At 71.1% G+C, this 110,556-nt stretch carries 108 protein-coding genes, 2 pseudogenes and 1 riboswitch; of the genes and pseudogenes, 53 read left to right on the plus strand and 57 right to left on the minus strand.

Annotation, left to right across the window (positions count from 1 at the left end; all coding sequences use genetic code 11):
• Positions 1 to 316: 316 nt before the first annotated feature.
• The gene (locus ACIBCU_RS00005; RefSeq protein ID WP_362932723.1) at positions 317 to 958 is read right to left on the minus strand and encodes a DNA-3-methyladenine glycosylase; all 642 of its coding nucleotides are present in this window, start codon (positions 956 to 958) and stop codon (positions 317 to 319) included.
• 87 nt (positions 959 to 1,045) lie between these two features.
• Here ACIBCU_RS00005 and ACIBCU_RS00010 point away from each other — a divergent pair, with 87 nt between their 5' ends.
• From ACIBCU_RS00010 to ACIBCU_RS00020, 3 genes are all read left to right on the plus strand, one after another.
• Positions 1,046 to 1,828 (plus strand): sporulation protein, encoded by a 783-nt coding sequence (locus ACIBCU_RS00010; protein ID WP_104790101.1) that lies wholly within the window; start codon positions 1,046 to 1,048, stop codon positions 1,826 to 1,828.
• Between the two features lie 55 nt (positions 1,829 to 1,883).
• Positions 1,884 to 2,417 carry a YbhB/YbcL family Raf kinase inhibitor-like protein gene (locus ACIBCU_RS00015; RefSeq protein WP_362932725.1) on the plus strand — a complete coding sequence of 178 codons (534 nt, stop codon included), beginning with the start codon at positions 1,884 to 1,886 and terminating at the stop codon, positions 2,415 to 2,417.
• A 141-nt stretch (positions 2,418 to 2,558) separates the two neighbouring features.
• On the plus strand, positions 2,559 to 3,065 hold the full coding sequence (locus ACIBCU_RS00020; RefSeq protein ID WP_104790099.1) for an HNH endonuclease: 507 nt from the start codon (positions 2,559 to 2,561) through the stop codon (positions 3,063 to 3,065).
• A gap of 68 nt (positions 3,066 to 3,133) precedes the next feature.
• Here ACIBCU_RS00020 and ACIBCU_RS00025 read toward each other — a convergent pair whose 3' ends face one another.
• From ACIBCU_RS00025 to ACIBCU_RS00040, 4 genes are all read right to left on the minus strand, one after another.
• Positions 3,134 to 3,901, minus strand: coding sequence for a sulfite exporter TauE/SafE family protein (locus ACIBCU_RS00025; protein WP_362932727.1), 768 nt, complete (start codon positions 3,899 to 3,901; stop codon positions 3,134 to 3,136).
• A gap of 84 nt (positions 3,902 to 3,985) precedes the next feature.
• The gene (locus ACIBCU_RS00030) at positions 3,986 to 4,915 is read right to left on the minus strand and encodes an SPFH domain-containing protein (protein WP_104790097.1); all 930 of its coding nucleotides are present in this window, start codon (positions 4,913 to 4,915) and stop codon (positions 3,986 to 3,988) included.
• Positions 4,916 to 5,043: 128 nt separating this feature from the next.
• The gene (locus ACIBCU_RS00035; protein WP_362932729.1) at positions 5,044 to 5,472 is read right to left on the minus strand and encodes an NfeD family protein; all 429 of its coding nucleotides are present in this window, start codon (positions 5,470 to 5,472) and stop codon (positions 5,044 to 5,046) included.
• Between the two features lie 65 nt (positions 5,473 to 5,537).
• Positions 5,538 to 6,338, minus strand: coding sequence for an ABC transporter ATP-binding protein (locus tag ACIBCU_RS00040; protein ID WP_362932731.1), 801 nt, complete (start codon positions 6,336 to 6,338; stop codon positions 5,538 to 5,540).
• 120 nt (positions 6,339 to 6,458) lie between these two features.
• On the opposite strand from ACIBCU_RS00040, the gene ACIBCU_RS00045 reads away from it, so the two are divergent.
• Positions 6,459 to 7,238: a hypothetical protein gene (locus tag ACIBCU_RS00045; RefSeq protein ID WP_399228140.1), complete on the plus strand. Its 780-nt coding sequence runs from the start codon at positions 6,459 to 6,461 to the stop codon at positions 7,236 to 7,238.
• Between the two features lie 78 nt (positions 7,239 to 7,316).
• Here the strand turns inward: ACIBCU_RS00045 and ACIBCU_RS00050 are convergent, their stop codons facing one another.
• From ACIBCU_RS00050 to ACIBCU_RS00060, 3 genes are all read right to left on the minus strand, one after another.
• The gene (locus ACIBCU_RS00050) at positions 7,317 to 7,568 is read right to left on the minus strand and encodes a chaplin family protein (RefSeq protein ID WP_362932735.1); all 252 of its coding nucleotides are present in this window, start codon (positions 7,566 to 7,568) and stop codon (positions 7,317 to 7,319) included.
• Positions 7,569 to 7,780: 212 nt separating this feature from the next.
• Complete coding sequence (locus ACIBCU_RS00055) at positions 7,781 to 8,425, minus strand: response regulator transcription factor (protein WP_362932737.1); 645 nt, start codon at positions 8,423 to 8,425, stop codon at positions 7,781 to 7,783.
• Positions 8,418 to 9,563: a GAF domain-containing sensor histidine kinase gene (locus tag ACIBCU_RS00060; protein WP_362932739.1), complete on the minus strand. Its 1,146-nt coding sequence runs from the start codon at positions 9,561 to 9,563 to the stop codon at positions 8,418 to 8,420. The genes ACIBCU_RS00055 and ACIBCU_RS00060 overlap by 8 nt, the downstream gene beginning before the upstream one ends.
• Positions 9,564 to 9,665: 102 nt before the next feature.
• On the opposite strand from ACIBCU_RS00060, the pseudogene ACIBCU_RS00065 reads away from it, so the two are divergent.
• Together ACIBCU_RS00065 and ACIBCU_RS00070 are read left to right on the plus strand one after the other, a co-directional pair.
• Positions 9,666 to 10,342: pseudogene (locus tag ACIBCU_RS00065) on the plus strand (S-adenosylmethionine:tRNA ribosyltransferase-isomerase); the annotation flags it as partial.
• Positions 10,343 to 10,650: 308 nt separating this feature from the next.
• Positions 10,651 to 11,397: a transglycosylase SLT domain-containing protein gene (locus ACIBCU_RS00070; RefSeq protein ID WP_362932741.1), complete on the plus strand. Its 747-nt coding sequence runs from the start codon at positions 10,651 to 10,653 to the stop codon at positions 11,395 to 11,397.
• 138 nt (positions 11,398 to 11,535) lie between these two features.
• Here ACIBCU_RS00070 and ACIBCU_RS00075 read toward each other — a convergent pair whose 3' ends face one another.
• Positions 11,536 to 14,115, minus strand: coding sequence for an FHA domain-containing protein (locus ACIBCU_RS00075; RefSeq protein WP_362932743.1), 2,580 nt, complete (start codon positions 14,113 to 14,115; stop codon positions 11,536 to 11,538).
• A gap of 279 nt (positions 14,116 to 14,394) precedes the next feature.
• Here ACIBCU_RS00075 and serB point away from each other — a divergent pair, with 279 nt between their 5' ends.
• The gene (gene serB, locus ACIBCU_RS00080; RefSeq protein ID WP_399228144.1) at positions 14,395 to 15,651 is read left to right on the plus strand and encodes a phosphoserine phosphatase SerB; all 1,257 of its coding nucleotides are present in this window, start codon (positions 14,395 to 14,397) and stop codon (positions 15,649 to 15,651) included.
• Positions 15,652 to 15,707: 56 nt separating this feature from the next.
• Here serB and ACIBCU_RS00085 read toward each other — a convergent pair whose 3' ends face one another.
• The 4 genes from ACIBCU_RS00085 to ACIBCU_RS00100 all read right to left on the minus strand — a co-directional run bounded on the left by ACIBCU_RS00085 (position 15,708) and on the right by ACIBCU_RS00100 (position 18,084).
• Positions 15,708 to 16,226, minus strand: coding sequence for a histidine phosphatase family protein (locus tag ACIBCU_RS00085; protein ID WP_362932747.1), 519 nt, complete (start codon positions 16,224 to 16,226; stop codon positions 15,708 to 15,710).
• Between the two features lie 99 nt (positions 16,227 to 16,325).
• On the minus strand, positions 16,326 to 16,535 hold the full coding sequence (locus ACIBCU_RS00090) for a hypothetical protein (RefSeq protein WP_399228146.1): 210 nt from the start codon (positions 16,533 to 16,535) through the stop codon (positions 16,326 to 16,328).
• Between the two features lie 137 nt (positions 16,536 to 16,672).
• The gene (locus ACIBCU_RS00095; protein ID WP_086010434.1) at positions 16,673 to 16,789 is read right to left on the minus strand and encodes an SGM_5486 family transporter-associated protein; all 117 of its coding nucleotides are present in this window, start codon (positions 16,787 to 16,789) and stop codon (positions 16,673 to 16,675) included.
• A 17-nt stretch (positions 16,790 to 16,806) separates the two neighbouring features.
• Positions 16,807 to 18,084, minus strand: coding sequence for a CynX/NimT family MFS transporter (locus ACIBCU_RS00100; protein WP_399228148.1), 1,278 nt, complete (start codon positions 18,082 to 18,084; stop codon positions 16,807 to 16,809).
• A 133-nt stretch (positions 18,085 to 18,217) separates the two neighbouring features.
• On the opposite strand from ACIBCU_RS00100, the gene ACIBCU_RS00105 reads away from it, so the two are divergent.
• Positions 18,218 to 18,892: a FadR/GntR family transcriptional regulator gene (locus ACIBCU_RS00105; RefSeq protein WP_399228150.1), complete on the plus strand. Its 675-nt coding sequence runs from the start codon at positions 18,218 to 18,220 to the stop codon at positions 18,890 to 18,892.
• A 13-nt stretch (positions 18,893 to 18,905) separates the two neighbouring features.
• On the opposite strand, the gene ACIBCU_RS00110 is transcribed toward ACIBCU_RS00105, so the two are convergent.
• The 3 genes from ACIBCU_RS00110 to fabG form a co-directional block, all read right to left on the minus strand.
• Positions 18,906 to 19,295 (minus strand): hypothetical protein, encoded by a 390-nt coding sequence (locus ACIBCU_RS00110; RefSeq protein ID WP_399228152.1) that lies wholly within the window; start codon positions 19,293 to 19,295, stop codon positions 18,906 to 18,908.
• A gap of 164 nt (positions 19,296 to 19,459) precedes the next feature.
• A complete protein-coding gene (fabI, locus tag ACIBCU_RS00115) occupies positions 19,460 to 20,227 on the minus strand; it encodes an enoyl-ACP reductase FabI (protein ID WP_362932757.1) in 768 nt (255 codons plus the stop codon).
• A 5-nt stretch (positions 20,228 to 20,232) separates the two neighbouring features.
• Complete coding sequence (gene fabG / locus ACIBCU_RS00120) at positions 20,233 to 20,952, minus strand: 3-oxoacyl-[acyl-carrier-protein] reductase (RefSeq protein ID WP_099175996.1); 720 nt, start codon at positions 20,950 to 20,952, stop codon at positions 20,233 to 20,235.
• A 221-nt stretch (positions 20,953 to 21,173) separates the two neighbouring features.
• Here fabG and ACIBCU_RS00125 point away from each other — a divergent pair, with 221 nt between their 5' ends.
• The 3 genes from ACIBCU_RS00125 to tyrS are packed head-to-tail and all read left to right on the plus strand — an operon-like array spanning position 21,174 to position 25,409.
• Positions 21,174 to 22,697, plus strand: coding sequence for a TldD/PmbA family protein (locus tag ACIBCU_RS00125; RefSeq protein ID WP_399228155.1), 1,524 nt, complete (start codon positions 21,174 to 21,176; stop codon positions 22,695 to 22,697).
• Positions 22,694 to 24,088: a metallopeptidase TldD-related protein gene (locus ACIBCU_RS00130; RefSeq protein ID WP_399228157.1), complete on the plus strand. Its 1,395-nt coding sequence runs from the start codon at positions 22,694 to 22,696 to the stop codon at positions 24,086 to 24,088. The genes ACIBCU_RS00125 and ACIBCU_RS00130 overlap by 4 nt, the downstream gene beginning before the upstream one ends.
• 52 nt (positions 24,089 to 24,140) lie before the next feature.
• Positions 24,141 to 25,409, plus strand: a complete 1,269-nt coding sequence (tyrS, locus tag ACIBCU_RS00135) for a tyrosine--tRNA ligase (RefSeq protein ID WP_399228160.1) — start codon at positions 24,141 to 24,143, stop codon at positions 25,407 to 25,409.
• Between the two features lie 73 nt (positions 25,410 to 25,482).
• Here tyrS and ACIBCU_RS00140 read toward each other — a convergent pair whose 3' ends face one another.
• On the minus strand, positions 25,483 to 25,767 hold the full coding sequence (locus tag ACIBCU_RS00140) for a GlsB/YeaQ/YmgE family stress response membrane protein (RefSeq protein ID WP_362932765.1): 285 nt from the start codon (positions 25,765 to 25,767) through the stop codon (positions 25,483 to 25,485).
• 212 nt (positions 25,768 to 25,979) lie between these two features.
• Between ACIBCU_RS00140 and ACIBCU_RS00145 the strand changes: the two genes are divergently transcribed.
• Entirely contained in the window at positions 25,980 to 26,366 is a 387-nt protein-coding gene (locus tag ACIBCU_RS00145; protein ID WP_362932767.1) for a DUF3099 domain-containing protein, read from the plus strand.
• Positions 26,367 to 26,585: 219 nt separating this feature from the next.
• On the plus strand, positions 26,586 to 26,834 hold the full coding sequence (locus ACIBCU_RS00150) for a hypothetical protein (protein WP_362932769.1): 249 nt from the start codon (positions 26,586 to 26,588) through the stop codon (positions 26,832 to 26,834).
• Positions 26,835 to 26,866: 32 nt separating this feature from the next.
• Here the strand turns inward: ACIBCU_RS00150 and moaA are convergent, their stop codons facing one another.
• The 3 genes from moaA to ACIBCU_RS00165 form a co-directional block, all read right to left on the minus strand.
• Positions 26,867 to 27,856: a GTP 3',8-cyclase MoaA gene (gene moaA / locus ACIBCU_RS00155; RefSeq protein ID WP_362932771.1), complete on the minus strand. Its 990-nt coding sequence runs from the start codon at positions 27,854 to 27,856 to the stop codon at positions 26,867 to 26,869.
• 167 nt (positions 27,857 to 28,023) lie between these two features.
• The gene (locus ACIBCU_RS00160) at positions 28,024 to 29,667 is read right to left on the minus strand and encodes a cation acetate symporter (protein ID WP_399228163.1); all 1,644 of its coding nucleotides are present in this window, start codon (positions 29,665 to 29,667) and stop codon (positions 28,024 to 28,026) included.
• Positions 29,664 to 30,029 (minus strand): DUF485 domain-containing protein, encoded by a 366-nt coding sequence (locus ACIBCU_RS00165; RefSeq protein ID WP_362932776.1) that lies wholly within the window; start codon positions 30,027 to 30,029, stop codon positions 29,664 to 29,666. The genes ACIBCU_RS00160 and ACIBCU_RS00165 overlap by 4 nt, the downstream gene beginning before the upstream one ends.
• Before the next feature lie 309 nt (positions 30,030 to 30,338).
• Between ACIBCU_RS00165 and ACIBCU_RS00170 the strand changes: the two genes are divergently transcribed.
• Positions 30,339 to 31,871 carry a S8 family peptidase gene (locus ACIBCU_RS00170; protein WP_399228166.1) on the plus strand — a complete coding sequence of 511 codons (1,533 nt, stop codon included), beginning with the start codon at positions 30,339 to 30,341 and terminating at the stop codon, positions 31,869 to 31,871.
• A gap of 51 nt (positions 31,872 to 31,922) precedes the next feature.
• On the opposite strand, the gene ACIBCU_RS00175 is transcribed toward ACIBCU_RS00170, so the two are convergent.
• The 4 genes from ACIBCU_RS00175 to ACIBCU_RS00190 form a co-directional block, all read right to left on the minus strand.
• Positions 31,923 to 32,966, minus strand: coding sequence for a zinc-dependent alcohol dehydrogenase family protein (locus tag ACIBCU_RS00175; RefSeq protein ID WP_362932782.1), 1,044 nt, complete (start codon positions 32,964 to 32,966; stop codon positions 31,923 to 31,925).
• Positions 32,951 to 33,667, minus strand: a complete 717-nt coding sequence (locus ACIBCU_RS00180; protein ID WP_399228168.1) for a lysoplasmalogenase — start codon at positions 33,665 to 33,667, stop codon at positions 32,951 to 32,953. The genes ACIBCU_RS00175 and ACIBCU_RS00180 overlap by 16 nt, the downstream gene beginning before the upstream one ends.
• A complete protein-coding gene (locus ACIBCU_RS00185; protein WP_399228170.1) occupies positions 33,664 to 34,560 on the minus strand; it encodes a sterol desaturase family protein in 897 nt (298 codons plus the stop codon). The genes ACIBCU_RS00180 and ACIBCU_RS00185 overlap by 4 nt, the downstream gene beginning before the upstream one ends.
• Positions 34,561 to 34,899: 339 nt before the next feature.
• Positions 34,900 to 35,619 (minus strand): VIT family protein, encoded by a 720-nt coding sequence (locus tag ACIBCU_RS00190; protein WP_399228172.1) that lies wholly within the window; start codon positions 35,617 to 35,619, stop codon positions 34,900 to 34,902.
• A gap of 142 nt (positions 35,620 to 35,761) precedes the next feature.
• Here ACIBCU_RS00190 and ACIBCU_RS00195 point away from each other — a divergent pair, with 142 nt between their 5' ends.
• The 5 genes from ACIBCU_RS00195 to ACIBCU_RS00215 all read left to right on the plus strand — a co-directional run bounded on the left by ACIBCU_RS00195 (position 35,762) and on the right by ACIBCU_RS00215 (position 40,563).
• The gene (locus ACIBCU_RS00195; RefSeq protein WP_356711886.1) at positions 35,762 to 36,769 is read left to right on the plus strand and encodes a DEDDh family exonuclease; all 1,008 of its coding nucleotides are present in this window, start codon (positions 35,762 to 35,764) and stop codon (positions 36,767 to 36,769) included.
• A gap of 63 nt (positions 36,770 to 36,832) precedes the next feature.
• Positions 36,833 to 37,066, plus strand: coding sequence for a hypothetical protein (locus ACIBCU_RS00200; protein WP_073747930.1), 234 nt, complete (start codon positions 36,833 to 36,835; stop codon positions 37,064 to 37,066).
• Between the two features lie 68 nt (positions 37,067 to 37,134).
• A complete protein-coding gene (locus tag ACIBCU_RS00205) occupies positions 37,135 to 37,935 on the plus strand; it encodes an SURF1 family protein (protein WP_399228175.1) in 801 nt (266 codons plus the stop codon).
• 74 nt (positions 37,936 to 38,009) lie between these two features.
• A complete protein-coding gene (locus ACIBCU_RS00210) occupies positions 38,010 to 39,803 on the plus strand; it encodes a glycoside hydrolase family 15 protein (protein ID WP_362932798.1) in 1,794 nt (597 codons plus the stop codon).
• Between the two features lie 4 nt (positions 39,804 to 39,807).
• Positions 39,808 to 40,563 (plus strand): SDR family oxidoreductase, encoded by a 756-nt coding sequence (locus tag ACIBCU_RS00215; RefSeq protein ID WP_356711892.1) that lies wholly within the window; start codon positions 39,808 to 39,810, stop codon positions 40,561 to 40,563.
• A 47-nt stretch (positions 40,564 to 40,610) separates the two neighbouring features.
• Here ACIBCU_RS00215 and amaP read toward each other — a convergent pair whose 3' ends face one another.
• From amaP to ACIBCU_RS00240, 5 genes are read right to left on the minus strand one after another with little or no spacing between them, the layout of a single operon-like run.
• Entirely contained in the window at positions 40,611 to 41,189 is a 579-nt protein-coding gene (gene amaP / locus ACIBCU_RS00220; protein WP_362932801.1) for an alkaline shock response membrane anchor protein AmaP, read from the minus strand.
• Positions 41,190 to 41,193: 4 nt separating this feature from the next.
• On the minus strand, positions 41,194 to 41,880 hold the full coding sequence (locus ACIBCU_RS00225) for a DUF6286 domain-containing protein (RefSeq protein ID WP_399228178.1): 687 nt from the start codon (positions 41,878 to 41,880) through the stop codon (positions 41,194 to 41,196).
• Entirely contained in the window at positions 41,877 to 42,230 is a 354-nt protein-coding gene (locus tag ACIBCU_RS00230) for a hypothetical protein (protein ID WP_362932807.1), read from the minus strand. Before ACIBCU_RS00230 ends, ACIBCU_RS00225 begins: the two co-directional genes overlap by 4 nt.
• The gene (locus tag ACIBCU_RS00235; RefSeq protein ID WP_030920082.1) at positions 42,227 to 42,418 is read right to left on the minus strand and encodes a hypothetical protein; all 192 of its coding nucleotides are present in this window, start codon (positions 42,416 to 42,418) and stop codon (positions 42,227 to 42,229) included. The genes ACIBCU_RS00230 and ACIBCU_RS00235 overlap by 4 nt, the downstream gene beginning before the upstream one ends.
• A gap of 32 nt (positions 42,419 to 42,450) precedes the next feature.
• Positions 42,451 to 42,945, minus strand: a complete 495-nt coding sequence (locus ACIBCU_RS00240; protein ID WP_362932810.1) for an Asp23/Gls24 family envelope stress response protein — start codon at positions 42,943 to 42,945, stop codon at positions 42,451 to 42,453.
• A gap of 93 nt (positions 42,946 to 43,038) precedes the next feature.
• On the opposite strand from ACIBCU_RS00240, the gene ACIBCU_RS00245 reads away from it, so the two are divergent.
• Positions 43,039 to 43,734: a hypothetical protein gene (locus ACIBCU_RS00245; protein WP_362932813.1), complete on the plus strand. Its 696-nt coding sequence runs from the start codon at positions 43,039 to 43,041 to the stop codon at positions 43,732 to 43,734.
• Positions 43,735 to 43,775: 41 nt separating this feature from the next.
• On the opposite strand, the gene ACIBCU_RS00250 is transcribed toward ACIBCU_RS00245, so the two are convergent.
• The 3 genes from ACIBCU_RS00250 to ACIBCU_RS00260 form a co-directional block, all read right to left on the minus strand.
• Positions 43,776 to 44,567, minus strand: a complete 792-nt coding sequence (locus tag ACIBCU_RS00250; protein WP_362932816.1) for an enoyl-CoA hydratase/isomerase family protein — start codon at positions 44,565 to 44,567, stop codon at positions 43,776 to 43,778.
• A 151-nt stretch (positions 44,568 to 44,718) separates the two neighbouring features.
• Positions 44,719 to 44,940, minus strand: coding sequence for a helix-turn-helix domain-containing protein (locus ACIBCU_RS00255; protein WP_018518904.1), 222 nt, complete (start codon positions 44,938 to 44,940; stop codon positions 44,719 to 44,721).
• 357 nt (positions 44,941 to 45,297) lie between these two features.
• Positions 45,298 to 46,896 carry an ABC-F family ATP-binding cassette domain-containing protein gene (locus tag ACIBCU_RS00260; protein ID WP_104790058.1) on the minus strand — a complete coding sequence of 533 codons (1,599 nt, stop codon included), beginning with the start codon at positions 46,894 to 46,896 and terminating at the stop codon, positions 45,298 to 45,300.
• Between the two features lie 254 nt (positions 46,897 to 47,150).
• Here ACIBCU_RS00260 and ACIBCU_RS00265 point away from each other — a divergent pair.
• Together ACIBCU_RS00265 and ACIBCU_RS00270 are read left to right on the plus strand one after the other, a co-directional pair.
• Positions 47,151 to 47,498, plus strand: a pseudogene (locus tag ACIBCU_RS00265) (neutral zinc metallopeptidase); the annotation flags it as partial.
• A gap of 67 nt (positions 47,499 to 47,565) precedes the next feature.
• Positions 47,566 to 47,976 carry a VOC family protein gene (locus ACIBCU_RS00270; RefSeq protein ID WP_362932821.1) on the plus strand — a complete coding sequence of 137 codons (411 nt, stop codon included), beginning with the start codon at positions 47,566 to 47,568 and terminating at the stop codon, positions 47,974 to 47,976.
• 43 nt (positions 47,977 to 48,019) lie between these two features.
• On the opposite strand, the gene ACIBCU_RS00275 is transcribed toward ACIBCU_RS00270, so the two are convergent.
• The 3 genes from ACIBCU_RS00275 to ACIBCU_RS00285 form a co-directional block, all read right to left on the minus strand.
• Positions 48,020 to 49,318: a hypothetical protein gene (locus ACIBCU_RS00275; protein ID WP_362932952.1), complete on the minus strand. Its 1,299-nt coding sequence runs from the start codon at positions 49,316 to 49,318 to the stop codon at positions 48,020 to 48,022.
• Between the two features lie 185 nt (positions 49,319 to 49,503).
• Positions 49,504 to 50,643: an alpha/beta hydrolase gene (locus tag ACIBCU_RS00280; RefSeq protein WP_399228183.1), complete on the minus strand. Its 1,140-nt coding sequence runs from the start codon at positions 50,641 to 50,643 to the stop codon at positions 49,504 to 49,506.
• A 67-nt stretch (positions 50,644 to 50,710) separates the two neighbouring features.
• Positions 50,711 to 51,370: a class II aldolase/adducin family protein gene (locus ACIBCU_RS00285; protein WP_399228185.1), complete on the minus strand. Its 660-nt coding sequence runs from the start codon at positions 51,368 to 51,370 to the stop codon at positions 50,711 to 50,713.
• A 247-nt stretch (positions 51,371 to 51,617) separates the two neighbouring features.
• Between ACIBCU_RS00285 and ACIBCU_RS00290 the strand changes: the two genes are divergently transcribed.
• From ACIBCU_RS00290 to ACIBCU_RS00320, 7 genes are all read left to right on the plus strand, one after another.
• The gene (locus ACIBCU_RS00290; RefSeq protein ID WP_362932830.1) at positions 51,618 to 52,868 is read left to right on the plus strand and encodes an inorganic phosphate transporter; all 1,251 of its coding nucleotides are present in this window, start codon (positions 51,618 to 51,620) and stop codon (positions 52,866 to 52,868) included.
• 12 nt (positions 52,869 to 52,880) lie between these two features.
• The gene (locus ACIBCU_RS00295) at positions 52,881 to 53,105 is read left to right on the plus strand and encodes a hypothetical protein (RefSeq protein WP_362932833.1); all 225 of its coding nucleotides are present in this window, start codon (positions 52,881 to 52,883) and stop codon (positions 53,103 to 53,105) included.
• A 151-nt stretch (positions 53,106 to 53,256) separates the two neighbouring features.
• A riboswitch (cobalamin riboswitch) is annotated at positions 53,257 to 53,386 on the plus strand.
• A gap of 128 nt (positions 53,387 to 53,514) precedes the next feature.
• Positions 53,515 to 54,459 (plus strand): cobalamin biosynthesis protein, encoded by a 945-nt coding sequence (locus ACIBCU_RS00300; RefSeq protein ID WP_399228188.1) that lies wholly within the window; start codon positions 53,515 to 53,517, stop codon positions 54,457 to 54,459.
• Positions 54,456 to 56,006 (plus strand): cobyric acid synthase, encoded by a 1,551-nt coding sequence (locus ACIBCU_RS00305; protein ID WP_399228191.1) that lies wholly within the window; start codon positions 54,456 to 54,458, stop codon positions 56,004 to 56,006. The genes ACIBCU_RS00300 and ACIBCU_RS00305 overlap by 4 nt, the downstream gene beginning before the upstream one ends.
• Positions 56,003 to 58,033 carry a putative cobaltochelatase gene (locus tag ACIBCU_RS00310; protein WP_362932842.1) on the plus strand — a complete coding sequence of 677 codons (2,031 nt, stop codon included), beginning with the start codon at positions 56,003 to 56,005 and terminating at the stop codon, positions 58,031 to 58,033. The genes ACIBCU_RS00305 and ACIBCU_RS00310 overlap by 4 nt, the downstream gene beginning before the upstream one ends.
• Complete coding sequence (cobO, locus tag ACIBCU_RS00315) at positions 58,033 to 58,632, plus strand: cob(I)yrinic acid a,c-diamide adenosyltransferase (RefSeq protein WP_267076435.1); 600 nt, start codon at positions 58,033 to 58,035, stop codon at positions 58,630 to 58,632. Before ACIBCU_RS00310 ends, cobO begins: the two co-directional genes overlap by 1 nt.
• Positions 58,626 to 59,972 (plus strand): cobyrinate a,c-diamide synthase, encoded by a 1,347-nt coding sequence (locus tag ACIBCU_RS00320; RefSeq protein WP_362932847.1) that lies wholly within the window; start codon positions 58,626 to 58,628, stop codon positions 59,970 to 59,972. The genes cobO and ACIBCU_RS00320 overlap by 7 nt, the downstream gene beginning before the upstream one ends.
• 38 nt (positions 59,973 to 60,010) lie before the next feature.
• Here the strand turns inward: ACIBCU_RS00320 and ACIBCU_RS00325 are convergent, their stop codons facing one another.
• Positions 60,011 to 60,733, minus strand: coding sequence for a ZIP family metal transporter (locus ACIBCU_RS00325; protein WP_399228195.1), 723 nt, complete (start codon positions 60,731 to 60,733; stop codon positions 60,011 to 60,013).
• 91 nt (positions 60,734 to 60,824) lie between these two features.
• Here ACIBCU_RS00325 and cobC point away from each other — a divergent pair, with 91 nt between their 5' ends.
• Positions 60,825 to 62,336: an Rv2231c family pyridoxal phosphate-dependent protein CobC gene (gene cobC, locus ACIBCU_RS00330; protein ID WP_362932849.1), complete on the plus strand. Its 1,512-nt coding sequence runs from the start codon at positions 60,825 to 60,827 to the stop codon at positions 62,334 to 62,336.
• Positions 62,337 to 62,400: 64 nt separating this feature from the next.
• On the opposite strand, the gene ACIBCU_RS00335 is transcribed toward cobC, so the two are convergent.
• Positions 62,401 to 63,390: an SCO1860 family LAETG-anchored protein gene (locus ACIBCU_RS00335; protein WP_399228198.1), complete on the minus strand. Its 990-nt coding sequence runs from the start codon at positions 63,388 to 63,390 to the stop codon at positions 62,401 to 62,403.
• A gap of 321 nt (positions 63,391 to 63,711) precedes the next feature.
• Positions 63,712 to 64,812 carry an amidohydrolase family protein gene (locus ACIBCU_RS00340; protein WP_399228201.1) on the minus strand — a complete coding sequence of 367 codons (1,101 nt, stop codon included), beginning with the start codon at positions 64,810 to 64,812 and terminating at the stop codon, positions 63,712 to 63,714.
• A gap of 111 nt (positions 64,813 to 64,923) precedes the next feature.
• Between ACIBCU_RS00340 and ACIBCU_RS00345 the strand changes: the two genes are divergently transcribed.
• From ACIBCU_RS00345 to ACIBCU_RS00375, 7 genes are all read left to right on the plus strand, one after another.
• A complete protein-coding gene (locus ACIBCU_RS00345) occupies positions 64,924 to 66,030 on the plus strand; it encodes a pyridoxal-phosphate-dependent aminotransferase family protein (protein WP_399228202.1) in 1,107 nt (368 codons plus the stop codon).
• A 337-nt stretch (positions 66,031 to 66,367) separates the two neighbouring features.
• A complete protein-coding gene (gene ectA, locus ACIBCU_RS00350; protein WP_104790042.1) occupies positions 66,368 to 66,892 on the plus strand; it encodes a diaminobutyrate acetyltransferase in 525 nt (174 codons plus the stop codon).
• 97 nt (positions 66,893 to 66,989) lie between these two features.
• Positions 66,990 to 68,252: a diaminobutyrate--2-oxoglutarate transaminase gene (ectB, locus tag ACIBCU_RS00355; RefSeq protein WP_362932859.1), complete on the plus strand. Its 1,263-nt coding sequence runs from the start codon at positions 66,990 to 66,992 to the stop codon at positions 68,250 to 68,252.
• A gap of 63 nt (positions 68,253 to 68,315) precedes the next feature.
• Positions 68,316 to 68,714 carry an ectoine synthase gene (locus tag ACIBCU_RS00360; RefSeq protein WP_147964413.1) on the plus strand — a complete coding sequence of 133 codons (399 nt, stop codon included), beginning with the start codon at positions 68,316 to 68,318 and terminating at the stop codon, positions 68,712 to 68,714.
• Between the two features lie 3 nt (positions 68,715 to 68,717).
• Positions 68,718 to 69,611 (plus strand): ectoine hydroxylase, encoded by an 894-nt coding sequence (thpD, locus tag ACIBCU_RS00365; RefSeq protein WP_362932862.1) that lies wholly within the window; start codon positions 68,718 to 68,720, stop codon positions 69,609 to 69,611.
• 249 nt (positions 69,612 to 69,860) lie between these two features.
• On the plus strand, positions 69,861 to 70,523 hold the full coding sequence (locus ACIBCU_RS00370) for a hypothetical protein (protein WP_399228206.1): 663 nt from the start codon (positions 69,861 to 69,863) through the stop codon (positions 70,521 to 70,523).
• Between the two features lie 136 nt (positions 70,524 to 70,659).
• On the plus strand, positions 70,660 to 71,667 hold the full coding sequence (locus tag ACIBCU_RS00375) for a VOC family protein (protein WP_399228207.1): 1,008 nt from the start codon (positions 70,660 to 70,662) through the stop codon (positions 71,665 to 71,667).
• A gap of 3 nt (positions 71,668 to 71,670) precedes the next feature.
• Here ACIBCU_RS00375 and ACIBCU_RS00380 read toward each other — a convergent pair whose 3' ends face one another.
• Positions 71,671 to 73,230, minus strand: a complete 1,560-nt coding sequence (locus ACIBCU_RS00380) for an arabinogalactan endo-1,4-beta-galactosidase (protein ID WP_362932871.1) — start codon at positions 73,228 to 73,230, stop codon at positions 71,671 to 71,673.
• Between the two features lie 48 nt (positions 73,231 to 73,278).
• The gene (locus ACIBCU_RS00385; protein ID WP_362932874.1) at positions 73,279 to 75,324 is read right to left on the minus strand and encodes a beta-galactosidase; all 2,046 of its coding nucleotides are present in this window, start codon (positions 75,322 to 75,324) and stop codon (positions 73,279 to 73,281) included.
• 187 nt (positions 75,325 to 75,511) lie between these two features.
• On the opposite strand from ACIBCU_RS00385, the gene ACIBCU_RS00390 reads away from it, so the two are divergent.
• The 4 genes from ACIBCU_RS00390 to ACIBCU_RS00405 are packed head-to-tail and all read left to right on the plus strand — an operon-like array spanning position 75,512 to position 79,682.
• Positions 75,512 to 76,825 carry an extracellular solute-binding protein gene (locus ACIBCU_RS00390; protein ID WP_399228210.1) on the plus strand — a complete coding sequence of 438 codons (1,314 nt, stop codon included), beginning with the start codon at positions 75,512 to 75,514 and terminating at the stop codon, positions 76,823 to 76,825.
• Positions 76,822 to 77,745 (plus strand): carbohydrate ABC transporter permease, encoded by a 924-nt coding sequence (locus ACIBCU_RS00395; RefSeq protein ID WP_399228212.1) that lies wholly within the window; start codon positions 76,822 to 76,824, stop codon positions 77,743 to 77,745. The genes ACIBCU_RS00390 and ACIBCU_RS00395 overlap by 4 nt, the downstream gene beginning before the upstream one ends.
• Positions 77,745 to 78,605, plus strand: a complete 861-nt coding sequence (locus ACIBCU_RS00400) for a carbohydrate ABC transporter permease (RefSeq protein ID WP_362932883.1) — start codon at positions 77,745 to 77,747, stop codon at positions 78,603 to 78,605. Before ACIBCU_RS00395 ends, ACIBCU_RS00400 begins: the two co-directional genes overlap by 1 nt.
• A 42-nt stretch (positions 78,606 to 78,647) precedes the next feature.
• Positions 78,648 to 79,682 (plus strand): LacI family DNA-binding transcriptional regulator, encoded by a 1,035-nt coding sequence (locus tag ACIBCU_RS00405; protein WP_362932886.1) that lies wholly within the window; start codon positions 78,648 to 78,650, stop codon positions 79,680 to 79,682.
• A gap of 43 nt (positions 79,683 to 79,725) precedes the next feature.
• Here ACIBCU_RS00405 and ACIBCU_RS00410 read toward each other — a convergent pair whose 3' ends face one another.
• Positions 79,726 to 80,295: a GNAT family N-acetyltransferase gene (locus tag ACIBCU_RS00410; RefSeq protein WP_399228215.1), complete on the minus strand. Its 570-nt coding sequence runs from the start codon at positions 80,293 to 80,295 to the stop codon at positions 79,726 to 79,728.
• 20 nt (positions 80,296 to 80,315) lie between these two features.
• A complete protein-coding gene (locus ACIBCU_RS00415; RefSeq protein WP_362932892.1) occupies positions 80,316 to 81,386 on the minus strand; it encodes an alkene reductase in 1,071 nt (356 codons plus the stop codon).
• Between the two features lie 147 nt (positions 81,387 to 81,533).
• On the opposite strand from ACIBCU_RS00415, the gene ACIBCU_RS00420 reads away from it, so the two are divergent.
• Complete coding sequence (locus ACIBCU_RS00420; protein ID WP_362932895.1) at positions 81,534 to 82,064, plus strand: MarR family winged helix-turn-helix transcriptional regulator; 531 nt, start codon at positions 81,534 to 81,536, stop codon at positions 82,062 to 82,064.
• Here the strand turns inward: ACIBCU_RS00420 and ACIBCU_RS00425 are convergent.
• From ACIBCU_RS00425 to manD, 4 genes are all read right to left on the minus strand, one after another.
• Positions 82,039 to 83,157: an L-idonate 5-dehydrogenase gene (locus ACIBCU_RS00425; RefSeq protein WP_399228218.1), complete on the minus strand. Its 1,119-nt coding sequence runs from the start codon at positions 83,155 to 83,157 to the stop codon at positions 82,039 to 82,041. The two genes, ACIBCU_RS00420 and ACIBCU_RS00425, sit on opposite strands and share 26 nt — an antisense overlap.
• Positions 83,154 to 84,548, minus strand: coding sequence for an MFS transporter (locus tag ACIBCU_RS00430; protein ID WP_399228220.1), 1,395 nt, complete (start codon positions 84,546 to 84,548; stop codon positions 83,154 to 83,156). The genes ACIBCU_RS00425 and ACIBCU_RS00430 overlap by 4 nt, the downstream gene beginning before the upstream one ends.
• Before the next feature lie 64 nt (positions 84,549 to 84,612).
• Positions 84,613 to 86,058, minus strand: a complete 1,446-nt coding sequence (locus ACIBCU_RS00435) for a mannitol dehydrogenase family protein (RefSeq protein ID WP_399228222.1) — start codon at positions 86,056 to 86,058, stop codon at positions 84,613 to 84,615.
• Positions 86,059 to 86,063: 5 nt separating this feature from the next.
• Entirely contained in the window at positions 86,064 to 87,272 is a 1,209-nt protein-coding gene (gene manD, locus ACIBCU_RS00440) for a D-mannonate dehydratase ManD (RefSeq protein ID WP_362932907.1), read from the minus strand.
• A gap of 222 nt (positions 87,273 to 87,494) precedes the next feature.
• On the opposite strand from manD, the gene ACIBCU_RS00445 reads away from it, so the two are divergent.
• Positions 87,495 to 88,208: a GntR family transcriptional regulator gene (locus ACIBCU_RS00445; RefSeq protein ID WP_362932910.1), complete on the plus strand. Its 714-nt coding sequence runs from the start codon at positions 87,495 to 87,497 to the stop codon at positions 88,206 to 88,208.
• A 111-nt stretch (positions 88,209 to 88,319) separates the two neighbouring features.
• Here the strand turns inward: ACIBCU_RS00445 and ACIBCU_RS00450 are convergent, their stop codons facing one another.
• The 3 genes from ACIBCU_RS00450 to ACIBCU_RS00460 all read right to left on the minus strand — a co-directional run bounded on the left by ACIBCU_RS00450 (position 88,320) and on the right by ACIBCU_RS00460 (position 90,733).
• Positions 88,320 to 89,381: an aminotransferase class V-fold PLP-dependent enzyme gene (locus ACIBCU_RS00450; RefSeq protein ID WP_362932913.1), complete on the minus strand. Its 1,062-nt coding sequence runs from the start codon at positions 89,379 to 89,381 to the stop codon at positions 88,320 to 88,322.
• A 70-nt stretch (positions 89,382 to 89,451) separates the two neighbouring features.
• On the minus strand, positions 89,452 to 90,189 hold the full coding sequence (locus tag ACIBCU_RS00455; protein ID WP_399228226.1) for a DsbA family oxidoreductase: 738 nt from the start codon (positions 90,187 to 90,189) through the stop codon (positions 89,452 to 89,454).
• Positions 90,190 to 90,397: 208 nt separating this feature from the next.
• Positions 90,398 to 90,733 carry an EthD domain-containing protein gene (locus tag ACIBCU_RS00460; protein WP_399228228.1) on the minus strand — a complete coding sequence of 112 codons (336 nt, stop codon included), beginning with the start codon at positions 90,731 to 90,733 and terminating at the stop codon, positions 90,398 to 90,400.
• A gap of 139 nt (positions 90,734 to 90,872) precedes the next feature.
• Between ACIBCU_RS00460 and ACIBCU_RS00465 the strand changes: the two genes are divergently transcribed.
• From ACIBCU_RS00465 to ACIBCU_RS00475, 3 genes are all read left to right on the plus strand, one after another.
• The gene (locus ACIBCU_RS00465) at positions 90,873 to 91,241 is read left to right on the plus strand and encodes a MerR family transcriptional regulator (RefSeq protein WP_399229705.1); all 369 of its coding nucleotides are present in this window, start codon (positions 90,873 to 90,875) and stop codon (positions 91,239 to 91,241) included.
• Between the two features lie 78 nt (positions 91,242 to 91,319).
• Complete coding sequence (locus ACIBCU_RS00470) at positions 91,320 to 91,814, plus strand: DUF664 domain-containing protein (RefSeq protein ID WP_399228230.1); 495 nt, start codon at positions 91,320 to 91,322, stop codon at positions 91,812 to 91,814.
• 19 nt (positions 91,815 to 91,833) lie between these two features.
• A complete protein-coding gene (locus ACIBCU_RS00475) occupies positions 91,834 to 92,307 on the plus strand; it encodes an NUDIX hydrolase (protein WP_399228232.1) in 474 nt (157 codons plus the stop codon).
• A 123-nt stretch (positions 92,308 to 92,430) separates the two neighbouring features.
• Here ACIBCU_RS00475 and ACIBCU_RS00480 read toward each other — a convergent pair whose 3' ends face one another.
• The 7 genes from ACIBCU_RS00480 to ACIBCU_RS00510 form a co-directional block, all read right to left on the minus strand.
• The gene (locus ACIBCU_RS00480) at positions 92,431 to 93,957 is read right to left on the minus strand and encodes a sensor histidine kinase (RefSeq protein ID WP_399228234.1); all 1,527 of its coding nucleotides are present in this window, start codon (positions 93,955 to 93,957) and stop codon (positions 92,431 to 92,433) included.
• On the minus strand, positions 93,954 to 94,670 hold the full coding sequence (locus ACIBCU_RS00485) for a response regulator transcription factor (RefSeq protein WP_399228236.1): 717 nt from the start codon (positions 94,668 to 94,670) through the stop codon (positions 93,954 to 93,956). Before ACIBCU_RS00485 ends, ACIBCU_RS00480 begins: the two co-directional genes overlap by 4 nt.
• A gap of 157 nt (positions 94,671 to 94,827) precedes the next feature.
• Positions 94,828 to 96,558 (minus strand): CotH kinase family protein, encoded by a 1,731-nt coding sequence (locus tag ACIBCU_RS00490; RefSeq protein ID WP_399228238.1) that lies wholly within the window; start codon positions 96,556 to 96,558, stop codon positions 94,828 to 94,830.
• The gene (locus ACIBCU_RS00495; protein WP_099176060.1) at positions 96,558 to 97,235 is read right to left on the minus strand and encodes a DUF4956 domain-containing protein; all 678 of its coding nucleotides are present in this window, start codon (positions 97,233 to 97,235) and stop codon (positions 96,558 to 96,560) included. Before ACIBCU_RS00495 ends, ACIBCU_RS00490 begins: the two co-directional genes overlap by 1 nt.
• Positions 97,232 to 98,152, minus strand: coding sequence for a polyphosphate polymerase domain-containing protein (locus tag ACIBCU_RS00500; protein ID WP_399229707.1), 921 nt, complete (start codon positions 98,150 to 98,152; stop codon positions 97,232 to 97,234). The genes ACIBCU_RS00495 and ACIBCU_RS00500 overlap by 4 nt, the downstream gene beginning before the upstream one ends.
• A gap of 215 nt (positions 98,153 to 98,367) precedes the next feature.
• Positions 98,368 to 98,982, minus strand: a complete 615-nt coding sequence (locus ACIBCU_RS00505; RefSeq protein ID WP_362932937.1) for a DUF1349 domain-containing protein — start codon at positions 98,980 to 98,982, stop codon at positions 98,368 to 98,370.
• The gene (locus ACIBCU_RS00510; RefSeq protein ID WP_399228242.1) at positions 98,979 to 100,499 is read right to left on the minus strand and encodes an aldehyde dehydrogenase (NADP(+)); all 1,521 of its coding nucleotides are present in this window, start codon (positions 100,497 to 100,499) and stop codon (positions 98,979 to 98,981) included. Before ACIBCU_RS00510 ends, ACIBCU_RS00505 begins: the two co-directional genes overlap by 4 nt.
• Positions 100,500 to 100,653: 154 nt before the next feature.
• Between ACIBCU_RS00510 and ACIBCU_RS00515 the strand changes: the two genes are divergently transcribed.
• From ACIBCU_RS00515 to ACIBCU_RS00525, 3 genes are all read left to right on the plus strand, one after another.
• Complete coding sequence (locus ACIBCU_RS00515) at positions 100,654 to 101,424, plus strand: IclR family transcriptional regulator (RefSeq protein WP_033305764.1); 771 nt, start codon at positions 100,654 to 100,656, stop codon at positions 101,422 to 101,424.
• A gap of 102 nt (positions 101,425 to 101,526) precedes the next feature.
• Positions 101,527 to 102,978, plus strand: a complete 1,452-nt coding sequence (locus ACIBCU_RS00520) for a peptidoglycan D,D-transpeptidase FtsI family protein (RefSeq protein WP_399228246.1) — start codon at positions 101,527 to 101,529, stop codon at positions 102,976 to 102,978.
• A 142-nt stretch (positions 102,979 to 103,120) separates the two neighbouring features.
• Positions 103,121 to 105,136 carry an Ig-like domain repeat protein gene (locus ACIBCU_RS00525; RefSeq protein WP_399228248.1) on the plus strand — a complete coding sequence of 672 codons (2,016 nt, stop codon included), beginning with the start codon at positions 103,121 to 103,123 and terminating at the stop codon, positions 105,134 to 105,136.
• A gap of 77 nt (positions 105,137 to 105,213) precedes the next feature.
• On the opposite strand, the gene ACIBCU_RS00530 is transcribed toward ACIBCU_RS00525, so the two are convergent.
• Positions 105,214 to 106,713 (minus strand): NCS2 family permease, encoded by a 1,500-nt coding sequence (locus ACIBCU_RS00530; protein ID WP_399228250.1) that lies wholly within the window; start codon positions 106,711 to 106,713, stop codon positions 105,214 to 105,216.
• Between the two features lie 322 nt (positions 106,714 to 107,035).
• Here ACIBCU_RS00530 and ACIBCU_RS00535 point away from each other — a divergent pair, with 322 nt between their 5' ends.
• The 4 genes from ACIBCU_RS00535 (at position 107,036) to ACIBCU_RS00550 (ending at position 110,282) form a co-directional block, all read left to right on the plus strand.
• Positions 107,036 to 107,608: a SigE family RNA polymerase sigma factor gene (locus ACIBCU_RS00535; RefSeq protein ID WP_362934549.1), complete on the plus strand. Its 573-nt coding sequence runs from the start codon at positions 107,036 to 107,038 to the stop codon at positions 107,606 to 107,608.
• A complete protein-coding gene (locus ACIBCU_RS00540; protein ID WP_399228252.1) occupies positions 107,608 to 108,318 on the plus strand; it encodes a hypothetical protein in 711 nt (236 codons plus the stop codon). The genes ACIBCU_RS00535 and ACIBCU_RS00540 overlap by 1 nt, the downstream gene beginning before the upstream one ends.
• Before the next feature lie 125 nt (positions 108,319 to 108,443).
• Positions 108,444 to 109,277: a pectate lyase gene (locus ACIBCU_RS00545; RefSeq protein WP_362934555.1), complete on the plus strand. Its 834-nt coding sequence runs from the start codon at positions 108,444 to 108,446 to the stop codon at positions 109,275 to 109,277.
• Positions 109,278 to 109,451: 174 nt separating this feature from the next.
• Complete coding sequence (locus ACIBCU_RS00550) at positions 109,452 to 110,282, plus strand: hypothetical protein (protein WP_399228255.1); 831 nt, start codon at positions 109,452 to 109,454, stop codon at positions 110,280 to 110,282.
• Positions 110,283 to 110,556 lie beyond the last annotated feature (274 nt).

Consider the following 110,556-nt stretch of genomic DNA (forward strand, 5'->3'; position numbering starts at 1 on the left):
GTTCTTGCGTTTCCGACTCTATCAGACTCTTTCGTGTCCGATTCCCGGCCGAAGCGGGTTCCTGCTCAATCGCTTTCCAGTTCTTCGCTTTCGCGTTTCCCTTTCGGCGTGGTCACTACATTAGCCGATTTCCTCGGCGACTCATAATCGAGTCGATGGGAGAATTTCGGCATGCCGAAATTGCACCCGCCAGGGGTGAATCGTAGGTAGTGGTTGGCCCTCTCACGATGCTTCGGCCCGGTCCGATGGACCGCGCCAAGAACAACTGCATCCGTTCAAGCGGCTCGGACTACATTAGGGAAACAGCGGGGGCGAGTCAAGTTGCCCTGCGGCGCGGCACATGAGCGCGGTACGGACTGACCGTGGGATCGCCGTCGATCCAGAAGCGCCAGGGGTGGTGGGAGCCGTCTCCGCCCACACCCGTGCGAGGACCGCTCCGCACCTGGTCGGAGGGCGGCGGTGAGCCTTGCAGGACGGACAGAGGGCGCCGCCGGCCCGCCACCACGTCGACACCGTTCAACGCGCGGTCGACGTCGAGGGCGGTGGCCAGGCGCGCCGGGCCTTTGGCCAATTCTCTGTCGTGCCGGGCCGAGAATCGACGTTTGCGGGCCATCTCCGCCCCCGTGCCGATCTCGCCGGCCCGGAGCAGCACACCACTCGCCCTGCCCTCGGGTCCGCACACCAGATTGAGGCAGTGCCACATGCCGTACGTGAAGTAGACGTACGAGTGACCTGGCGGCCCGAACATCACACTGTTGCGAGCCGTCCGGCCCCGGAAGGCGTGGGAGCCCGGATCGACCTCGCCCGCGTACGCCTCCACCTCCGTCAGCCGCAGCTCGATGGGGCCGTCGTCCGTGCTCCGGACGACGATGCGGCCCAGGAGATCCGGTGCCACCTCCAGGACGGGCCTGTCGAAGAATTCCCGCGTCAGCGGCGTACGGTCCATGCCCTCGTTCATGGCGTCCGAGGGTACTGGGGTCGCGACGACGGGAACCGGCTACGGTCATGGCGCGTATGTAGGGGACAGGACCTAGGAGGGAAAAACATGGGCTTCAAGCGGCTGCTCGCGAGCATGGGTGCCGGCGGTGCTTCGGTCGAGACCGAACTCACCGAACTCAATGTCGTCCCTGGCGGGGTGGTCCAGGGCGAGGTGCGGATCCAGGGCGGATCCGTGGACCAGCAGATCGAGGGACTCTCGGTCGGTCTGCAGGCGCGGGTCGAGGTCGAGGGCGGGGACCAGGAGACCAAGCAGGACATCGAGTTCGCCAAGCTGCGCCTCGGTGGCGCCTTCGAGGTGCAGGCGGGCGCCGTGCACGTCGTGCCGTTCGGGCTGGAGATCCCCTGGGAGACGCCCATCACCATGTTCGCCGGGCAGCAGCTGCGCGGCATGAACATCGGGGTGACCACGGAGCTGGAGATCGCGCGCGCCCTGGACTCCGGAGACCTGGACCCGGTCAACGTGCACCCGCTGCCCGCGCAGCAGGCGATTCTGGACGCCTTCGGGCAGCTGGGCTTCGGCTTCCGCAGCGCCGACATGGAGCGCGGCCACATCCGCGGCACGCGCCAGCGCCTGCCGTTCTACCAGGAGATCGAGTTCGTCCCCCCGCAGCAGTACCGGGGGCTGAACCAGGTGGAGCTGACCTTCGTCGCGGACGACCGCGAGATGGACGTCATCCTGGAGATGGACAAGAAGCCGGGACTCTTCAGCGAGGGCAGCGACTCCTACCGTGCCTTCAAGGTGGGCCTCAACGACTTCCAGGGCACCGACTGGGCGGCGTATCTCAACCAGTGGCTCGCGCAGGTCGGCGGCCAGCGCAACTGGCTCTGACACACCCTCTAGGGTCGGTGGGAAGAACGCACAGCCGATCAGGAAAGGTGCTGACGTGACCGAGCAGAAGAGGGCGCCGCTGCCGCACGACTTCCATCCCGAGGTCCCCTCGTTCACCGTGGTGAGCGAGGACCTCGCGCCGGGAGCCGTACTCGCGGACGCCCAGGTGTTCGCGGCGGGGAACACCTCGCCGCAGCTGCGGTGGGAGGGCTTCCCCGCGGAGACGAAGAGCTTCGCCGTGACGTGCTTCGACCCTGACGCCCCCACGGGCAGCGGGTTCTGGCACTGGGTGGTGTTCGACATCCCCGCCTCGGTCGCCGAGCTTCCCGCCGGCGCGGGCAGCGGGGCGTTCGAGGGTCTGCCCGAGGGTGCCGTCCAGGCCCGCAACGACTACGGGGCGAAGGAGTTCGGCGGTGCGGCGCCCCCTGCCGGTGAGAACCACCGCTACGTCTTCACCGTATACGCGGTGGACACGGAGAAGCTCGGTCCCGACAGCGACGCCTCGCCCGCCGTGGTCGGATTCAACCTGCGGTTCCACACACTGGGCCGTGCCCAGCTGATCGGGGAGTACGCCGCTCCCGAAAGCTGAAGGTTCGCCTGCTGTTTGCCCTGCCCTGGTCTTGGAGAGATCAAGGCAGGGCACTTTTTATTGCGTTGTCCATCACGGCTCGCCCGGACAGAGTTGATCCGGGCCCGCCGACAGACGGGCGGCACACGGGAGGTGGGCAGGATGCGGGACACACTTGTACTCAACGCGAGCTTCGAGCCACTGTCGACGGTGACGCTCAACCGTGCGGTCGTTCTGATCCTGCAGGACAAGGCTGTCGTCGAGCAGTCGCATCCCGGGCTCCGTATGCGTGGTGCCGCCGTGGACATTCCGGTACCCCGGGTGATCAGGCTCTGCCGGTACGTACGGGTGCCGTTCCGAAGACACGCGCCGTGGTCCAGAAGGGGCGTCCTCATACGGGACCAGCACCGGTGCGCGTACTGCGGGCGGCGGGCGAGCACCGTGGACCACGTGGTCCCGCGGGCCCAGGGCGGCCAGGACACCTGGCTGAACACGGTGGCCTCGTGCGCGGAGGACAACCACCGCAAGGCGGCGCGGACGCCTGAGCAGGCGGGCATGCCGCTGCTGCGGGAGCCGTTCGTGCCTTCGCCGGCGGACGCGATGCTGCTCGCGCTGGGTGCCGGTGGCCGGTCGGCGCTGCCGGAGTGGCTGGCACACTCCGCGGCGTAGGCGCCTCGTCTCCCCCACATGACATCTGAGGAGCCCGTCCCTCGTACCGGAGGGGCGGGCTCCGTCCGTCAGCGCAGCAGCAGTTGGACGATGGCCGCGGTACCGACGACGACGATCAGGGCGCGCAGGAAGCCCGGGCTGAGCCGGCGGCCGACCCTGGCACCTATCTGGCCGCCGATCGCGGAGCCGGCCGCGATGAGCACGACGGCCGTCCAGTCGAAGTGCGCGACGAAGAGGAAGAAGAGCGCGGCGACGCTGTTGACGACGGCGGCGAGGACGTTCTTGACGGCGTTGAGGCGCTGCATCGTGTCGTCGAGCAGCATGCCCATCAGGGAGAGGTAGATGATGCCCTGGGCCGCCGTGAAGTAGCCGCCGTAGACGCTGGCGAGCATGATTCCGGTGAACAGCAGGGGCCCGCCGTCGAGGCGGGCGTGGGTGCCGTTGCGGTCGCGGCGGCGCTGGACCGCTCTGCTGATGCGGGGCTGCAGGATGACCAGCACCAGCGCGAGGGTGACGAGGACGGGGACGATCGTCTCGAACGCGCTGGAGGGCAGGGCGAGCAGGAGGGTGGCCCCGGTGAGTCCGCCGATCATCGCCCCGGCGCTCAGCTTCAGTATGCGGCGGCGCTGGCCCGCGAGTTCCTCGCGGTAGCCGATGGCGCCGCTGATGGAGCCGGGGATCAGGCCGAGCGCGTTGGACACGGTCGCGGTGACCGGCGGCAGTCCTGTGGCGAGCAGGACGGGGAACGTGATCAGCGTTCCCGAGCCGACGATGGTGTTGATCGTGCCCGCGCCGGTCCCGGCCGCGAAGACCGCGAGCATTTCCCAGATGGACAAGGCCATCTCCTTCGATGGTCAGTGACGCCTCCCCGCCTTCAAGGTCGAGGGGCCTCACCGATCATGCACGAAGGTGTTCTCCGGTCATTCGACCGGGGGCTGCTCCCGGCGTTCCGTGCCGGTGTTGAAGCCTGGGGCGCCGCCGCCGAGGTTGCCGAAGGCACCGCTGAGGCCCTTGAGGGCGTCGCCGATCTCGCTGGGCACGATCCAGAGCTTGTTCGCGTCGCCCTCGGCGATCTTGGGAAGCATCTGGAGGTACTGGTACGAGAGGAGCTTCTGGTCCGGGTCTCCGGCGTGGATGGACTCGAAGACCGTGCGGATGGCCTGGGCCTCGCCCTCGGCGCGCAGCGCGGACGCCTTGGCCTCACCTTCGGCGCGCAGGATCGCGGACTGCTTCTCGCCCTCCGCGGTGAGGATCGCGGACTGCCTGATGCCTTCGGCAGTGAGGATGGCGGCGCGCTTGTCACGGTCGGCGCGCATCTGCTTCTCCATCGAGTCCTGGATGGAGGTGGGCGGTTCGATGGCCTTGAGCTCGACGCGGTTGACGCGGATGCCCCACTTGCCGGTGGCCTCGTCGAGGACTCCGCGCAGCGCGGCGTTGATCTCCTCGCGGGAGGTCAGGGTCCGCTCGAGGTCCATGCCGCCGATGATGTTGCGGAGCGTGGTGACGGTGAGCTGCTCGATCGCCTGGATGTAGCTGGCGACTTCGTACGTCGCGGCGCGGGCGTCGGTCACCTGGTAGTAGATGACGGTGTCGATGTTGACGACGAGGTTGTCCTGGGTGATCACCGGCTGGGGCGGGAAAGGGACGACCTGTTCGCGGAGGTCGATCCTGTTGCGGATCGAGTCGATGAACGGGACGACGATGTTCAGCCCCGCGTTGAGCGTGCGGGTGTAGCGGCCGAAGCGCTCCACGATGGCGGCACTGGCCTGCGGGATGACCTGGATCGTCTTGATCAGGGCGATGAAGACGAGCACCACCAGAATGATCAGGACGATGATGATCGGTTGCATCGTGTGCCTCGTGCCCTTCGGTTGCCGACGGATCGCGGTGATCGAGGTCGAGCGGTCAAGACGGTTTCGTTCTCATGATGATCGACTTCGAGTTTGGCAGACTGCGGCCTGCCGTGTGACCTGTTCCCTCACATGACGACGGCCGTTGCACCGTCGATGTCCACGACGTCCACCTGACGGCCGGGTTCGAAGGTCTGGTCGCCGTCGAGGGAGCGTGCGGACCAGACCTCGCCGGCGAGCTTGATGCGCCCGCCGCTGCCGTCCACCCGTTCCAGGACGACGGCCTGACGGCCTTTCAGGGCGTCGATGCCGGTGGCCTCGCCGGGCCTGGACGCCCGGTGCCTGGCCGCGATCGGGCGGACGACCGCGATCAACGCGACCGACACCACGACGAACACCAGGACTTGGGCGACGATGCCGCCGCCGAGGGCCGCCACGACGGCCGCGGCCACCGCTCCGACGGCGAACATCCCGAATTCGGGCATCGCGGTCAGGACGAGGGGGATGCCCAGTCCCACCGCGCCGATCAGCCACCACACCCACGCGTCGATGTCCACATGGTCATCGTAGGACCGCGAGTGCCTTCCCCGACAGGGCGCAGAGGAGGTTGACTGTGGGGCGACTACTGACCGAGGGGCAGCCCGTGTGCGGTGTAGCGGCCGCTGCGGTGCTCGACGACGAGCGGCAGGCCGAAGCAGAGGGAGAGGTTCCGGGAGCTGAGCTCGGTCTCCATCGGGCCTGCGGCGAGCACCTTTCCCTGACGGATCATCAGGACGTGGGTGAAGCCGGGCGCGATCTCCTCGACATGGTGGGTGACCATGACCATGGAGGGGGCGTACGGGTCACGGGCCAGCCTGCCGAGCCGGCGGACCAGGTCCTCGCGCCCGCCGAGGTCGAGCCCGGCAGCGGGCTCGTCGAGGAGGAGGAGCTCGGGGTCGGTCATCATGGCGCGGGCGATGAGGGTGCGCTTGCGCTCGCCCTCGGAGAGCGTGCCGAACTTACGGTCGAGGAACCCGGTCATGCCGAGGCGGTCGAGGAAGGCTCGGGCGCGCTCCTCGTCGACGGCCTCGTAGTCCTCGTGCCAGGTCGCGGTCATGCCGTACGCGGCGGTGAGCACCGTCTGCAGCACGGTCTGCCGCTTGGGGAGCTTATCGGCCATGGCCACGCCGGCGATGCCGATGCGGGGGCGGAGCTCGAAGACGTCGGTGCCGACCCCGCCGAGCCGCTCACCGAGGATCTTGGCCGTGCCGGTGCTGGGGAAGAGGTAGCTGGAGGCGATGTTGAGCAGGGTGGTCTTGCCGGCGCCGTTCGGTCCGAGGATGACCCAGCGCTCCCCCTCCTTGACCGACCAGGAGACGTCGTCCACCAGAGCGCGTCCGTCGCGGACCACGGATACGTCCACCAGCTCCAGTACATCGCTCATGGCGCGTTGTCTCCCCATACAGTGTCGAGATCGTCGCGTGCCTGTGGGCACAGCTCCCAGGGAAAACCTACGCCACCCGAGGAGTGCTCAGGTCCTGGGGCCGTTCCCTAGGCTGTTCCCATGCTTTCGGAACCACGCTCAGGGCGGCTTGCCGCATGGGGAAACGCGCTTTTGGCCGGACTTGTGTCACCGGACGACGCGGCGCTCGCGATCGTCGGCGAGGACGCGGTGCACCGCGTCGAGGGGCTGCCGGGTGAGGCGGGGCCCGTCGGGCTCACGCTGGCGCTCGGCCGGCTGAGGGGGCTCGGTGCGACCGGTTTCCGGGTCGCGCTGCCGGTGCCCGGTCATCCGCTGGGGCTCAGCGGGCCGCCGGACTTCAACGCCCGTGCGCTGGAGGCGGAGGAGGCGGTGGTCACGTCCGGGGCGCCGTACGGCCTGGTGCCGGAGGTGAGTGAGGCGGGGCCCGCCGGGGATCTGCATGTCGAGGTGGTGTGGCGCTGCCTGCCGGTCCGGGAGGCGCCGCCCGCCGATGTGCCGTCGCTGAGCGAGGCGGAGCGGGAGCTCGCCGAGGCGCTGCGGGATGCGACGGCGGTGCTGTCGCGACTGGATGTCGCCGGGTCCGGCCCGGTCGCGGAGGCCGCCGTGGACGCCTACCGGGCGCGGGCGGAGCGGGGACGGGAGGTGCTGGCTCCGGGCTATCCGCCCCGTGCGGTGCGGGTGCTGGAGCTGGCCCAGCGCGTGGGACTGCTGGTGGCCGTGGCCCATGAGAACGGGCACGGCGGAGCGGTGAGCGCTTCCGAGATCGCGGCCCGGGGCGAGGCCCTGCGGCCGGTGGAGCGGGTGGCCCGACGGGCGCAGGTCGCGGCGTACAACGCGTATGTGGAGGAGCGGGGGCGGTAGCGGGGGAGGCAGGCGCCGGGGCCCGGCCGCCGGGCGGGCTCGGGTGAGCGCGCCCGGCGGCGGGGTGCGAGGCGTCGGTCAGCCGTTCAGGCCGAAGTTGCCGAAGGCCGGGTTGAGCAGGCCCACCACGTTGACCGTGTTGCCGACCACGTTCACCGGGATGTTCACCGGGACCTGGACGAGGTTGCCCGAGACGACGCCCGGGGAGCCGACGGCCGTGCCGTGGGCACCGGCGCCGCCGTGGCCCGTGGCGGAGGCGGCACCGGCACCGGCGGCGATGAGTCCGCCCGCGATCATGGTGACGGCTGCGGCCTTCTTCAGGTTCTTCACTTCAGGATCCTCCTCGCGTCGCTGCGGCCGACCGCCGCAGCACGCATGGAGAACGCCGTCACGCCTCGAAGGGTGCGCCGTACGGGTGACATACACCCGACAGTATGAATCTCGGACCGGAGTGAAACCGTCCGCTCGTCCTACGAAACGGGCCCCGCGAACCGGTCCTGGGAACGGGTCCTGGGAACGGGTCCGGCGTACGGGCGCCCGCGTCAGCCGGCTGCTCCGTGCCGGACCGCCCACAGCGCGGCCTGGGTCCTGTCCGACAGGTCGAGCTTCATCAGGATGTTCGAGACATGCGTCTTCACGGTCTTCTCCGACAGGACCAGCGCGCGGGCGATCTCCCGGTTGGAGCGGCCGTCGGCGATCAGTCCGAGCACTTCCCGCTCCCGCTCGGTCAGGGTGCTCCCCCGCCCCGTGCCGTTCCCGGTGTCGTCCTGGGCCAGCAGCGCGCCGGCGACCTCCGGCTGGAGCAGGACATGGCCGGCGTGGACCGAGCGGATGGCCCCGGCCAGGGCGTCCGGGTCGACGTCCTTGTACACGTAACCCGATGCGCCTGCCCGCAGGGCGGGCACCACCGTGCGCTGCTCGGTGAAGCTGGTGACGATCAGCACCTTGGCGGGGTTCTCCAGCTGCCTGAGCCTGCGGAGCGCCTCGATGCCGTCCGTACCCGGCATCTTGATGTCCATCAGGACCACGTCGGGCCGCAGCTCCTCGGTCCTGGCGACGCCCTCGGCCCCGTCCGACGCCTCCCCTACGACCTCTATGTCGTCCTGGATCTCGAGGAACGTACGCAGACCCCGGCGGACCACCTGGTGGTCGTCGACCAGGAGCACTTTGATGATCTTGTCAGCCACAGGGGACCTCCATCTGGACCGTGGTGCCCTTGCCGGGCTCCGAAGCGACGGTGAGGCGGCCGCCGACGCCGCCGGCCCGGTGCCGCATCGAGACGAGCCCCAGATGACGCCCCGCGCGCCGGACGGCGTGGGGGTCGAAGCCGCGGCCGTCGTCGGTGATCCGCAGCACCGTGGACGAGGTGTGCCGGCTGAGGGTGACGGCGACCTGCCCGGCGCCCGAGTGGCGCAGGGCGTTGTGCAGGGCCTCCTGGGCGACCCGGAGGATCGCCTCCTCCTGGGCGGCGGGCAGGGCGCGCACCCCGGCGCTCTCGAAGGTGACCCGGGCGGTGTGGGCGCGGTCCATGACCTGGATCTGGGTTCGGAGCGTGGCGACCAGGCCGTCCTCGTCCAGGGCGGCGGGGCGCAGCTCGACGACGGCCGCGCGCAGCTCGTCCACGGCCTCCCCGGCCAGGGTGGCGACCTGCTGGAGCTCGCCCTTGGCGCGCACCGGGTCGCGGTCGACGAGGGCCGCGGCGGCCTGGGCGGTGAGCCGGAGCGAGAAGAGCTTCTGGCTGACCGCGTCGTGCAGCTCGTGCGCGAGCCGTGAGCGCTCCTCGGCGATGGTGAGCTCACGGCTGCGTTCGTAGAGCCGGGCGTTGGTGAGGGCGATCGCGGCGTGCTGGGCGAGGATCCCGAGGAGCTCCTCGTCCTCCTCGGTGAAGTTGCAGCCGCCCGTGGGGCCGGTGCAGCGCTTGTTGGCGAGGAAGAGCGCGCCGATCGTCTCGTCGCCGTCCTGGATGGGCAGGCCGAGGAAGTCGGACATGTCGGGGTGCGCGTCGGGCCACCCTTCGAAGCGGGGGTCCTCGCGGACATCGGCGAGCCGCTGGGGCTTCGCCTCGTGGAGCATCGCCGCGAGGATGCCGTGCTGGCGGGGCAGCGGCCCGATGGCCTTCCACTGTTCGTCGCTCACGCCGTCGACGACGAACTGGGCGAAGCCGCCGTGGTCGTCCGGCACGCCGAGGGCGGCGTACTCGGCGTCCAGCAGTTCGCGGGCGGAGGCGACGATCGTCTTGAGGACGTCCCTCATCTCCAGGTGCCGGCTCATGGCGAGCAGCGCGGCGCTGACAGCGGCGAGGCCCGACGGTGGGCGATGACTCATGCGCTCACCGTACCGGCGGGCCCACCACCCACGTATCGGGCTGCGGGCCACGGTCGTACGGGGCTCCGGACCTAGTCCCAAGTGCCGTACGCGGCTGCGGCGGATGGACGAGGCGGCCGGCCTCGCCCCGTTCCCGGCGGCCCGGCGGGAGCGGCGGTACGGCTCCCGGGCGGGGAGGCGCTGGTCCTGGACGAGCCCCTCGGGCCGCGCGAGGGGGCCAGGCTCTGGTGGGCGCGGGCGCCGCGGGACGTGCCCGGCCTACTGAGCAGGTACGGGCGGCCGATCCGGTAATGCCGAGTGCGGCGCGGCCCTTCGCGCGGGTCCGGTGGCGGCGCTGGTGAGCCGCGGGGTGCAGTTCGCGCCGCTGACGTTGCATACGGGGGTGCACCTCGGCCGAGGTGCACGAACCGCCCTACCCGGAGCGTTTCGAGGTGCCGCGCACCACGGCATGGCTGGTGAACGCGGCCCGGGCGGGCGGGGGCAGGGTGATCGCCGTGGGGACGACGGCGGTGCGGGCCCTGGAGTCCGCGGCGGGCGAGGACGCGGTGGTGCGGGCCTCGTCGGGGTGGACGGATCTGGTGGTGATGCCGCAGCGGGGGTGCGGGTGGTGGACGGGCTGCTGACCGGACTGCACGAGCCGGAGACCTCCCACCTGCTGATGCTGGAGGCGGTCGCGGGGCGGGAGACGCTGCGGCGGGGGTACGCCCAGGCCCTGGACCACCGGTATCTCTGGCACGAGTTCGGGGACGCCCCACCTCTTGCTGCCCCCCGCCCGATAAGTCGCTTACGCTCCGCATTACTGGAGCAACTATTCGTGAGTGCGAAGGGGTCCCCATGTGAGCCCAGGCATAGGACCCACGTCACTTACGAAGTCGGATAGTTGGCGTAAAACGGGCAAGTTGCCAGGGTTCAAACCGGACAAGGAGGTATGAACAAGACCCCGTTCCACTACCCGGCTTCGTACGTCACACCTTTGCCACGTCATTTTGCTGGCGCTAAGAATTGCATCTGTCCCCGACGGAGATGCTTCGGCTCTTCCGTCTCGTCCTCGCCGAGGACCCCCTGCAATTCGAAGAGGTACGACTGTATGTCCGTGTCCCGCATCTCCAGCCGTAGCCGTCGCCTGAACAAGGCGCAGAAGCTCTCCGTCGCGGGGGTCTCGACCCTGGCCGCCGCCGCTCTCGCCTTCTCGCTCGTCCCCGACGACGCGTCGGCCACGACCGAGCCGCAGGCCGCCGCGGCCGCCGCGCCCGTCGCCTACACCGGCTCGCAGACGCAGAGTCTCAAGGGCACCGGCCTGGAGCAGAGCACGACGGCCGAGCGTCTGGCCAAGACCGCTGAGGCGGCCAAGGCCACGGACGCCGCCGAGAAGAAGAAGGCCGCCGCCAAGGCGGAGGCGAAGGCCAAGGCCGTCGCCGAGGCCAAGAGCAAGGCCGCCGCGAAGGCCAAGGCCGACGCGAAGAAGCGTTCCGCCAAGAAGGCCAGCCGCGCGGCCGACCGCAAGCCGGTCTACGCCAACAACCTGGACGGCTGGATCCGTGAGGCTCTCGCCATCATGGACAAGAAGAACATCCCCGGTACGTACGAGGGCCTGCACCGCAACATCATCCGCGAGTCCAGCGGTAACCCGCGCGCCATCAACAACTGGGACATCAACGCGATCAACGGCGTCCCGTCGAAGGGCCTGCTGCAGGTCATCAAGCCGACGTTCGACTTCTACCACGTCAAGGGCACCAAGAAGGACCAGTACGACCCGGTCGCCAACATCACCGCTGCCGCCAACTACGCCGCGGACAAGTACGGCTCGATCGACAACGTCGACAGCGCGTACTGAGCCACGCACCGAGCAGAACCTGGCAGAGCTGACCTGCCGGTCCGCAGCGTCGCGTGACCGGCCGGCACATGCCGAAGGGCGGCACCCCACGGGGTGCCGCCCTCGGGCGTTTCCGGGTCCCGTGCGGGCCCGGCGGCGTTACTTGCGCATCACCTCGGGCTCATGGCGGCGCAGCATCCGCGAGACCGCGACGAAGAGGACGGCGCTCATCACGAGCATCACCGTGATGTTGGTCCCCCACTGCCCGGCCGAGTGCTCCCAGAGCGGATCCAGGTCGGTCGGGTGTTCCGGGTCCCACGGCGGCATGAGGTGCGCGAGGTCCAGCGTGGTGCCCGCCGCGGCCACCGCCCAGCGCGACGGCATCAGCCAGGCGAACTGCTCCAGGCCCGGGGATCCGTAGACCTGGAAGAGCACGCCCGTGAAGACGACCTGGACGATGGCGAACATGACGAGCAGCGGCATGGTCTTCTCGGCGGTCTTCACCAGCGCGGAGATCAGCAGGCCGACCATCATCGAGGTGAAGCCGAGCACGGTGATCGACAGGCACATCTCCACGGCGGGGGGCATCAACAGGCCCTCCTCCGGCAGCTGGCGGGTGGAGAAGCCGATCCCGCAGAGGATCACGCCCTGGAAGGCCGTGATCACACCGAGGACGATCACCTTGGACAGCAGGTAGGCGGAACGGGAGAGACCGGTGGCCCGTTCCCGCTCGTAGATCACCCGCTCCTTGATCAGCTCTCGTACGGAGTTGGCCGCGGCGGCGAAGCACATGCCGACCGCGAGGATCAGCATGATGGTCCCGGCCTTGGCGTTGAACTGCTTGTTGGGCACGTCGGGCTCCACCAGGCCGAACTCCGCGGGAATGACCACGCTGACGATGCCGAGCACCGCCGGAAGGATCACCATCAGAGCGAGGAAGCCCCTGTCGGACGCGATCACCGAGATGTAGCGGCGCATCAGCGTCCACAGCTGGGCCACCCAGCCCGACGGCTTCGGGGGACGGATCTGCTGCGGCGGAGGCATGTGCACCGGCTGCGCGGCGACGGCGTCGATGTCCGCGGCGTACATCTGGTAGTGCTGCGAGCCGCGCCAGCGTCCCGCCCAGTCGTAGTCGCGATAGTTCTCGAACGCGGAGAAGACGTCGGCCCAGCTGGTGTAGCCGAAGAAGTTCAGCGCCTCCTCGGGAGGACCGAAGTAGGCGACGGACCCGCCGGGCGCCATCACGAGGAGCTTGTCGCAGATGGCCAGCTCGGCCACGGAGTGCGTGACCACGAGGACCGTACGGCCGTCGTCGGCGAGACCCCGCAGCAGCTGCATGACATCGCGGTCCATGCCCGGGTCTAGGCCGGAGGTGGGCTCGTCCAGGAAGATCAGCGACGGCTTGGTCAGCAGCTCCAGGGCGACCGACACACGCTTGCGCTGGCCGCCGGAGAGCGAGGTGATCTTCTTGTCCTTGTGGATGTCGAGCTTGAGCTCGGCGAGGACCTCCTGGATCCGGGCGGTGCGCTCGGCCTCGGTGGTGTCCGCGGGGAAGCGGAGCTTGGCCGCGTACCGCAGAGCCCTGGTGACCGTGAGTTCCTTGTGCAGGATGTCGTCCTGCGGGACCAGGCCGATGCGCTGCCTCAGCTCGGCGAACTGCTTGTACAGGTTCCGGTTGTCGTAGAGGACGTCGCCCTGGTTGGCGGGCCGGTAGCCGGTGAGCGCCTTCAGCAGGGTGGACTTGCCGGAGCCCGAGGGGCCGATGACGGCGATCAGCGACTTCTCCGGGACGCCGAACGAGACGTCCTTGAGGATGTCCTTGCCGCCGTCCACCGTGACCGTGAGGTGGCGGGCCGAGAAGGAGACCTCACCGGTGTCGACGAACTCTTCCAGCCGGTCCCCGACCAGCCGGAAGGTCGAGTGACCGACACCGACGATGTCGTTCGGGCCGATGAGGGCGGAGCCGGACTTGCTGAGCGGCTGACCGTTGACGTACGTGCCGTTGTGGGACCCGAGGTCCCGGATCTCGAAGCGGCCGTCGGGCGTCGCCCGGAATTCGGCGTGCAGGCGCGAGACCTGCAGGTCGGAGACGACCAGCTCGTTCTCCAGCGCACGGCCGATGCGCATGACCCGGCCGAGGTCCAGCTGGTGGAACGTGGTGGGGCTGCGGTCGCCGTAGACCGGCGGCGCCCCGGCGGCGGCGCCGTGCCCGCCCGCTCCGGGCGGGTTGGCGTGGCCCTGCTGGTGCGGGACCGGGGGCTGCTGCATCTGCGGTGCCTGCTGCCAGCCCGCCTGCTGCTGCGCCGGGCCGCCGGGCCAGCCGGCCGCGCCCTGCTGCTGCGGCTGCTGCACCGGGGCCTGCTGTGCCTGCGCGGGAGGTACGGGGGCCTGCTGCTGCGCTCCCGCCGCCTGCCCGCCCTGGACCCCGGCACCCGCCGGGGCGATGAGGCTCACGCGCGGGCCGTCGGTGGCGTTGCCCAGGTGGACCGACGTCCCCGGTGCGATCTCCATCTGCTGGATGCGCCGGCCCTGCACGTAGGTGCCGTTCGTGCTGCCGTGGTCCTCGATGGACCAGCCGCGGCCGTTCCAGCTGATCGTGGCATGCCGCCACGACACTCTGGCATCGTCGATCATCAGGTCGCCCTGCGGATCACGTCCGAGGGTGTACGACCTGGACGGATCGAGCGCCCAGGTCCTTCCATTCAATTCCAGTACGAGTTCCGGCACTCCGCGCCCCACTAGTTGTCCCCCGTGTCGCCCCCGTCGCAGGGAGCCTAGGGATGCTGAACATCGTGGGGAACTATTCCAGGAGCGGTCCCGTAACGGAAAGCCGGGCGGCGTGAAGAGCGCGCGGAGGCTCTCCGTCCCCTCCGGTGACTCGGGAGAAATGGGTCCGGAGCATCCCATGCGCGGCGCCCGTCTCCCGGCCCGGCTTCCGCGCCAGGGGCCCGCCTCCGGCTGTCCGCCACTCGGGACGGCTTCGGAGCCCGACCCGCCGCCCTATACGGTGGGACCACCATGAGCGCATCTCAGCCACCTCGGTCACCCCGGTCTCCTGAGCCCCCCGAGTCCCCTCGGGACACGGACGCCCCCACTCTTCTCGTCAAGATCTTCGGGAAGGACCGGCCGGGCATCACCGCCGGACTTTTCGACACTCTCGCCGCCTATGCCGTCGACGTCGTGGACATCGAGCAGGTCGTCACCCGTGGCCGCATCGTCCTGTGCGCCCTGGTGACCTCGCCGACGCCCGACGGCACGACGGACGGCGACCTCCGGGCGACCGTGCACAGCTGGGCGGAGTCGCTGAAGCTGCAGGCCGAGATCATCTCGGGCACGGGCGACAACCGTCCCCGCGGCTCCGGCCGCTCCCATGTGACCGTGCTGGGGCACCCGCTGACCGCGGAGTCCACCGCGTCGATAGCGGCCAGGATCACCTCCACCGGCGGCAACATCGACCGGATCTTCCGCCTGGCGAAGTACCCCGTCACCGCCGTCGAGTTCGCGGTGTCCGGCACCGGAACCGAGGAGCTGCGGACCGCACTGGCGACGGAGGCCGCCGACATCGGTGTCGACATCGCCGTCATGTCGGCCGGGCTGAGCCGTCGGGCGCAGCGGCTGGTCGTCATGGACGTGGACTCGACGCTCATCCAGGACGAGGTCATCGAGCTCTTCGCGGCCCACGCCGGCTGCGAGGCCGAGGTCGCCGCGGTGACCGAGCAGGCGATGCGCGGCGAGCTCGACTTCGAGCAGTCGCTGCACGCGCGCGTGGCGCTGCTGGCCGGGCTCGACGTGTCGGTGGTGGAGAAGGTGCGTGCGGAGGTCCGGCTGACCCCCGGTGCCCGGACCCTGATCCGGACGCTGAAGCGGCTCGGCTACCAAGTGGGCGTGGTCTCGGGAGGGTTCACCCAGGTCACGGACGACCTCAAGGAGCGCCTCGGGCTCGACTTCGCCTCCGCCAACACGCTGGAGATCGTCGACGGCAAGCTCACCGGCCGGGTCGTGGGCGACATCGTGGACCGGGCGGGCAAGGCCCGGCTGCTGCGCAGCTTCGCGGAGCAGGCGGGGGTGCCGCTGGCGCAGACGGTCGCGATCGGTGACGGTGCCAACGATCTGGACATGCTGAACACCGCGGGCCTGGGTGTCGCCTTCAACGCCAAGCCGGTCGTCCGTCAGGCCGCCCACACGGCGGTGAACGTCCCCTTCCTGGACACCGTGCTGTATCTGCTCGGGATCACCCGCGAAGAGGTCGAGACGGCCGACGGCCTGGTGGACTGACCGCACGCGAAGGGCCCCGGCACAGCTGCTGTGCCGGGGCCCTTCGCGCGTCGTGCTCAGTCGTTCGGCGTCCAGTATTCGACGAGCTTGCCCACGCCGTGTTCCAGGCTCTTCCACACGCCGGGGAACTCGACGACGGCATAGGCGGCCGTCGGGAACCCGTCCCTGGTCATGCGGGCGAGCGCATCGCCCTGGGCCCCGCCGGAGAGCGCGTCCGCGGCACCGTGCATGCCGGGATTGTGGCCGATGACCAGCAGATTCCGCACGTCGTCGGGCGTCTCGTTGAACAAGGCGATCAGTTCGCCGAGGGAGGCCTCGTACAACCTCTCCTCGTACACGGTCCTGGGGCGCTGCGCGAATTCGTGGACCGCGAGCTTCCAGGTCTCGCGGGTCCTGGTGGCGGTCGAGCACAGAGCCAGGTCGAAGACGGTTCCTGAATCGGCCAGCTTGCGGCCGGCGACGGGGGCGTCCTTCCTGCCCCGTTCCGCCAGCGGCCGCTCATGGTCGGACTCCTGCGACCATTCCGCCTTTGCATGCCTGAGAAAGACGATCCTGCGAGGTGTATCGACGCTCATACACCTCAGCTTCGCACGAATTGTGCCTCCGGGCGCAGGGTGTTGACGTGCTCACCCTCAGGGGGTGAAGGAAGGGCGGCGGGGTGTGTACGGAGCCGGTCAGGCGGGCAGGAGCCCCGCGATGTGCCCGAGCAGCCGCCCGACGGCGGGGTCGCCGGCCGAGGCGTGCGCCTGGCCGGGTTCCACGATCAGCAGGAGGAGCGCCGCGAAGGCGAGTGCGGGCAGCGCGACGGCCCACCACGGCAGCCTGACCTCGACGGAGTCCGTGGCGGCCGGGCGGTGGGTCCGGGTGTGCGTACGGGCCGACATGTCCGCCTCCGTGGGTCCTCGGCTGGGTTACCCAGAACCTACGGGCCGGCCGGCGGCGGTCCCATCCGGTGACCCACCCACTCGACCCTGAACCTGGCCCCCTAGGGGACAGGGGGGCTGGCCCCACCCCCGCAGGGTCAGGGAGAGGCGATCGTGGCGATCACGCCGATGACTACGGAGATGAGGAGCATCGTCCCGAAGACGAGGAGCAGCTTCTTCTGACCGTTCTGGGGATTCGGATCGAGCACTGGCATAGGCACAGTCTCGCATCTCAGCATTCGTCCTCGATCGCCCGGTCCCGGCCCGCGAGCATGCCCGCGATCGTCTGGGGCACGAGGAGGGCCGCCATGAGGGCGAGCGGCAGGCCCCAGCCGCCGCTGTGCTGGTAGAGCACGCCGACCAGCAGGGGGCCGGGGATCGAGAGCAGGTAGCCGGTGGACTGCGCGAACGCGGAGAGCCTGACCACACCCGCGCCGGTCCGCGAACGCATCCCGATCATGGTGAGCGCGAGCGGGAAGGCGCAGTTGGCGACGCCCAGCAGCAGCGCCCAGAGCCAGGCGCCGCCGGCCGGGGCCAGGTAGAGGCCCGCGTAGCCGAGAAGGCCGCACCCGCTGAGGACGAGGACGATCGGGCCCTGGGTCCGCAGCCGGGTGGCGACCCGGGGGATGACGAAGGCGAGGGGTACGCCCATGGCCATGACGACGGCGAGCAGGACGCCCGCGGTGCCCGCCGAGATCCCCGCGTCACGGAAGATCTGCGGAATCCAGCCCATCGTGATGTACGCGGCCGTGGCCTGGAGCCCGAAGAAGCAGGCGAGCGCCCAGGAGGTACGGCTACGGGTGATCCTGAGGGCGGGGGCCTGCTCCCCGGCACGTCCCGCGGGCTGCCCGGCGCCCGTGCCGCGGTCCCGTACGAGCGGGATCCAGGGCAGGATCGCGACGGCCGACAGCCCCGCCCAGACGGCCAGTCCCGTCTTCCAACTGCCGCCCAGCGCGTCCGTGAGGGGCACGGTGAGGGCGGCCGCGAGGGCGGTGCCGAGTGCCAGGGCCATCGAGTAGAGGCCTGTCACGGTGCCGACCCGGTCGGGGAACCAGCGCTTGACGATGACGGGCATCAGGACGTTGCTGACAGCGATGCCCATCAGGGCGAGGGCGCTGGCGGCGAGGAACCCGGCCGTACCGCCGGCGAACGGGCGGATCAGCAGGCCGGCGGTGATGGCCACCATGCCCGCGCAGACGACGGCGCCGGCGCCGAACCGGCGGGCCAGCCGGGGCGCCATGAAGCCGAACAGCGCGAAACAGAGCGGCGGCACGGAGGTGAGGACACCGGCGACGCTGCCGCTCATGTGCAGGGTGTCCCGGACCTCTTCGAGGAGGGGGCCGAGGCTGGTGATGGCGGGCCGGAGGTTGAGCGCGGCGAGGACCAGACCGACGGTGACGATCCGCAGCACCCAGGGGGAAGGCCCGGGCGAGGCGCTCCCCGGCACGGGTGTACGGGGGCCGGCGGCAGGGCTCAGGGTCGGGGTCTCGTCGTGACGCATGAGACCCATCATAGAATCATGGGATGATTGACTGTCCACTCCGATTCACTCCCTGGGACAATCGGAACGACTACCCGACGGGCCCGCACCTCCCGGACCACCTTTCCGGACCACCTCTTCCGGACCACGAGCAAGGAGCACCATGGCGCTGACGTCCACGCGGCGTTCGGCTCTCGCCGACCAGGTGATTGCCCAGCTGAGGAACCAGATCACCACGGGCGAGTGGCCCGTGGGCTCACGGATCCCCACCGAGCCCGAGCTGGTCGAGCAGCTCGGGGTCGCCCGCAACACGGTGCGCGAGGCGGTGCGCGCCCTGGCGCACAACGGGCTGCTGGACATCCGCCAGGGCTCCGGCACGTACGTGGTGGCGACCAGTGAGCTGGCCGGGGTGATGCACCGCCGGTTCGCGGACGCCGACCCCCGGCACGTCGCGGAGCTGCGCTCCACGCTGGAGTCCTCGGCGGCCCGGCTCGCCGCCCTGCGCCGCACGGACCGGGATCTGCGGCAGCTGGACGCGCTGATGGTCCGGCGCGAGGAGACCTGGGCGTCCGGGGACACGGAGGCCTTCGTGGCCGCCGACGCGACACTGCACCTCGCCGTGGTCGCGGCCTCACACAACGACGTACTGACCGAGCTCTACGCCGACCTGAACGACCTGCTCCGTGACTACCTGCGCGACGACGTGGGCTCGAAGCTCGGGCCGCAGGAGCTCATGGACCACGCGCGGCTCGTCGAGGCGATTCGGGCGGGGGACGCGGAGACGGCCGCCGCCGAGGCGGCGGCCCACGCGCTGGACTGCCTGCGGGAGCGCGTCTGAGCTCCCCCGCCCTCTAGGACACCGAGTGGCTGACCCAGGCCGAGCCGACCTCTTTCCAGCAGCGGTCCTCGAGCTTGACCGTCCGGCCCGGCTGCACCGCGACCGCCCCGCCGTCCGCGTCGACGTCCCACCAGCGCGCGCACTCGGTGTGGAGCTGGACCAGATCGGTCGTGGGGTACGGGTTGTGGCAGAAGGCGACGACCCGGGACCCCTCGACCGACGTACGGCATTCGGCGCCCGAGGGCTCCGGTTCCGGTGCGCGGGGTGCGGCCGCGCCCGCGCGGGGTGCGGCCGCGCCGCTCCCCGCCCGGTTGGCCGCGCTGACGGCCACCGGGGCCAGGAGCCCCGCGACCACGGCCGCCGCTGCGAGCAGGGCCCAGGTTCGGCGACGTGTGGAGCGCACAACGATCTCCTCCCCACAGCCTGACCAAAAGTCCGGTTCCACCACATTCTGCGGTGGAACGGCCATCTTTTCGACTTGAGCGCCGGGAGGGCCTCTTTCAGGACACGCGCGACGGCCGCGTGCCCCGGCGAGGGGTACGCGGCCGTCGGTGAGGCGTGGGCGGGTCAGGCGCCCATCATGTGCACGCCGCCGTCGACGTGGATGATCTCGCCCGTCGTCTTCGGGAAGAAGTCCGAGAGCAGCGCCACGATGCCGCGGCCGGCCGGCTCGGGGTCGGCCATGTCCCACTCCAGCGGGGAGCGGTGGTTCCAGACGTCCGCGAGCTCGCCGAAGCCCGGGATGGACTTGGCGGCCATGGAGCCGAGCGGTCCGGCCGAGACCAGGTTGCAGCGGATGCTGTCCTTGCCCAGGTCACGGGCGAGGTAGCGGGAGGTGGCCTCCAGCGCCGCCTTGGCCGGGCCCATCCAGTCGTACTGCGGCCAGGCGAACTGCGCGTCGAAGGTGAGACCGACGATCGAGCCGCCGTCGTTCATCAGGGGCTTGCAGGCCATGGCGAGCGACTTCAGCGAGAACGCCGAGACGTGCATCGCGGTGGCGACCGACTCGAACGGGGTGTTCAGGAAGTTACCGCCGAGCGCGTCCTGCGGCGCGAAGCCGATGGAGTGCACGACGCCGTCCAGCGAGCCGAGCTCGTCCTTGACCAGACCGGCGAGCCGCTCCAGGTGCTCGTCGTTGGTGACGTCCAGCTCGAGGACCTTGACGGGCTTCGGGAGCTTCTTGGCGATGCGCTCGGTCAGCGTCGGCCGGGGGAACGCCGTCAGGATGACCTCGGCGCCCTGCTCCTGGGCCACCTTCGCGGCGTGGAAAGCGATGGACGACTCCATCAGCACACCCGTGATGAGGATGCGCTTGCCGTCGAGAATTCCGCTCATGGTGATCAGTGACCCATGCCCAATCCGCCGTCAACGGGAATGACGGCTCCAGTGATGTACGAGGCGTCGTCGGACGCGAGGAAGCGCACCGCTGCGGCGATCTCGGCGGGCTGCGCGTAGCGCCCGAGCGGCACCTGCGACACGATGCCCTTGCGCTGCTCGTCCGTGAGCACCTGGGTCATGTCGGTGTCGACGAACCCGGGTGCGACGACGTTGAACGTGATGTTCCGCGAGCCGAGCTCACGGGCCAGCGACCGGGCGAAGCCGACCAGGCCCGCCTTGGACGCCGCGTAGTTGGCCTGTCCGGCCGAGCCGAGGAGGCCGACGACGGAGGAGATGAGGACGACACGGCCCTTCTTGGCGCGCAGCATCGCACGGTTGGCCCGTTTGACGACGCGGAAGGTGCCGGTGAGGTTGGTGTCGACCACGGACGTGAAGTCGTCCTCGGTCATCCGCATCAGCAACTGGTCCTTGGTGATACCGGCGTTGGCGACCAGCACCTCCACGGGACCGTGCTTCTCCTCGATCTCCTTGTAGGCCTGCTCCACCTGCTCGGTGTCGGTGATGTCGCACCTGACCGCGAGGACGCCCGCCTCGGTGAGCGCCTGCGGCGGCTCTCCGGAGCGGTAGGTGACGGCCACCTTGTCGCCGTTGTCGGCGAAGGCGCGGGCGATGGCGAGGCCGATGCCCCGGTTTCCTCCGGTGACGAGAACCGAGCGGCTCAACGGATCACCCTTTCCTTGGCGGTCTGGTACATCGAAAACCTATCGGTACCACCTCTCATCCAGGGAATCGGCCTCTGACAGCGCCGCCGGGCGGGGACTGTTGGATCCCTACAGAACGGTCCGGCCGGGACACGGCAACGTAAAACCGGAGCACGGGGACGCCGCGACCCCCCATGATTCACTGCGGAGACATTTTCAGAGGTGGAGAAGGGGAGGCCCGCGTGGCCCACGAGGTAGATCAGTCGTTCCTGGCCCTGCCGCTCCGTGCCCTCGCCGACGCGGCGCTCGCCCGCGCCCGTGCGCTCGGCGCCGTACACGCGGATTTCCGGTTCGAGCGGGTGCGCGGCGCCTCCTGGCGGCTGCGGGACGCCCGGCCGTCCGGGACGTCGGACACCACCGACACCGGGTACGCGGTCCGGGTGGTGCACGGCGGGGCCTGGGGGTTCGCGTCCGGGGTGGACCTGACGATGGACGCGGCGGCGAAGGTGGCCTCGCAGGCGGTCGCCATGGCCAAGCTGTCCGCGAAGGTGATCGCGGCGGCCGGTTCCGACGAGCGCGTCGAGCTGGCGGACGAGCCGGTGCACGGCGAGCGGACCTGGGTGTCGGCGTACGAGCGTGACCCCTTCGACGTGCCGGACGCGGAGAAGGCGGGCCTGCTCGCCGAGTGGAGCGCGCGCCTGCTGCGGGCCGACGGGGTCGCGCATGTGGACGCCTCGCTGATGACGGTCCACGAGAACAAGTTCTACGCGGACACCGCCGGCACCGTCACCACCCAGCAGCGGGTGCGGGTGCATCCGCAGCTGACCGCGGTGGCCGTGGACGGTACGACCGGCGAGTTCGACTCGATGCGGACGATCGCCCCGCCGGTGGGCCGGGGCTGGGAGTACCTCACGGGCACCGGCTGGGACTGGGACGCGGAGCTGGAGCGCATCCCGGGGCTGCTGGCCGAGAAGATGCGGGCGCCGAGCGTCGAGGCGGGGACGTACGACCTGGTGGTCGACCCGTCCAATCTCTGGCTGACCATCCACGAGTCGATCGGCCACGCGACCGAGCTGGACCGCGCGCTGGGCTACGAGGCGGCGTACGCGGGGACCTCGTTCGCGACCTTCGACCAGCTGGGGAAGCTGACGTACGGCTCCCCCGTGATGAACGTGACCGGTGACCGCACCGCCGAGCACGGGCTCGCGACGGTGGGCTACGACGACGAGGGCGTCGAGGCCCAGTCCTGGGACCTGGTCAAGGACGGGACGCTGGTCGGCTACCAGACGGACCGGCGGATCGCGAAGCTGACGGGCCTGGGCCGGTCCAACGGGTGCGCGTACGCCGACTCCCCGGAGCACGTCCCCGTGCAGCGCATGGCGAACGTCTCGTTGCAGCCGGATCCGGGCGGGCTCTCCACGGAGGACCTGATCGGCGGGGTGGAGCGCGGGATCTATGTGGTCGGCGACCGGTCCTGGTCCATCGACATGCAGCGCTACAACTTCCAGTTCACCGGGCAGCGGTTCTTCAGGATCGAGAACGGCAGGCTGGCGGGCCAGCTGCGGGACGTGGCCTACCAGGCGACGACGACGGACTTCTGGGGCTCGATGGAGAAGGTCGGCGGCCCGCAGACCTACGTCCTGGGCGGCGCGTTCAACTGCGGCAAGGCCCAGCCGGGTCAGGTCGCGGCCGTGTCGCACGGCTGCCCCTCCGCCCTCTTCCGAGGCGTGAACATCCTCAACACGACGCAGGAGGCCGGGCGATGAGCCGCGTCAGCAAGCCGTACGAGATCGTCGAGCGCGCACTGGAACTGTCCACCGCCGACGGCTGCGTGGTCGTCGCGGACGAGAGCTCCTCCGCCAATCTGCGCTGGGCCGGGAACGCGCTCACCACGAACGGGGTGACGCGGGGGCGGACCCTCACCGTGATCGCGACCGTGGACGGCGCGGAGGGAACGGCATCGGGTGTGGTGTCCCGCTCGGCCGTCACGGCCGACGACCTGGAACCGCTGGTGCGGGCCGCCGAGGCCGCCGCGCGTGGTGCCGGCCCGGCCGAGGACGCGCAGCCGCTGGTGTCCGGGGTGCCGGTGTCCGCCGACTTCACGGAGCCGCCGGCCGAGACCGGCTCCGACGTCTTCGCCGACTTCGCCCCGGCGCTCGGCGACGCCTTCGCGCGGGCCCGCTCGGGCGGCCGCGAGCTGTACGGCTTCGCCCACCACCAGCTGAGCTCGACGTATCTGGGTACGTCGACGGGGCTGCGGCTGCGCCACGACCAGCCGAACGGGACGCTGGAGCTGAACGCCAAGTCCCCGGACCGGACCCGTTCCGCCTGGGCGGGCAGGGCCACCCGGGACTTCAAGGACGTCGACCCGGCGGCCCTGGACGCGGAGCTGGCGCAGCGCCTCGGCTGGGCGGAGCGCAGGATCGAGCTGCCGGCCGGGCGCTACGAGACGCTGCTGCCGCCGACCGCGGTGGCCGACCTGCTGATCTACCAGTACTGGTCGGGGGGCGCACGGGACGCCGCGGAGGGCCGGACGGTGTTCTCCCGGCCGGGCGGCGGTACGAGGATCGGCGAGACGCTCTCCGAGCTGCCGCTGACCCTGCGCAGCGATCCGCACGCCCCGGGACTGGAGTCGGCCCCCTTCGTGATCGCGCACGCGTCGGGGGACGGTTCCTCGGTCTTCGACAACGGACTGCCGCTGGCCCCGACCGACTGGATCAAGGACGGAAGGCTGGAGCGGCTGACCACGACCCGTCACTCCGCGGGACTGACGGGTCTGCCGGTTGCCCCCTCGATGGACAACCTCGTCCTGGACGGCGGCGGTGAGCGGTCCCTGGAGGAGATGGTGGCCGCGACGACCGGCCGGGCCCTGCTGCTGACCTGCCTCTGGTACATCCGGGAGGTGGACCCTGCCACCCTGCTGCTGACCGGCCTGACCCGGGACGGGGTCTATCTCGTGGAGGACGGCGAGGTCCTCGGCGAGGTCAACAACTTCCGGTTCAATGAGTCGCCGGTCGGGCTGCTGTCCCGGGCGTCGGAGGCGGGCCGTACGGAGAAGACGCTGCCGCGCGAGTGGGGCGACTACTTCACGCGGGCCGCGATGCCCGCGCTGCGCATCCCCGACTTCCACATGAGCTCGGTCAGCCGGGGCGTATGACCCCCATACACTGACCGGACAACCAATCGAACCCCGCAAGGAGAAAACGACCGTGACGGACATCGTCGACGAGCTGAAGTGGCGCGGGCTGTTCGCCCAGTCCACCGACGAGGACGCACTGCGCAAGGCTCTCGCGGACGGCCCGGTCACCTTCTATTGCGGCTTCGACCCGACCGCGGCGAGTCTGCACGTGGGCCACCTGGTGCAGGTGCTCACCATGCGCCGGCTCCAGCTCGCCGGCCTGAAGCCGCTCGCCCTGGTCGGCGGGGCGACCGGTCAGATCGGTGATCCGCGGCCGACCGCGGAGCGCACACTGAACGACCCGGAGACCATCGCCGCGTGGGTCCAGCGGCTGCGCGGGCAGATCGAGCCCTTCCTCACCTTCGAGGGCCCGAACGCCGCCACGATGGTGAACAACCTGGACTGGACCGCGGGCCTCTCCGCGATCGAGTTCCTCCGGGACATCGGCAAGCACTTCCGGGTCAACAAGATGCTCACCAAGGACTCGGTGGCCCGTCGGCTGGAGTCGCAGGAGGGCATCAGCTACACGGAGTTCAGCTACCAGCTCCTCCAGGGGATGGACTACCTGGAGCTGTACCGGCGCTACGGCTGCACCCTCCAGCAGGGCGGCAGCGACCAGTGGGGCAACCTCACGGCGGGGATCGACCTGATCCACCGCCTGGAGCCGGGTGCCGCCGTGCACGCGCTGGCGACGCCGCTGATGGTGAAGGCGGACGGCACCAAGTTCGGGAAGTCCGAGAGCGGGGCCGTCTGGCTCGACCCGGAGATGACGACGCCGTACGCGTTCTACCAGTTCTGGCTGAATGTGGACGACCGGGACATCTCGACGTACATGCGCATCCTCAGCTTCAAGAGCCGCGAGGAGCTGGAGGAGCTGGAGAAGCTCACCGAGGAGCGTCCGCAGGCACGTTCGGCGCAGCGGTCGCTGGCCGAGGAGCTGACGACGCTGGTGCACGGCGGCGAGCAGTGCGCGGCGGTCATCGCGGCGTCGAAGGCCCTGTTCGGCCAGGGTGAGCTCGGTGAGCTGGACGAGGCGACGCTGAGCGCCGCCCTGTCCGAGGTGCCGCACGCCCGGGTCACCGAACTGGGCCCGGTGGTGGACCTCCTGGTCGAGGTCGGGCTCTCCGCCAGCAAGTCGGCCGCCCGCCGCACGGTCAAGGAGGGCGGGGCCTACGTGAACAACGCGAAGGTCACCGACGGCGAGAGCGCTCCGGCACACGAGGAGCTGCTGCACGGGCGCTGGCTGGTCCTGCGCCGGGGCAAGAAGAACCTGGCCGCCGTCGAGGTCACCGCCGGCTGACGCCGACGGGCACAGCGCCGCGGCCGGTCACGCGTGAAGCGTGGCCGGCCGCGGCGCTGTGTCGTACCGGGCGTCAGGTTCGCTGCCTGTTGCCCCGTCTACCTCGGATCGACTGCCAGACCATGTCGCCGACGCCTACGACGACCACGGCACCGATCAGCTGCAGCACATGGCGGATCCAGTCGATCCCCTTGGTGTCGTTGACCCCGATCCACGTCGCCACCGCGTTGCCGAGGATGCTGCCGAGGATGCCGAACACCACCGTCAGCCAGAGCGGGATGTCCTGCTTCCCCGGCAGGATCGCCCGGGCGATCACACCAAGCACCAGACCTACGATGATTGCCCACAACCAGCCCATATCGCCTCCTCGTGCGGCGCGGTAGTGCGCACGTCCGCCCAGTCTCGACCCGCCGCACGTACGCCGCATGCCGGACAGGGCCGTACGTGGGAGCGCGGTCCGGACCGGCCGTACGGGACTCGCCCCGGTCTCGAAGCAGGCGGACGCCGGGCGTACCGTAGGAGCGCACCGTCCGGGGAAGTCCGGCACAGAGATCTGGTGGTGGAATCACGATGCGGAAGCAGAGCGGTACGGAGGTCTTCCGGATCACCGGCGCCCGCCAGGGACTTGCCGACGACGTGCGGGGCAGGCAGCGGCGCTACATCATCTCGATGTCCGTGCGCACCGTCTCCGTGGTGCTGGCCACGACCCTGTGGAATGTCGAGAGGCACGTGGCCGTGGTGGCGCTCGCTCTGGGCGTTCTGCTCCCTTATGTCGCGGTGGTCATCGCCAACGCCGGTCGCGAGAACACCCCTTCACTTCCTACGACGTTCGTGCCCGCACCGATGCGGCCGGCTCTCGGCACGGCTCCCTCGGCCGGCCCCGCGGAGCCCGCTCCGGAGCCGGTCACGGATCCCGGGCCGGCCGGCGGCGGGGGCGGTACGCGGCCCGCGGGCTGAGCGGGAGCGCTCCGCAAAGCTCAAGAAAAGCTCAGATCAATCGTGCCGTTCCGGTGCACCGGACCCTGGCCTCCGTGGCATACTTCGGGTGCGCTCCGCATCCCCCGTCGGAGCGACGGACCGACGCCGGGCAGCTCCCCCCGTGGCTGCTCGGCGTCGCCATTCTCCGGCGGGGATGCGTCGCGGAGGTCCCGGGCGGGAGCACTTAGGGTTGAGGCCGTGAACTTCCCCGAGACTTCCGCCGAGAGCGCCACCGGCGCACCGGTCTGTTCCGCCAAGGGCTGCCGTGCCGACGCCGTATGGGTGCTCGCCTGGAACAACCCCAAGCTGCACACCCCGGAGCGCCGCAAGACCTGGCTGGCCTGCGACGAGCACCGGGAGCACCTCTCCTCGTTCCTCGGTGTGCGCGGCTTCCTCAAGGATGTCGTGACGCTCGCGGAGTGGGAATCCTCAGAGGCTGCGGAGTGACCTCGCCCGGTCCGAGACCGCCCGGCAGCCTGTCAGCCACCGATCGCTGACATGGGCCGGTCGGGCTGCAGGAAGGCCGGGTCGTCGAGGCCGGAGCCCGCCTTCTTGCCCCACATCGCGAGCTTCCAGATCCTGGCGATCTCCTCGTCCGGCGCGTCGGAACGCAGAGCGCCGCGCAGGTCCGTCTCCTCGCGGGCGAAGAGACAGGTGCGGACCTGTCCGTCGGCGGTGAGCCGGGTGCGGTCGCAGGCTCCGCAGAAGGGCCTGGTCACAGAAGCGATGACGCCGACGCGGTGCGGGCCGCCGTCCACGGTCCAGCGCTCGGCGGGAGCCGATCCGCGGTCCTCGTCCCCTTCGGCGGTGAGGGTGAAGCGCGTGCGCAGCGAGGTGAGGATGTCACCTGCTGTGATCATGCCGTCACGCTTCCAGCCGTGCTGGGCGTCGAGCGGCATCTGTTCGATGAAGCGGAGCTCGTAGGCGTTGTCCACGGCCCAGGCGAGCAGGTCGGGGGCCTCGTCCTCGTTGAGCCCGGGCATGAGGACGGAGTTGACCTTGACGGGGGTGAGTCCCGCCTCGCGGGCGGCCTCCAGCCCGTCCAGTACGTCCTTGTGCCGGTCGCGGCGGGTGAGCGTCTTGAAGACGTCCGGGCGCAGGGTGTCCAGGGACACGTTGACCCGGTCGAGGCCTGCCGCCTTCAGGGCCGCGGCTGTGCGCTTGAGTCCGATGCCGTTGGTGGTGAGCGACATCCTGGGGCGGGGTCCCAGGGCGGCGCACCGCTCGACGATGGAGACGAGCCCGGGGCGCAGCAGGGGCTCGCCGCCGGTGAAGCGGACCTCCGTGATACCGAGCTCCGTGACGGCGATCCTGATGAGCCGGACGATCTCGTCGTCGCTGAGCAGCTCGGTCTTGGAGAGCCACTGCAGGCCTTCTTCGGGCATGCAGTAGGTACAGCGGAGATTGCACTTGTCGGTCAGTGAGACACGCAGGTCGGTGGCGACCCGGCCGTAGGTGTCGATGAGCACTGTGGGCCCCCTCCCCCGGTGATGTCCGCGGTTGCGGTCTGACACCTCCGAGACTACGCGAGGACTGTGACATCCAGGGGGCTCGGTTGACACGAGGTGCGACGGGGCCCCGTCGTAGATCTCTACGACGGGGCCCCGTGGAGGCGTGGCCGGTGCGGTGGGACCGGTCAGTGGGCGCCGGTGCCGGTGAGGGACTTGACCTCGAGTTCGGCGTACTTGCCCTTGTCCGGCTCCTCCTTGGAGAGGACCGAGCCGACCCAGCCGAGCAGGAAGCCCAGCGGGATGGAGATGAGGCCGGGGTTCTCCAGGGGGAACCAGGCGAAGTCCACGTCCGGGAACATCGAGCTGGCCTTCCCCGAGACGACCGGGGAGAAGAGCACCAGGATGACGGACGAGGCGAGACCGCCGTAGATGGACCAGAGGGCGCCCTGGGTGGTGAAGCGCTTCCAGAAGAGGCTGTAGAGGATGGTCGGCAGGTTGGCCGACGCGGCGACGGCGAAGGCCAGGGCCACGAGTCCCGCGACGTTCAGGTCGCGTGCCATCGCACCGAGGCCGATGGAGACGACGCCGATCGCGACGGTGGCCCAGCGGGCCGCGCTCATCTCCTCCTTCTCGGTGGCCTTCCCCTTGCGGATGACGTTGGCGTAGATGTCGTGGGCGAAGGAGGACGAGGAGGCGAGGGTGAGCCCCGCGACGACGGCGAGGATCGTCGCGAAGGCGACGGCGGAGATCACGGCGAGCATGACGGCGCCCCCGGTGGTGCCGAGTCCGCCGAGGTACTCGGCGAGCTGAGGTGCCGCCGCGTTGCCCGCCGGGTTCTTCGCCTTGATCTCCTCGGGTCCGATGAGTGCCGCGGCGCCGAAGCCGAGGGCGATCGTCATCAGGTAGAAGGCGCCGATGATGCCGATGGCCCAGTTCACGGACTTTCGGGCGGCCTTGGCGGTCGGGACGGTGTAGAAGCGGATCAGGATGTGCGGGAGACCGGCGGTGCCGAGGACGAGCGCGATACCGAGCGAGATGAAGTCCAGCTTCGACACGTCGGTGACGCCGTACTTCAGGCCGGGCTCCAGGAACGCCGAGCCGTGGCCGCTCTTCTCCGCGGCGGTGCCGAGCAGGTCGGAGACGTTGAAGTCGAACTTCCACAGCACCATCAGGGTCATCAGCAGGGCGCCCGCGATGAGCAGCACGGCCTTGACCATCTGCACCCAGGTGGTGCCCTTCATGCCGCCGATGGTGACGTAGAGGATCATGAGCACGCCGACCAGCGCCACGATGAGGATCTTGCCCGCGTCGCTGGTGATGCCGAGGAGCAGCGAGACGAGGACGCCGGCCCCCGCCATCTGGGCCAGCAGGTAGAAGATCGACACGACGATGGTGGACACGCCCGCGGCGGTGCGCACCGGCCGCTGCCGCATCCGGTAGGCGAGGACGTCGCCCATGGTGTAGCGGCCCGAGTTGCGCAGCGGTTCGGCGACGAGCAGCAGGGCGACGAGCCAGGCGACGAGGAAGCCGATGGAGTAGAGGAAGCCGTCGTAGCCGAAGAGCGCGATGGCGCCGGCGATACCGAGGAAGGACGCCGCGGACATGTAGTCGCCGGAGACGGCGAGGCCGTTCTGGAAGGCGGTGAACTGCCGCCCGCCCGCGTAGAAGTCCGACGCGCTCTTGGTCTGCCGGCCGGCCCAGACGGTGATGCCCAGGGTCGCCGCGACGAAGACCGCGAAGAGGGTGATGATCAGCGGCCGGTGCTCGCTCGTCGACGACGCCTCGGCGGCGAGCTGGATCACGGCGTGCGGGGTGTGCGCGGCGCTCATGCGTCGGCCTCCAGACGGGACTTGATGGCCGCCGCCTGCGGGTCGAGCTTGTTCGTGGCGTGGCGCGAGTAGAACCAGGCGATGAGGAACGTGGTGGCGAACTGGGCGAGGCCGAACACGAAGGCGACGTTGAAGTTCGCGAATACGATCTTGCTCATGAAGTCGTCGGCGTAGCTGGACAGCAGCACGTACAGCAGATACCAGGCGATGAAGCCGACGGTCAGCGGAAAGGCGAAGGAGCGGTGGGAGCGGCGCAGTTCGGTGAACTCCGGGCTGTTCTGCTCCTTGAGGAACGCCTCGGTCGTGGGCTGGACGGGACTGCCGTCCTCAGGGATCTGGGGCGGCGGTGCTTCGGTGGCCACGGATTCTCCTCGCGACGCGGGTGCGGTGGTGGGGACGGTGGATTTCACGGGGAGTCCTCTGCGCTTTCGGGTAGCGGGGGCTGATCACACGACTCCCTGTGCAACGGCACGGAGAGCGCGGCGAAGCGGTTCACCGCAGGTTCGGTCTTCTCGGGCCGGCTTCCCCGGACGCGACTCCAGGAGGTCACACCTCGAACTCACTTGCCCGTATTCATTGATGCGCCGGGAAGATCAGCGATAACTTCACTGGTCATGTACCGGACGGACACACCGGTGTCCGGCCCACGGCACGGATGATGTGGAGAACCCATGGCTCATCTGGCATCCAGGCGGACTCGCGTACTCACGCTGCCCGTCGGACTCGCGCTCACGGCCTCGCTCGGCTTCCTCCCGACGGGGACCGCGGCCGCGGCACCCGCGGACGAGCCTGCGGCGGCGGTTCGGACGGACGGCCCCAAGTTGTCGTACGTCGTGAACACGCGGGCGGGTCACGGCACCGTCAAGCAGGTGCGCAAGGCGATATCCGCGGCCGGCGGAACCGTCGTGACGTCGTACGACAAGATAGGCGTCATCGTCGTCCACTCGCAGAACCCGGACTTCGGCGCGACGATCCGCAAGGCCAAGGGCGTCCAGTCGGCGGGCGCCACACGCACCAACCCGATCGTCCCGCAGGCGACGAAGGACATCGGGGTCGAGCAGCCCCTGACCGCCGCGCAGGCGCGGGCGGCGTCGGCGGACGCGGTGGCGGGCCAGGACCCGCTGGAGCCCCTGCAGTGGGACCTTCCGGCCATCAAGGCCGACAAGGCGCACCAGAAGTCGCTCGGCAGCAGCGAGGTCACGGTCGCCGTCATCGACACGGGTGTGGACGACACGCACCCGGACCTGGCGCCGAACTTCGACCGCAAGGCCTCGGTGAACTGTGTGTCCGGCGCCCCGGACACCACGGACGGCGCCTGGCGGCCGGCCGCCGGTGAGAGCGACCACGGCACGCACGTCGCGGGCACCATAGCCGCGGCGAAGAACGGCACCGGCGTCACCGGTGTCGCGCCGGGCGTGAAGGTCTCCGGTATCAAGGTGTCCACGCCCGCCGGCTTCTTCTACACCGAGGCCGTCGTCTGCGGGTTCGTCTGGGCGGCCGAGCACGGCGTCGACGTGACGAACAACAGCTATTACACCGACCCGTGGCTGTTCAACTGCAAGAACGACCCGGACCAGGGCGCCCTGGTCGAGGCGGTCACCCGCGCCACCCGCTACGCGGAGGGCAAGGGCGTCGTGAACGTCGCGGCGGCCGGCAACTCGGACCACGACCTGGCCCTCGACGCCATCGAGGACACGACGAGCCCCAACGACACGACGACGGTCACCCGCACGGTCGACCCGAGCGCCTGCCCCGACATCCCGACCATGCTGCCGGGTGTCGTGACGGTCTCCGCGACCGGCGCGAAGAACCTCAAGTCGTCCTACTCGAACTACGGTCTCGGGGTCATCGACGTGGCTGCCCCCGGCGGTGACTCGACGCGCTACCAGGCGCCGGAGGCACCGGCGAACAACGGTCTGATCCTGTCCACGCTGCCCGGCGGCGGATTCGGCTACAAGGCCGGTACGTCGATGGCGTCCCCGCACGTCGCGGGTGTCGCGGCCCTGATCAAGTCGACCCACCCGCGAGCCTCGGCGGACGTGGTGAAGGCTCTGCTGACGCACCAGGCCGACGCCACCGCGTGCGGAGCCCCGTACGACATCGACGGTGACGGCACCGTCGACGCGGTCTGCGAGGGCGGTAAGCAGTACAACGGCTTCTACGGAGCCGGTGTCGTGGACGCGCTGGACGCGGTCCGCAGGTAAGGCATGACGGAGGGGCCGGGGACAGCTGTCCCCGGCCCCTCCCGCGTGTTGCTACGGCGTGATGAGGACCTTCAGCGCCGTGCGCTCGTCCATCGCCTTGTAGCCGCCCGGCACCCCGTCCAGCCCGACCGACAGGTCGAAGACCGGCGACGGATCGATCGTGCCGTCCAGCACGTCGGGGAGCAGCTCCGGGATGTACGTGCGCACGGGGGCGACGCCGCCCCGCAGCGCGATGTTGCGGTCGAACATGTCGCCGAGGTCGATCCCGGTGCCGCTGCCGTGCGGGACCCCGACGTAGCCGATGGAGCCGCCGTCGCGGACGATGCCGATGGCCGTACGCATCGACTGCTCGGTGCCCACCGCCTCGATCACCCCGTGGGTGCCCTCTCCCCGCGTCAGTTCCCGTACGGCCGCGAGCGCCGCCTCGCCGCGCTCGGCGACGACGTCCGTGGCACCGAAGGCGCGGGCGATGTCCGTACGGGCCTGGTGGCGGCCCAGCGCGATGATCCGTTCGGCGCCGAGCCGCTTGGCCGCCATGACGCCGCACAGGCCGACCGCGCCGTCGCCGACGACCGCTACGGTGCTGCCCGGCTTCACGCCCGCGCCGAGCGCGGCGTGGTGGCCGGTGCCCAGGACGTCGGAGAGTGCCAGGAGCGCGGTGAGCAGCCGGTCGTCCGAGGCTGCCGCGGCCGGGAGCCTGACCAGCGTGCCGTCGGCGAACGGGACCCGGACGGCCTCGCCCTGACCGCCGTCGGACCCGACCGATCCCCAGAACCCGCCCTGGGGGCAGGAGGTGGTGAGTCCCTCGGCGCAGTACGTACAGGTGCCGTCGGACCAGACGAAGGGGGCCACCACGAGGTCGCCGACGGCGAAGCCCTTGACCCCGGAGCCCGCCTCCTCGACGACGCCGAGGAATTCGTGGCCGATGCGCTGGCCCGGCTGCCGGGCCGACTCGCCGCGGTAGGCCCACAGGTCACTGCCGCAGATGCAGGCCCGCAGGACCCTCAGGACCACGTCGGTGGGCTGCTGGACCGTGGCGTCGGGCACCTCCTCCACACGGATGTCGTGGGGGGCATGGATCACGGTGGCGCGCATGCGTGAGAGTCCTCGCTCGTCTCAGATTCTGATACTCCCCTCACGGTACGCCCCGGGGGCGGCGCCGGTGGAATCTGCCGTTCCGCCGAGCGCCCCCTGGTGAGCAGGTACTGCGCGGCCAGATAGGTCAGCATGATCCAGAAATCGTGGGCGGGGAGCTGCGGCCGGTCGGCGATGCCGGTGGCGATGAGCGCGTCGGAGAGCAGGAAGAGAGCGCCGCCGAGCGCGGCGTACCGTCCGAGCGCGCCGGCCCGCCAGGCCATGGCCGCGAGCAGCAGGCTGTATCCGGTCAGCGGGATCCGGAGCTCGCCCGGCAGCCCGGGCCAGAGGTAGGCGAGGAAGGCCACGAGGACGGCGGCGTACGCGAGTCCTGCGGCCGGCCGGAGCCGGGCGCGGCCGAAGAGCAGGAGATAGCAGACGTGGCCCGCGGCGAAGCACGCCATCCCGGCGAGGAAGGCGGCCTCCGAGTCGGGCATCAGCAGCACGTCCCCGGCCCAGCCGCACAGCAGGGCGGCGACGAGCAGCCGGGGGCCGCCGCGCGCCGCCGCGCAGGCGGCGAGCAGGGGCATCAGCAGCGGCTTGGCGACGAAGTGGGCGGTCTGCATCCCGGCCAGGAGTCCGGCCAGGTCGACGGCGGCCACGAAGAGGAAGGCGACGAGCAGCGGGCGCACGAGCCGGGGCGCACCCGCGCGGGGCGTCATCCGGTGCGCTCGGTGGCGGGGCGCGGCTTCACGGAGACGGTCGCGGCGGCGTCCGCGGGGCGCGACGGCTGCCAGCCCGGTCCGCGGAAGATCCGTCCGGCCCGCTCGCCCCAGGTGGCGGCCGCCCGTACGTCGCGGGCGATGGCGGCGTACTCATGGGTGGCGACGCGGAGCGGGTTGTGGGTGGCGATGTTCTTGGTGAGCCCGAAGACGGGCCGCTCGGTCTCGGCGGTGAAGGAGCCGAAGAGGCGGTCCCAGACGATCAGGATCCCGCCGAAGTTCCGGTCGAGGTATCCGCCCTGGGAGGCGTGGTGGACCCGGTGGTGCGAGGGGGTGTTGAGGACGAACTCGAAGGGCCCCGGCAGCTTGTCGATCCGTTCCGTGTGCACCCAGAACTGGTAGACGAGGTTCGCCGAGGAGCAGAAGGCGAGCGCGGCCGGGTGGACCCCGCAGGCGATGAGCGGGACGTAGAACGGCCAGACGGTCAGCGAGGTCCAGGGCTGGCGCAGCGCCGTCGTGAGGTTGAACTTCCGGCTGGAGTGGTGGACCACGTGGCAGGCCCAGAGGATCCGGATGACGTGGTGGCCCCGGTGGGACCAGTAGTAGAGGAAGTCCTGGGCGACCAGCATCAGAAGGACCGTCCACCACAGGACGGGGACGCGCAGCGGGGTCAGCTCGTAGACGGCCGCGTAGATCGCGACGATGGGTATCTTCCACAGCAGGTCGAAGACCAGGCTGCCGAGTCCCATGGTGACGCTGGTGGCGGCGTCCTTGGCGTCGTACCCGGCGGCCTCCTCGTCCGGGTGGAGCCGGTGGAGCACCATTTCGAGGACGGTGAGCAGGACGAAGGCCGGGATCGACCACAGCACGACATCGGGCAGGTTCGGCTCCATGCGAGCACCGTAGAGCCCCACGAGGTGCCGGGCATAGACGTTGTTACCGACAAGTATGTGAGACGTGGCGTCATCAGGATGTGGCGGGTTCCGCCAACTCCCCCGTCGTGGGATTCCCGGCATTCGCGCCGTCGAGGGGGAGGAACGCACGTGAGCGGTACGGAGGTTGCGCTGATCCGCCTGGCCACCACGGTCATCGGAACGGTCGCCAGGTCACTGCTGGGCCGGGCGCCGTTCGTCCAGCGCCTCACCCGGCTGGACCTCGGCCGACTGGCGCTCCCGGACCTGTCCCTGCTCACGGACCTCACCGCGCTGCGCATCCTGCTCCCGAGCCCGCCCTCAGACCCCCGCCGCTCCCAGCAGCGCCCCCGCCGCGTACGTCACCCCCATGGCCACCGCTCCCCCGGCCATGTTCCGCAGCACCGCGCGCCCTACCGGTGCCTCGCCCAGGCGGGCGCTCCACCAGCCGGTGAGGGCCAGCGCCGCGAGCACCGACACCACGGTGACCGGCAGCCGCACGGAGGCGGGAGGCAGCATGATCGCCAGGAGCGGCAGCAGCGCCCCCGCGGTGAACGCCAGGAAGCTCGCCCCCGCCGCGTGCCACGGGTTGGTCAGCTCGTCCGGGTCGATGCCCAGCTCGACCTCGGCGTGGGCGCGCAGCGCGTCGCGCTGCGTGAGCTGGACGGCGGCCTCCCTGGCGAGGCGGTTGCTCAGCCCCTTCTCCTCCAGCAGTCCGGTCAGCTCGGCGAGCTCGGCCTCCGGGGTCTCCTCCAGCTCCCGCTTCTCGGTGGCCAGCGCGGCCCTTTCGGAATCGCGCTGGGTGGACACCGAGACGTATTCGCCCGCCGCCATCGACATGGACCCCGCGAGCAGCCCGGCCAGGCCGGCCGTCAGCAGGGTGGAACGGGCCCCGGTGGCCCCGGCCACACCGACGACGAGGCCGGCGGTGGAGACCACCCCGTCGTTGGCCCCGAGCACCGCGGCCCGCAGCCAGTTGAGCCGGGTGCCGAGTCCGCCTCCGTGGGGTTCGTCATGTGTCTGCGCATCCGAGTCCGTCACCCCGGGAGCGTCTCACCGCGCCCTCCCCGGGCGCATCCCCGACCCGCGTTTCCGGCGCCGCGGTCAACTGCTCGGCACCGTCCCCACGTTCAGGGCGCGGACCGCCCGGATAGGCCGCTGTCGGTCCCGGCCCGTATTCTCTGTGACCATGCTCGACGACCGTCAGACCGCAGCGCCGTGGCCGGCCGCGTATCCCCAGGGGTACGCGGTCGTCGACGTGGAGACCACCGGACTCGCCCGCGACGACCGGATAGTGTCCGCTGCCGTGTACCGGCTGGACGCGAGAGGCGAGGTCGAGGACCACTGGTACACCCTGGTGAATCCCGAGCGGGACCCCGGCCCCGTCTGGATCCACGGACTGACCAGCGATGTCCTGGAAGGCGCCCCGCTCTTCCCCGAGGTCGCCGCACAGCTGTCCGAGCGGCTCGCCGGCCGGGTGCTCGTCGCCCACAACGCCGCGTTCGACTGGTCGATGATCGCCCGGGAGTACGCACGCGCGGCGGTCACCGCGCCCGTCGAGCAGCGGCTGTGCACCATCGCGCTCGCCAAGGAGCTCCGGCTCCCCCTGCCCAACCACAAGCTGGAGTCGCTGGCCGCGCACTTCGGCGTGGTGCAGGAGCGCGCGCACCACGCGCTGGACGACGCGCGGGTGCTGGCCGAGGCCTTCCGGCCGAGCCTGCTCGCCGCGGCGAGGGACGGGGTGCGGCTGCCGCTGCTGGAGTGCCGCCCGCTGACGGAGTGGTACGACTCCCCGGTCACCCCACGCGCCGGCTACCGGCCCTCGGGGGGCCAGGGCAGCTGGCGCCCCTCGCGCAAGCGGCCCGCGTGCCCGTATCCCAATCCCGGGCGCTACGAGTCGGACAAACCCCTCATGCAGGGCATGCGGGTGGCGTTCTCCGGGGACACCTCGGTCGACCGGGAGCTTCTGGAGGACCGCGCGGTGGAGGCGGGTCTGCACGTGGCGACCAGCGTGTCGCGGCTGACGAGCCTCCTCGTCACCAACGACCCGGACTCGGCGACGTCGAAGACGGTGAAGGCGAAGTCGTTCGGCACCCCGGTCCTGGAGGAGAGTGCCTTCACCCATCTGCTGAGGGACGTGGCACCGGCCAGGACGGTCGCCGTGCCGAAGCCGTCACCGTCATCGGAGTGAACCGGGGGCGACTCGCCCCGCGTCGGCTCGCCCGCCGCCGTCCGGCGTCCCACCCTGTGGCGCATGGCACGTTGTGAGGTCTGCGGAAACGACTACGGGATGTCCTTCGAGGTGCACGCGCAGGGCGCGGTGCATGTCTTCGACTGCTTCTCCTGCGCCATTCACCGCATGGCGCCCATCTGTGAGCACTGCCGGGTCCAGGTCATCGGCCAGGGCGTCGAGGTCGACGGCCACTGGTACTGCGGCGGCCACTGCGCCCGCGCCGAGGGAAGGGCGGGCATCGTGGACAAAGTATGACGGGCCGACCCGTCCGCACGGGGGACCCTCCGTGCCGCGCCCCATGACCCGAGTTGTACGGTCATGGGGTGTACCGCTTCCTGTTGACCCGGCAGTGGGTGATTCTCACCCTCCTCGTCCTCGCCATGATCCCCACGATGGTGGAGCTGGGTTTCTGGCAGCTGCACCGGCATGAACACCGGGTCGAGCAGAACGCGCTGATCACGCGGAACCTCCAGGCGGACCCGGTCCCCGTCACCCGCCTCACCTCTCCCGGGCACACGGTCCCCCGCTCCGACTACTGGCGCGCCGTGAAGGCCACCGGGACGTTCGACACCGAGCACGAGGTGGTCGTACGCCGCCGCACCTCGCAGGACGAGCGCATCGGCGTACTGGTCCTGACCCCGCTGGACCTCAAGGGCGGCGGCACCGTCCTGGTCAACCGCGGCTGGATCCCGGCCGCGGCCGACCAGCAGGCCTTCCCCGAGGTTCCCGCCCCGCCTCGCGGCGAGGTCACCGTCACGGGCCGGCTCAAGGCGGACGAGACGACGAGCGCCAGCGGCATCAAGGACCTCCAGGGTCTGCCGGACCGCCAGGTCATGCTGATCAACAGCTCCCAGCAGTCGCACCTGCTCGGGCACCCAGTGCTGGGCGGCTACGTCGAGCTGACCGCCCCCGAGCCCGCCGACGGCAGCCCCGAGACGATCGCCGCCCCCGACGACAGCTCCATCGGCCCTCATATGGCCTACGCCGTCCAGTGGTGGCTCTTCGCCGCCGGGGTCCCGGTCGGCTGGGTCATCCTCGTACGCCGTGAGAAGCGCGACCGCGAGGAGGCCGCCGAGAACAAGGACGGCGACACCGCGGCGCAGCCGGAGCCGGCGACCGCGTAGGGCCTGGACCGCACCCGTCTGTTCGCACCGCTTTCGCTGCTTAGCGGGGCGCAGGTTCGGGAAGACGCCAGAGCGTGACCCCACGCATCGAGGACTACGCCATCATCGGCGATCTCCAGACCGCCGCCCTGGTCGGCAGGAACGGTTCTGTCGACTGGCTCTGTCTGCCCCGCTTCGACTCGGGCGCCTGCTTCGCCGCCCTTCTCGGCGACGAGGACAACGGGCACTGGCGCATCGCCCCCCAGGGCACGGACAGCACGGACACCTGCACCCGGCGCGCCTACGTGGCGGACTCCCTGGTCCTGGAGACCTTCTGGGAGACCAGGACCGGGACCGTCAAGGTCATCGACTTCATGCCGCAGCGCGACAAGGCGCCCGACGTCATGCGCATCGTCGAGGGCGTCAGCGGCAGCGTCGACATGAGCTCCGTCCTGCGGCTGCGGTTCGACTTCGGCTCCGTGGTCCCGTGGATGCGCCGTTCGCACGGCCACCGGGTGGCCGTCGCGGGCCCCGACTCCGTCTGGCTGCGCAGCGAGCCGCCGGTGAAGACGTGGGGCCAGCAGTTCAGCACCTGCTCCTCCTTCACGGTCGCCGAGGGCGAGAGCGTGGCGTTCGTCCTGACCTGGCACCCCTCGCACTCCCCCCGTCCGAAACTGATCGACCCTCACAAGGCGCTGAAGCACACGCTCACCGACTGGGCGAAGTGGTCGGCGCGGTGCACCTACCACGGCAGGCACCGAGAGGCGGTGCTCCGCTCCCTGATCACCCTCAAGGCGCTCACCTACGCCCCCACCGGGGGGATCGTGGCGGCCCTGACGACCTCGCTCCCGGAGGAGATCGGGGGCGTACGGAACTGGGACTACCGCTACTGCTGGCTGCGGGACTCCACCCTCACCCTGGCCGCCATGGTCGCGGCCGGCTACCTGGAGGAGGCGGCCGCGTGGCGGGACTGGCTGCTGCGGGCCGTGGCAGGAGACCCCGCGGACCTCCAGATCATGTACGGACTCGCCGGCGAGCGCAGACTCCCCGAGACGGAGCTGCCGTGGCTGCGGGGGTACGAGAACTCGCTGCCGGTGCGCATCGGCAACGCCGCCGTGCGGCAACAGCAGCTCGACGTGTACGGCGAGGTCATCGACTCGCTCAGACTGGCCCGCGAGGCCGGGCTCGACGACAAGCCGCACGCCTGGAATCTGCAGCTCAGTCTGCTCGGCTTCCTGGAATCCACCTGGCGCGAACCGGACGAGGGCCTGTGGGAGATCCGCGGGCAGCGACGTCACTTCGTGCACTCCAAGGTGATGGCCTGGGTGGCGGCCGACCGTGCGGTGCGCACACTGGAGGAGAATCCGGGCCTGCCGGGCGACGCCGACCGGTGGCGGGCGATGCGGGACGCCGTGCACGCGGAGGTCTGCGAGAAGGGCTACGACCCCGTGCGCAACACCTTCACCCAGTACTACGGCTCCCAGGAGCTGGACGCCGCGACGCTGCTCATCGTGCGCACCGGCTTCCTGCCACCCGACGACCCCCGGGTGACCGGGACCGTCGACGCGGTGAGCCGTGAGCTCGCCCATGACGGTCTGATCCGCCGCTACAGCACCGAGGGCGTGTCGGTGGACGGTCTGCCCGGCGACGAGGGGGCGTTCCTCGCCTGCTCGTTCTGGCTGGTCGACGCCCTGACCCGGACGGGCCGCAGGGACGAGGCCGAGGTGCTCTTCGAACGGCTCCTGGAGCTGCGCAACGACGTGGGACTGCTGGCCGAGGAGTACGACCCGGTGGCCCGGCGCCAGCTCGGCAACTACCCGCAGGCGTTCAGCCACATCGGCCTGGTGAACAGTGCGGTCGACCTCGCCGGTGAGGACTTGGCAGGATAGGGCCATGGATCTTGGACTGAAGGACCGTGTGTACATCGTCACGGGGGCGACCCGCGGGCTGGGCAACGCCACCGCGCGCGCCCTCGCCGCCGACGGCGCGAAGGTGATCATCTCCGGCCGTGACGAGAAGACCGCCGCCGAGGCCGCCGCGGAGCTGGGCCCCGACGCCGTCGGGCTCGCCGCGGACAACGCCGACCCGCTGGCCGCCCGGCGGCTGGTGGACGCCGCGAAGGAACGCTTCGGCCGGCTGGACGGCATCCTCATCAGCGTCGGCGGCCCGGCGCCGGGCTTCGTCGCCGACAACACGGACGATCAGTGGCAGTCGGCCTTCGAGTCGGTCTTCCTCGGCGCCGTACGTCTGGCCCGTACGGCGGCCGAGGCGCTCGGCGAAGGCGGCGTCATCGGCTTCGTCCTGTCCGGATCCGTGCACGAGCCGATCCCCGGGCTGACCATCTCCAACGGGCTGCGCCCCGGCCTCGCCGGCTTCGCCAAGTCCCTCGCCGACGAGCTGGGCCCGCGCGGCATCCGGGTCGTCGGGGTGCTGCCGGCCCGGATCGACACGGACCGGGTACGCGAGCTGGACGCCTTGTCCGGCGACGCCGACGCGTCCCGTACGGCGAACGAGGCGCGCATCCCGCTGCGCCGCTACGGCACCCCGGAGGAGTTCGGGAAGACCTCGGCCTTCCTGCTCTCCCCGGCCGCCTCCTATCTGACCGGCATCATGGTGCCGGTCGACGGCGGCGCCCGGCACGGTTTCTGACGGCGCCACCGGCGGTGCCGGGGCGGCCCCGCCGGGAGCAGCCCCCCTCAGGTCACCCGCTCCGCGCGGTGCTTGACCGCCTTCAGCCGGACCTCGGCGGGCAGCTCGTCCAGCCCGGCCGAGGTCCGCGCGTGGGTCAGCGCCCCTTCGGAGAGCCCGCGCAGCACCAGTCCCGGGGCCGCGTGCGGCTCCATCAGCAGCCGGACACGGGCGCGCGGGGCGGTGCGCCGGCCGGTCAGCGTGGCCTTGGCCTCGGACACCCCGTCCAGGGCCCCGGCCTCGTCGCCGAGCACACCCTCCAGGGCCTTGCCGCGCAGCAGCGCTCCCTCGCCGTCGCCGCTGTCGACCAGCACCTCGGCGAGGCGCCCGCGGCGCAGTTGGGCCAGGAGCCACCACAGGGCGAGGACGACCAGGACGGCGAGGACCGCGATGACGGTGGGCCACCACCAGCTCTCGTCCCGCCACCTGGTCCGGTCGGCCTTGCTGAGCAGCACGTCGTCCGTGCCGCCGAAGGGCCACCAGGAGGGCGCGGACAGACCGAGTCCCGTGGCGAGGACCGCGCCGCCGACGACGACGAGGATCAGCCCTGCCAGGCCGAGCAGGACCCGGTTGACGGTTTTGATCACGGGGTCACCCCTTCTTCGCCGGCCGGCGCACGTGCACCGAGAGGCCGGGCGGCCGCGCCAGGCCCAGTTCGCTGATGGCGTTGGACAGGACGGCGTCCAGGTCGGCCCTGACGTCGTCGAGTTCACGGAAGTGCGAGAGGGCGCGCACGGTCGCCTTACGACGGCTCATCTTCACCCGGACGGACTGCACACCGGCCACCTCCACGGCCCGGTCGCGCAGGACGAGGGCGGCAGCGTTCCGGTCGAGCCCGGCCCGTACACCCGTGTGCCGGCGGCTCATGGGGAGCAGGGAGCGCAGTCCTGGGGTGAGGGCCAGGAGGAGCAGCCAGAGGCCCAGTGCGGCCGCCAGCGCCGATCCCGCGAGGACCCATACGTCGTCGAGGTGACGGCTCGCCAGGTCGTCGGCGACGGAGCGCCGCCACTGCATGGCCGGGTGGTCGGCCCGCACCGCCGCGACGTCGTAGAGCAGAAGTCCGGCGCCGCCGAGCACGATCAGGGCGACCAGGGCAGCGGGGATCCTGCGCCCCGACCAGAAACGGCCCGCCCTGCCGGCGGTCCGCTCCGGCGCGGGGACGGGTTCGTATCTGGAGCCCGACGCGGACTGGTCCATCTCCAGCACCCCGCCGGGTGGCGACGACTCCACGGTGGGCAGGCGCCGCGTGCTGTTCTCAGGGTCCTGGGGCTCGGTCATCGGATTCTCCCCTCCGGTGCGGTGCCCGCTCCTGACCGATGCAGCCGTTCGACCTGCACCGCCACCTCGGGCACCTCCATCCCCGCGAGGGCTTTTACCCGCTCGGCCACACGACGACGCACCGCGCCGCACTGCCGGCCGATGTCGCAGGGGTAGGCCAGGTCGAGGCTGACCCGTACCCGGGCGGTGTCACGGTGCACGGTGACGGTGGCGCGCGGTACGTCAGCGTCCTCGGGCCGTTCCTCGACGGCCTCCTTGGCCGCCTGCGCGGCGATCTTCGCGACGACCCGGTCGGCGATCCGGGTCTGCCCTCGCGCGGCGGCGTCGACCCGGCCTGTCACCCCCGTCACCGTCGCCGGTCGCCGCGCTCGCGACTCCGGAAGAAGTCGCCGGGTTCGAGGTCGCCGTCCAGGAAGCGGCCGGCGATGAAGCCGACCGCACCCAGCGCGGCCACCAGCAGAAAGGCCCCGAATCCACCGAAGTACCCGGCGAAACCGAGCGCCATGCCGGCCACCAGGCCGACCACAGCCATGCTCATCATGTGCTCCTCAACTGCCGCGCGGGGAAGGCCTACTGGACGCGTGACTCGGACTCGTCCTCTTCGTCCTCCTCGTCGGGCAGCTTGACGTCGCTCACGGCGATGTTGACCTCGACGACTTCCAGGCCGGTCATCCGCTCCACCGCCGCGATGACGTTCTCGCGCACATCGCGTGCCACCTCGGCGATCGGCACGCCGTAGTCGACGACGATCTCCAGGTCCAGGGCGGCCTGCGATTCGCCGACCTCCGCCTTGACGCCGCGGGACACGGACTTGTTGCCGCCGGGCACCCGGTCGCGTACCGCGCCGAAGGTCCGGGAGATGCCGCTGCCCATCGCGTGGACCCCGACGACGTCCCGTGCCGCCATTCCGGCGATCTTCTCGACCACGCCGTCGGCGATGGTGGTGCGGCCGCGTGTCGCGGGGGCGCCCCCGCCGCGCTTGCTGAACTGGCTCTGCCTGCCGTCGTCCCCGCCGGTCACACTGCCGGGGCTGTCGGGCCGGTTTCGCTGTGGGCTCTCGGTCATCGCCGCTCTTCCCTTCGGGGCGGGTTGAACTTCCGTGGCCCACAGTAAGTGCGCTTGCCCGGTCCCGCGCCGTGGATGGGGCAGGGTGGAGCAATGACAACGGCTGACAGCCCGCACCGGGCGGATGGATGGACGTCTGCGGTACGCCAACGGCTCGGCCTCGGCAGACTGCTCCCTCTGGGCGGCCCCTCGGACGGATCCTGGATCGCGGAACGAGCGGCGACAGAGGTGCTGAGGGACGCCGCGACCGGATCGGGGGCCGCGCTGGGGAAGCTCAGGATCGCCCCGGCCGACGAGGACGACGCCCCGGATCCGGTGGTGCCGCGGCCTCCCAGCGGGCTGCGGCCCGGACCGCTGCGGATCGAGGCCGGCTTCTCCGCGACGGCGCGGCGGCCGCTGCCCGCCACCGCTGACGCCTTGCGTGCGGCCCTGCTGGCGGCGGCCGCCCAGCGACTCGGCCTGGTGGTCGACGAGGTGGACCTCAGAGTGACGGAGCTGCTGGAGGAGGAGCCCCGCCCCGCCACGGAGCCGTCCGCCGTCGTTCACGCGGCGGAACCCGACGGATCCGCGGGGATGGCGGCGGCGGGGGTCCCGGGAGTCGTCTCGCTGACGCGGGTGCTGGGCAGCGCCGTGCAGCACTCGGAAGGCCATGTCCAGGTGGAACTCGCGACGGCAGGGGACCACCGGGCGCTCGATGTGGCGCAGGCGGTGCGCGGCGCGGTGGCCGAGGCCGTGGAGGGCAGGCCGACGGTCGCCGTGCTGGTCACAGCCGTCGTGAACCGGGACTGACACGGCCCCCGCCTGGCGGCGGGGGCCGGGGTTACGGCTGTTCAGTCGGAGAGGCCCGCGAGGTCGCGCAGGCGGCGCCCCTGGGCGGCCCGCTCGGCGGTGCGCTGCTCCTCGTACGTACGCGAGACGGCGCCGCTCAGCAGCGCCTTGGTCTCGACGACGGCGTCGCGCGGGGCGGCGAGCAGGGCCCCGGCCAGGTCGCGCGCCGCCGCGTCGAGCTGGTCGGCGGGGACGACGAGGTTGGCGAGACCGGTGCGCTCGGCCTCCTCGGCGTGCACGAAGCGGCCGGTGGCGCAGATCTCGAGCGCGCGTGCGTACCCCACGAGGTTCACCAGGGGGTGAGTGCCCGTGAGGTCGGGAACGAGACCGAGGCTGGTCTCACGCATGGCGAACTGCACGTCCTCGGCCACGATCCGCAGATCGCAGGCGAGGGCCAGCTGGAAGCCGGCACCGATCGCGTGCCCCTGGACGGCCGCGATCGACACGATGTCGTTGCGGCGCCACCAGGTGAACGCCTCCTGGTACTCGGCGATGGTCGCGTCGAGCTCGGCCTCCGGGCCGCGCGCCATGTCGAGGAAGGACGGCTCGCCGTCGAAGCCCTCGGGTGCGAATGCCTGCCGGTCGAGGCCCGCGGAGAAGGACTTGCCCTCGCCGCGGAGCACGACGACCCGCACGCTGCCGGGGAGTGCCCGTCCGGCCTCTGCCAACGCCCGCCACAGAGCGGGAGACTGAGCGTTGCGCTTGGCCGGGTTGGTGAGCGTCACCGTGGCAACCGCGTCATCGACGGTGAGCCGTACGCCGTCCTTGTCGAGCACAGAGTCGAGCGAGGTCATGGAGCCCCTCCGGATCGGGTGCAGTCAGCACTTACTGGCAAGTAACTGAACAGTAACCACCCGGACGACCTCGCGGTCGGCCGGGTGGCCACCCGGTGTTCCGGTGAGCCCCAGGAGCGGACGTACGCCCGCTCCGAACCCGCTGCCGCCGTCAGGCCGTAGCGGCCTTCTTGCCGCGAGTCGCTCCGCCGCGTCCCCGCAGCGTGACTCCGGACTCGCTGAGCATCCGGTGGACGAATCCGTAGGAGCGGCCCGTTTCCTCGGCCAGCGCCCGGATGCTCGCACCGGAGTCGTACTTCTTCTTCAGGTCTGCCGCGAGCTTGTCGCGCGCGGCGCCGGTCACCCGGCTGCCCTTCTTCAGAGTCTCGGCCACCCGTGCCTCCTCAAGGAAGTGCGCTCTGGACTCTCATGATCACCCCTCCTGCGCTTCCTGGCCACCCATTCGGCAAGGTCCGTACGACCGGATTCCGCGTCCAGAAGCGGCAGAACACAAGCGGAATCCGGAATTCCAAGGGCCTTCGAGCCCCTGAGGGACGGCATGCGCACAGAACGGCCAGGTCAGGGCCGTACGGGGTGGAGTGGCCGGAAACGAGTGCGCCCGGCAGCTATCTGCCGGGCGCCGCGCCGGGGTACGAGACCCACTCACCCAGATGATGGATCACCGATGGGCCGAATGATCCAGACGCATTGGATCACCGGCCCCGCACCGGATCCAGGAGCCTCCGGCGGGTCAGGCGAGGGCCACCAGGTCCCGGTAGTCCGCACCCCAGAGGTCCTCGACCCCGTCGGGCAGCAGGATGATCCGCTCCGGCTGGAGCGCCTCGACGGCGCCCTCGTCGTGGGTGACGAGGACGACGGCGCCCTTGTAGGTGCGCAGCGCCCCGAGGATCTCCTCACGGCTGGCCGGGTCGAGGTTGTTCGTCGGCTCGTCGAGCAGCAGCACGTTCGCGGAGGAGACGACGAGCGTCGCCAGGGCGAGCCGGGTCTTCTCACCGCCGGAGAGCACTCCGGCGGGCTTGTCCACGTCGTCGCCGGAGAAGAGGAAGGAGCCGAGCGTCTTGCGGACCTCGACGAGGTCGAGGTCGGGTGCCGCGGAGCGCATGTTCTCCAGGACGGTGCGCTCCGGGTCCAGGGTCTCGTGCTCCTGGGCGTAGTAGCCGAGCTTGAGGCCGTGGCCCTCGATGATCTGCCCTGTGTCGGGCTTCTCCGCTCCGCCGAGGAGACGCAGCAGCGTGGTCTTGCCCGCGCCGTTGAGACCGAGGATGACGACGCGTGAGCCCTTGTCGATGGCGAGGTCCACGTCGGTGAAGATCTCCAGTGACCCGTAGGACTTGGAGAGGCCCTCGGCCATCAGCGGGGTCTTGCCGCAGGGGGACGGCTCGGGGAAGCGCAGCTTGGCCACCTTGTCGGAGACCCGCACGGCCTCAAGCCCCGAGAGCAGGCGCTCGGCCCGCTTGGCCATGTTCTGGGCGGCGACGGTCTTGGTCGCCTTGGCGCGCATCTTGTCGGCCTGCGAGTTCAGGGACGCGGCCTTCTTCTCGGCGTTCTGGCGCTCACGCTTGCGGCGCTTCTCGTCGGCCTCGCGCTGCTGCTGGTAGAGCTTCCAGCCCATGTTGTAGATGTCGATCTGCGCGCGGTTGGCGTCGAGGTAGAACACCTTGTTGACCACGGTCTCGACCAGCTCGACGTCGTGGGAGATCACGATGAAGCCGCCGCGGTAGGTCTTGAGGTAGTCGCGCAGCCAGACGATCGAGTCCGCGTCGAGGTGGTTGGTGGGCTCGTCGAGCAGCAGGGTGTCGGCGTCCGAGAAGAGGATGCGGGCGAGCTCGACACGGCGGCGCTGACCACCGGAGAGGGTGTGCAGGGGCTGTCCGAGCACCCGGTCGGGCAGGCTCAGCGCGGCGGCGATGGTGGCGGCCTCGGCCTCGGCGGCGTACCCGCCCTTGGTGAGGAACTCCGTCTCCAGGCGCTCGTACCGCTTCATGGCCTTCTCGCGGGTGGCGCCCTTGCCGTTCGCCATCCGCTCCTCGTTCTCCCGCATCTTGCGCAGGATCTCGTCGAGCCCGCGGGCCGAGAGGATGCGGTCGCGGGCCAGGACGTCGAGGTCGCCGGTGCGCGGGTCCTGCGGGAGGTAGCCGACCTCGCCGCTGTTGGTGATGGTGCCGCCGGCCGGTGTCCCCTCCCCCGCGAGGCACTTGGTGAGGGTGGTCTTGCCGGCGCCGTTGCGGCCGACCAGGCCGATGCGGTCGCCCTTGGCGATACGGAAGGAGGCGGACTCGATGAGGATGCGGGCGCCGGCGCGCAGCTCGATGCCGGAAGCGGTGATCACGGAAAAACTCCAGGGCGGTATGGACGGCGGAGGGACAGCGGGCTCACGACTCGACGCCGTCTAATGCACAAGGAGAATTGCCATGGGACTCAGTCTACTGGCGGTGTCCACCTGCTTTACCGCATGCTCCCGGCCCGTCAGCGCTTCACCGCGGTGCGTCACAGAGCCGGGCACACCCGGGCAAACTGACTGACACGCGGCGCAGGACGGCACACGCGCCGTGGAGCGGCCGGAGCAGCGGGTGGTGGCCCGTGCAGGTCGAGCAGAGCTGCCGGACGGGCGAGGACGACACCAAGGACGACTGCCGGACGGTGGCGGTCGTCAACAGCATGCAGGACTACTGGAGACGGGAGTCCGAGCGGAGTGGCGAGACCTGGACGGGAGCCCGGACCGTCCTGTTCAGCGACCGGATCGGCACCGCCTGCGGTTCGGCCACCTCGGCGGTGGGCCCCTTCCACTGCCCCGGCGACCGGCAGGTCCATCTGGACCTGGGATCCGTCGACGAGCTGCGGACGACGCACGGCTCGTCCGCGCAGCGCCGCCAGTGGTTCACCACGGGATTCCTCACCGGTGACCCGAGCCGCCGCGACACCTTCGGCTGACGTTGTCGGTGGCCGGTGGAAGACTGAGACGGAGATCACATCCAGTTGGCTGGAGAGGGTGAGCGTGATGGCAGGCACGGACGGTGTTCCCACCATCTTTCCGACACTTCTGTACGACGACGCGAAGGCCGCGATCGGAGTGCTGACCCAGGCCCTGGGGTTCACCGAGGAAGGGGTGTACGAGGGCGAGGACGGCAGCGTGATCCATGCCGAGCTGTCCTGCGGCAACGGCCGGGTGATGCTCGGTTCCAAGGGAGGCGGGGGTGTCTTCGCCAAGGCGATGGCCGGCGCCGGGCCCGCCGGGGTGTACGTGGTGGTGGACGACGTGGACGCCCACCACGCGCGGGCCGTGGAGCACGGCGTGGAGATCCTGATGCCGCCCACCGACCAGGACTACGGCTCACGCGACTACATGGCGCGGGACGCGGAGGGCAACGTGTGGAGCTTCGGGACGTACTCCCCGGGGGCCTCGGGCTGACTCCCCCGGGGGCTGCGCCCCTGCGCCGCGCCGGCGCGCTTGGTCAGGCCCCGCCGGTGTGCACCTGGAAGGCGGCGCGGCGTACGGCTTTGGCGAGGGCCGGGTCCGGATGGGCGGCGGCCAGGGCGACCAGCACCTGGACGGTCCGCGGGTGCCCCACCGCGCGCACCTCGTCCAGGAGCGCGGGGACCGTGCCCTGGACCGCGGAGTCGAGATGGCGGACCAGCAGCCCGGTCTCGCCGTGGTCGGCCACGGCCGCGGCCGTGTCGACCCAGAGCCAGGTGGCCTCCTCACGGCTGAGGACGTCCTGGGCGTCGTCCGGGTCGGTGCCCTCGTACTCGGCGAGCCAGAGCAGTGCGTAGGGGCGCAGCGGCGCCTCAGTGACGACGGAGCGGACGACGGGCTCCGCAGGGGCGCCGACGACGCGGAGCGCCTCGAAGGCGAGGCCGCGCAGCAGGGCGTCTTCGCCGCGGGCGACCGCCAGCAGCTCGGCGACCGCGCTGCCGACGGGCCGGGCGGCGAGCCAGGCCCGGTATTCGGCGCGGGCCGGGCCGGGGGTGAGCCGGGCGCAGCCGAGCAGCATGTCCGCTGCGGACTGCTCGATGTTGCCGGCCGGGCTCTGGGCGGCGACGCAGATCTGTTCGAGCTTGACCCAGACCGCCCAGTTGCCCAGCGGAGTGAGGGTGGCGTGGCCGGCGCCGAGCGTGAGGGCGCCGACTGAGGCGAGGCCCTCGAGGGCCCAGTCGAGCAGCAGGGCGTTGAGGTCGGCGGACCGCCCGCCCGCGGATACGGGCTGTTCCTGCGGTCCGTACGGCACCTCGCACCGCTCCTCGTGGAGCTCCGCGACGCGCTGGCCCAGCAGGTCGAGGAGCGCGGGCACGGTGACGGCGCCCGCCGAGAGCTGGAGCAGGGAGAGCACCTGGGGCACGGCCTCGACGGCTTCCGCCACCGCGGTGGCCTCGATGCCGTCGGGTGAGGCGTGGACCAGCGACCAGGCGTCGAAGAGCGCCACCCAGCCCCGGAGCACGGCGGAGTCGTCGCGGTCCCAGGCGCGCAGCCGCCAGCCGGGACGGGCGGTGTCGCCGTGCAGCTCGATGAGTCCGGCCAGCCTGGCCCGGTCCCAGCCGGCCCGGACCTGGGCCGGGGACAGCTCCAGGGCTGCGGCGGCCCGCTCCAGGGCCTGGGCGGCGAGCGGGGCGGAGCCCGTACTCGTGCCGTCCGCGGCCCAGTGGGCGATCCGTACGGCATCGGCCAGTACGGCCCTGGCCTGGCGTGCCAGTTCCGCCGGGGGCGGTGTGCCCTCGGGTGGGCGGGGGGCCGGCCTGGTGCGCCGGGTCGTCACGGCCTTGCGGGCGGTTGCCTGGGGTCGCGGGCGGACAAGTCGCAGCCTGGAGTCGCGCGGGGTACGGGACGTCACGAGGAGCAGTCTTGCCTCTGACGGCCCGAAAGCCCAAACGGAAGCCGTGTCACCGGGGTTCGGGGGGCTTCCGGGCAGGGGTGCCAACCGGGCGGTTCCGGCGCATCAGCTCACATCAGGGGCGTGAGGAAGCGCCGGAGCGCCTCTTCGTAACCGGCCGGGTCGGCATTCCACATCGCCGCATGCGGAGCCTGCGGTACGGAGTGCAGGGACACCAGGTCCGGGCGGCGTTCGGCGAGTTCCCGGGACTGCTGCCAGGGAGCCAGGGTGTCGTCGGGGCCGTGGACGATCATCGTGGGAGCGTGCAGGGCCGCCGGCACCGAGGTGTCCAGGAGCGGGGCTCCGTGCAGTCCGGTCTGGCCCTGGGCGGCCCGGACGGCGAGGGGCAGCAGCGCGGAGGGGACGCCCCGGGCCGAGGCGAGGGCGCGCAGGGTGGCCTTCCAGTCCAGGACCGGGGAGTCGAGGACGAGGCCGCTGACGCGATCGCGGAGGGCGGAGTTGACGGCCGCGTGCAGGGCCATCGAGGCGCCGGAGGACCAGCCGTACAGGATGACGTTCTCGGCCCCGTAGCGCACCGCGTAGCGGATGGCCGCGTCGAGGTCGCGCCATTCGGACTCGCCGAGATGGGCGAGCCCGTCCGGGGAGCGCGGGGCGCCCACGTCGCCGCGGTAGGCCAGGTCGAGCACCGGAAGCTGCTGGGCGTTGAGGAACCCCATCACGTTCATGGGGTGGTCCCTGGTGGTGCCGAGGCCGTGCACCGTGATCACCCAGGTGTCGCGGGCGGCGGGCACGAACCAGGCGGGCAGGGGACCGAGTTCGCCGGGGACCTCGACCTCCTTGTACGCGAGGCCGAGGGCGGCGAGCGGGTCGCCGCGGTGGAGCTCCGGGGTGAGGCGGACCCGGGCGCCCGGCTTCAGGCTGCCGAGGGTCACGCGCTCCAGCCGGCGGACCACGGTGTCGGGAGAGATGACGGAATGGCCCGGCACCTGTTCGATCACCGGGCCGACCACCGCGTGGACACCGCGGCCGGCCAGTCCGTACGTACCGGGGCGCAGCGCGGGAAAGGAGCGGGTCAGAGTGATCTGCCCGGCCGCGGTGGCGTGCACGGTGAGACGGCGGTCGGCCGGGAAGGGCCGCCCCGAGGGCGCCCCGAGGGCGGCGTCGCTGGCGTAGCGGCCGGCGGCGACCGCTGCCGCGCCGGCGCCGAGGATCGAGGTTGCGGCCACTGCCGCCGCTGTTGCCGGGCGCACGGCTCCAGTGTCCTGGGCCGGGGCGCCGTTGGCCAGTGGGCAGGGGCTGTACGGTGCGGCGCCGGGCTCAGCCGCGCTGGCCGTAGCCCTTCAGGGCGTCCTGGACGTCGCGCAGCTGGGCCGGGGTGAGGAGGCTCGGGCTGTGGCCGGGAACGGAGCTCGCGGTCAGCCAGAGCCTGCACATCCATTCGAGCTGGGCGGTGCGGTCGTAGGCCTCGTCGAGGGTGCGCCCGTAGGTGACGGTGCCGTGGTTCCGCAGCAGGCAGCCGGTGCGGTCGCGCAGGGCGGCCAGCATGTTGTCGGCGAGCTCCGGCGTCCCGTAGCGCGCGTAGGCGGCGGTGCGGACGGGGCCGCCGAGCAGGGCGGCGGCGTAGTGGATGAGCGGCACCTCGGGGACGAGGGTGGAGACGGCCGTGGCGTGCACGGCGTGGGTGTGGACGACCGCCGCGGCGTCACTGCCGCGGTAGACGGCCAGATGGAGCGGGAGTTCGCTGGTCGGCACCAGGTCGCCGAGGACCTGGCGTCCTTCGAGGTCGACGCCGACGGCGTCCCCGGGGCCGAGCCGGTCGTAGGGCACCCCGCTGGGAGTGACCAGGACGATGTCGCCCACCCGGGCCGACACATTGCCCGAGGTTCCGACGACCAGGCCGTCCGCCGCCGTCCTGCGGGCCGTCGCGACGACACCGTCCCACGCCTGTTCGACAGCACGCTCATCCATGTCACCCATACGGGGAATCCTAGAGTCACGTGACCGATGTCTCCCCGACGGAGCGAATCGGTCCCGGTCAAGATCCCCCGCATCGGGCGGCGCCGGGCCCCGCACCGGCGGCGGCGGTCGGGCCCACCCCTCGCGCACACAAGCGGAACCGGTGCACACGGTTGGGGTCACCGTGCCGCCCTGCCCAGTTCATCTTCCGTTCACCCTGGTTGCTTACGTTCCACGTGCCACTGACGTCGAACGATTGCCTGGGTAAATGGAACACATCACGCTGCTGCTCGCGATTGTGATCGTGACAGCTCTCGTGTTCGATTTCACGAACGGTTTCCACGACACCGCCAACGCGATGGCCACCACCATCTCGACCGGCGCTCTCAAGCCCAAGACAGCGGTGGCCATGTCCGCCGTTCTCAACCTCGTCGGCGCGTTCCTGTCGGTGGAGGTCGCCAAGACCATCTCCGGCGGGATCATCAACGAGAACGGCCTCAGAACCGAGGTCATCTTCGCGGCGCTCGTCGGCGCGATCCTGTGGAATCTGCTGACCTGGCTGGTCGGCCTGCCCTCCAGTTCCTCCCACGCACTCTTCGGCGGCCTCATCGGCGCCGCGGTCATGTCGGCCGGCTGGTCCTCGATCAATGGCGGCACCGTCGTCACGAAGGTCCTGCTGCCCGCGATCGCCGCCCCGGTCGTGGCCGGTCTCGCCGCGCTGCTGGCCACGAAGCTGACGTACCGCCTCAACCGGAAGATCACCGACGAGGCGCAGCTGAAGTCGACCGCCAAGGGGTACCGCGCCGGCCAGATCGCCTCGGCCGGTCTCGTCTCGCTCGCCCACGGCACCAACGACGCGCAGAAGACCATGGGCATCATCACCCTGGCCCTGGTCACCGGTGGCGTCCTCTCTCCCGGCTCCAACCCGCCGGTCTGGGTCATCGCCTCCGCGGGTATCGCCATCGCGATGGGCACCTACCTCGGCGGCTGGCGCATCATCCGCACCATGGGCAGCGGCCTCACCGACCTGCGTCCGCCGCAGGGCTTCGCGGCCCAGACGAGCGCGGCCACGGTCATCCTGGCCTCCTCGCACCTCGGCTTCTCCCTCTCCACCACGCAGTCCTGCTCCGGTGCCGTCATGGGCGCGGGTCTCGGACGCAAGGGAGGCGTGGTCCGCTGGTCCACCGCCACCCGGATGTTCGTCGCCTGGGGCCTGACCCTGCCGGCCGCCGGTCTGATGGGCGCGGGCGCCGAGTTCCTGACCAAGCAGGGGCCCTGGGGCGTCGGGGTGGTCGCCGTCCTCCTCGTCGCGGGCTCCGGAGCCATCTGGCTGCTGTCGCGCCGCAAGCCGGTCGACCACACCAACGTGAACGCGGAGGCCGAGCCCGCGGGCGTCGTCACCACCGCCGTCTCCGCGGTCAGCCCGCCGCCCGCCGGTGCCGTCGTACCGGAGCTCAAGACCACCATCTCGGCCCCGGCCACGACGGCCGGAACCCCGGCCGACCCGGCCACGGTGTAAGGACGAATCCGCATGAACATCGACTGGGCAGCTCTCGCGTCCGTCTTCGGCGTCAGCCTCGTGGTCACCGTCGCACTGGTCGGCCTCTTCACCCTCGGCATCACGGGCATGGCCAGGCAGACGTCGGCCGCGCAGGGCGGCGGCGGTGCCAACGGCCTGGTGCGCACCGGCGCGTACGCCTGCTTCGGGCTGTGCGCGGCGGCGGTCGCGTACGGGATCTATCTGATCGTCGCCTGACCGCTCCCACGCGGACTCCCGCCCGGGCCGGACACACCACGTGTGTCCGGCCCGGTGTGCGTCTGAGCACATTGAAGCCTCGCAGGTCAACGGCAGGTTGACGGGCGTTCACGGGGCATGGTGGACTGCCGGAGCCATTTACGGCGACAGGAGAGGAAGCCGGTGCGAATCCGGCGCGGTCCCGCCACTGTCACCGGGGAGCAGCCTCCACACGGAAGTCACGGCCCGCCACCGCGGGCTGGAAGGCCGGAGGAACTGCGGATCCGGAAGCCAGGAGACTCTCGTCGCCGGTCACGTCGAACCAGGGCGCGGACCCTGAGTGAGGACATACGCCATGTCTGGCTGCCCTGCGTCGGTCGCTTCACCCCCCGTCACGAAGGTCCTCCGAGGCGCGACGGCCGGCTGAGCGGTGCGAGCCGACCGCATCTTCGCGTACGGAGCCGCCGCCGGCCTGATCGGCGACCTGCTGTTCGGTGATCCCCGGCGTGGCCACCCCGTCGCCGCCTTCGGGCGTGCAGCGGCGGGCGCCGAGCGCCGCCTGTGGCGCGACCACCGCGGCTGGGGCGTCCTGCACACGCTCGTCTGTGCCGGGGGCGCCACGGGCGCCGCCGTCCTGGCCGCGCGTGCCGCCCGGAACCGTCCCGCCGCCGCCGTGGCGCTGACCGCGGCCGCCACCTGGTCCGTCGTCGGGGGCACCTCGCTGGGGCGCGAGGCCCGCGCCATCGGCGGGGCGCTGGCCGCCGGGGACATCGAGCTGGCCCGGGAGCGGCTGCCGCATCTGTGCGGCCGCGACCCGCAGTCGCTGGACGGGCAGCAGATCGCCCGCGCCGTGGTGGAGTCCGTCGCCGAGAACACCTCCGACGCCGTCGTGGGAGCCCTCGTGTGGGGCGCGCTCGGAGGAGTGCCCGGGCTGGTGGCCTTCCGGGCCGTCAACACGCTCGACGCCATGGTCGGGCACAAGTCGCCCCGCTACCGGCGCTACGGCTGGGCGTCGGCCCGGCTCGACGACGCCGCCGGCTGGCCCGGGGCCCGGCTCACCGCCGTGCTCGCCGTGGCCGCCGGGGGGCGCCCGCGCGAGGCGGTCCGGGCCTGGCGGGCGGACGCGGGCAGGCATCCCAGCCCCAACGCGGGCCCGGTGGAGGCCTCGTTCGCGGGGGCGCTGGGCGTACGGCTCGGCGGCACCCTCGCGTACGGCGGGCGGGTCGAGCACCGGCCGGTGCTCAACGGCGAGGCCGGCCGGGATGTGCGGGTCACGGACATCGAACGCGCGGTGCGGCTGTCGCGCCGGGTGAGTGTGCTGGCCCTCGCCGTGTGCGCGGCGGGGCGGCTGGCCATGGGACGGAGAGTCGGATGAGCGGCGGGCTGCTGGTCGCGGGGACCACCTCGGACGCGGGCAAGAGCGTCGTCACGGCAGGGATCTGCCGGTGGCTGGTGCGCCGGGGGGTGAAGGTCGCGCCGTTCAAGGCGCAGAACATGTCGCTGAACTCGTTCGTCACCCGGGAGGGGGCGGAGATCGGCCGCGCCCAGGCGATGCAGGCGCAGGCCGCCCGGGTGGAGCCGTCCGCGCTGATGAACCCGGTGCTGCTCAAGCCCGGCGGCGACCGGTCGAGCCAGGTCGTCCTGATGGGGAAGCCGGTCGGCGAGATGAGTGCGCGCGGCTACCACGGCGGTCGCCAGGAGGCGCTGCTGGGGACGGTCGTGGACTGTCTGGAGCAGCTGCGGGGCACGTATGACGCCGTGATCTGCGAGGGGGCGGGCAGTCCTGCCGAGATCAATCTGCGGCGGACGGACATCGTGAACATGGGCATCGCCCGGGCCGCGCGCTTTCCGGTGCTGGTGGTCGGCGACATCGACCGGGGCGGTGTGTTCGCCTCGTTCTTCGGCACGACGGCGCTGCTGAGCCCCGAGGACCAGTCGCTGGTCGCGGGATACCTCGTCAACAAGTTCCGCGGTGACGTGTCGCTGCTGGAGCCCGGTCTCGACATGCTGCTCGGGCTCACGGGGCGGCGGACGTACGGGGTGCTGCCGTACGCCCACGGGCTGGGCATCGACGAGGAGGACGGGCTGCGCGTCTCGATGCGCGGCACCGTGCGGGAGTCGGTCGTGGCGCCGCCGCACGGCGAGGACGTGCTGCGGGTCGCGGTGTGCGCGGTGCCGCTGATGTCGAACTTCACCGATGTGGACGCGCTGGCGGCCGAGCCGGGTGTGGTGGTGCGGTTCGTGGACCGGGCGGAGGAGCTCGTCGACGCGGACCTCGTGATCGTGCCCGGGACGCGGGGCACCGTGAAGGCGCTGGCGTGGCTGCGCGAGCGGGGGCTGGCCGACGCCCTGCTGCGGCGGGCTGCGGAGGGCCGCCCGGTGCTGGGCATCTGCGGCGGGTTCCAGGTGCTGGGTGAGCGGATCGAGGACGACGTGGAGTCGCGGGCCGGACTGGTCGAGGGGCTCGGGCTGCTGCCCGTACGCGTCCGTTTCGGCCGGGAGAAGGTCCTGGGGCGGCCCGTCGGGTCGGCGCTCGGGGAGCCGGTGGAGGGTTACGAGATCCATCACGGGGTCGCCGAGGTGAGCGGCGGCGAGCCGTTCCTCGACGGGTGCCGGGTCGGCTCGGTCTGGGGGACGCACTGGCACGGGTCGCTGGAGAGCGACGCGTTCCGGCGGGCGTTCCTGGGCGAGGTCGCGCGGGCCGCGGGGCGGCGGTTCACCGCGGCGCCGGACACGAGCTTCGGGGCGTTGCGGGAGGAACAGCTGGACCGGCTGGGGGATCTGATCGAGGAACACGCGGACACGGACGCGTTGTGGCGGCTGATCGAGACCGGCGCGCCGAAGGGGCTGCCGTTCATCCCGCCGGGTGCGCCGCCCGCGCCCGGTCATGCAGTTGTGGTTGCGACAGAGGAGGCCCTGTGAGTACGCCGTATCCCTTCACCGCCATCGTCGGACAGGACGACCTGCGGCTAGGACTCCTGCTCAACGCGGTCAGTCCCGCCGTCGGCGGGGTCCTGGTCCGCGGCGAGAAGGGCACCGCCAAGTCCACCGCCGTACGCGCGCTCGCCGCGCTCATGCCCGAGGTCGGGGTCGTGTCGGGGTGCCGCTTCTCGTGCGACCCGGGAGCACCCGATCCGGCGTGTCCCGACGGTCCCCACGAGACGGGTACGGGCGTGTCGCGGCCGGCGCGGACCGTGGAGCTTCCGGTCGGCGCTTCGGAGGACCGGCTGGTCGGCGCCCTCGACATCGAACGGGCTCTCTCGGAGGGCGTGAAGGCCTTCGAACCGGGGCTCCTCGCCGACGCCCATCGCGGGATCCTCTACGTCGACGAGGTCAATCTCCTCCATGACCACCTGGTGGACCTGCTGCTCGACGCGGCGGCCATGGGTGCCTCGTACGTGGAGCGGGAGGGTGTCTCGGTCCGTCACGCGGCGCGCTTCCTGCTGGTCGGGACCATGAATCCCGAGGAAGGCGAATTGCGCCCCCAGCTGTTGGACCGCTTCGGGCTGACCGTCGAGGTGGCGGCCTCGCGTGAGACGGACCTGCGCGTCGAGGTCGTGCGGCGCAGGCTCGCCTACGACGACGATCCGGCCGGGTTCGCCGCGCGGTGGGCCGACGAGGAGGCCGCGTTGCGCGAGCGGATCGTCGCCGCGCGCGCCCTGCTTCCCCATGTGGTGCTCGGCGACGGCGTGTTGCGGCAGATCGCGGCGACGTGCGCGGCGTTCGAGGTCGACGGGATGCGCGCCGACATCGTCATGGCCCGCACCGCGACGGCGCTGGCCGCGTGGGCGGGGCGCGAGGAGGTCGTCGCGGACGACGTGCGGCAGGCCGCGCTCCTGGCGCTCCCCCACCGGCGCCGGCGCAATCCGTTCGACGCGCCCGGACTGGACGAGGACAAGCTGGACGAGGCCCTGCGGGACGCGGCGGACGGCGACGGCGGGAGCGACGACGATCCTGACCCCGACGGGCCCGGCGGCGGGGTGCCCCCGCAGGGCGGCGGCCCCGAGGACGGCGGTACGGACACGGGTGGTCCCGACGACGGCGGTACCGACGCGCCCGGTCGGGAGCAGACCGGGAGCGGCGACGCGCCCGCGCCGGGCGGCGGCGCCGGGGAGCAGCAGCCCGTGCGGGCCGGCGAGCCGTTCCGTACGAAGATGCTCAGCGTGCCCGGACTCGGCGAGGGCGCGGCCGGGCGACGGTCCCGGGCGCGTACCGAGCACGGCCGGACCACCGGGTCGCGGCGGCCCGAGGGTGCGCTGACGAAGCTGCACCTGGCGGCGACCGTGCAGGCGGCGGCTCCGCACCAGCGGGCGCGCGGGCGTTCGGGGCGGGGTCTCGTCGTGCGGCGGGACGATCTGCGGCAGGCGACGCGGGAGGGGCGCGAGGGCAATCTCGTGCTGTTCGTCGTGGACGCCTCCGGGTCGATGGCGGCCCGGCAGCGGATGAGCGCCGTGAAGGGGGCGGTGATGTCGCTGCTGCTGGACGCCTATCAGCGCCGGGACAAGGTCGGCCTGGTCACCTTCCGGGGCAAGGACGCCGAGGTGGTGCTGCCGCCCACCTCGTCGGTGGACGCGGCCGCCGCGCGGCTGGAGACGCTGCCGACCGGCGGGCGCACCCCGCTGGCCGCCGGGCTGCTCAAGGCGCACGACGTGCTGCGGGTGGAGCGGCTGCGTGATCCGTCACGGCGGGCGCTCCTCGTCGTGGTGACGGACGGGCGGGCGACCGGGGGCGTCGACCCGGTGGCCCTGGCGGCGCGGGCCGGACGGCTGCACGCCTCCGAGGGCACCGCGTCCGTCGTCGTGGACTGCGAGTCGGGGATCGTACGCCTCGGGCTCGCCGCACAGCTCGCACGGGATCTGGGGGGCAGCGCGGTCACGCTCGACGAGCTGCGCGCCGACTCGATCGCCGGGCTGGTCAAGGACATCACTGCTGCCGGGAGGGCCGCTTAATGCCACAGGGACAGCCGGTATCGGTACCGGACGACGGACTGACGACACGTCAGCGGCGCAACCGTCCGCTGCTGTTCGTCCACACGGGCATCGGCAAGGGCAAGTCGACGGCGGCCTTCGGACTGGCGCTGCGCGCCTGGAACCAGGGCTGGCCGATCGGGGTGTTCCAGTTCGTGAAGTCGGCGAAGTGGAAGGTCGGCGAGGAGAACGCGCTGAAGGTGCTGGGCGCGAGCGGCGAAGGCGGCACCGTCGACTGGCACAAGATGGGCGAGGGGTGGTCGTGGGTCCAGCGCGACAACCAGCTGGACAACGAGGAGAAGGCCCGCGAGGGATGGGAGCAGGTCAAGCGTGACCTCGCCGCCGAGACGTACAAGCTGTACGTGCTCGACGAGTTCGCCTACCCGATGCACTGGGGCTGGATCGACACCGACGAGGTCGTCGAGGTGATGCGCGACCGTCCGGGCACGCAGCACGTGGTGATCACGGGACGGAACGCGCCGCAGAAGCTGATCGAGGCCGCCGACCTGGTGACCGACATGTCGAAGGTCAAGCACCCGATGGACGCCGGCCAGAAGGGCCAGAGAGGCATCGAGTGGTGAGTGTTCCTCGTCTGGTCATCGCCGCCCCCGCTTCGGGCAGCGGCAAGACCACGGTCGCCACGGGCCTGATGGCCGCGTTCGCGGGACGCGGTCTCGCGGTGTCCCCGCACAAGGTGGGGCCCGACTACATCGACCCGGGGTATCACGCGCTGGCGACCGGCCGCCCGGGGCGCAACCTCGACGCGTACATGTGCGGGCCCGGTCTGATCGCCCCGCTGTTCACGCACGGGGCGAGCGGCTGCGACCTGGCCGTCGTCGAAGGGGTCATGGGGCTGTACGACGGGGCCTCGGGGCAGGGTGAACTCGCCTCGACCGCCCAGGTGTCCAAGCTGCTGCGGGCTCCCGTCGTGCTGGTCGTCGACGCCTCCTCGCAGTCGCGGTCGGTCGCGGCCCTCGCGCACGGTTTCGCCTCCTGGGACCCGGAGGTGCGGATCGGCGGGGTGATCCTGAACAAGGTGGCCTCCGACCGCCATGAGGCGCTGCTCCGGGAGGCGCTCGACGAGTCCGGGCTGCCGGTGCTCGGGGTGCTGCGGCGGGCGCCGCAGGTGGCGACCCCGTCGCGTCATCTGGGCCTGGTCCCGGTGGCGGAGCGGCAGACCGACGCCCTCGAAGCCGTACGCGCGATGGGTGACCGCGTGCGGGAGGGCTGCGACCTGGACGCCCTGATGGTGCTGGCCCGCTCGGCGCCCGCCCTGCCGGACGAGGCGTGGGAGCCGGAGGCGTACCCCCAGGAGGGGGCCCGGCCGGTGGTGGCCGTGGCGGGCGGCGCGGCGTTCACCTTCGCCTACGCGGAGCACGCCGAGCTGCTGACGGCGGCGGGCGCGGAGGTGGCCGTCTTCGACCCGCTGCACGACGAGAAGCTGCCCACGGGCACGGCGGGGCTGGTCATCGGCGGCGGCTTCCCCGAGGTGTACGGACCGGAGCTGTCCGCGAACGAGCCGCTGCGCCGGGCGGTCACGGATCTGGCTCTCTCCGGTGCTCCCGTGGCGGCGGAGTGCGCGGGGCTGCTCTATCTGGCCCGTGAGCTGGACGGGCGGCCGATGTGCGGGGTGCTGGACGCCTCGGCCCGGATGTCCGAGCGGCTGACGCTCGGTTACCGGCAGGCGGTGGCGGTGTCCGACAGCGTGCTGGCCGTGGCCGGGACCCGGCTGCGCGGGCACGAGTTCCACCGGACGGTGCTGGAGCCCGGGGCGGGCGCGACGCCCGCCTGGGGTCTGCATCAGCCGGAGCGCCGGGTGGAGGGCTTCGTCCAGCAGGGCGTGCACGCGAGTTATCTGCACACGCACTGGGCGGCGGAGCCCGGGGTGGCCCGGCGTTTCGTGGAGCGGTGCCGGGGGTGACGCCGCTCCGCCCGCGTGGGCCGGTGCCGGGGGTGGCGTCACTCGGCGATACCGACCACCAGCCAGATGAAGCCCACTCCCGCGACCGTGCACAGCAGCGTGGAGCGGGCCGGGTGGTCGTGGTGCGCCTCGGGGAGGATCTCGGCAGCGGCGAGGTAGAGGAGCGCCCCGCCGAAGAAGCCGAGATAACAGCCGAGCAGTTCCTCCGGAAGGGTGAACAGCAGCGTGGTCGCAGCGCCCACGATCGGGGCCAGTGCGTCCGCGTACAGCATCAGGAGCGCCTTGCGGCGGGCGTTTCCGTAGAGGCTGGTGATCGTGTACGTGTTGAATCCGTCGGCGAAGTCGTGGGTGATGACGGCGAGCGCGACGGCGGCCCCCATCCCGCCGCCGATCTGGAATGCGGCGCCGAGCGCGATGCCGTCCATCAGGCTGTGGCCCACCATCGCGGCCGCCGCCGTCAGCCCGACCTGCGGCACTCTCTCCTCGCCCGCCCCGTGTGCCGCCTGGCGTACGGCCAGCGAGCGCTCGACGAGATGGGCCGTCAGGAAGCCGCCCACGAACAGCAGCAGAGCGGCGGGGACGCCGAACACCACACCGTCCGCGGCCTCCACGGCCTCGGGCAGCAGATCGAGACCGACGACGCCCAGCATCAGTCCGCCGGCGAAGCCGAGCACGAGGTGCCGGCGGTCGCTGACGCGCTGCGCGACCCAGCCGCCCGCCAGGGTCATCAGGAACGCGCCGAGCGCGACGAATACCGCCATGGGCCCTTGCTAGCGGATTGACCCCGCCTCCCGCACCTCAGGCCGCCCTTGCCCGTCTCCCCCAGCCCTGTCCCCGGAAGGACCTTCCGCCATGACCCGAGCCACGCTCGTCGTCGGCGTCGGCGCGCGTCGCGGCGTCCAGGCCGAGGAGGTGCTCGGGCTGATCCGGAGGACGCTCCAGGAGGCCGGACTCGCGGCCGGCGACGTGATCGAGCTGGCCACCCTCGACACCAGGGCGGACGACCCGGGGATCGTCGGCGCGGCGGAGCGTCTGGGGGTGCCCGTGCGGTCGTACACGGCGGGAGCACTGGCGGAGGTCCCTGTGCCCCACCCTTCTGCGGCGCCCCGTGCGGCTGTGGCCACCGGGTCGGTCGCGGAGGCCGCGGCGCTCGCGGACGCCGGTGAACTGCTGGTTCCCAAGCGGAAGTCGGCGTCGGCGACCTGTGCGGTGGCCCGCCGGAGGCCACCGGCAGCCACCTCGGCATCGACGAATGGCTCCGAGCCGTCCACCATGGCTGCCATGCTGCCCCCCACTGAGCACATCGAGAGCGCCGGGCCCGACCTGCGGCACCACGGCGACGCGGAAGTACGCGGCCTGGATCTGACCGACCTCGCCGTCAACGTACGGACCGGCACACCCCCGGACTGGCTGCGGCAGCGGATAGCCGCGTCGCTGGTGTCGCTGGCCGCCTACCCGGACGGGCGGCCGGCGCGGGCGGCGGTCGCGGGGCGGCACGGGCTGCCCGAGGAGAGAGTCCTGCTCACGGCGGGCGCGGCCGAGGCGTTCGTGCTGATCGCCCGGGCGCTGCCCGTCCGGCGGCCGGTCGTCGTGCATCCGCAGTTCACGGAGCCCGAGGCGGCCCTGCGCGCGGCGGGGCATCAGGTCGGGCGGGTGCTGCTGCGCCCGGAGGACGGCTTCCGGCTGGATCCGGCGGCGGTGCCGGAGGACGCGGACCTGGTGGTCGTCGGCAACCCGACCAACCCGACGTCCGTGCTGCATCCCGCGGGGGTGCTGGAGCGGCTGGCGCGGCCCGGGCGGACGCTGGTGGTCGACGAGGCGTTCATGGACGCCGTACCGGGTGAGCGTGAGGCGCTGTGCGGGCGTACCGACGTACCGGGGCTGGTGGTGCTGCGGAGCCTGACGAAGACCTGGGGGCTGGCGGGGCTACGGATCGGCTATGTGCTGGCCGAGCCGGAGACGGTCGCCCTGCTGCAGGAGGCGCAGCCGCTGTGGCCGGTGTCCTCCCCCGCGCTCGCGGCGGCCGAGGCGTGCGTGGAGCCGCGCGCCCTGGTCGAGGCGGCGGACGCGGCGGACCGGATCGCGGTGGACCGGGCGCATCTGCTGGCCGGTCTCGCGGAGTTCAGTGAGGTACGGGTGGTGGAGCCGGCCGCAGGGCCGTTCGTGCTGCTGCGGCTGGAGCGGGCGGGCGAGGTACGGGATCTGCTGCGCTCGCGCGGATTCGCGGCGCGGCGCGGGGACACGTTTCCCGGGCTGGGCGGTGAGTATCTGCGGATCGCCGTACGCGACCGTGTGACGACCAACAGGTTCCTTCAGGCGCTCGACCTGGCGCTGCAGGGGCTGCCCCGGAGAACCGTCGGCTGACGGTTCTCCGGGGCGAGCGGGAGCGGTGCTCCTATGTGCGGGCACCGCTCCCACCGGAAGGTGATCAGCCCCGGGCGCGCTTACGGGCGAGGACCGTGGCGCCCGCTCCGACCGCCAGCAGGACGGCGGCTCCACCCGCGATGTACGGGGTCGAGGAGCTGGATCCGGTCTCGGCGAGGTCGCCGGAGGAGGCCTGGACCGGGTCGGATCCGGTCTGGGGCTTCACGTCGACGGGCTCTTCCTTGCCGCCGGTGCCGTCCGTGTCGCCGGAGCCGCTGTCGCCGCCCGTCGATCCGCCGTTGCCGGAGGAACCCCCGTTGTCCGAGCCACCGCCCTTGGGCGTCTCGCACGTCGCCTCGGCCAGCGTGATCTCGCCCTCCACCTCGGCGACGTTCAGCTCGAGCGGGTTCACGGAGACCCGCAGCTGGAGCGCCGTCGCGGCCGCCGTCCGCTTGGTCGTCACGGTCTTCGACAGGTCGAGCGTCACCTCACCGACACCCGGTACCTCGACCTTCGTCGTGCCTCCCGACGTGAGCGTGGTCTTCTTGCCGAGCACCGTCACGTGCCCCAGCACGTTCGACTCCGCGACCGGCTTGTGGCCCACCTCGCACACGGCCCTGGACGTGACCTTCTCGATCTCGATCAGCGAGAGCGCCCGCAGCCCCGGCACATGCACCCGCGCCTCGGCGAGGTTGCTGTACCCCTCCGCCTTGTGCGCGTCCACCGTGGCGTTCGCCGTGGCGACGTCGGCCTTCAGCATGTGGAAGGGACGGCCCTTGTCGACGCCGTCGAGCTCGACGGTGAGCGCGGTCTTCTCCGCGCTCGCCGGCGCGTGGACCTCGTTGAGCGAGGTCTTGAGCGGCACCTGGACCGACTTGTTCAGGAGCGAGACGTCGAGCCCGGCGCGGAGCACGACCGCGCTCGCCTTTCCGTGGCCTCCGCCCGGAGTGGCCGGGGCCGTCGCGGTGGCTGCGTGCGCGGGGACGGCGACGAGCAGTGCGACGGGAGCGGCGGCGATCGCCAGGGCAGCCGAACGGAAGGTGTTGCTGTTCAAGATGGTGGAACCCCCACAAGAGACATGGAGCCACCGGAGCCGTCCAATGGGGGACATCGCGGGCACCGGTGGCCTCGACTCCGTGAATCTTTACGCACAGAGGGTGAACTGGCGGACACCTTGCGCCAGTTCACTCCAAAGAGGGGTTTCCGTGTGCACATTCGAATCCAACGGCACAGGAGTTCCTCGGAATCACCCGTTTCCCGCCTCCGGGGCGTGCCCGACGGATGTCCCGGACAGCGCACCGAGAGGGTTCAACGAGAGCCGGGGCCCGGGGTCACCGCCGGTCAACACGGCGCCCCTTCGGGGGCCGGCCGGCGGTCAGCCCATCACCCGTCCGTTGAGCACGACCGCGCGCGGGGACGCCAGCACCCGTACGTCCGCCCTCGGGTCCTCGTCGTACATCACCAGGTCCGCCGGGGCCCCCTCCTCCAGCACCGGCCGGCCGAGCCACCGCCGCGCGCCCCAGGCCGTGGCGGAGAGCGCGTCGAGGGGCGGGATGCCGGCCTTCACCAGTTCGGCCACCTCGTCCGCGATGAGGCCGTGGGCAAGCGACCCGCCCGCGTCCGTGCCCGTGAAGACCGGGATCCCCGCGTCGTACGCCGCGCGCACGGTGTCGTACCGGTCCGCGTGAAGCCGCCGCATATGGGCGGACCAGCGGGGGAACCTGGCCTCACCCCCTGCCGCGAGGCCGGGGAAGGTGGCGATGTTGACCAGGGTCGGGACGATCGCCACGCCATGCTCCGCGAAGAGCGGAATCGTGTCCTCGGTCAGCCCCGTCGCGTGCTCGATGCAGTCGATCCCGGCCTCCACCAGGTCCCGCAGCGCGTCCTCGGCGAAGCAGTGCGCGGTGACCCGGGCGCCGAGCCGGTGCGCCTCGGCGATCGCGGCCTCGACCTCGCCGCGCGGCCAGCAGGCGGTCAGGTCCCCGGCGTCCCGGTCGATCCAGTCGCCCACGAGCTTCACCCAGCCGTCGCCCCGCCGTGCCTCCTGGGCGACGTAGGCGACGAGGTCGCCGGGCTCGATCTCATGGGCGAAGTTGCGGATGTAACGACGCGTCCTGGCGATGTGCCGCCCCGCTCTGATGATCTTCGGCAGATCCTCGCGGTCGTCCACCCACCGGGTGTCGGAGGGTGATCCCGCGTCGCGGATGAGCAGCGTGCCGGCCTCCCGGTCGGCCAGGGCCTGCTTCTCGCTGGTCGCCGCGTCGACGGGGCCCTGGTGCCCGAGCCCCACATGGCAGTGCGCGTCCACGAGCCCGGGCAGCACCCATCCGCTGAGCGTCACGGCGTCGTCGGCGCCCGGCGGCCTCTCGTAGGTGATCCGCCCGTCGACCGCCCAGAGCCCGTCCCTCACCTCGTCGGGTCCGACGAGCACCCGCCCCTTGATCCGCAGCACCGGCGCCACCTCGTGATCACTCATGCCCAGCACTGTACGAGGCCGTCCGGCCAGGGGCCCAAGGGGCAGGGGGACGCTTAGTACCCTCGACGCAGGCGCTGAGAGCGCACCGGCCGACCCGAAGAGAGCAGCACCGTGACACACCCATTCCTCGACCTCGCCCCGCTCACCGCCGCGCGTTTCGCAGCGATCGAGCGGCGGGTGGCCGCCCTCCTCGGCACCGAGCAGGACGTCGTCATCATGCAGGGCGAGGCACTGCTGCCCCTCGAAGGCTGCATCCGGGGCGGCGCCCGGCCCGGTTCGACCGCGCTGAACATCGTCACGGGACCGTACGGCCAGACCTTCGGCGACTGGCTGCGCGACTGCGGCGCCGAGGTCGTCGACCTGGCGGTGCCGTTCCACACGGCGGTCACCGCCGAGCAGGTCGAGCGCGCGCTGGCCGAGCATCCCGCGATCGACTTCGTCTCGCTCGTGCACGCGGAGGCGGCGACCGGCAACACCAACCCGGTCGCGGAGATCGGCGAGGTCGTGCGGGCGCACGGCGCGCTGTTCATGGTGGACGCCGTCGCGTCGGTGGGCGCGGAGCCGCTGCTGGTGGACGCCTGGGGCGTGGACCTGTGCGTCGTCGGCGCGCAGAAGGCCATGGGCGGCCCGGCAGGGGTGTCCGCGGTGTCGGTGAGTGCGCGGGCGTGGGAGCGGATGGCCGCCAACCCGCAGGCCCCGCGGCAGTCGTACCTCTCGTTGCTGGACTGGAAGGCCCGCTGGATCGACGGGGGCCGCAAGGCGCTGCCGCACGCACCCGCCCAGCTGGAGATGCTGGCGCTCGACGCGTGTCTGGAGCGGATCGAGGCGGACGGTCCGGACACGGTCATGACGCGGCACGCCTCGGCGGCAGCGGCGACCCGGGCGGGCGCCACGGCGCTCGGCGGCGGGCTGGAGCCGTACGTCCACGACGCCCGTGACGCGGCTCCGGTCGCCACGACACTGCGCGTGCCGGCGGATCTCGACGCCGCGGCCCTGGTCGGCCGGGCGCTCGCGGCCGACTCATCGCTGCCGCTGATCGCGGGAGGTGGGGCTCTGTCCAAGGAGATGATCCGGGTCAATCACTACGGTGTGCACGCGACGCGGGACGCGGTGCTGTCCTCGCTGGCCGCCCTGGGCGCCGCGCTCGACGAGGCGGGCCGGAAGACCGATATCGAGGCTTCCCGCGAAGCCGTCGCGGAAACCTGGCGGAACAGCTGAATTAATTGAAGCCCGCACCTTCGGCAATTCAATCGACGTGAAAGGGGAGCTGCTTTATCGGGAGCAGCTCCCCGCATTCTTCTTCCCCCGTTCTCCGAAGCTAAACGCCACAGTTTTCACCCGATCGGCCTACGCGATGCGAACGGATCTCAGGAGAGTTACAACGATGTGACCGACCCCACACCGAGTCCGTTATGGCCGGTAAATTCCGGACACGACTAGCAAAATCGCCCCTCGATCGAGTGGGGCCCGCGCCCGCGTGATAGCACAACAAGCCCGCTGACCCAACCCCCCGCGACGATGCAATTTTGATTTTTGCTGGGTAAATTCAATTCGCATGACCGCCGCACCAGCAGATTTTGCAAGTGCCCGAAGCGAATTCCTCAGAATCGACACCCCGCGAGTGGAGGACGGAGCCGCGATCTGGCGCATTGCCCGCGACTCCGAGGTACTGGACCTCAACTCCTCGTACAGTTACCTGCTGTGGTGTCGTGACTTCGCGGCGACCTCCGTGGTCGCCCGCGACGAGAACGGCGACCCGATCGCCTTCGTGACCGGATACATCCGCCCCGACCGCCCCGAGACGCTCGTCGTCTGGCAGGTGGCCGTCGACCAGGCCCACCGCGGCAAGGGACTGGCGGCCACGCTGCTGGACGCACTGACCTCCCGTGTCGCCTCCGACCAGGGCCTGGCCTCGGTCGAGACGACCATCACCCCGGACAACACCGCCTCCGACCGGCTGTTCACGTCCTTCGCGCAGCGGCACGACGTGCCACTGGAGCGCGAGGTGCTCTTCGAGGGGGCGCTGTTCCCCGAGGGGACGCACCTGCCGGAGGTGCTCTACCGCATCGGTCCGTTCTAGGGCCCCTCAGCGCCCCTCCGCGCCCCGCCCGGGCGCGGCTTCCCCGGGCTTGCCTGACCCGCCGCCCGTCACACCCCCCTCGAGCAGGAGATCAGCTGTGACTATCACCCCGCCCGCCCTGAGTGTCTTCGAGACCCTGGAATCGGAAGTACGGAGCTACTGCCGCGGTTGGCCCGCAGTCTTCGACCGCGCGCAGGGCGCCCGGCTCACCGACGAGGACGGACACTCGTACCTCGACTTCTTCGCCGGTGCCGGTTCGCTGAACTACGGCCACAACAACCCGGTGCTGAAACGCGCGCTGATCGACTACATCGAGCGCGACGGCATCACCCACGGCCTGGACATGGCCACGACGGCCAAACGGGCGTTCCTCGAGACCTTCGAGAACGTGATCCTGCGCCCGCGTGACCTGCCCTACAAGGTGATGTTCCCCGGCCCGACCGGCACCAACGCCGTCGAGGCGGCGCTGAAGCTCGCCCGCAAGGTCAAGGGCCGCGAGTCCGTCGTCTCGTTCACCAACGCCTTCCACGGCATGTCGCTCGGCTCGCTCGCCGTGACCGGCAACGCGTTCAAGCGGGCCGGAGCCGGCATCCCGCTGGTGCACGGCACCCCGATGCCGTTCGACAACTACTTCGACGGCACCGTTCCCGACTTCATCTGGTTCGAGCGGCTCCTGGAGGACCAGGGTTCCGGGCTGAACAAGCCCGCCGCGGTGATCGTGGAGACCGTGCAGGGTGAGGGCGGCATCAACGTCGCCCGCGCCGAGTGGCTCCGCGCCCTCCAGGAGCTCTGCCACCGCCAGGACATGCTCCTGATCGTCGACGACATCCAGATGGGCTGCGGCCGGACCGGCGGCTTCTTCTCCTTCGAGGAGGCCGGCATCGTCCCGGACATCGTCACGCTGTCGAAGTCCATCAGCGGCTACGGCCTGCCGATGTCGCTCTGTCTCTTCAAGGGCGAGCTGGACATCTGGGAGCCGGGCGAGCACAACGGCACGTTCCGCGGCAACAACCCGGCCTTCGTCACCGCCGCCGCCACGCTCGACGCCTACTGGGCCGACGGCCAGATGGAGAAGCAGACCCTGGCCCGCGGCGAGCAGGTCGAGCAGACGATGCTGGCGATCTGCGGCGAGGAGCCGACCGCGCAGTTCCGTGGCCGCGGTCTGGTCTGGGGCCTGGAGTTCACCGACCCCGAGCGCGCCTCCGCCGTCTGCGCACGCGCCTTCGAGCTGGGTCTGCTCCTGGAGACCTCCGGCCCGCAGTCCGAGGTCGTGAAGCTGCTGCCGCCGCTGACCATCACCCCCGAAGAGCTGGACGAGGGCCTGCGCACGCTGGCCCGGTCCGTCCGCGAGACCGCCTGAGCAGGGGTACGCACCCGCGCAGGCACCACAGAGCAGGACAGAAGAGAAAGGCACCATCCCACCGTGATCGTCCGATCTTTCAGCGACATCGAGAACACCGACCGGCACGTCAGGTCCGCTTCAGGTACCTGGGAGAGCAAGCGCATCGTGCTCGCCAAGGAGAAGGTGGGCTTCTCGCTCCACGAGACCGTGCTGTACGCGGGCACGGAGACGTCGATGTGGTACGCGAACCACATCGAGGCCGTTCTGTGCACCGAGGGCGAGGCCGAGCTCACCAACGACGAGACCGGCGAGAAGCACTGGATCTCCCCCGGGACGATGTACCTGCTGAACGGGCACGAGCACCACACCCTGCGGCCGAAGACCGACTTCCGCTGCGTGTGCGTCTTCAATCCCCCCGTCACCGGACGGGAGGACCACGACGAGAACGGTGTATACCCGCTGCTGACAGAGGAGGGCTGAACCATGACCACCGATGTACGCGCCGACCTGTACCCCTCGCGCGGCGCCGCCGAGATGACCACTCCCCGCCAGGACCCGGTCATCTGGTCCGCGCCGGGCGCGCCGGGACCGATCGCCGCGAAGGACCTCCAGTCCTTCGAACACGACGGCTTCCTCGCCATCGACCAGCTCATCACCCCCGGCGAGGTGGCGGGCTACCGCGCCGAGCTGGACCAGCTGATCGCCGATCCGCGGGTCCGCGCGGACGAACGCTCGATCATCGAGCCGAAGTCGCAGAGCGTGCGGTCCGTCTTCGAGGTCCACAAGCTCAGCGAGGTCTTCGCGAACCTGGTCCGCGACGAGCGTGTGGTGGGCCGGGCCCGCCAGATCCTGGGCTCCGACGTGTACGTCCACCAGTCCAGGATCAACGTCAAGCCGGGCTTCGGCGCCTCGGGCTTCTACTGGCACTCGGACTTCGAGACCTGGCACGCCGAGGACGGTCTGCCGAACATGCGGACCGTGTCGGTCTCGATCGCGCTGACCGAGAACTACGACACCAACGGCGGGCTGATGATCATGCCCGGCTCGCACAAGTCGTTCGTCGGCTGCGCGGGCGAGACGCCGAAGGACCACTACAAGAAGTCCCTGCAGATGCAGGACGCCGGCATCCCGTCCGACGAAGTGCTGACCAAGATGGCCGACCGCCACGGCATCAAGCTCTTCACCGGCAAGGCGGGCTCGGCGACCTGGTTCGACTGCAACGCCATGCACGGCTCCGGGGACAACATCACCCCATACGCGCGCAGCAACGTCTTCATCGTCTTCAACAGCGTGGAGAACACGGCGCAGGAGCCCTTCGCGGCTCCGATCCGCCGGCCCGAGTTCATCGGGGCGCGTGACTTCACCCCGGTGATGTAGTCGCGGAACGGTTCACAAGGGGCGGGACGCGATCGCGTCCCGCCCCTTCCGCGTCTCCCGGCGCGGGCCGTCGTCGTGGAGGCGCGTACGCGGCACCCCCTGGTGCCCCTCTCCCTGTCCCAGGTGTCCTGCCGAGGGGCGTTGGTAGGCTCCCGCTGATCGGTCATGATCGTGATCGTGCATGCGGTGGAGAGGCAGGGCCCTGTGCGAGCGATACGCACGACGAAGTCCGTGACACTGGCGTGTCTGATGTCCGGGCTCGCGCTCACCGGGTGCGGGGGCGGCGACGGCGGGGTCGCTCAGAAGTCGGCGGCGGACCTGCTCGACGAGGCCAACGCCAGGATGGAAAAGCTGAGTTCTCTCACCATCAAGATCACCAACACGGTCGGCGACGACCATGTGACATGGGAGATGACGACCGATCTGAAGAGCCGGTGCAAGGTGCGGAACACCTACTCCCGCAGTGGAACCCTGGAACAGATCCGGATCGGCGAGACGGACTACGTCCGCCCGGACACGAAGTACTTGGAGGCCTGGAGCGGCAACCAGCTCGGCGCCGCCAGGCCGAACGTGTGGGCGAAGGTGCCCGTCGCCAGGTCGAAGCCGGGCGACGGGCTGTCCCAGTGCACCCGGCCGTTCGAGACGTTCGGTACGGCTACGAAGGGCGAGGCCACCCGCGTCGGCGGTCGGGAGGCGCTCGGGCTGAAGGTGACCGATCCCGCGGACAAGGACGGGGCGTACGTCTTCTATGTCGCCACCGACGGGGAGCCGCATCTGCTGAAGGCCGTGTACAAGGGCGGTGAGGGCGGAAAGCAGCTCACCACCACGTTGTTCGGCGATTTCGACGAGCCGCTGGACATCCGGCCGCCGGCGTCGGCGGAGGTGCTGGACATGAGCGACGTCACGGACTGAGAAGACCCGCCCACGCCGGTGACGGGCTGGTGCGGGCTCAGGCCCGCCAGGCCCGGTCCGGTACACGGCGCATCGAAGCATCCTCCGCATTCAACTCACTGGACCTCGGCGGGGGTCAGCGGCGACAGTGACGGCCATGACTTCGCTCGTACAGCACATCACCCTCGACTGCGCCGACGCCTACGAACTGGCCCTCTTCTGGGCCGAGGTGCTCGGCTCGCCCGTGTCCGACGACGACGCGCCCGGTGATCCCGAGGCGCTCGTGGAGGCGCCAGGTGCGGCGCTGCTCTTCGTCACGGTCCCCGAGCCCAAGCGCGCCAAGAACCGTGTCCATCTGGACATCCGCCCCGAGGACCGCACCCGCGACGAGGAGGTCGAGCGGCTGCTCGCTCTCGGCGCCACCCTGGTCGCCGACCACCGCAAGCCGAACGGGCGGGGCTGGGCGACCCTGGCGGATCCGGAGGGCAACGAGTTCTGCGTGGAGTGCGGTGCGGCGGAGCGTGCCGCGCTGACCGGCACACGGCTGCCGGTCACCGCCGACGATGTGACGCGGGCGGTGCGGCTGGCGGTCGACACTCTCGCGGAGTCTCCGAAGGACGACTGGCGTGTCCCGGCGGGAACGTTGGCGTGGGACTGCTGGGAGACCATGGAGCATCTGAGCGACGACCTCTTCGCGTACGCCGTCCAGCTCGGCCCGCGCAAGCCTTCGCTGGAGAGCGAGGTTCCCTACCGCTGGGCCCCGGACCGCGAGGGCGGCCCCTGGAACTCGATCTTCGCGAATCCGGAAGCAGGGACCGCCGGCCTGCTCCAGACGCTGGAGGCCAGTGGCGCTCTCCTGACCGCGATGGTGCGGACGGCCTCTCCTGGTCTCCGTTCCTACCACTCGCACGGCGTCTCCGACCCGGAGGGCTTCGCCGCGATGGGCGTCGTCGAGACCCTGGTGCACACCCACGACGTCGCCGCCGGGCTGTCGCTCTCCTGGGCTCCGCCCCAGGACCTCTGCGACCGGGTGCTGGCCCGGCTCTTCCCGGGCGCCCCGGACGACGACGACCGGTGGACCGTGCTGCTCTGGTCCACCGGCCGCGCCGATCTGCCGGGCCGCGACCGCGTCACCTCGTGGAAGTGGCACGGCGCGCCGCTGTAGCCGTCAGCGGTGGGAGAACCACTTCGCCGCCGGGAGCAGCCTTCCGTTGTAGTCGAACACCGCCTGGTTCTCCCAGGCGTTGCCCGACGCCGGGTCGGCCGGGTCCCAGCCGCTGCCGGTGACCGCGGTCCACGCCGGCTCCCAGTAGACGGCGCCGAGTCCCCGGCCGTTCGGGACGGCTTCGACGACGTTCATCACGTCCCGGAGGTTCGCCGCCTGGCCGGCCGGGGTCGCCGGGTAGCCGGTGACCAGCTGGCCGGCGGTGGCGACGTTGTTCTCCAGGCCGTCGTCGTCCGCGAGCGTATGGGCGTAGGCGGTCTCGGCGACAAAAACCGGCTTCCCGTAGCGGGACGCGGCGTCGTCCAGGTTGGTCTGGAGTTCGGCCAGCGAGCCGTGCCAGTAGGCGTAGTACGAGAGGGCGATGACGTCGAAGGGCACCTTCTGCGCCACCGCGTTGTCGAACCACCAGCGGGTGCCCGCGTTGTCGCCGCCCTCGGCGAGGTGCAGGGCCACCTTCGTCGTGGAGGAGACCGCCTTGGCGGCGTTCGCCCCGGAGGTGAGAAGGCCGGCGAGCTGTGACCAGTTGTCCGTCGACCCCTCCGGCCAGAGCATTCCGCCGTTGATCTCGTTGCCGATCTGCACCATGTCGGCCGTGGTGCCCTGGGCCTTGAGCGCGTTCAGCACGTCGTACGTGTGGTTGTAGACGTCCGTGCGCAGCCGGCTGTAGCTGTGTCCGGCCCAGGCGGCGGGCTTGTTCTGCTTGCCGGGGTCGGCCCAGGCGTCGGAGTAGTGGAAGTCGACGAGGGTCTTCATGCCGAGCGCCTTGGCGCGCTTGGCCATGGCCAGGACGTGGGCCTTGTCGTTGTAGCCGTCGGCCGGGTTCACCCAGACCTTGAGGCGTACGTAGTTCATCCCGGAGCTCTTGAGGATGCTCATGGCGTCCCCGGCCCTGCCGCTCGCGTCGCTGTACGTCGCGCCGTGCGCCTCGTTCTTCGGGAGGGTGGAGAGGTCACCGCCCCTGACGCTCAGTCCGGTGGACCCGGGGGTGAAGGTGATGTCGTCGAAGTTGGCCCACTCCCCCGCGTGCGCGTCGGAGTTGAGGCTGATCGTGCAGGCCCCGCCGGTCACCTTGACGGAGGTGACCAGCCGGACCCAGCCGCCGTTCGCGGTCGGCGGCAGGTCGGTGCGCTGCTCGGCGGCGCCGCAGTTGCGCAGGGCGATGTAGGCGGAGTTCTGGCCTCCGCCGGAGCGGACCCAGGCGCTCAGGGTGTACGTGCCGTCGGTGAGGCCGCTCAGGTACTGGTAGGTCTCGACCTTGTACGCCGAGGCCGACCAGTGGCTGAGCCGGGTGCTGCCGCCGTGGCCGCCCGCCTCGGTGAAGGAGGCGGCGTCCTGCCCGCCGGCCGAGTACGTCGACCAGCCGGTCGCGCCCGACTCGAAACCGGTGTTGACGGGGGTGGTGGCCGCGTGGGCGGCCTGGGCGGGGAGCGCGGCGAACACGAGGCCGGACAGTGCGGCCACCGTCCCGGCCGCTTTCGCGCGGGTGTGCGTCGTTCCGTACATCGTCGATGTCCCTTCGACAGTTGTGCGGGGTGAGCGGGGGGTGGTGCCTCAGCCGTCGAGCCGTACGACGCGGACCGCCCCCGCCGGAACGGCGAGCTTGTCCACGGCGGGCTCGCCGGTGAGGAGTTCGGTGCCGGGGGCGTCCAGCGCCACGCCGGCGTCGGCGTCGGAGTGGTTGATCACGAAGAGGTAGCTGCCGGTGTCGCCGGTGCGGCGCACCACCTCGACGTCGTACGGGAGGCCGGTGCGGGGCTCGATGCCGGCGTCGGCGGCGGCACGGGCCAGGACGGTGTCCAGTCCGGGACCGGAGAGCCGGGTGGAGATGTACCAGGCGGTGCCCTCGCCGAGCCGGTTGCGGGTGACGGCGGGCCGGCCGGCCGGTATGCCGTCGGCGTACGCCCAGACGGTCTCGGCGCCGCGCGGGATCACCACGTCGGACCAGACGTCGCCGGTCAGCTCAGGGCCTTCGGGGGCGCCCTCGGGGGTGATGAGGCGGACGGTGCCGCCCTCGCCGAGCGGGGAGAACTCCTCGACGGTCAGGCCGAGGACGTCCCGGAGCGCGCCCGGGTAGGGGCCGGGGTGCACCGCGTCGTCGGTGTCGACGATGCCGGAGAAGTACGAGACGACGAGCGTGCCGCCGTTCTCGACGTACCGGCGCAGATTGCGCCCGCTCTCCTCGGTGGCCAGGTAGAGGGCGGGGACGACGACCAGCGGGTAGCCGGAGAGGTCGGCGTCCGGGTGGGCGAAGTCGACGGTGAGGTGCTGGTCGTAGAGCGAGGCGTAGAAGGTGTCGGCGCGCTCGCGGGCGTCGTGCTCCTCGCTCGGGCGCCACTCCAGGCGCTGCGCCCACCAGGACTCCCAGTCCCAGAGCATCGCCACGTCGGCGACGGTCCGGGTGGACCGGACGCCCTCCAGCAGGCCGAGTCCGGCGCCGAGCGCGCTCACCTCGCGCCAGATCCGTGAGTCGGTGCCGGCGTGCGGGACCATCGCGGAGTGGAACTTCTCGGCGCCGCGCCGGGACTGCCGCCACTGGAAGAACATCGCGCCCTCGGATCCCCGGGCGACGTGGGCGAGGCTGTTGCGGGCCATCTCGCCGGGGCGCTTGGCGGGGTTGTGGGGCTGCCAGTTGACGCCGCTGGTGGAGTGCTCCAGGAGCAGCCAGGGCGCGCCGCCCGCGACCGAGCGGGTGAGGTCGGCGGCCATGGCGAGGTTGACGTGGGTGCGGCGGCCGTCGGTGATCAGGTAATGGTCGTTGGTGACGAGGTCGACCTCGCGGCCCCAGGCCCAGTAGTCGACGGAGTCGCACTGGCTGAGGGCGGTCATGAAGTTGGTGGTGACGGGGATGCCGGGGGCGAGCCGGTGCAGGATGTCGCGTTCGGCGGTGAAGTTCTCCCGCATGGTGGCGTCGGCGAAGCGGGCGTAGTCCAGCTGCTGGGCGGGGTTGCCGACGGTCGGGGTGGTGCGGGGCGGGTCGATGTCGTCGAGGCTGCGGTAGCGCTGACCCCAGAAGGCGGTGCCCCAGGCCTCGTTGACCGCGTCGACGGAGCCGTGCCGGGCGGCGAGCCAGCGGCGGAAGTGAGCGGCGCAGTTGTCGCAGTAGCAGGCGCTGACGGGGACGCCGTACTCGTTGTGGACGTGCCACATCGCGAGGGCGGGGTGGTTCGCGTAGCGGCGGGCGAGCTGCTCGGTGATGTTCGCAGCCGCCGCGCGGTAGGGGGCCGAGCTGTGGCAGATGGCGCCGCGTGACCCGAAGGCGAGGCGCACCCCGTCGCGGCTGAGCGGGAGAGCCTCGGGGTGGGCGCGGTAGAACCAGGCCGGCGGTGCGACGGTGGGGGTGCCGAGGTCGGCGCGGACGCCGTTGACGTGCAGCAGGTCCAGGAGACGGTCGAGCCAGCCAAAGTCGTAGGTGCCCGGTTCGGGCTCCAGCAGCGCCCAGGAGAAGATCCCGACGCTGACCATGGTCACGCCGGCTTCCCGCATCAGGCGTACGTCCTCGTGCCAGACCTCTTCGGGCCACTGCTCGGGGTTGTAGTCGCCGCCGAAGGCCAGCTTGTTCAGCCCGACCGGGTACGGCGTGGATTCTGAGTGCGGCATGGACGGCTCCTGGCTCTTTTGGACAACTTCTGGGAACGTGCACACACACTCTCGGCGGCGCAGGGCCAACATAACCGCACAGCAACAACCATTGACAAGTGTCGGTTTCGTTTCTCTACTGTGAACGCTCACAGCGCCTTCCGGCCGGTCCGCCGATGCGCCTGCTCATCTCGTCAGGGGAGAAACCATGAAATACCGCACCGTCGCGGTGTCCACAGCCGCCGCACTCGCCGCCACCGCCCTGCTCTCCGGGTGCGGCTCGGACGACGGCGGCGACGAGCCGGCCTCCGCCGGGCCCGCCTCGCTGACCTACTGGGCGTGGGCGCCCGGCCTGGACAAGCTCGCGGACATCTGGAACAAGGGCCCGGGCAAGGAGGCGGGCATCACCGTCACGGTGAAGAAGCAGGCGTCGGGCGACGACCTGGTCACCAAGATCATCACGGCGGCGAAGGCCCACAAGGCCCCCGACCTGGTCCAGGCCGAGTACCAGGCGCTCCCCACCCTGGTCTCCAACGACGTCCTCGCCGACATATCCGAGGAGGCGGGCGACGCGAAGAGCCAGTTCACCGACGCGGTGTGGCAGCAGGCGACGCTGGGCTCGGACGCCCTGTACGCCCTGCCGCAGGACTCCGGCCCGCTGATGTTCTACTACCGCCAGGACCTCTTCAAGCAGTACGGGCTGACCGTGCCCACCACCTGGGACGAGTTCGCCGAGACCGCCCGCGCGCTGAAGAAGAAGGCGCCGGACAAGGACCTCACCACCTTCTCCTCGAACGACTCGGGCCTGTTCGCGGGCCTCGCCCAGCAGGCGGGCGCTAAGTGGTGGACCACCGGCGGCGACAAGTGGAAGGTCGCGATCGACGACCCGGCCACGCAGAAGGTCGCCGACTTCTGGGGCGGCCTGGTCAAGGAGGGCGCCATCGACAACCAGCCGATGTACACCCCGCCGTGGAACAAGGCGCTCAACACCGGCAAGCAGATCGCCTGGGTCAGCGCCGTCTGGGCGCCGGGCACCCTGACCACCGCCGCGCCCGAGACGAAGGGCAAGTGGGCCATGGCCCCGCTCCCCCAGTGGACGGCCGGCGAGAACGTCACCGGCAGCTGGGGCGGCTCCTCCACGGCGGTCACCAACGACTCCAAGAACAAGAAGGCCGCCGCGACCTTCGCGAAGTGGCTGAACACCGACCCCACAGCCCTCGCCGCACTGGTGAAGGAGGGCGGCATCTACCCCGCCGCGACGGCCGCCCAGACCGGCGGCGCGCTCTCGAAGGCACCGGACTACTTCTCCAACCAGCCGGACTTCTACACCGAGGCCGCCAAGATCGCCCAGGGCACCGCCCCGGCCGCCTGGGGTCCGAACGTCAACGTCGCGTACAGCGCCTTCAAGGACAACTTCGCCGAGGCCGCCAAGAACAAGTCGGACTTCGGCCCCGCGCTCACCGCCATGCAGGACGCCACCGTCGCGGACCTGACGAAGCAGGGCTTCGGAGTCTCGGAGTGACTCGCACACCCCGCGGGAAGGCGTACGGGGTCAAGAGCGCCCCGTACGCCTTCCTGGTCCCCGCCACCCTCCTGTTCCTGCTCTTCTTCGCCCTGCCCATCGGCTACGCCGTGTACCTCAGCTTCCGCCGGACCGAGGTCAAGGGGCTCGGCCTCGGCAAGGGCGCCCGCGACGAGATCTGGGCCGGGCTCTCCAACTACACCGACGCGCTCTCCGACTCGGAGCTGCTGCACGGAGCGCTGCGCATCCTCGGCTACGGCGCGATCGTCGTGCCGGTGATGCTCGGCCTCGCCCTGCTCTTCGCCCTGCTGCTGGACACCGACGGGCTCCGGCTGCGCGGCTTCAGCAGGCTGGCGATCTTCCTGCCGTACGCGATCCCCGGCGTCATCGCCGCGCTGATGTGGGGCTTCCTGTATCTGCCCGACGTCAGCCCCTTCCTGTATCTGCTCGACGCGGTGGGGCTTCCGCAGCCCGATCTGCTGGACGGCGGGCCGCTGTACCTCTCGCTGGCCAACATCGCGGTGTGGGGCGGCACCGGCTTCAACATGATCGTCATCTACACGTCGCTGCGGGCGATCCCCGCCGAGATCTTCGAGGCCGCACGCCTCGACGGCTGCTCGCAGCTCCAGATCGCACTGCGGATCAAGATCCCGATGGTGGTGCCGTCACTGATCCTGACCTTCTTCTTCTCGATCATCGCAACGCTCCAGGTGTTCAGCGAGCCCACCACGCTCAAGCCGCTCACCAACTCACTCTCCACCACCTGGAGTCCGCTGATGAAGGTCTACCAGGACGCCTTCGTCAACAACGACATCCATGCGGCGGCGGCCCAGGCGGTCATCATCGCGCTCGCCACCCTCGCTCTGTCCTTCGGCTTCCTCAGGGCGGCCAACTCCCGTACGAAGCAGGGAGACTCCTGATGAGCACCCAGCACCTCGCCGCCCCCGGCCGCCGGCGCTTCCCTCTCGTCCCCACGGCCGCACTGCTCCTCGGCGCCGTCTACTGCCTGCTGCCCGTCGTCTGGGTCCTGGTGGCCTCGACGAAGTCCGGCAGCGAGCTGTTCTCCACCTTCACCTTCCTGCCCGGCTCCGGGTTCACCGACAACGTCGCCGACCTCACGGAGTACCGCGACGGGGTCTACTGGAAGTGGATGGCCAACTCGGCCTTCTACGCCGGAGTGGGCGCCCTGCTGTCCACGGCGGTGTCCGCGGTCTCGGGGTACGCCCTGGCGGTGTACCGCTTCCGCGGCAAGGAGACGGTCTTCAACATCCTGCTCGCCGGGGTGCTGATGCCTCCGGTGATCCTGGCCGTGCCGCAGTACCTGCTGCTGGCCGAGGCCGACATGACCGACTCGTACCTCTCGGTCCTGCTGCCGCTGATCCTCTCCCCGTACGGCGTCTACCTCGCCCGGATCTACGCGGCCGCGGCCGTGCCGGCCGATGTGATCGAGGCGGGACGGATGGACGGCGGCGGCGAGTGGCGGATCTTCCGGACCATCGCGCTGCCGATGATGCTGCCGGGGCTGGTGACGGTGTTCCTGTTCCAGTTCGTGGCGGTCTGGAACAACTTCCTGCTGCCCTACATCATGCTCGGCGACGACGAGAAGTTCCCGGTGACCCTGGGGCTCTACACGCTGCTCCAACAGGGCGCGAACACCCCCGCCCTCTACACCCTGGTCATCACCGGCGCCCTGCTGGCGATCATTCCGCTGATCGCCCTGTTCCTCGTGATCCAGCGGTTCTGGAGCCTGGACCTGCTCTCCGGCGCCGTAAAGTCCTGACTGCTCCTCAACAGGGCGACCTTTGATGAAAGATCATGCAACATGAGCCGCACAGAACAGAACGGCGCGGGCCGCCGCAGGCCGCCGACGATCCACGACGTCGCCCGGGAGGCCGGGGTCTCCCGGGGCACGGTCTCCCGGGTGCTCAACGGCGGTCACAACGTCAGCCCGGCCGCGCTCGACGCGGTTCAGTCCGCCATCCGGCGGACCGGCTACACCGTGAACCGGCACGCCCGGTCGCTGATCACCGGACGCTCCGACTCGGTGGCGTTCCTGCTGACCGAGCCCCAGGAGCGCTTCTTCGAGGACCCGAACTTCAACGTGCTGCTGCGCGGCTGCACCACCGCCCTCGCCGCGCACGACATCCCGCTGCTCCTGATGATCGCGGGTACGGAGGCGGAGCGGCGCCGCAACATGCGCTACATCGCCGGGCACGTGGACGGGGTGCTGCTGGTCTCCAGCCACTCCGGAGACCCCGTCGCCGCGCAGCTGCACGAGGCCGGGGTGCCGCTGGTGGCCTGCGGGAAGCCGCTCGGGCAGGGGTCGCGGGTCAGCTACGTGGCCGCCGACGACCGGCACGGCGCCCGGGACATGGTGCGCTTCCTGTACGGGTCGGGGCGCCGCCGGATCGCCACGGTCACCGGGCCCCTGGACACCCCGGGCGGTGTGGACCGGCTGGCGGGTTACCGGGAGACGCTCGCGGAGTGCGGGCTGCCGGTCGACGAGGCCTTGATCGTGCCGGGCGACTACAGCCGGGCGGGCGGTGAGGCGGCGGCCGCGCTGCTGCTGGAGCGGGCTCCCGACGTGGACGCGGTGTTCGTCGCCTCGGACCTGATGGCGCAGGGGGTGCTGAGCACGCTGGAGCGGGCCGGCCGGCGTGTGCCGCAGGACATCGCGGTCGGCGGGTTCGACGACTCGCCCGCGGCGCTCGCGGCACGCCCGGAGCTGACGACGGTCCGCCAGCCGTGGGACCGGATCAGCGCCGAGATGGTGCGGGTGCTGCTGGCACAGATCGGCGGGGAGGACCCGGCCGCGGTCATCCTCCCCACCGAACTGGTGCGCCGGGACTCGGCGTAGGGGCGGGCGGCGCGGGGCCCCCACCGCCGCGCGCGTACCGGTCTCAGCCGACCCGCCGGGCAAGCACCTGTCCCGGCCAGGTCCCGGACAGGAAGCTGTCCGTGGGGGCGAAACCGTTGCGCTCGTAGTACGCGACGAGCTCGCCTCCGCCGCCCGCCCAGCAGTCGACCCGCAGAAGGCCGGCCCCGGCCCGCCGGGTCTCCTCCACGGCATGGGCCAGCAGAGCCGCCCCGATGCCCAGACCGGCGTGCCGACGGTCGGAGATGAGCAGGCGCACGTACCGCTCCGGTTCGCCGGCGGCCGGGATCGGCATCTGCGGGTTGGGGCCGGAGTCGAGCACCAGCGCCCCGGCGGGCACGCCGTCCAGCTCGGCGACGTAGGGCGAGTTCACGGTGGTGTACCGCTCGATCCGGGCCGCGCCGCCGGACGTCTGCGAGTACGGGACCGTGCCCCACTGTTCGGTGTTGCCGCGGGCGTTCATCCAGGCCACCGCGGAGTCGAGCATGTCCAGGATGACCGGTGCGTCGGCCGGGCTGCCCGGCCTGATCCGTAGGCCGTGCTTCGTGTCGTCGCTCACGGCGGAAGTCTGCCACGAGGACCCGCACGGCTTCATGCCTCCGGCTCCGCGGCGCGTCAGACGGCGTCCAGCGCCGGGTAGTCGGTGTAACCCTTCGCGTCGCCGCCGAAGAAGGTCGACGGGTCCGGGGTGTTGAAGGGCCCGCCGGCCTTCAGCCGGGCCGGCAGGTCCGGGTTGGCGAGGAACAGGGCACCGTAGGAGATGATGTCGGCGATCCCGTCGTCGATGACCGTGTGGTGCTCGGGGCCGGTCGGCCCGTCGGAGAACACGTTGAGGACGAGGGTTCCCGTGAACCTCTTGCGCAGCGCGAGGGTCAGCTCGCGGGTGCCGGCCTGCTCCAGGATGTGCAGGTAGGCGGGCCCGAGCGGCTCGATCTCGGTGACGAGCGCGGTGTAGACGGCGTCCGGCTCGGGCTCCTCGATTCCGTTGTAGGGGTTTCCGGGTGAGATGCGCAGCGCGGTCCGTTCGGCGCCGATCTCGGCGACGACGGCCTTGACCACCTCGACGGCGAAGCGGATACGGGCGGCGTCGGAGCCGCCCCACTCGTCGGTGCGCAGGTTGGTGTTGGGGGCCAGGAACTGCTGGATCAGGTATCCGTTGGCTCCGTGCAGCTCGACGCCGTCGAAGCCGGCCTCTATCGCGTTGCGGGAGGCCGTGACGAAGTCGCCGATCGTCGCGCGGATCTCCGCGTCGGTGAGCTCGTGCGGCTCCACGAAGTCCTTCGGGCCCGCCTGGGTGTAGACCTGGCCGGGTGCGGCGACCGGGGAGGGTGCCACCGGGATCAGTCCGTCCGGCAGCAGGTCGGGGTGGCCGATCCGGCCCGCGTGCATGATCTGGGCGAAGATCCGGCCGCCCGCCGCGTGGACGGAGTCGGTGACCTTGCGCCAGGAGGTGACCTGCTCGGCGCTGTGCAGGCCCGGGGTGGAGGGGTATCCCTGGCCCACCACGGAGGGCTGGATGCCCTCGGTGATGATCAGTCCGGCCGAGGCGCGCTGGGTGTAGTAGTCGCGGGTGAGGTCGGTGGCGGTGCCCCCGTCCCCGGCCCTGCTGCGGGTCATCGGCGCGAGGGCGATGCGGTTGGACAGCTGGGTGCCGGAGAGGTCGACGGGGTCGAAAACGGTGGTCATGAAAGCCTCCGAAGTATTTACATGGTCGGCCAAGTAACTGGGCGTCCGGTCACTGTAACCCATTAATTGGCCGACCAAGGTAAAGTTCATGAGGACGTCATGAACCCCGGCACCGACCGGGCCGCGACACCGCCCCGAGGAGCCCCGATGAAGGACGACAGCACCGCCCCCGCCTGCGTCGGCGGGCTGCCGAGTGCGGCCCTCGGCGGGCCCGTCAGCCATGCCGTGTCACGGGTCGCCCGGCTGCACAGGATCACAGCGGGCCGCATGCTCAAGGGGCTCGGGCTCTATCCGGGCCAGGAGTTCCTGATGATGCATCTGTGGGACACCGGGGCGGTCCGCCAGTCCGAGCTGATCAAGGCCGTGGACCTCGACCCGTCCACCGTCACCAAGATGCTCCAGCGCCTCGAGCAGGCCGGGCACGTGCGCCGCCGCCCCGACCCGGACGACCGGCGGGCCGTCCTGGTCGAGGCGACCGACGAGAGCTGCGCCCTGCACGACGAGGTGCGCAGCGCCTGGTCGGGCCTGGAGGAGCACACCCTCGCGGGGCTGGGCCCGGCCGAGCGCGCGGAGCTGACCCGGCTGCTCGCCAAGGTGGAGGAGAACCTCTGCACCGGGACCGGGGACTGCCCCGGCACTGACTCGACCGTCCTCACACCTCGGACAGATTCAGCATGACCTTGCCGCTGCCGCTCGCCGGGTCGGCGGCGACCGCCAGCGCCTCCTCCGCGCGTGTCAGCGGGAAGCGATGGGTGATCAGCGGCGTCAGATCCAGCCCGTCCCGCAGGGCGAGCAGGGCGTCGTCGATCTCCTCGACGAATCGGTACGAGCCGATCCAGGCGATCTCCCGGGTCACCAGGTCGCCGAGCACCGCCGGCACGGCCTCGCCCGGCAGGTTGCCGACCTGGACGAGCGTGCCGCCCCGGGCCGTGGCCCGCAGCACCGGCCCGAGCGCGGCCGGGGCGCCCGACACCTCGAAGACCACGTCCACATCCTGTGGCAGGACGTCGCCGCGCGCGAGGTCGCGGGTCTCGTCGGCCCCCATGGCGTGGGCGATGGCGAGGGCGGGCGCCGTCAGGTCCGCGGCGATGACGGTGCCCGCTCCGCAGTGCCGGGCGGCGGCCACGACGAGGCAGCCGATCGGTCCGGCGCCGTTGACCAGGACGGTCCGGCCGCGCAGGTCGGGGACCCGGCCGACAGCGTGCAGGGCGACCGCCAACGGCTCGGCCAGCGCGCCCTGTTCGGTGCTGACGCCGGCCGGCAGCGGCCGGATCTGCTCCGCGCGGACCGTCCGGTATTCGCTGAACCCGCCGTCGGTGTGCGGAGTGAAGGCGGCCGAGCCGAAGTACCGGACGTGCGGGTAGAGGTTGGTACGCCCGGCGATCCGTGGCGGCAGCACCCCGTCGCCGACGAGCCGGGCCGGATGGACGGTCACGGGCCGGCCTTCTTCAAGACCGGTGACGCCGGGGCCGAGTGCGGCTATCCGGCCGGCGACCTCGTGCCCGAGCACCAGCGGATGCGCGAGGGCGGCCGTACCGGACGCCCCCTTACGCCAGTAGGCGATGTCGGATCCGCAGATCCCGCCCCACTCCATGGCCAGGAGCACTTCGCCCTCCCCCGGCACGGGCCGCGCCCGCTCGTCGACGCGCAGGTCGCCCGGCCCGTGCACGACCACGGACCGCATGCGGTGCTGTGCGGCGCCGGAACCACCGGCACGGGGCCCCTCAGTGGCGGCCGCACCTGCGTGGCGGGCTTCGGTGATGCCGGTCATATGGCGTCCTCCAGGCGGACCAGGTCGCGTCCGCGCGTCTCGGGCGCGAGGAACGCGCTGACGAAGGTGATGAGTGAGTAGACGACGAGCATCGCGGCGATGGGCCACCAGCTGCCGGTCACGGCCGTGAGCGTGGCCGCCAGTACGGGGCCGATCGCGGTGGCGAGAATGCCGCCTATCTCCTTGGCGAGCGCGAGCTGGGTGAAGCGGGTGCGTGAGCCGAAGAGTTCGGCCATCGTCACACTCTCCAGCGAGAACAGCCCAAGGACCGCGACGTTCAGACCGAGCACCATGCCGATCATCACCCCGGGTGTCGAACCGGAACTGACCAGGAACATCACCGGGAAGGAGACGACGACGCTCAGCAGGCTGAGCGTCAGGTAGATCGCCCTCCGTCCGAAGCGGTCACCGAGCAGACCGACGACCGGCACGGTCGCGAAGCCGAGCAGCGAGCCGTACAGAAGCGCGTCCGTGGGGACGGACCTGCCGACGGAGAGCTGGGTGGCGATATAGCCGACGAGGAACGTCTGGATCAGGCCGGAGTTGCCGGCCTGACCGAAGCGCAGGCCCAGAGCGAGGAAGAAAGCCTTGCCCTTGCGCTGCCGGATGCCGGCCGCGAGGACGTCGACGTCCCGCTGACCGGCGTCGGTGATGGCGGACTCCACCTCGTCGCGGGCCATCGCCACACCGTCCACCACGTCGGGCCGTTCCTCGAAGACGGGGCTCTCCTTGAGCCCGCGGCGCAGCCAGACGGCGAAGATCATCATCGCGAAGCTGAGCAGGAAGGGCAGCCGCCATCCCCAGGACAGCAGTTGCTCTTCGCTGAGCACCGCGAGCAGGACCGCCCACAGGCCCGAGGCGGCGAGCGTTCCGGAGTTGGTTCCGAGCGAGACCAGCGACGCGATCAGGCCGCGCCGGCGGACGGGGGCGTATTCCACGAGGAGTACGGTCGCCCCCGCAATCTCCGCACCCGCACCGAACCCCTGCAACAGTCGCAGCACGACGAGGAGTACCGGCGCGAGGATGCCGATGGTGGCATAGGTGGGGAGGACGCCGATCAGGGTGGTGGAGGCGCCCATCAGCAGGACGGTGAGGTAGAGAACCCTCTTGCGGCCGATGCGGTCGCCCATCCGGCCGAAGTAGACGGCACCGGCGAGCCGGGCCACATATCCCACGCCGTAGGTGGCCATCGCGGCGATGAGCCCGATGGCGGGGCTGACGTCGGGGAAGAAGATCTTGTTGAACACGATCGCCGCGGCGAGCGAGTAGAGCTGGAAGTCCATGAACTCCATGGCGGTGCCCAGCCAGCCCGAGACGGCGGCTCGGGTCAGGTCACCCGTGGTGCGCTGCGCGGAGGGCTTCGCCTCCGCGGCGACGGCACTGTCCTTCATCGTGAACTCCGTTGTTCGGGGACGAGCGGGGGTGGTTCGAAGGTCGTTCGCAGCAGGGCGCGGCTCAGATCTCGACTCGGCCGGCTCGCAGCGCCGGCAGCCGGTCCGCCACGGCGGCGCAGAGAGCGTCGTCACCGGCCAGGTCCGCAGCGCCGACGGTCCGCAGCAGCGCGCGTACCGTGTCCGCGGGCCGGGCCGGAACCGGCCAGCAGGCGGCGAGCGCCTCGGCGGCGGGGTCTGCGAGGGCAGTCGTGCCGGGGCGCGTGCCGTGGACCCAGGCGGCGAGGGCCAGCTCCAGGACCGGGGTGCCCGCCCCGCGTCCGCGCAGCTCACGCAGGGCGGGGAGCCAGCGCTCCACGATCTTCAGCGAAGCGTCGGAGGCGATCTGGCGCAGAAGGTGGCGCATCGCGGGGTTGCGGAACCGCAGGATGAGGTCCTCGGCGTAGTCGACGGGATCGGGACCGCCCGCGGGGAGGGTCGGAGCGACCTCCCCGCACAGGGCGCGGACGACGCTTTCGCCCCAGTCCGCCGCCATGGTGTCGGCGATCGTGGCGCACCCGGCGAGGAGGCCCAGATGAGCGAGCGCCGAGTGAGAGCCGTTCAGCAGCCGCAGCTTGGTGAGCTGGTACGGCGTGACATCCGGCACGAACAGGGCGCCGTCCCGCTCCCAGGACGGCCGCGGCGCGACGAAAGAGTCCTCCAGCACCCACTGCCGGTAGGGTTCACCGGCCACGGGCAGGGCGTCGCGCACGCCGAGGGCGGCGGAGGCCGCCATCCGGTCGGCCTCGCCGACGGCGGGCACGATCCGGTCCACGACGGTCGCGGGGTAGGCCACGGAGCCGGCCATCCGGTCCAGCACCTCATCGCGGTCCGGCCAGGCCGACGCCCGGACGAAGTCGCGGACGACCCGGCCCAGCGCGGTGCCGTTGCCCGCCATGTTGTCGCAGGACACGACGCTGACGGGTGGGGCTCCGGCCCGTGTACGCGCGGCCAGTCCGGCGGCCAGCCTGCCCACCACCGTGGTGAGGGGACCGTCGGGCCGTGCCGCGAGGTCGGCGGCCACGGAGGCCGCCGAGGTGTCGAGCCCGCCGGTCAGCGGGGAGCGGTGGTAGCCCTTCTCCGTGACGGTCAGGGTCACCACCGTCACCTCCGGATCGGCGAGCAGAGCGTCGACCGCCTTCGCGTCAGGCCCCATGGCCAGAGCGTCGACGACCGCACCCACCACCCGGCACACGCTGCCGCCGGCACGGCGTTCGGTGAGCGAGTAGAGGCAGTCCTGGTCCCGCAGGGTGCGCACGGTCCCCGACGAGCGGGGCGCGACGGCGGTGATGCCCCAGGGTTCGCCGGTGTGCGCGGCGGCGTTCTCGGTGTAGACGGCCTGATGGGCCCGGTGGAAGGCGCCGAGCCCGAAGTGCACGATGCGTGCGCGCAGTTCGGCCGGGTCCACGGCGGGGAGCAGTTCCGGAGCGAGTCGGGACAGCGTCGTCCGGTTCAGCGGGGGCAGAGTCATGGCGCTCACCAGTCGTGGACCGAGCCGTCGAGGCGGCGCGCGACGGGGAGGTAGCGCCGCTGGTAGGGGAACCGCTCGGCCGCCTTCTCGTCGTACTCCACGCCGAGCCCCGGCTCCTCGGAGGGATGGAGCATGCCGTCGGCGAACGTCACACCGCTGCGGAACACCTCGGCCGTCTCCTCGGGGTGGCCCATGTACTCCTGGATACCGAAGTTCGGCACGGTCACGTCGAGGTGCACGGCGGCGGCCATGCTGACGGGCGAGAGGTCGGTCGCACCGTGGGAACCGGTGCGCACCTGGTAGAGCGCGGCGAGGTCGAAGATCCGTCGCAGGTGGGTGATGCCGCCCGCGTGGGCGACGGTGGTGCGTACGTAGTCGATGAGCTGCCCGGTGATGAGGTGCTGGACGTCCCAGATGGAGTTCATGACCTCACCGACCGCGATCGGCGTGGTGGTGTGTTCGCGGATGAGCCGGAACGACTCCTGGTTCTCGGCCGGCGTCGGGTCCTCCATCCAGAAGAGCCTGCAGGCCTCGACGCTCTTGCCGAACCTCGCCGCCTCGATCGGCGTCAACCGGTGGTGGACGTCGTGCAGGAGGTGGAATCCGAAGCCGAAGCGTTCACGCACCGCCTCCAGATAGGTGGGCGCGAAGTTGAGGTACGCCTCGGTGTCCCAGGGCTGCTCGTCGGGCAGCTCGGTCGCGGCCGGCTCGTAGACCTTCCCTTTGCGGACGCCGTAGGTGCCGCCCACGTCGGGCACCGCGGCCTGGGCCCGCACGGCCCGGTACCCCAGTTCCAGATAACGCTGGACGTCATCGAGGAGCGAGGGGACGTCGGTGCCGCTCGCGTGGGAGTAGACCAGTACGCCGTCCCTGGACCGCCCGCCGAGAAGCTGGTAGACGGGGAGCCGGGCGACCTTGCCCTTGATGTCCCACAGCGCGGTGTCGACGGCGGAGATCGCCGTCATCGTCACGGGGCCGCGGCGCCAGTACGCGCCCTTGTACAGGTACTGCCACATGTCCTCGATACGGGCGGGATCCTTGCCGATCAGGAGCGGCGCCACGTGGTCGCGCAGATAGCTCGCCACGGCCAGCTCCCGGCCGTTCAGAGTGGCATCGCCGAGTCCGGTCACGCCGTCCGTGGTCGTGATGCGCAGGGTGACGAACGTACGCCCTGGAGAGGCGACGAACACCTCGACGCGTTCGATCTTGCTCACGGGGGCTCCTTACGGTGAGGACGGAGTGGGATGCCAGGCTGCGACCCGAGCGCCAGCCAGTCGGCCAGTCCTGTCGCGTAGCCCTTGTATACAAGCATTCGTCGCGCAGGACGGCAATACCCCCGTAACGTGCTGTACGCATCGCCACCCCCAGCCGCTCAGCTCTCCGAGCCGGCCCCGACTACTGGTCGGGGCCCCTCCCCCGGTACGTAGGATGGGCGCATGGCTCAATCGAACGGGCGGCGGACCAGCAGGCGCGGCATCTACCTGAAGCTGCGTCAGATGGTGCTGACCCTGGAACTCCAGCCCGGCGCGGCCCTGTCGGAGAACGAACTCGCCGCGGCTCTGGGGGTGAGCCGCACCCCGGTGCGGGAGAGCCTGATCCTCCTGGCCCAGGAGGGCCTCGTACAGATCTTCCCGAAGGTCGGGTCGTTCGTCTCCCGGGTGGACCCGGCGCAGGTCGCCGACGCGCAGTTCCTGCGCGAGGCCGTGGAGCTCGCCTCCCTGGACAACCTGCCCCCGCGACTCGACCCGGCCGTCATCGCCGAGCTGCGGGACAACCTGGAGCGCCAGCAGCACGCGGACCTCGACATCGAGGAGTTCTTCGCGCTCGACGAGGCGTTCCATCACGGTCTGATGCGGCTGAGCGGTCACGGCGCCGTCTGGACCACGGTCGCCGCGGCCAAAGGACATCTGGACAGGGCCCGGCGCCTCGGCCTGCACGAGAACGTCTCACCGGCCGTCTTCGCCATCCAGCACCGGGAGATCCTCGATGCGGTCCTCGGCGGCGACGTACCGTTGGCCCGCGCCCGCATGTGCGATCACCTGAGGGCGGTCTTCAGCGACATCGAACGCATCCGCGCCCACTCGCCGGAACTGTTCTCGACGGACCCCTCGGCCGTGCCGGTACGGCGCAACGTGGTGGTCTGGGAGTGACCGTGCCCCGCCGGGCCTGACGGCTTCCCCGCCCGCCCGGATGCGGGGGGGGAACCTCACTCGATCCGCCCCGGCCGCGACGGGTCGACAGCTCGTCGTAGCCCGACGGCCTCAGCCGGTCAGCACGTCCAGGGCGCGGTCGACGTCGGCCTCGGTGTTGTAGAGGTGGAAGGCCGCCCTCAGGTTCCCCGCCCGGGCCGAGACCATCACCCCGGCCGCGGCCAGATCGGGCTCACGGGCGCCCAGGCCGGGCATGGCGACGATCGCGGAGGTGCCGGGCACCGCCGCGTGCCCGATCGATGCCAGGCCCTCCCGGAAGCGGGCGGCGAGCCCGGTGGCGTGCGCGTACACGGGGTCCACCCCGACCTCGGCCAGCAGGTCCAGCGACTGCTCGGCCCCGTGGTAGGCGAGGAACGCGACCGGTTCGTCGAAGCGCCGGGCGCCGACGGCGAGCTTCTCGACCGGCCCGTAGGTGCTGTTCCAGCGGTCCTCGGCCGCGACCCAGCCCGCGTAGAGGGCCGGCAGGGTCGGCTGCGCCTCCTCGGTCACGGTCAGGAACGACGTGCCCCGGGGACACATCAGGAACTTGTACCCGCCGGTGACCGTGTAGTCGTACGCTCCGGCGTCCAGCGGCAGCCAGCCGGCCGACTGGCTGGCGTCGAGCATCGTGCGGGCCCCGTGCGCGGCCGCGGCCGCGCGGACCGCGTCTAGGTCGGCGACCCGGCCGTCGGAGGACTGGACCGCCGAGAAGGCGACGATCGCGGTCCCGGGCCGCACCGCGCCGGCCAGTTCGGCCAGCGGGACGTAACGCATCTTCAGATCACCGCGTACGGCGAAGGGGCTGACGACGGAGCTGAACTCCCCCGTCGGCGCGAGGACTTCGGCCCCCGCCGGGAGCGAGGCCGCGACGAGCCCCACATGCGCGGCGACGGAGCCGCCGACGGCCACCCGCGCGGGAGCGACACCCGCGAGCCGGGCGAACCCGGCGCGGGCGGCGTCCACGGATTCGAAGCTGCCCACACCGCCCCGGACGCCTACCGCACTGTCGGCTGCCAGCGCCTTGACGGCCTCGACGGCGCGACGGGGCAGCAGCCCGCAGCTGGAGGTGTTGAGATAGGTGGTCTCGGAGGCGAATTCGGTGGCCCTGGCCCGGTCGATCGCAGAAGTCTCCATGCGGGACAGCCTGACGGCCGCTCAACCCCACGTCAATCACGCGAGTTCGGGCGGCGCGCCAAAGCAGTCCTTATACGCGCTGGTCGGACGGTTCGGTACTGGGCACTTCACAGGCCCCGTCCGCGTCGCAGGCGGCGGCGTCCCCGCCGACCTGGGTGAGGCCGGGGACCTGACGGTCCTTCCACGCCTGCTCCAGGGCCTGGACGAAGACCTCCGCGGGCTGGCCGCCGGAGATGCCGTAACGACGGTCGAGCACGAAGAACGGCACGGCGTTGGCGCCGAGCTCGGCCGCCTCCCGCTCATCGGCCCGTACGTCGTCGGCGTACGCCTCGGGGTCGGCCAGCACCGTACGCGCCTCGTCGGCGTCGAGCCCCGCCTCGACGGCCAGGTCGGCGAGCACCGCGTCGTCGAAGACCGAGCGCTCCTCGGCGAAGTTCGCCCGGTAGACGAGGGTCAGCAGCTCGTCCTGGCGTCCGCGGGCCTTGGCGAGGTGGAGCAGCCGGTGGATGTCGAAGGTGTTGCCGTGGTCACGCCCCTCGGTGCGGTAGCCCAGCCCCTCGGCCTGCGCGTTCGCCGCGACGTTGCCCTCCATGGCCCGGGCCTCCTCGGGGCTGCGCCCGTACTTCTGGGCCAGCATGTCGATCACCAGCTCGGTGTCGCCCTTGGCCCTTCCCGGGTCGAGCTCGAAGGAGCGGTGGACCACCTCGACCTCGTCACGGTAGTCGAACCCGGCCAGCCCCTTCTCGAAGCGCGCCTTTCCGACGTAGCACCACGGGCAGGCGATGTCGCTCCATATCTCGACGCGCATGACTCTTCCGCTCTCCAGTTCTGCTGTACCGGCGCGGAGGGAACCTCCGCCGCCCGTTCAACGTGCGGACGGGCCGGCTGATTCCCGGACGGGACCAGGGTGCCGCCCGCCGCGGGCGTCGCGGCGAGGACCAGCCCTCCGTCCCGCCACTGCGGGCCGGACGGACTTCCGGGTGACCAGCTCACCCCACCGCGACCGCCCCGGAGAGTCAGACCACCACCATCTCCTCGGTGACCATGACCGCCACCGAATCCATATCGATGAAAGTGCGCTCGTCCGGATTCACCAACTCCTTGTAATTGCTGGACGCGAAGAAGGCGTCGTGATCCCCCCAGCTTTCGAACCAGATTTCGGTGAGGCCGTCATAGGCGGGGCCGGGATACCCGTCGGCGGGCACCGGGTGGGAGACGGTGTACTTCTTCACGTACCGCCGCGCCTCCGGAATGGAGGTGAACAACGGGACGTGGCGGTTCCGGTGATGCTCGACGAATTCCTCGGGGCTCATTCCGTCAATACGGTTGATCATGAAGGCGAACTTGATCACGGGATTCTCCCTCTCGTACTCGCACATGCGCGACGCAGGCGGCCGGACGCCTGACGGCAGGTCGCGGCATGGGGTTAACCTAAACGCTCACATCGATGTCAAGGGCAAGTCGGTGACCGGATGCACGAGAGGGGTTCAGATGCGGATCGGCGAACTGTCCGCCAGGACAGGAGCGAGCCGTCGGTCACTGCGCTACTACGAGCAGCAGGGCTTGCTGGTCAGCACGAGGTCCCCCAGCGGCCAGCGGTACTACGACGAGGGCCACGTCCAGCGGGTAGCCCTGGTTCAGGTGTTCCTGGCCGCCGGAATGTCCAGCAGGGCTATCGCCCTGATGGTCCCCTGCATGACGGAGCCCACTCCGGACAAGGCACGGACAGCCTTGACCGCGATGAATCGAGAACGAACGCGCCTTTCCTGCACGATCGACAGCTTGACCACCGCCAGAGAGGCACTCGATCAACTGATCGACGTGAACCGGGACTTCCTGGCAGCCGGAACGGACACCTGAGTTCCGTCCCGCGAACTTCCCGCTTGGCCAGGGGGAAGTAGGACGGATTCCGTCCTGTTGGCCTCCTAGGCTGCCCGCATGACTCCAGAGACCGAAGGCATCCTGCGCGCGCTCCGCGAAGCGCGCCGGCTCCTCCTCATCACCGTTCGGGACACCACGGACACGCAGCTCACCGAGCGGTCCACGGTGAGCGAGCTGACGCTGGGCGGCATCCTGAACCACCTCACCCGGGGCGAGCGGGTCTGGACGCACATCCTCACCGACGCCACCGGCCGGACCCCGGACGGCATGTGGGACATGACCCAGTACCAGGCACCCGAGGGCGCCACGGTCACCGGCCTCCGCGCCGCGTACGAGGAGGCCGCCCGCGCCACCGACGAGGCCGCCGCGAAGGCGGACCTGGACACGGAGGTCCCCCTGCCGGAGACCCCCTGGGAGCCCGGGGTCGTCCACCACTGGCCGGTACGCGGGATCCTGCTGCACCTCCTCCAGGAGACGGCCCAGCACACCGGGCACGCGGACATCGTCCGCGAGGGGATCGACGGCGCGAACAGCACGGCGCGGCGGGGCTGAAGCGGCATAGCCTCCGGGGATGGATCTGCGACTGGCCGCGTACGCCGTGTGCATCGAGGACGGACGGGTGCTGCTCGCCCGTCATGCACCACCGGAGGGGGAGCCCAACTGGACTCTTCCGGGCGGCAGGGTCGAGCACGCGGAGGACCCGTTCGACGCGGTGATCCGGGAGGTCGCCGAGGAGACCGGCCTTGAGGCTGTGGTCGAGCGCCTGCTGGGCGTGGACTCCAGGGTGGTCCCGGCCGACGAGCGCCGTCTGCCCGGCCTGCCCGAGCTACAGAACGTGGGGATCTTCTACCGGGTCCGCGTCACATGCGGCCAGCTCCGGCCCGAGCCGAACGGTGAGACCGCCGAGTCGGTCTGGACCCCGCTCCCCGACGTCACCCGCCTGGTCCGGTCCTCGCTGGTCGACATCGGCCTGGCCCTGGCACAGACCGTTCCGCCGACCGGCCACGTCGCCCCGGTCCCGGTCGGCGGCCCGATCCGCCACTGAGGCCACTCCTTCCGGGTCGACCTACCGAGACGTTGTTCTCGACCGGCATCTGCGCGCGCAAGGTTGTCGGGCCGGAAAAAGCAATTCACGTATGCGGGACGGAACTTCGGTATGTGACCCGGTTCAGGAGGAGCGGGCCGGGAGCAGCAGCCGGAAGGTGCAGCCCTCGCCGGGGAAGGTGTCGAGTTCCAGGCGGCCCCCGTGGGCCTCGGCGATCGTCGAGGCGATGGCGAGGCCGAGGCCGGATCCGCTGTCACGGGGGGCGCCGGAGGCCGATGGCACCCGGTAGAAGCGGTCGAAGACCTGCCGGGCTTCCTGGGGTGCGAGACCGGGGCCGTCGTCGACGACCTCGATGACGTGGACCGGGGCTCCGGAGGGCAGCGGCGGATTGACGCTCGTACGGCCGGGCCGGTCGGCGCCTCCCGTACGGGGGCCGGCGCGCAGGCTCCCGACGCGTATCCGGAGCCGGGTGCCCGGCGGGGTGTGGGTGCAGGCGTTGTCCAGGAGGTTGGACAGCACCCGGGCGAGCTGATGGGGATCGCCGGAGCCCTCCACGACGTCGAGCTCCCCCGGGCCGTCGCTGTCCCCCGCCCCGAGCGGGGCGAGGGCGATGCGCCGGCCCGGGTGGCGTACGGCCGAGGCGGCGATGCCGTCCGCGGCCAGCGAGAGCAGGTCGACGGGGCCGTGCTCGGTGGTGGGGGCGTCACCGAGCTTGGCCAGCAGGAAGAGGCTGTCGACCAGTCGGCTCATCCGCTCGGCGTTCTGCGCGATGAGCTCATGGGCCTCGCGCCTGCGGCGCGGGGACATGTGCGGGTCTTCCAGCAGGAGTTCGGCGAAGCCCTGGAGGGAGGTCAGGGGCGTGCGGAGTTCGTGCCCGGCGTCCGCCATGAAGCGGCGCAGCCTGCGCTCGGTCCTGTCCTTGCGGTGCAGGGCCGCGCGCAGCTGGTCCAGCATGGTGTTGAAGGCGATGCCGAGGCGGCCGACCTCCGTGTCCGGGCTGGTGTCGGTGGCGTTCTGTTCGAGTTCACCGCTGGTGATGCGCCGGGCGGTGTGCTCGACGCGGGACAGCGGCCGGAGGCCGAGGCGGATCGCGGCGCCGCCCAGCAGCGTCACTCCGGTCGCGGTGACCGCTCCGACGGCCAGACTGAACCAGAGCAGTCTGGACGTGGCTTCCTGCACGCTGTCCAGCGGCAGGGCGACGACGGCGCGCATGCCCCGGGGTCCTGAGTCGGCGACCACGCGCCAGTCGCCGTCGCCGTCCCGGGCGGGCACCGTGGTGGGGCGTCCGTCCACGGGTTCGCGCGCGGTGATGGCCTCGGCCAGGCGTGGTTCGCCCCGGCCGCTGCCGAGCGAGTCGGGCAGCAGGCGGCCCTCGGCGTCGTAGAAGTAGACGCGGAAGTCGGAGGGCAGGGTCTCGTGCGGGGGCGGCCGGTGGGACGGCACGGAGCCGTCGGCGATGTCCCGGTAGACGGGCGAGGGCGGACGGAAGTCGGTGAGACGGTCGTCGACCTGCCCGATGAGCCAGGAGCGCATGAGGGTCAGCCCGGTGGCCTGGCACACCAGCACCGCCGCTGTGGCCAGGACCGTGGCGATCAGCACCAGCCGGGTGCGCAGGGAACGGGGGCGCGGGCGCCTCGGTACCCCTCTCACGCCGTGCGGTCCCGGGGCAGGCGCAGGCAGTATCCGACGCCCCGCACGGTATGGATGAGCGGGAGTTCGGTGCGGTCGATCTTGCGGCGCAGGTTCTTGATGTAGGTGTCGACGATGCGGGTGTCGCCGGCGAAGTCGTGGTTCCAGACCTTCTGCAGGATCTGCTGCTTCTCGAGCACCTTCTCGGGCTGCGCGATGAGGCAGGCCAGCAGCCGGAACTCCGTCGGTGACAGCGGCACCCGCTGTCCCGCGCGGTGCACGTCGTGTGCCTCTTCGTCGAGGGTGAGGTCGGCGTAGCGAAGGGGCGGCCGCTCGGCGGGCGGTGCCGCGCGCGGCCCGGCGCTGCGGCGGAGGATGGCGCGCACCCGCAGCAGGACCTCCTGGACGTGGAAGGGCTTGGTGACGTAGTCGTCCCCGCCCGAGCTGAGGCCGATGATGCGGTCCTCGACGTCGGTGCGTGCGGTGAGGAAGAGGACCGGGGTGTAGACGCCCCGCGCGCGCAGTTCGCGCGTGACCGTGAAGCCGTCGGTGTCGGGGAGCATCACGTCCAGCACGATCAGGTCCGGCCCGCTGCGGCCCGTCCCGGCCAGGGCCTCCTGCCCGGTCCCCGCGGATAGGACGGCGTAACCGGCCGCGTGCAGGGCGGAGGTGAGCAGGGTGCGGATGCTCGGGTCGTCCTCGACGACCAGAACGGTGTGCCGGGCTGAGGCCACAGGGTTCACCTCGGGTGCTGCGGGATTCGTGCCGGCCTGGGCGGACCGGCGGCTCGGGGGGGCTCCACCGTACGGAACGGGCGGGAGGACGCGACTACGCGGGTGCACCGGCGCCCCGGACCGGATCGGGGGGAATCCGGGCCCGGGGCGCCGGTGGTCAACCGGTCACCTCCGTGTCCTTCGCCAGCGCCTCCGTGCGTGCGGTGACGGTCGTACGCAGTGTGGCCACGGCCTTCTTCAGCTCCGCCGCGTCGACACCGGCCTTCTCGGCCTGGCCGGCGATGTCCTCCAGCGCCTCGGCCGCCGTACCGGAGCCGAAGTACGTCTCGTACAGCTCGCTGTACGCCTTCTTGTAGACGCTGTCGAAGGCGTCGAGCTCCAGGAAGCGTTCCTTGAGGGTGTGGCCCCCCATGGAGCCGCCTGCGCCACCGGGGCCGCCTTCTCCGCCACCGGGCATCCCGCCGCCTTCCGGCATCTCCATGCCCTTCGGCGGCTCCATGCCCTCCGGCAGTTCGGGCATGCCTTGCGGTTGCCCGCCCTCCTGGCCGTCCGTTCCCTGGCCGCCGGTGGCCTGGCCGGTCTCTTCGCCGCCCGCGCCTCCGGGACGGCCGCCGCCCATGCTCATCTCGTCGTCGGGCCCCGCCTCGGCGTCTCCGCTGAAGGTGAGGTTGTAGTCCCACCCGAGGACGGAGAACTTCTTGGTGTCCAGGTCGTACCAGAGCAGGTAGTTCTTGCCCGGACCGGCCATGTCGTCGAAGTTCATCAGCAGGTTCTGAGTGGCGACGTACGCGGCGAACGACTCGACGTCGACGTGCTTGTCGAGGTCTGCGGCGAACTCCTCGTCCGACGCCTCGTCCACCCACTTGATGAACTTCATGACGGGCGAGAGGTCCTGACTTCCGACCTTGTTGAGCTGCCGGAACGACGTCTCGTAGTCGGAGGGGTCGTCGCCCTTGTAGGCGAAGGTGCCGCCCGCCCGCGCCTTGTACAGCACTCCGTTGCCGTCGACGGCCTCGGCGTACTCGGTGTCGGGGTTCTCCACCATGAGCCGGGTGACCTCCGGACCGTTGTTCACGGACACCGTGGTGAAGCCGTAGCGCTCGGCCGTCTGCCCGCTCCCGTCCGTCAGCGACAGCGCCAGGGCTTCGTTCAGCGGCACCTGCCCGTCGGTTCCCGGACGCAGCGAGATCTCCCGCTCGCCCTGGTAGGCGCGGCCCTCGACGTACTCGTCGATCTCGATGAGCAGGGGGAGTTCCTCCGGTTTGTCGGCGGAGAGGTCGTACTGCGCCATCCCTCCCCCGCCGCCCGCACGGTCTCCGGCTCCGGCACCGCCGCCGGCAGCCGCGCCGCCGGTGGCCCCGGCGCCAGGACCGCCGCCGTTCGCGGCCCGGCCGCGGTCCTGGCCCCCGCCGCCCTGTTGCTGCTGCGGGGCGCCCTGCCCGGCTCCGCCGGGCATCCGGCCGCCACCGGCACCGCCCAGGTCGCCGCGCAGGGACATCAGGGTGGAGTTCCCTTTCAGGCGGATCCCCACGTCCTGGAGGAAGACCCCGTCGATGGTGAGGTCGGCCCTGATGGAGTCCTTGGTCCCGTCGTCCTCGAACTCCTTGATCATCTTCTCGAAGTCGGTCTGCTTGTACTGCAGCTGGATCGCGTGCTTGACCGTGGTGTCGTAGAGGCCGACCGTGCCCTTGACGTTCTCGGTGATCGTGTCGGCCTCGACGCGGGACGAGGAGGTGACGTACGGGGAGATGCGGGCGTCCCCGAAGGCGTACACCATGACGGCGAGTCCCAGGCACAGCGCCCCGGCCGGCTTCCAGTGGTGCCGCAGCCGCACCGGGAGGCGGTCCTTGGGCCGCCGCCGGCGGACCGGCTCCGTGCCGCCGCTCATCACAGGTCGGTGGTGTCGTAACCGGTCAGCACCGTCACCCGCTGCCCGGAGGTGCGCTCCTGCAGGGCCGTGACGAGGTCGCCGGGTTCGGTGCCCTTCTTCATCCGCACGGTGTAGAACACCTCGTTCAGGGCTCCGCCGCGGATCGTCTCCGTGCTCACCAGCTCGAACTCACTGGTGTACTTGATCAGCACGTCACGGATGGCGGGCGTGTAGTCCTCGCCCGCCGGGACCTGGACCTTGACGACCTGGCGCTGGACGTTCAGGGCGAACCAGTTGAACTTGAACATCACGAGGATCACGACGCAGATGACGACGGCGCCGACGGCGGCCAGCGTGTAGAAGCGGGCACCGCAGGCCATGCCGATGGCCATCGCCAGGAAGATGAAGCCGACGTCCCTCGTCTCCTTCACCGCGTTCCTGAACCGGACGACGGACAACGCGCCGACCAGGGAGAACGCCCGTGCCAGGTTCGAGCCGACCACCAGCATGATCAGGGCGACGATCATGCCCACGATGACCAGCGTCTGGACGTACGACTGGCTGTAGGAGACGTTGCGGTGGGTGTACCGGTAGGTGTAGCCGATCACCGTGCTCAGGATGAACGACAGCGCCATGGCGGCGACCACGTCGGCGACGCTGAACGTCCCGCTGAGTTCCTGCAGATCGAAGTTCACTGTGCTCCTGCTTTCACCGGCGCGTGCGGCGCCGCCGGCTGCCCCAGTGGCAGCCGGGTGTGGGGGGTGGGAGGCGGACAGTCCGCCTCGTCGACGTGGAAGACCGACCTGGGCGCCAGGCCGAACGCCTCGATGGACTGCACGTACTTGCTGATCCGCACCAGGTTCAGATTCCGGCGCGCGGCCAGGTCGGTGATCCAGTGCGGTGTGCGCTCGTTGACCTTGATCTCCATCACCGTCATGTGGGGCGGGATGGTGAACCGGTTCTCCGGCGTGGCGGTCCCGAAGTGGAAGTCGCGGTCCCGGCCCCGGACCCGCCGGTCGAAGGTGACCCGCAGCCCCGTGTCGGAGGCGCGGCCGACCAGCGCCTCGCGCTGGTATCCGGTGATCGCGGTCGGCCGGAGGTTCAGCCGGATGACGAGGTCGAGCACCTCCTGGATGAAGGGGCTCTCCCTGGGCGAGTGCTCCACCATCTCCCGGGCGTCGCACAGCCTCCTGGCGGTGGCGTACGGGAGGGTGATGCGCCGCTTCTGCGTCACCCGGTTCACCCGCTGCTTGATCTCCACGCACACCGGCGACTCCTCGGTGACCCCGTCGAGGTCGCCGTAGTGCCGGATCCGCAGCTTGCGGCGGAACTTCAGGCCTTCGATCTTCTCCCAGTAGAACCGCAGCTCGGGGCTGTCGTAGTACAGGCTCCAGACCCCGTAGCCGCCCACCGGGCTGTTGAGGTCCCGGTCCATCCGCTCGCCGAGCTCCTCCCGGATCTCGATGGCCTGTTCGACGGGGACGAGGTACTTCAGCTCGAACCGGTTGAACGCGTGCAGTCTGCTCGCCACGTGCAGCGGCTGGTCACCCTCGGGGGCCGGGGCATCGCCGTCCCGGGACCCACGGGGTGCGGCCGTGTCGGGTCGCGACACCATGCGCCTCCTTGCGTCTACGTGCCGGACCGGGCCGGCACGGACACGCAATCAAGGCCGCATGAGGAAGCCGTGAGAAACGCGGGTTGATTGCAGGAGGATTCCGGGTGATGCGCAGGTGAACACCAGGCGCCGCCCGGAGGGCCCGGCTCCCCAGCACGGAGGGCCCGGAATCCTCTCGGATCCGGGCCCTCGGTGGGTGTACGTGTGCGCGGTCAGCTGCCGTCGCGCAGATCGCCGGGGCCGGTGGGCCGGAAGGCGATCCGGTCGAACGTCACCGAACAGCCGTCGCCGGTGGGTGACTGGGCGAGGAAGCCGATACGGGCGGCGGCCCGCTCCTCATCCGTGCCGAGGGTGAACAGCCGGACGAAGGTCCACCGTTCACCGTCCGCCGAGGCGTGGAAGGCGAAGGCGTCGCCGATGCGGCTGAGGCGCAGCCAGCAGCTGTCCCCCTCCACGACCGCGGAGTTCACGTCGTCCGAGTGGCCGCGGGTGACCACGGTGCAGATCGTCGGGCGCTCCGGGGAGAGCTCCAGGCAGAGCTTCGCCCACTCCCGCTCCCCGACGTGGAGGTAGAGCACCCCCGCGTCGAAGGCGGCGGCGAAGCCGACGCGCACCCGGGCGATCAGCTGGAAGTCGCCCTCCGGCGCCGGGCCCAGCAGGCGCGGCGCGTCGGAGGCGGGCTCCAGGGAGTCGCCGCCGGGCGGGACGAAACGGTCCTGCTTCGCCCCGGCCGAACCGGTCAGCACGCCTTCCTCGTACGTCCATCCGCCGTCGGGCCCGAAGGGCTCCAGGACGAAGGGGAGCTCGGGGAGCTGTACGGCCGTCACGCGCGGCGCCCGTCGACCCGGCGCGGCAGGTTCTGCGGGTTGTCCTCGCGGAGCTCCGGCGGCAGGAGCGCCTCGGGCGTGGACTGGTAGCTGACCGGGCGCAGCCAGCGCTCGATCGCGGTGGCGCCGACCGAGGTGGAGGTGGAGGTGGTGGCCGGGTAGGGGCCGCCGTGGTGCTGGGCGGGGGCGACGGCGACACCGGTCGGCCAGCCGTTGACCAGCACACGTCCGGCCACCGGGGTGAGCTCCGCCAGCAGTCCGGCGGCGCTGCCGTCGGCCTCCTCCGTGGCGATCTGGAGGGTGGCGGTGAGGTTGCCCGGGAGGCGCGACAGCACAGCGGTGATCTCGTCCGCGGAGTCGTAGCGCGCCACGACGGTGACCGGGCCGAAGCACTCCTCCAGGAGCGCGTCGTGCGGTCCCTCCTGGGTCAGCCGCCGCGCCGGTACGGTGAGGAAGCCGGCGGAGACCGTGTGCTCGCCGCCCGCGCCCGGGGTGACCGGGGCCTCGACGTCGGGGAGCGCGGCCCGTTCGGCCACTCCGTGGACGAAGGCGTCGCGCATCCGGTGGTCGAGCATGACCCCGGCGCCCGTACCGCTCACGGTCTCGGTCAGCGACTTCAGCAGCTGGTCGCCCGCCTCGCCGGAGGGGGCGAACACGAAACCGGGCTTGGTGCAGAACTGTCCGGCGCCCATGGTCATCGAGCCGCCGAGGCCGGCACCGATCTGCTCACCGCGCTCGGCGGCGGCCGCCTCGGTGACGACGACGGGGTTGAGCGAACCGAGCTCACCGTGGAAGGGGATCGGGGTGGGACGGGAGGCCGCGGCGTCGAACAGGGCGCGGCCGCCCCGGATCGAGCCGGTGAACCCGGCGGCGGAGACGAGCGGGTGCTTCACCAGCTCGACACCCGCGTCGAAGCCGTGAACCACGGTCAGGACGTCCTCGGGCAGACCGTGCTGCGCCGCGGCCCTGCGCAGGAGCGAGGCGCAGATCTCCGAGGTCGCGGGGTGGTCGGGGTGCGCCTTGACGACGACCGGGCAGCCCGCGGCGAGCGCGCTCGCGGTGTCGCCGCCGGGGACGGAGAAGGCGAGCGGGAAGTTGCTGGCCGCGTAGACGGCGACGACGCCGAGCGGGATCTTGTAGCGGCGCAGGTCCGGCCACGGCGGGGTGCGGCTGCCGTCCTCGTGGTCGATGTGGATGTCGAGGTACGCGCCCTCGTCGACGACCTCCGCGAAGGCCCGCAGCTGGGCCGCCGTGCGGGCCAGCTCGCCGGTCAGCCGGGCGGGGCCGAGCGCGGTCTCCGCGTCGGCCGCCTCGATGACGTGCTCCTGGGCCTCGGCGAGGAGGTCGGCCGCGGTGCGGAGGAACGCGGCGCGCACGGTGCGGTCGGCCAGCGCTCCGCGAACGGCGTGCGCCGCCCGGACCGCGCGGTCGACCTCCTCCGCTGTAGCCTCCACCGCAACCTGCTCACGCGGGTTCCCCGTTCGGGGGTCGACGCTCCAGACTGGTGCTGCTGCCACCGTATTTCCTTCCGTTCCGCTGCCACACAGGAGAGGTTGTTCGGTATTCTGAACAGCGTTCCTGAACGTGAATACACAGGAACTCTATTTCCGGGCGTTCCGTGTTGGCAAGAAGTCGCAGGGTCGTACAAGAAGGCTGGAAGGGACATAAGGCATGTCGGTTGGCGAGTCCGGTGGGGCACAGGTCAAGTCCGCTGTACGGACGGTGGAACTCCTCGAATACTTCGCGGGGCGCCCCGGTATGCACTCGCTGGCCGCGGTGCAGGAAGCGGTCGGCTACCCCAAGTCCAGCCTCTACATGCTGCTGCGGACGCTGGTGGAGCTCGGCTGGGTGGAGACCGACGCCACGGGCACGCGGTACGGGATCGGCGTGCGCGCCCTGCTCGTCGGCACCTCGTACATCGACGGCGACGAGGTCGTCGCGGCCGCCCGCCCCACGCTGGACCGGCTCTCCGACGACACCACGGAGACCATCCACCTGGCCCGGCTGGACGGGACGAACGTGGTGTACCTCGCCACCCGGCAGTCGCAGCACTATCTGCGGCCCTTCACCCGTGTCGGCCGCCGGCTGCCCGCGCACTCCACCTCGCTGGGCAAGGCGCTGCTGGCGACCCACAGCGACGAGCAGGTCCGCAAGATGCTGCCCGAGACGCTGCCGGCGCTCACGGAGCACACCCTCACCGACCGCGAGAAGCTGATCGAGGAGCTGCACCTCATCCGCGAGCAGGGTTACGCGGTGGACCGCGAGGAGAACACGCTGGGGCTGCGCTGCTTCGGCGTCGCGATCCCGTACCGCACTCCGGCGCGTGACGCGATCAGCTGCTCGGTGCCCGTCGCCCGGCTCACGCCGGCGCACGAGCAGATGGTCAAGGACGCCCTGTTCGACGCCCGCGACCGGCTCACCCTCGCGACCCGCAGGCTCTGAGCGCCGGGGCACCTCCGCGCCCGGAGCGGTGCGCCTGAGAAACCGGTGAGAAGGAACACGGACGGGAACGCCCCCGGTGCCCCCGTTCGTCCCTCCAGCGGGATGAACAAGACGATCAGGCGCGCTTCGGTCTTCTGTCTGCTCATGGTCCTCGCCCTGCTGGTGCGGGCGACCTGGGTGCAGGCGTACGAGGCACGGGCGCTCGCAGACGACGAACACAACCGGCGGAACACCATCGCGCAGTACGCGCAGCCGCTCGGCGACATCATCGTGGCCGGATCCCCGGTCACCGGTTCGAAGGAGACGGACGGCGACGACCTCCGCTACAAACGCACCTATACCCAGGGCGAGCTGTACGCGGCGGTCACCGGCTACAGCTCGCAGGCCTACGGCGCCACCCAGCTGGAAGGCATCTACAGCGATGTCCTCGACGGCACGGACGACCGGCTGAAGAATCCCACCGATCTGCTCACCGGTGAGCAGACGTCCCCCGGCGATGTGCTCACGACCATCGATCCGGACGTGCAGAAGGCCGCCTTCGAGGCGCTCGGTGACGACCGGGGCGCGGCGGTCGCGATGGACCCCGGGACCGGGCGGATCCTGGGGATGGCCTCCTCCCCCTCGTACGATCCCTCCGACATCAGCGGGACGAACGACGGCGACGCCTGGCAGAAACTGCTCGACGACAAGACCAAGCCGCTGGTCAACCGGGCGCTGCGGCAGCCGCTGCCGCCCGGTTCGACGTTCAAGCTGGTGGTGGCCTCGGCGGCGCTGGAGAACGGCCTGTACGGCTCGGTCGACGAGCCCACGGACAGCCCCGACCCGTACACCCTGCCGAACACGAGCACGGTCCTGTCGAACGAGAACCCCTCGGCCCCCTGCGAGAACGCCACACTGCGCACCGCCCTCCAGTACTCCTGCAACAACGTCTTCGCGAAGGTCGCGGCCGATCTCGGCCAGGACAAGCTGAAGGCGATGGCGGACGCCTTCGGGTTCGACACGGAGAAGCTGGACGTGCCGGTGCGGGCGTCGCAGAGCGTGTACCCGACCGGTATGGACAAGGCGCAGACCGCGCTGACCGGCATCGGCCAGTTCGAGGTGACCGCGACCCCGATGCAGATGGCCATGGTCTCGGCCGCCCTCTCCAACGGCGGTGAGCTGGCCTCGCCGCACATGGTCGCGAAGGTGACCGACGCCGACGGCTCCACGCTCCAGGCGTATCCGGACGGCGACACCGAACGGGTCGTGAAGGAGTCGACGGCCGAGCAGCTGCGCAGCGCGATGGTCACCGTCGTGGAGAAGGGGACCGGCAGCAACGCGAAGATCGACGGCGCAGAGGTGGGCGGCAAGACGGGAACCGCGCAGAACGGCGTGGACAACAGCAACACCCCGTACGCCTGGTTCACGTCGTACGCGAAGGACGAGTCCACCGGCAAGCAGGTCGCGGTCGCCGTGGTCGTCGAGGACTCCGGGGCGGCCCGTTCGGAGGTCAGCGGCAACGGCCTGGCGGCGCCGATCGCGCAGAAGATGATGAAGGCGGCCCTGAAGGGGTGATCCGTACCGCCCCACCGACGTGAAGAAGTGATGCGTGCCGCCCCCGACGCCCTGACCGGCTGCCCGACTGTCACAGGCGTCGCATACGCTGCGACCCAGCGGGGGCGCTCTCACAATTTCTTCACCCTGGGGGGTACGGATCATGGTGCGAAGACAGAAGCACAGACGCACGGTCACCACAGCGACGGCGCTCGCGGTCCTTTTCAGCTCGGCGGCGCTGAGCGTCACGGCGGCCGGTCCGGCCGCGGCGGCCGACACCTCGAAGGTCCTCTCCCTGAAGTCCGCGGGAGACGTCCTGGTGGACGGCGTCCACCAGCGGGTCTACATATCGGACCCGACGGCCGGCAGGATCGTCGTCACCGACTACGCGGCAACGGTCGTCGCCACGCTCACCGGCCTGTCCGGTGTGAACGGCCTGGAACTCTCGGCCGACTCCGGCCTGGTGTACGCCGCCGTCACCGGCGGCAGCCGGATCATCGCGGTCGACACGCAGACGTACGCGCAGAGTGCGAGCTACGCCCTCGGCGGCCTCGACGGGGTCAGCACGCTCGCACAGGCCGGCGGCAAGCTGTGGTTCGGGTACAAGGAGGAGCACACCGGCGGCATCGGCTCGCTGGACCTGTCGGGCCCCGAACCCGTCGTCCAGCTCTCCCAGCAGAGCTCGCAGACCTACAACGGCACCATCGCCCCGGAGTTCGGCTCCGACCCGGCCGCCCCCGGCGTGCTGGCCGTCGGCGTGCGGGAGAGTGACGTCGTCGGCATCTACGACGTGTCGGACTCCGGGCTGACGCTGCGCGTCAGCAAGTCGGTGGCCGGGAACCTCCGGGAGCTGGACATCACCCCGGACGGCAAGGAAGTCATCACCGCGAGCGGCGCGCCGTACGTGCACCCGGCGTTCTCCACCGCCGACCTCTCGCCGGTCGTGACCTACCAGTCGTCCGACTACCCCAACGCCGTGGACGTCGCCCCGGGCGGCGAGGTCGCGGGCGGCACCTTCTCCTGGTACGGGCCGGACGTCCACATCTTCTCGCACGGCGACCCGAACACGGTCCGGACCTTCGAGTTCCCCAACACGGGCAGCTCCTCCGGCGGGGACACCCTCGCGCCGGGCGCCCTGGCCTGGGCGCCGGACGGCAGCCGGATCTTCGCGGTGTCGGAGAACAGCCAGGGCGTGTTCTCCCTGCGCGTGCTGGGCGACCCCGCGAAGTCGCTCCCGGCGATCACCGTGAGCGCTCCCTCCAGCGCGGCGCGTGCCAAGGCCCTGACGGTCACGGGCCGGATCACCGCGAGCGTGGCGGTCCCCGCCGGGACCCCTCTGACGGTGACGCGCACCGACCTCGAGTCCCCCAAGGGCAAGGAACTGCCCGCCGTCGTCACCAAGGCGGGCGGCGCGTTCTCCTTCTCCGACACCCCGCCGGCCGGCGGGAACGTGACGTACAAGGTCTCCTACGCGGGCGACGCCACGCACACGCCGGCGAGCGGCTCCGACACCGTCGCGGTGTCACGGAGCGCGGTCACCCTCACCCTGAACAACAACAAGAAGGTGTTCTCCTACGGGAAGCCGGTCGCCTTCACCGCCGCCCTCGGCAAGACGTACAAGAACCGCACCGTGAAGATCTACGCGGACCGGGCCGGGGACGGCAAGGGCAAGTACCTGATCAAGTCGGGCACGGTGAACAGCGCGGGCAAGCTCTCCGGCACCCTGAACATGTTCCGGGACTCCTCCGTCTACGCCGTGTACGACGGCGACGCACGGACCGCGGCGAAGACCGTGACCGTGTGGGCGGGAGGCCAGGCCAAGGTCGGCACGTCCATCTCCCGGCACTACAAGACGGGGAAGATCGGCTCGACGACGTACTCCTACGTCCACAAGACGTCGCAGCCGTACTTCAACACCACGATGAACCCCTACCCGGGCCGCAAGCAGCGCCTGGACATCCAGATGTACTACCAGGGCGCCTGGCGCAGCGGCGGCTCGGAGTACTTCAAGCTGGACTCGGCCGGCAGGTCGGTCGTCAACCTCGGGAAGCCGGGGTCGAGTTCCGTCGGCTACAAGTTCCGGTTCCGGTCGGCGTACGTCAAGGGCGCCGGCTACTCCGGTGACGGCGTGAACTCGACGGTCTACGGCTCGTGGAAGTACATGTACGTCACCAACTGACGTCGCACCCCGTACGACAGCGTCGGCCTTCGAGCCCCCGGCCGGGTCTCGAAGGCCGACGCGCGGTCGCTGTCGCGCTACCTCACCCCGAGCAGCTGCTCGACGGGGTCGATGGCGAAGTACACCGCGAACAGGGCCGCGGTGCCCCACAGCAGCCAGTGGACCTCCCTGGCCCTGCCGAGGACGGCCTTGATCACGACGTAGGCGACGAAGCCCGCGCCGATGCCGTTGGTGATCGAGTAGGTGAACGGCATCACGGCGATCGTGAGGAAGGCCGGGATGGCGATCTCGTACTTCTCCCAGTCGATGTGCCGTACCTGTGCCATCAGCATGAAGCCGACCGCGACGAGGGCCGGCGCCGCCGCCTGGGCGGGGACGATCGTGGCGAGCGGGGTGAGGAACAGCGCCACGGCGAAGAGGGCGCCGGTGACCAGTGAGGCGAAGCCGGTACGGGCGCCCTCGCCGACGCCCGCCGTCGACTCGACGTAGGACGTGGCGGAGGACGCGGAGGCCGCGCCGCCCGCGACGGCGGCCGCACCGTCGATGAGCAGGACGCGGCCCAGATTCGGCACCTTGCCGTCCTGGTCGAGGAGCCCGGCCTCGTGGGAGACGCCGACGACGGTGCCCATCGTGTCGAAGAAGTCGCTCAGCAGCAGGGTGAAGACCAGCAGCACGATGGTGATCACACCGACCTGCTGGAACGCGCCGAAGAGGCTGAAGGAGCCGATCAGCCCGAAGTCCGGCGCCGCGACCAGGTCGTCGGGGACGGCGGGGACGGTCAGGCCCCATGCGGTGGGGGCGATGTCGGCGATGCCGTCGATGATCACCGCCACCACGGTCGTCACGACGATGCTGATGAGGATGGCGCCCTTCACCCGGCGGGCGAGCAGCGCGACGGTGAGCAGCACACCGATACAGAAGACCAGGACCGGCCAGCCGGAGAGCTGACCGGTGGCTCCGAGCTGGACGGGGACGGAACCGGTTTCACCCGGGATACGGGAGACGAACCCGGCGTCGACGAAGCCGATGAACGCGATGAAGAGCCCGATGCCCACGCTGATGGCCTGTTTGAGGGACGGCGGGATCGCGTGCATGATCGCCTCGCGGAGCCCGGTGACCACGAGGACACAGATCAGCAGGCCCTCGATCACGATGAGGCCCATCGCGTCGGGCCAGCTCATCAGCGGCGCGAGCTGGAAGGCGGCGACGGCGTTGAGGCCGAGGCCCGCGGCGAGGGCGAGCGGCAGATTGCCTCCGAGCCCCATGACGACGGTCATCACGGCGGCCACCAGGGCGGTGGCGGTGACGAGTTGGGGCCCCGAGAGGTGGTTGCCGAACTTGTCCTCGGCCGAGCCGAGGATGATCGGGTTGAGCACCAGGATGTAGGCCATCGTGAAGAAGGTCGCGAAGCCGCCGCGTATCTCACGCCCGAAGTCGGAGCCCCGGGCGCTGATGGAGAAGAAGCGGTCGACCGCGCCCCGGCGGCCGGCCGTGGGTGCCCTCGCCTCCGGGGGCGCGGGCACCGTGGCGTCCTCGGTCTTGTGTACGGGCGCGGTGGGATCAGATGTGTCCGGCATGCACTCCTCCTTGTGTACGGTTCACGCGGCGGTCAGCCGGATTGTTCACCGGTCATGGGCATTTCAGGTTTTCCCTGTGTTACGTCTTGCGCGGCGCGCACCCGTGTCGCCCTGATCCGCGGGCGGTTCGCCGGTGGAGAAGAAATGGACCAGGGGCTTCAGGTTTTCGCCGTGTTACGCCTTACTGGGAGGCGCACGCGTCGAAGCGCTTCCGGGGTGCGCACCGGTACCCTCTCGCCCCGCGAACGGAACGGGGAACGGGACTGGGAACGTACACAGCCCGAGAGAGCGCGCAGGGATCCAGGGCAGAGGAGAGGTACCCGTGGGCACAGTCGTGGATGATGCCGCTGCCGCCGAGTTCCATGCGTTCTTCGAGGCGCACTACGCCGAACTCGCCCGGCTCGCCCATCTGCTGACGGGCGAGGCCGATGCGGCGGACGACCTGGCCGCCGACGCGCTGATGGCGCTCTGGCACCGCTGGGACCGGATCAGAGGCGCCGACCACCCCGTGGCGTACGCGAGAGGGGTCGTCGCCAACCTGGCCCGCACGCGCATCCGCAGCGCGGTGCGTGAGCGCCGGAGGATCGCGCTGTTCTGGGCGCCCCGCGGGGCCGGGGACGGCTATGCGGCGGACGGCCCCGACGTGTCGGCCGTGGTGGACGTCCAAGGCGCCCTGCGCCGCCTGCCGTTCCGCAAGCGCGCGTGCGTGGTGCTGAGGCACGCCTTCGACCTGTCGGAACGCGACACCGCTCTGGTCCTCGGGGTCTCGGTGGGTACGGTGAAGAGCCAGACCTCGCGCGGTGTGGCGGAACTCCAGCGGCTGCTGGGGCCCGAGACCCCGGCGGCACAGGTACAGGTGGCGGCCGCCTGGCAGCGCACCGGAGGAAGGCAGTGATGGACGAGGACCTGCGGGAGCGGCTTCGCACCGCCGCCGCTTCGCACCGCCCCGACCGGGCACGGATGCTGGCCCGGATCGAGCGCGGCATGGCGGAGGAACCGCCGGCCCGTCCCGCGCGCGCCCCTCGTACGCCGATGCCGTGGCTGCGGGTCGCCGGCGCGACGGCGGCGGTGTGCGGGGTGCTGACGGCCGGGGCGTTCGCGGTCACGTCGGCGGGCCGGGAGGAGCCGGCGGGCGGGCAGCGGGTGGCGGCCGAGCCCGCGTCACCGACCCTCGCGACGCCGTCCCCGGGCCGGGGCGGCGCCCTGCCCGCAGGGAAGGACCCGCTGTGGTCGGACGGTTCGCTGAACCCGAACAGCAACGACTACTGGGCGCAGAGCGAGGTGACGGTCAAGACGGACCGGCCGCTGTCCGCGCTCACGGTCGAGCTGCGGATCGCGCTGAACGGCGGGGTGGCCACCACCGGTTCCTGGCGCTCCCTGCCGGAGCAGGACTTCGCGGTGTCGGCGCGCGAGGAGGACGGCTTCCTCGTGTACCGCTGGACCCTGAAGCCGGGAAGGAGCGTGCCGACCGGTACGCACACCTTCGCGGGGCAGTACAACCACGCGGAGGGAACCCGCGACGCGGGGCGGGACGACTACACGGCGCGGGCGCGTACGGCGGCAGGACCGGTGTCGGTGGGCGGGGACTTCAGCGCCACGCGCTGAGCGTGCGGCGGCGTCCGCCGGGCGCGTCGGAGGAACCGGTTCCGAAACCCGGCAACCCTTTCCGGGGCGGTGGCGACCCATGGGTGCAACACTCCCCCACCCTCTAGGAAATGGGACCGACGAGCATGAGCGAACGAGCGCACACCCACAGGCGCAGGCCCGGCAGGCGCCGCATGGCCGCCGCCCTCACCGCGGCCCTGGGCCTCACCGGCGCCGCCCTGGCCACCAACGTGATGCTGCAGCCCGCAGGCGCGGCGACGGCCGCGGTACCCGCCTGGCCCAGTGCCACCGGCACCCAGGCCGTCTCGAAGACCATCGAGGTCTCGGGGACGTACGACGGGTCCCTGAAGCGTTTCCACGGAAGCGGTGACCTCGGCGGGGACGGTCAGGAGGAGGGCCAGGACCCGATCTTCGAGCTGGCCGACGGAGCGACGCTCAAGAACGTCATCCTGGGCTCGCCCGCCGCCGACGGCGTCCACTGCTCCGGCAGTTGCACGATCCAGAACGTCTGGTGGGAGGACGTCGGCGAGGACGCCGCGTCCTTCAAGGGCACGTCGACGGGCTCCGTCTACACGGTGTACGGCGGCGGCGCCAAGAAGGCCTCCGACAAGGTCTTCCAGTTCAACGGCGCGGGCAAGCTGGTCGTCACGAAGTTCCAGGTCGCGGACTTCGGCAAGCTCGTCCGGTCCTGCGGCAACTGCTCCAAGCAGTACAAGCGCGAGATCATCGTGAACGACGTCGACATCACGGCCCCCGGCAAGTCCCTGGTCGGCATCAACACCAACTACGGGGACACCGCCGCGCTGCGGTCGGTGCGGATCCACGGTGACAGCAGCAAGAAGATCAAGCCGTGCATCCGCTACACCGGCAACAACACCGGCGCCGAGCCGACGGAGACGGGCAGCGGCCCGGACGGCACGTACTGCCGCTACACCGCGTCGGACCTCAGCTACGACTAGACACCCGGCCCGGATCCGCCACGCGGTCCGCCCCCACCTGTCGCACCTGGCCGGTGGGGGCGGACCGCGCCGTCCGGCGGCGGACGGCACCGGCGATTGCGTCATGGTTTCGCCCGGTCGACACTTGGACGTGAGGATCCTGCTCGGGGAACCTACCGAGGATGTGCGCACACCATGCCCAGCTCCGACAGCACCGGCCGCGAGGACCGGGACCCGGAGGCCGAGATCGCGGTCCCGGGGGACGGTGACGGTCCCGATGAGGGGCCGTCAGATGTCTTCCTGGACGTTCCCGCACTCCATGTGGACAAGCTGGACCTGGAGGTCGACGACCTCGAGGCCCACGTCTCCCTGCAGGCCGAGGTGCTCGACCTCCTCAAGCTGAACGTCGGGGCGGATGTTCGGCTCGGCCGGGTCCAGCTGGGTATCGAGGGCGTGGACGTCCAGGCGCAGCTCAAGGTGCGGCTCCACCACATCGCCGCCATCGTCACCCGGCTGCTGGCCACGGTCGACCGCAACCCCCAGATCCTGGAGCAGCTGACCCGCGGAGTGGGTGCGGCGGTCGAGGACGTCGGGGCCGGCACCGGCAGGGCGGCAGGGGAGCTGGGCGAGGGCGCCGGCGCGGCGGTGAGCGAGGTCGGCAAGGGAGCGGGGACCGCGGTCGAGTCCGTCGGGGCGGGCACGGGCACGGCGGTGGAGGGCGTCGGCGACGCAGCGGGCTCCGCCGTCGAGGACGTGGGCCGCAGCGCCGCGGAGGCGGTCGACGAGGCCGGCGGGGAGGAAGAGGGCGAAGAATCCGGCCGCCCGGCCGCCCGCCGCAGGCGCAGGGCTCCTGAGGGCTCCGGCGAGCCGGACAAGCCCCGCAGCGCGGCTCCCGCCAAGAAGGCGAGCCGGAGCAGGAAGGCCGCGGCCGGGAAGCCGCCGGCCGGGAAGGCCGCGGCGAAGAAGTCGTCCGCGTCGAAGACGGTCACGAAGAAGGCGGCAGGCCGCACCCGGCACCGGACGTAGCCGCAGGCCCCGGAGCGGGCTCTCGGACCGGAGCTCCCAGCCATGTGTCCAGCCAGGCGAACACCTCGTCCTGCATGGCAGCCGTGAAGGCGTGGCCGGTGTCCGGCCGGACGGTGGTGGTGGGCCGGTCGCCCGCCCGTAACGGCTGAGGGCGAACTCCACGGTGCGCGCGGTGTACGGGCCGGCGTCGGCTTCGACGGTCACCGGGTCGGAGGGCTCGGGGCCGGGAGCCGGGGGCTGCATCAGCGACTCCCCGGCCACGGCGCGCGCCTCG

The organism is Streptomyces sp. NPDC051064 (assembly GCF_044455985.1).
Taxonomy (GTDB): domain Bacteria; phylum Actinomycetota; class Actinomycetes; order Streptomycetales; family Streptomycetaceae; genus Streptomyces.

Excerpts from the sequence above, each read along its gene's own strand:
- ACIBCU_RS00005 (WP_362932723.1), bottom strand. The coding sequence starts at position 958 with ATGAACGAGGGCATGGACCGTACGCCGCTGACGCGGGAATTCTTCGAC.
- ACIBCU_RS00010 (WP_104790101.1), top strand. The coding sequence starts at position 1,046 with ATGGGCTTCAAGCGGCTGCTCGCGAGCATGGGTGCCGGCGGTGCTTCG.
- ACIBCU_RS00020 (WP_104790099.1), top strand. The coding sequence starts at position 2,559 with ATGCGGGACACACTTGTACTCAACGCGAGCTTCGAGCCACTGTCGACG.
- ACIBCU_RS00030 (WP_104790097.1), bottom strand. The coding sequence starts at position 4,915 with ATGCAACCGATCATCATCGTCCTGATCATTCTGGTGGTGCTCGTCTTC.
- ACIBCU_RS00040 (WP_362932731.1), bottom strand. The coding sequence starts at position 6,338 with ATGAGCGATGTACTGGAGCTGGTGGACGTATCCGTGGTCCGCGACGGA.
- ACIBCU_RS00045 (WP_399228140.1), top strand. The coding sequence starts at position 6,459 with ATGCTTTCGGAACCACGCTCAGGGCGGCTTGCCGCATGGGGAAACGCG.
- ACIBCU_RS00060 (WP_362932739.1), bottom strand. The coding sequence starts at position 9,563 with ATGAGTCATCGCCCACCGTCGGGCCTCGCCGCTGTCAGCGCCGCGCTG.
- ACIBCU_RS00070 (WP_362932741.1), top strand. The coding sequence starts at position 10,651 with ATGTCCGTGTCCCGCATCTCCAGCCGTAGCCGTCGCCTGAACAAGGCG.
- serB (WP_399228144.1), top strand. The coding sequence starts at position 14,395 with ATGAGCGCATCTCAGCCACCTCGGTCACCCCGGTCTCCTGAGCCCCCC.
- ACIBCU_RS00085 (WP_362932747.1), bottom strand. The coding sequence starts at position 16,226 with ATGAGCGTCGATACACCTCGCAGGATCGTCTTTCTCAGGCATGCAAAG.
- ACIBCU_RS00090 (WP_399228146.1), bottom strand. The coding sequence starts at position 16,535 with ATGTCGGCCCGTACGCACACCCGGACCCACCGCCCGGCCGCCACGGAC.
- ACIBCU_RS00095 (WP_086010434.1), bottom strand. The coding sequence starts at position 16,789 with ATGCCAGTGCTCGATCCGAATCCCCAGAACGGTCAGAAGAAGCTGCTC.
- ACIBCU_RS00100 (WP_399228148.1), bottom strand. The coding sequence starts at position 18,084 with ATGGGTCTCATGCGTCACGACGAGACCCCGACCCTGAGCCCTGCCGCC.
- ACIBCU_RS00105 (WP_399228150.1), top strand. The coding sequence starts at position 18,218 with ATGGCGCTGACGTCCACGCGGCGTTCGGCTCTCGCCGACCAGGTGATT.
- fabI (WP_362932757.1), bottom strand. The coding sequence starts at position 20,227 with ATGAGCGGAATTCTCGACGGCAAGCGCATCCTCATCACGGGTGTGCTG.
- ACIBCU_RS00130 (WP_399228157.1), top strand. The coding sequence starts at position 22,694 with ATGAGCCGCGTCAGCAAGCCGTACGAGATCGTCGAGCGCGCACTGGAA.
- ACIBCU_RS00140 (WP_362932765.1), bottom strand. The coding sequence starts at position 25,767 with ATGGGCTGGTTGTGGGCAATCATCGTAGGTCTGGTGCTTGGTGTGATC.
- ACIBCU_RS00145 (WP_362932767.1), top strand. The coding sequence starts at position 25,980 with ATGCGGAAGCAGAGCGGTACGGAGGTCTTCCGGATCACCGGCGCCCGC.
- ACIBCU_RS00160 (WP_399228163.1), bottom strand. The coding sequence starts at position 29,667 with ATGAGCGCCGCGCACACCCCGCACGCCGTGATCCAGCTCGCCGCCGAG.
- ACIBCU_RS00170 (WP_399228166.1), top strand. The coding sequence starts at position 30,339 with ATGGCTCATCTGGCATCCAGGCGGACTCGCGTACTCACGCTGCCCGTC.
- ACIBCU_RS00175 (WP_362932782.1), bottom strand. The coding sequence starts at position 32,966 with ATGCGCGCCACCGTGATCCATGCCCCCCACGACATCCGTGTGGAGGAG.
- ACIBCU_RS00180 (WP_399228168.1), bottom strand. The coding sequence starts at position 33,667 with ATGACGCCCCGCGCGGGTGCGCCCCGGCTCGTGCGCCCGCTGCTCGTC.
- ACIBCU_RS00185 (WP_399228170.1), bottom strand. The coding sequence starts at position 34,560 with ATGGAGCCGAACCTGCCCGATGTCGTGCTGTGGTCGATCCCGGCCTTC.
- ACIBCU_RS00200 (WP_073747930.1), top strand. The coding sequence starts at position 36,833 with ATGGCACGTTGTGAGGTCTGCGGAAACGACTACGGGATGTCCTTCGAG.
- ACIBCU_RS00215 (WP_356711892.1), top strand. The coding sequence starts at position 39,808 with ATGGATCTTGGACTGAAGGACCGTGTGTACATCGTCACGGGGGCGACC.
- ACIBCU_RS00225 (WP_399228178.1), bottom strand. The coding sequence starts at position 41,880 with ATGACCGAGCCCCAGGACCCTGAGAACAGCACGCGGCGCCTGCCCACC.
- ACIBCU_RS00235 (WP_030920082.1), bottom strand. The coding sequence starts at position 42,418 with ATGAGCATGGCTGTGGTCGGCCTGGTGGCCGGCATGGCGCTCGGTTTC.
- ACIBCU_RS00240 (WP_362932810.1), bottom strand. The coding sequence starts at position 42,945 with ATGACCGAGAGCCCACAGCGAAACCGGCCCGACAGCCCCGGCAGTGTG.
- ACIBCU_RS00245 (WP_362932813.1), top strand. The coding sequence starts at position 43,039 with ATGACAACGGCTGACAGCCCGCACCGGGCGGATGGATGGACGTCTGCG.
- ACIBCU_RS00250 (WP_362932816.1), bottom strand. The coding sequence starts at position 44,567 with ATGACCTCGCTCGACTCTGTGCTCGACAAGGACGGCGTACGGCTCACC.
- ACIBCU_RS00270 (WP_362932821.1), top strand. The coding sequence starts at position 47,566 with ATGGCAGGCACGGACGGTGTTCCCACCATCTTTCCGACACTTCTGTAC.
- ACIBCU_RS00285 (WP_399228185.1), bottom strand. The coding sequence starts at position 51,370 with ATGGGTGACATGGATGAGCGTGCTGTCGAACAGGCGTGGGACGGTGTC.
- ACIBCU_RS00290 (WP_362932830.1), top strand. The coding sequence starts at position 51,618 with ATGGAACACATCACGCTGCTGCTCGCGATTGTGATCGTGACAGCTCTC.
- ACIBCU_RS00295 (WP_362932833.1), top strand. The coding sequence starts at position 52,881 with ATGAACATCGACTGGGCAGCTCTCGCGTCCGTCTTCGGCGTCAGCCTC.
- ACIBCU_RS00305 (WP_399228191.1), top strand. The coding sequence starts at position 54,456 with ATGAGCGGCGGGCTGCTGGTCGCGGGGACCACCTCGGACGCGGGCAAG.
- cobO (WP_267076435.1), top strand. The coding sequence starts at position 58,033 with ATGCCACAGGGACAGCCGGTATCGGTACCGGACGACGGACTGACGACA.
- ACIBCU_RS00325 (WP_399228195.1), bottom strand. The coding sequence starts at position 60,733 with ATGGCGGTATTCGTCGCGCTCGGCGCGTTCCTGATGACCCTGGCGGGC.
- cobC (WP_362932849.1), top strand. The coding sequence starts at position 60,825 with ATGACCCGAGCCACGCTCGTCGTCGGCGTCGGCGCGCGTCGCGGCGTC.
- ACIBCU_RS00340 (WP_399228201.1), bottom strand. The coding sequence starts at position 64,812 with ATGAGTGATCACGAGGTGGCGCCGGTGCTGCGGATCAAGGGGCGGGTG.
- ectA (WP_104790042.1), top strand. The coding sequence starts at position 66,368 with ATGACCGCCGCACCAGCAGATTTTGCAAGTGCCCGAAGCGAATTCCTC.
- thpD (WP_362932862.1), top strand. The coding sequence starts at position 68,718 with ATGACCACCGATGTACGCGCCGACCTGTACCCCTCGCGCGGCGCCGCC.
- ACIBCU_RS00370 (WP_399228206.1), top strand. The coding sequence starts at position 69,861 with ATGTCCGGGCTCGCGCTCACCGGGTGCGGGGGCGGCGACGGCGGGGTC.
- ACIBCU_RS00375 (WP_399228207.1), top strand. The coding sequence starts at position 70,660 with ATGACTTCGCTCGTACAGCACATCACCCTCGACTGCGCCGACGCCTAC.
- ACIBCU_RS00380 (WP_362932871.1), bottom strand. The coding sequence starts at position 73,230 with ATGTACGGAACGACGCACACCCGCGCGAAAGCGGCCGGGACGGTGGCC.
- ACIBCU_RS00385 (WP_362932874.1), bottom strand. The coding sequence starts at position 75,324 with ATGCCGCACTCAGAATCCACGCCGTACCCGGTCGGGCTGAACAAGCTG.
- ACIBCU_RS00390 (WP_399228210.1), top strand. The coding sequence starts at position 75,512 with ATGAAATACCGCACCGTCGCGGTGTCCACAGCCGCCGCACTCGCCGCC.
- ACIBCU_RS00400 (WP_362932883.1), top strand. The coding sequence starts at position 77,745 with ATGAGCACCCAGCACCTCGCCGCCCCCGGCCGCCGGCGCTTCCCTCTC.
- ACIBCU_RS00405 (WP_362932886.1), top strand. The coding sequence starts at position 78,648 with ATGAGCCGCACAGAACAGAACGGCGCGGGCCGCCGCAGGCCGCCGACG.
- ACIBCU_RS00410 (WP_399228215.1), bottom strand. The coding sequence starts at position 80,295 with ATGAAGCCGTGCGGGTCCTCGTGGCAGACTTCCGCCGTGAGCGACGAC.
- ACIBCU_RS00415 (WP_362932892.1), bottom strand. The coding sequence starts at position 81,386 with ATGACCACCGTTTTCGACCCCGTCGACCTCTCCGGCACCCAGCTGTCC.
- ACIBCU_RS00420 (WP_362932895.1), top strand. The coding sequence starts at position 81,534 with ATGAAGGACGACAGCACCGCCCCCGCCTGCGTCGGCGGGCTGCCGAGT.
- ACIBCU_RS00425 (WP_399228218.1), bottom strand. The coding sequence starts at position 83,157 with ATGACCGGCATCACCGAAGCCCGCCACGCAGGTGCGGCCGCCACTGAG.
- ACIBCU_RS00430 (WP_399228220.1), bottom strand. The coding sequence starts at position 84,548 with ATGAAGGACAGTGCCGTCGCCGCGGAGGCGAAGCCCTCCGCGCAGCGC.
- ACIBCU_RS00435 (WP_399228222.1), bottom strand. The coding sequence starts at position 86,058 with ATGACTCTGCCCCCGCTGAACCGGACGACGCTGTCCCGACTCGCTCCG.
- ACIBCU_RS00445 (WP_362932910.1), top strand. The coding sequence starts at position 87,495 with ATGGCTCAATCGAACGGGCGGCGGACCAGCAGGCGCGGCATCTACCTG.
- ACIBCU_RS00450 (WP_362932913.1), bottom strand. The coding sequence starts at position 89,381 with ATGGAGACTTCTGCGATCGACCGGGCCAGGGCCACCGAATTCGCCTCC.
- ACIBCU_RS00455 (WP_399228226.1), bottom strand. The coding sequence starts at position 90,189 with ATGCGCGTCGAGATATGGAGCGACATCGCCTGCCCGTGGTGCTACGTC.
- ACIBCU_RS00465 (WP_399229705.1), top strand. The coding sequence starts at position 90,873 with ATGCGGATCGGCGAACTGTCCGCCAGGACAGGAGCGAGCCGTCGGTCA.
- ACIBCU_RS00470 (WP_399228230.1), top strand. The coding sequence starts at position 91,320 with ATGACTCCAGAGACCGAAGGCATCCTGCGCGCGCTCCGCGAAGCGCGC.
- ACIBCU_RS00475 (WP_399228232.1), top strand. The coding sequence starts at position 91,834 with ATGGATCTGCGACTGGCCGCGTACGCCGTGTGCATCGAGGACGGACGG.
- ACIBCU_RS00490 (WP_399228238.1), bottom strand. The coding sequence starts at position 96,558 with ATGAGCGGCGGCACGGAGCCGGTCCGCCGGCGGCGGCCCAAGGACCGC.
- ACIBCU_RS00515 (WP_033305764.1), top strand. The coding sequence starts at position 100,654 with ATGTCGGTTGGCGAGTCCGGTGGGGCACAGGTCAAGTCCGCTGTACGG.
- ACIBCU_RS00520 (WP_399228246.1), top strand. The coding sequence starts at position 101,527 with ATGAACAAGACGATCAGGCGCGCTTCGGTCTTCTGTCTGCTCATGGTC.
- ACIBCU_RS00525 (WP_399228248.1), top strand. The coding sequence starts at position 103,121 with ATGGTGCGAAGACAGAAGCACAGACGCACGGTCACCACAGCGACGGCG.
- ACIBCU_RS00530 (WP_399228250.1), bottom strand. The coding sequence starts at position 106,713 with ATGCCGGACACATCTGATCCCACCGCGCCCGTACACAAGACCGAGGAC.
- ACIBCU_RS00540 (WP_399228252.1), top strand. The coding sequence starts at position 107,608 with ATGGACGAGGACCTGCGGGAGCGGCTTCGCACCGCCGCCGCTTCGCAC.
- ACIBCU_RS00545 (WP_362934555.1), top strand. The coding sequence starts at position 108,444 with ATGAGCGAACGAGCGCACACCCACAGGCGCAGGCCCGGCAGGCGCCGC.
- ACIBCU_RS00550 (WP_399228255.1), top strand. The coding sequence starts at position 109,452 with ATGCCCAGCTCCGACAGCACCGGCCGCGAGGACCGGGACCCGGAGGCC.